At 36.8% G+C, this 115343-nt stretch carries 78 protein-coding genes, 1 tRNA gene and 2 pseudogenes (1 of these 81 only partly in view); 44 read left to right on the top strand and 37 right to left on the bottom strand.

Features of this window, described 5'->3' with window-relative positions; translation table 11 throughout:
• Positions 1–1761, bottom strand: partial view of an aconitate hydratase AcnA gene (acnA, locus tag V5N68_RS00935; RefSeq protein WP_332065318.1) — the 5' portion only. It extends 927 nt beyond the left edge of the window; 1761 of the gene's 2688 nt are visible here — the first part of the coding sequence; the start codon lies at positions 1759–1761; its stop codon lies off the left edge, out of view.
• 297 nt (positions 1762–2058) lie between these two features.
• Here acnA and ccmA point away from each other — a divergent pair, with 297 nt between their 5' ends.
• The 5 genes and pseudogenes from ccmA to V5N68_RS00910 all read left to right on the top strand — a co-directional run bounded on the left by ccmA (position 2059) and on the right by V5N68_RS00910 (position 5027).
• Positions 2059–2679, top strand: a complete 621-nt coding sequence (gene ccmA, locus V5N68_RS00930; RefSeq protein ID WP_332065317.1) for a heme ABC exporter ATP-binding protein CcmA — start codon at positions 2059–2061, stop codon at positions 2677–2679.
• Between the two features lies 1 nt (position 2680).
• Entirely contained in the window at positions 2681–3346 is a 666-nt protein-coding gene (gene ccmB / locus V5N68_RS00925) for a heme exporter protein CcmB (RefSeq protein WP_332065316.1), read from the top strand.
• Between the two features lie 36 nt (positions 3347–3382).
• A pseudogene (locus V5N68_RS00920) lies at positions 3383–4163 on the top strand (heme ABC transporter permease).
• Positions 4151–4402 (top strand): hypothetical protein, encoded by a 252-nt coding sequence (locus V5N68_RS00915; RefSeq protein ID WP_332065315.1) that lies wholly within the window; start codon positions 4151–4153, stop codon positions 4400–4402. Before V5N68_RS00920 ends, V5N68_RS00915 begins: the two are co-directional and overlap by 13 nt.
• Positions 4377–5027, top strand: a complete 651-nt coding sequence (locus tag V5N68_RS00910) for a DsbE family thiol:disulfide interchange protein (protein WP_332065314.1) — start codon at positions 4377–4379, stop codon at positions 5025–5027. The genes V5N68_RS00915 and V5N68_RS00910 overlap by 26 nt, the downstream gene beginning before the upstream one ends.
• 113 nt (positions 5028–5140) lie before the next feature.
• Here the strand turns inward: V5N68_RS00910 and V5N68_RS00905 are convergent, their stop codons facing one another.
• Positions 5141–5677, bottom strand: coding sequence for a GcrA family cell cycle regulator (locus V5N68_RS00905; protein ID WP_332065313.1), 537 nt, complete (start codon positions 5675–5677; stop codon positions 5141–5143).
• Positions 5678–6130: 453 nt separating this feature from the next.
• Here V5N68_RS00905 and V5N68_RS00900 point away from each other — a divergent pair, with 453 nt between their 5' ends.
• Both V5N68_RS00900 and V5N68_RS00895 read left to right on the top strand, forming a co-directional pair.
• Complete coding sequence (locus tag V5N68_RS00900; protein WP_332065312.1) at positions 6131–7348, top strand: aspartate aminotransferase family protein; 1218 nt, start codon at positions 6131–6133, stop codon at positions 7346–7348.
• A 575-nt stretch (positions 7349–7923) separates the two neighbouring features.
• Positions 7924–8946 carry an Hsp33 family molecular chaperone gene (locus tag V5N68_RS00895; RefSeq protein WP_332065311.1) on the top strand — a complete coding sequence of 341 codons (1023 nt, stop codon included), beginning with the start codon at positions 7924–7926 and terminating at the stop codon, positions 8944–8946.
• Between the two features lie 471 nt (positions 8947–9417).
• Here V5N68_RS00895 and V5N68_RS00890 read toward each other — a convergent pair whose 3' ends face one another.
• Both V5N68_RS00890 and V5N68_RS00885 read right to left on the bottom strand, forming a co-directional pair.
• On the bottom strand, positions 9418–10011 hold the full coding sequence (locus V5N68_RS00890; protein WP_332065310.1) for a Smr/MutS family protein: 594 nt from the start codon (positions 10009–10011) through the stop codon (positions 9418–9420).
• A 55-nt stretch (positions 10012–10066) separates the two neighbouring features.
• Positions 10067–10759 (bottom strand): Tim44/TimA family putative adaptor protein, encoded by a 693-nt coding sequence (locus V5N68_RS00885; RefSeq protein WP_332065309.1) that lies wholly within the window; start codon positions 10757–10759, stop codon positions 10067–10069.
• A 148-nt stretch (positions 10760–10907) separates the two neighbouring features.
• On the opposite strand from V5N68_RS00885, the gene V5N68_RS00880 reads away from it, so the two are divergent.
• Positions 10908–11405 carry an FxsA family protein gene (locus V5N68_RS00880; RefSeq protein ID WP_332065308.1) on the top strand — a complete coding sequence of 166 codons (498 nt, stop codon included), beginning with the start codon at positions 10908–10910 and terminating at the stop codon, positions 11403–11405.
• Positions 11406–11549: 144 nt separating this feature from the next.
• Entirely contained in the window at positions 11550–12026 is a 477-nt protein-coding gene (secB, locus tag V5N68_RS00875; protein WP_332065307.1) for a protein-export chaperone SecB, read from the top strand.
• A gap of 33 nt (positions 12027–12059) precedes the next feature.
• Here the strand turns inward: secB and V5N68_RS00870 are convergent, their stop codons facing one another.
• A complete protein-coding gene (locus V5N68_RS00870; RefSeq protein ID WP_332065306.1) occupies positions 12060–14363 on the bottom strand; it encodes an NADP-dependent malic enzyme in 2304 nt (767 codons plus the stop codon).
• A gap of 221 nt (positions 14364–14584) precedes the next feature.
• Here V5N68_RS00870 and mutS point away from each other — a divergent pair, with 221 nt between their 5' ends.
• On the top strand, positions 14585–17326 hold the full coding sequence (mutS, locus tag V5N68_RS00865; protein WP_332065305.1) for a DNA mismatch repair protein MutS: 2742 nt from the start codon (positions 14585–14587) through the stop codon (positions 17324–17326).
• 217 nt (positions 17327–17543) lie between these two features.
• On the opposite strand, the gene ilvD is transcribed toward mutS, so the two are convergent.
• The 3 genes from ilvD to V5N68_RS00850 form a co-directional block, all read right to left on the bottom strand.
• Positions 17544–19385, bottom strand: a complete 1842-nt coding sequence (gene ilvD, locus V5N68_RS00860; protein ID WP_332065426.1) for a dihydroxy-acid dehydratase — start codon at positions 19383–19385, stop codon at positions 17544–17546.
• 398 nt (positions 19386–19783) lie between these two features.
• Positions 19784–19859 (bottom strand) — tRNA-Ala (locus V5N68_RS00855).
• A gap of 118 nt (positions 19860–19977) precedes the next feature.
• Entirely contained in the window at positions 19978–20355 is a 378-nt protein-coding gene (locus tag V5N68_RS00850; protein ID WP_332065304.1) for a TIGR02300 family protein, read from the bottom strand.
• Between the two features lie 179 nt (positions 20356–20534).
• On the opposite strand from V5N68_RS00850, the gene aroA reads away from it, so the two are divergent.
• The 6 genes from aroA (at position 20535) to pncB (ending at position 34531) form a co-directional block, all read left to right on the top strand.
• Entirely contained in the window at positions 20535–21863 is a 1329-nt protein-coding gene (aroA, locus tag V5N68_RS00845) for a 3-phosphoshikimate 1-carboxyvinyltransferase (RefSeq protein ID WP_332065303.1), read from the top strand.
• A complete protein-coding gene (cmk, locus tag V5N68_RS00840; RefSeq protein ID WP_332065302.1) occupies positions 21860–22504 on the top strand; it encodes a (d)CMP kinase in 645 nt (214 codons plus the stop codon). The genes aroA and cmk overlap by 4 nt, the downstream gene beginning before the upstream one ends.
• Positions 22505–22639: 135 nt before the next feature.
• The gene (gene rpsA, locus V5N68_RS00835; RefSeq protein ID WP_332065301.1) at positions 22640–24340 is read left to right on the top strand and encodes a 30S ribosomal protein S1; all 1701 of its coding nucleotides are present in this window, start codon (positions 22640–22642) and stop codon (positions 24338–24340) included.
• 197 nt (positions 24341–24537) lie between these two features.
• Complete coding sequence (locus V5N68_RS00830; protein WP_442879677.1) at positions 24538–32361, top strand: GH36-type glycosyl hydrolase domain-containing protein; 7824 nt, start codon at positions 24538–24540, stop codon at positions 32359–32361.
• A gap of 285 nt (positions 32362–32646) precedes the next feature.
• Positions 32647–32760: a hypothetical protein gene (locus tag V5N68_RS06115; RefSeq protein ID WP_442879679.1), complete on the top strand. Its 114-nt coding sequence runs from the start codon at positions 32647–32649 to the stop codon at positions 32758–32760.
• 466 nt (positions 32761–33226) lie between these two features.
• Positions 33227–34531, top strand: coding sequence for a nicotinate phosphoribosyltransferase (gene pncB, locus V5N68_RS00825; protein WP_332065300.1), 1305 nt, complete (start codon positions 33227–33229; stop codon positions 34529–34531).
• A gap of 438 nt (positions 34532–34969) precedes the next feature.
• On the opposite strand, the gene V5N68_RS00820 is transcribed toward pncB, so the two are convergent.
• From V5N68_RS00820 to nth, 9 genes are all read right to left on the bottom strand, one after another.
• Positions 34970–35875: a metal ABC transporter permease gene (locus V5N68_RS00820; RefSeq protein WP_332065299.1), complete on the bottom strand. Its 906-nt coding sequence runs from the start codon at positions 35873–35875 to the stop codon at positions 34970–34972.
• Complete coding sequence (locus tag V5N68_RS00815; protein ID WP_332065298.1) at positions 35872–36738, bottom strand: metal ABC transporter permease; 867 nt, start codon at positions 36736–36738, stop codon at positions 35872–35874. Before V5N68_RS00815 ends, V5N68_RS00820 begins: the two co-directional genes overlap by 4 nt.
• A complete protein-coding gene (locus V5N68_RS00810) occupies positions 36735–37565 on the bottom strand; it encodes a manganese/iron ABC transporter ATP-binding protein (protein ID WP_332065297.1) in 831 nt (276 codons plus the stop codon). The genes V5N68_RS00815 and V5N68_RS00810 overlap by 4 nt, the downstream gene beginning before the upstream one ends.
• Positions 37562–38470 (bottom strand): metal ABC transporter substrate-binding protein, encoded by a 909-nt coding sequence (locus tag V5N68_RS00805; protein WP_332065296.1) that lies wholly within the window; start codon positions 38468–38470, stop codon positions 37562–37564. The genes V5N68_RS00810 and V5N68_RS00805 overlap by 4 nt, the downstream gene beginning before the upstream one ends.
• 259 nt (positions 38471–38729) lie before the next feature.
• Positions 38730–41144, bottom strand: coding sequence for a phenylalanine--tRNA ligase subunit beta (gene pheT, locus V5N68_RS00800; RefSeq protein ID WP_332065295.1), 2415 nt, complete (start codon positions 41142–41144; stop codon positions 38730–38732).
• A 31-nt stretch (positions 41145–41175) separates the two neighbouring features.
• On the bottom strand, positions 41176–42261 hold the full coding sequence (pheS, locus tag V5N68_RS00795) for a phenylalanine--tRNA ligase subunit alpha (protein ID WP_332065294.1): 1086 nt from the start codon (positions 42259–42261) through the stop codon (positions 41176–41178).
• Positions 42262–42351: 90 nt separating this feature from the next.
• On the bottom strand, positions 42352–42753 hold the full coding sequence (gene rplT / locus V5N68_RS00790; RefSeq protein ID WP_332065293.1) for a 50S ribosomal protein L20: 402 nt from the start codon (positions 42751–42753) through the stop codon (positions 42352–42354).
• Positions 42754–42786: 33 nt separating this feature from the next.
• Positions 42787–42990, bottom strand: coding sequence for a 50S ribosomal protein L35 (rpmI, locus tag V5N68_RS00785; protein ID WP_332065425.1), 204 nt, complete (start codon positions 42988–42990; stop codon positions 42787–42789).
• Between the two features lie 139 nt (positions 42991–43129).
• On the bottom strand, positions 43130–43840 hold the full coding sequence (gene nth, locus V5N68_RS00780) for an endonuclease III (protein ID WP_332065292.1): 711 nt from the start codon (positions 43838–43840) through the stop codon (positions 43130–43132).
• Positions 43841–43985: 145 nt separating this feature from the next.
• On the opposite strand from nth, the gene V5N68_RS00775 reads away from it, so the two are divergent.
• Together V5N68_RS00775 and V5N68_RS00770 are read left to right on the top strand one after the other, a co-directional pair.
• Positions 43986–44411, top strand: a complete 426-nt coding sequence (locus V5N68_RS00775; RefSeq protein WP_332065291.1) for an Hsp20 family protein — start codon at positions 43986–43988, stop codon at positions 44409–44411.
• A gap of 49 nt (positions 44412–44460) precedes the next feature.
• Positions 44461–44715, top strand: a complete 255-nt coding sequence (locus tag V5N68_RS00770) for a BQ00720 family protein (RefSeq protein ID WP_332065290.1) — start codon at positions 44461–44463, stop codon at positions 44713–44715.
• A 208-nt stretch (positions 44716–44923) separates the two neighbouring features.
• Here the strand turns inward: V5N68_RS00770 and V5N68_RS00765 are convergent, their stop codons facing one another.
• Together V5N68_RS00765 and V5N68_RS00760 are read right to left on the bottom strand one after the other, a co-directional pair.
• On the bottom strand, positions 44924–45511 hold the full coding sequence (locus V5N68_RS00765; protein ID WP_332065289.1) for a transglycosylase SLT domain-containing protein: 588 nt from the start codon (positions 45509–45511) through the stop codon (positions 44924–44926).
• Between the two features lie 80 nt (positions 45512–45591).
• Positions 45592–46767: a DNA recombination protein RmuC gene (locus tag V5N68_RS00760; RefSeq protein ID WP_332065288.1), complete on the bottom strand. Its 1176-nt coding sequence runs from the start codon at positions 46765–46767 to the stop codon at positions 45592–45594.
• Positions 46768–46856: 89 nt separating this feature from the next.
• On the opposite strand from V5N68_RS00760, the gene def reads away from it, so the two are divergent.
• Genes def through truA form a run of 3 tightly spaced genes read left to right on the top strand, consistent with a single transcriptional unit; the run spans position 46857 to position 49068 of the window.
• Positions 46857–47393: a peptide deformylase gene (gene def, locus V5N68_RS00755; protein WP_332065287.1), complete on the top strand. Its 537-nt coding sequence runs from the start codon at positions 46857–46859 to the stop codon at positions 47391–47393.
• The gene (gene fmt / locus V5N68_RS00750; RefSeq protein ID WP_332065286.1) at positions 47393–48322 is read left to right on the top strand and encodes a methionyl-tRNA formyltransferase; all 930 of its coding nucleotides are present in this window, start codon (positions 47393–47395) and stop codon (positions 48320–48322) included. The genes def and fmt overlap by 1 nt, the downstream gene beginning before the upstream one ends.
• Positions 48323–48324: 2 nt before the next feature.
• Complete coding sequence (gene truA / locus V5N68_RS00745; protein WP_332065285.1) at positions 48325–49068, top strand: tRNA pseudouridine(38-40) synthase TruA; 744 nt, start codon at positions 48325–48327, stop codon at positions 49066–49068.
• 3 nt (positions 49069–49071) lie between these two features.
• Here the strand turns inward: truA and V5N68_RS00740 are convergent, their stop codons facing one another.
• Positions 49072–49851: an LOG family protein gene (locus V5N68_RS00740; protein WP_332065284.1), complete on the bottom strand. Its 780-nt coding sequence runs from the start codon at positions 49849–49851 to the stop codon at positions 49072–49074.
• 176 nt (positions 49852–50027) lie between these two features.
• Here V5N68_RS00740 and dapD point away from each other — a divergent pair, with 176 nt between their 5' ends.
• Positions 50028–50876 carry a 2,3,4,5-tetrahydropyridine-2,6-dicarboxylate N-succinyltransferase gene (dapD, locus tag V5N68_RS00735; protein ID WP_332065283.1) on the top strand — a complete coding sequence of 283 codons (849 nt, stop codon included), beginning with the start codon at positions 50028–50030 and terminating at the stop codon, positions 50874–50876.
• A gap of 68 nt (positions 50877–50944) precedes the next feature.
• On the opposite strand, the gene lepA is transcribed toward dapD, so the two are convergent.
• The 5 genes from lepA to dnaK form a co-directional block, all read right to left on the bottom strand.
• The gene (gene lepA / locus V5N68_RS00730; RefSeq protein WP_332065282.1) at positions 50945–52750 is read right to left on the bottom strand and encodes a translation elongation factor 4; all 1806 of its coding nucleotides are present in this window, start codon (positions 52748–52750) and stop codon (positions 50945–50947) included.
• A 513-nt stretch (positions 52751–53263) separates the two neighbouring features.
• Positions 53264–54178, bottom strand: a complete 915-nt coding sequence (locus V5N68_RS00725) for a DMT family transporter (protein WP_332065281.1) — start codon at positions 54176–54178, stop codon at positions 53264–53266.
• Positions 54179–54209: 31 nt separating this feature from the next.
• Positions 54210–55115, bottom strand: coding sequence for an acetylglutamate kinase (argB, locus tag V5N68_RS00720; protein ID WP_332065280.1), 906 nt, complete (start codon positions 55113–55115; stop codon positions 54210–54212).
• Positions 55116–56088: 973 nt separating this feature from the next.
• Positions 56089–57231 (bottom strand): molecular chaperone DnaJ, encoded by a 1143-nt coding sequence (gene dnaJ / locus V5N68_RS00715; RefSeq protein WP_332065424.1) that lies wholly within the window; start codon positions 57229–57231, stop codon positions 56089–56091.
• A 182-nt stretch (positions 57232–57413) separates the two neighbouring features.
• On the bottom strand, positions 57414–59303 hold the full coding sequence (gene dnaK / locus V5N68_RS00710; RefSeq protein ID WP_332065279.1) for a molecular chaperone DnaK: 1890 nt from the start codon (positions 59301–59303) through the stop codon (positions 57414–57416).
• Positions 59304–60083: 780 nt separating this feature from the next.
• Between dnaK and V5N68_RS00705 the strand changes: the two genes are divergently transcribed.
• The 4 genes from V5N68_RS00705 to thpR all read left to right on the top strand — a co-directional run bounded on the left by V5N68_RS00705 (position 60084) and on the right by thpR (position 66205).
• Entirely contained in the window at positions 60084–60638 is a 555-nt protein-coding gene (locus V5N68_RS00705; RefSeq protein WP_332065278.1) for a copper chaperone PCu(A)C, read from the top strand.
• 890 nt (positions 60639–61528) lie between these two features.
• Positions 61529–62251: a response regulator transcription factor gene (locus V5N68_RS00700; protein ID WP_332065277.1), complete on the top strand. Its 723-nt coding sequence runs from the start codon at positions 61529–61531 to the stop codon at positions 62249–62251.
• 39 nt (positions 62252–62290) lie between these two features.
• Positions 62291–64075, top strand: coding sequence for a sensor histidine kinase (locus V5N68_RS00695; RefSeq protein ID WP_332065276.1), 1785 nt, complete (start codon positions 62291–62293; stop codon positions 64073–64075).
• Positions 64076–65662: 1587 nt separating this feature from the next.
• Entirely contained in the window at positions 65663–66205 is a 543-nt protein-coding gene (gene thpR, locus V5N68_RS00690; RefSeq protein ID WP_332065275.1) for an RNA 2',3'-cyclic phosphodiesterase, read from the top strand.
• 110 nt (positions 66206–66315) lie between these two features.
• Here thpR and grpE read toward each other — a convergent pair whose 3' ends face one another.
• Together grpE and hrcA are read right to left on the bottom strand one after the other, a co-directional pair.
• Positions 66316–66978 (bottom strand): nucleotide exchange factor GrpE, encoded by a 663-nt coding sequence (gene grpE / locus V5N68_RS00685; RefSeq protein ID WP_332065274.1) that lies wholly within the window; start codon positions 66976–66978, stop codon positions 66316–66318.
• A 136-nt stretch (positions 66979–67114) separates the two neighbouring features.
• Positions 67115–68185, bottom strand: coding sequence for a heat-inducible transcriptional repressor HrcA (hrcA, locus tag V5N68_RS00680; RefSeq protein ID WP_332065273.1), 1071 nt, complete (start codon positions 68183–68185; stop codon positions 67115–67117).
• A gap of 304 nt (positions 68186–68489) precedes the next feature.
• Here hrcA and V5N68_RS00675 point away from each other — a divergent pair, with 304 nt between their 5' ends.
• Both V5N68_RS00675 and hemW read left to right on the top strand, forming a co-directional pair.
• Positions 68490–69134, top strand: coding sequence for a non-canonical purine NTP pyrophosphatase (locus V5N68_RS00675; RefSeq protein ID WP_332065272.1), 645 nt, complete (start codon positions 68490–68492; stop codon positions 69132–69134).
• Positions 69134–70333, top strand: coding sequence for a radical SAM family heme chaperone HemW (gene hemW / locus V5N68_RS00670; protein WP_332065271.1), 1200 nt, complete (start codon positions 69134–69136; stop codon positions 70331–70333). The genes V5N68_RS00675 and hemW overlap by 1 nt, the downstream gene beginning before the upstream one ends.
• Before the next feature lie 46 nt (positions 70334–70379).
• Here the strand turns inward: hemW and dapE are convergent, their stop codons facing one another.
• The 3 genes from dapE to V5N68_RS00655 all read right to left on the bottom strand — a co-directional run bounded on the left by dapE (position 70380) and on the right by V5N68_RS00655 (position 73358).
• The gene (gene dapE / locus V5N68_RS00665) at positions 70380–71552 is read right to left on the bottom strand and encodes a succinyl-diaminopimelate desuccinylase (protein WP_332065270.1); all 1173 of its coding nucleotides are present in this window, start codon (positions 71550–71552) and stop codon (positions 70380–70382) included.
• Positions 71553–71779: 227 nt separating this feature from the next.
• On the bottom strand, positions 71780–72526 hold the full coding sequence (locus V5N68_RS00660; protein WP_332065269.1) for a M48 family metallopeptidase: 747 nt from the start codon (positions 72524–72526) through the stop codon (positions 71780–71782).
• 52 nt (positions 72527–72578) lie between these two features.
• Positions 72579–73358 carry an alpha/beta hydrolase gene (locus tag V5N68_RS00655; protein WP_332065268.1) on the bottom strand — a complete coding sequence of 260 codons (780 nt, stop codon included), beginning with the start codon at positions 73356–73358 and terminating at the stop codon, positions 72579–72581.
• A gap of 182 nt (positions 73359–73540) precedes the next feature.
• Between V5N68_RS00655 and infC the strand changes: the two genes are divergently transcribed.
• Positions 73541–74059: a translation initiation factor IF-3 gene (gene infC, locus V5N68_RS00650; RefSeq protein ID WP_332065423.1), complete on the top strand. Its 519-nt coding sequence runs from the start codon at positions 73541–73543 to the stop codon at positions 74057–74059.
• 243 nt (positions 74060–74302) lie between these two features.
• Positions 74303–76060, top strand: a complete 1758-nt coding sequence (locus V5N68_RS00645) for an ABC transporter ATP-binding protein (protein ID WP_332065267.1) — start codon at positions 74303–74305, stop codon at positions 76058–76060.
• A 34-nt stretch (positions 76061–76094) separates the two neighbouring features.
• Here the strand turns inward: V5N68_RS00645 and V5N68_RS00640 are convergent, their stop codons facing one another.
• Positions 76095–80741, bottom strand: coding sequence for a translocation/assembly module TamB domain-containing protein (locus V5N68_RS00640; RefSeq protein ID WP_332065266.1), 4647 nt, complete (start codon positions 80739–80741; stop codon positions 76095–76097).
• Positions 80741–82702, bottom strand: coding sequence for an autotransporter assembly complex protein TamA (locus tag V5N68_RS00635; protein WP_332065265.1), 1962 nt, complete (start codon positions 82700–82702; stop codon positions 80741–80743). The genes V5N68_RS00640 and V5N68_RS00635 overlap by 1 nt, the downstream gene beginning before the upstream one ends.
• A 384-nt stretch (positions 82703–83086) precedes the next feature.
• Between V5N68_RS00635 and V5N68_RS00630 the strand changes: the two genes are divergently transcribed.
• On the top strand, positions 83087–84619 hold the full coding sequence (locus tag V5N68_RS00630; protein WP_332065264.1) for a YifB family Mg chelatase-like AAA ATPase: 1533 nt from the start codon (positions 83087–83089) through the stop codon (positions 84617–84619).
• Positions 84620–84629: 10 nt separating this feature from the next.
• On the opposite strand, the pseudogene V5N68_RS00625 reads toward V5N68_RS00630, so the two are convergent.
• Positions 84630–85492, bottom strand: a pseudogene (locus tag V5N68_RS00625) (ABC transporter substrate-binding protein).
• Between the two features lie 679 nt (positions 85493–86171).
• Here V5N68_RS00625 and gyrB point away from each other — a divergent pair.
• The 13 genes from gyrB to trxA all read left to right on the top strand — a co-directional run bounded on the left by gyrB (position 86172) and on the right by trxA (position 109555).
• Complete coding sequence (gene gyrB / locus V5N68_RS00620; RefSeq protein ID WP_332065263.1) at positions 86172–88604, top strand: DNA topoisomerase (ATP-hydrolyzing) subunit B; 2433 nt, start codon at positions 86172–86174, stop codon at positions 88602–88604.
• Between the two features lie 112 nt (positions 88605–88716).
• Positions 88717–89499 carry a bifunctional demethylmenaquinone methyltransferase/2-methoxy-6-polyprenyl-1,4-benzoquinol methylase UbiE gene (gene ubiE / locus V5N68_RS00615; RefSeq protein ID WP_332065262.1) on the top strand — a complete coding sequence of 261 codons (783 nt, stop codon included), beginning with the start codon at positions 88717–88719 and terminating at the stop codon, positions 89497–89499.
• 2 nt (positions 89500–89501) lie between these two features.
• A complete protein-coding gene (ubiB, locus tag V5N68_RS00610) occupies positions 89502–91088 on the top strand; it encodes a 2-polyprenylphenol 6-hydroxylase (RefSeq protein WP_332065261.1) in 1587 nt (528 codons plus the stop codon).
• 70 nt (positions 91089–91158) lie between these two features.
• Positions 91159–92556 (top strand): bifunctional phosphopantothenoylcysteine decarboxylase/phosphopantothenate--cysteine ligase CoaBC, encoded by a 1398-nt coding sequence (gene coaBC, locus V5N68_RS00605; protein ID WP_332065260.1) that lies wholly within the window; start codon positions 91159–91161, stop codon positions 92554–92556.
• Positions 92557–93178: 622 nt separating this feature from the next.
• A complete protein-coding gene (accD, locus tag V5N68_RS00600) occupies positions 93179–94099 on the top strand; it encodes an acetyl-CoA carboxylase, carboxyltransferase subunit beta (protein WP_332065259.1) in 921 nt (306 codons plus the stop codon).
• A gap of 3 nt (positions 94100–94102) precedes the next feature.
• Positions 94103–95422, top strand: coding sequence for a bifunctional folylpolyglutamate synthase/dihydrofolate synthase (locus tag V5N68_RS00595; RefSeq protein WP_332065422.1), 1320 nt, complete (start codon positions 94103–94105; stop codon positions 95420–95422).
• A 43-nt stretch (positions 95423–95465) separates the two neighbouring features.
• A complete protein-coding gene (locus V5N68_RS00590; RefSeq protein ID WP_332065258.1) occupies positions 95466–96464 on the top strand; it encodes a complex I NDUFA9 subunit family protein in 999 nt (332 codons plus the stop codon).
• Between the two features lie 325 nt (positions 96465–96789).
• Complete coding sequence (gene ahcY / locus V5N68_RS00585; RefSeq protein WP_332065257.1) at positions 96790–98187, top strand: adenosylhomocysteinase; 1398 nt, start codon at positions 96790–96792, stop codon at positions 98185–98187.
• Positions 98188–98227: 40 nt separating this feature from the next.
• On the top strand, positions 98228–100696 hold the full coding sequence (locus V5N68_RS00580; RefSeq protein WP_332065256.1) for a sensor histidine kinase: 2469 nt from the start codon (positions 98228–98230) through the stop codon (positions 100694–100696).
• Between the two features lie 47 nt (positions 100697–100743).
• A complete protein-coding gene (gene tsaE / locus V5N68_RS00575; RefSeq protein ID WP_332065255.1) occupies positions 100744–102228 on the top strand; it encodes a tRNA (adenosine(37)-N6)-threonylcarbamoyltransferase complex ATPase subunit type 1 TsaE in 1485 nt (494 codons plus the stop codon).
• A 293-nt stretch (positions 102229–102521) separates the two neighbouring features.
• Positions 102522–105647: a double-strand break repair protein AddB gene (addB, locus tag V5N68_RS00570; RefSeq protein ID WP_332065254.1), complete on the top strand. Its 3126-nt coding sequence runs from the start codon at positions 102522–102524 to the stop codon at positions 105645–105647.
• Positions 105644–109120 carry a double-strand break repair helicase AddA gene (addA, locus tag V5N68_RS00565; protein ID WP_332065253.1) on the top strand — a complete coding sequence of 1159 codons (3477 nt, stop codon included), beginning with the start codon at positions 105644–105646 and terminating at the stop codon, positions 109118–109120. Before addB ends, addA begins: the two co-directional genes overlap by 4 nt.
• A gap of 111 nt (positions 109121–109231) precedes the next feature.
• Positions 109232–109555, top strand: a complete 324-nt coding sequence (gene trxA / locus V5N68_RS00560) for a thioredoxin (RefSeq protein ID WP_332065252.1) — start codon at positions 109232–109234, stop codon at positions 109553–109555.
• Between the two features lie 72 nt (positions 109556–109627).
• On the opposite strand, the gene V5N68_RS00555 is transcribed toward trxA, so the two are convergent.
• The 4 genes from V5N68_RS00555 to V5N68_RS00540 all read right to left on the bottom strand — a co-directional run bounded on the left by V5N68_RS00555 (position 109628) and on the right by V5N68_RS00540 (position 115292).
• Positions 109628–111205: a peptide chain release factor 3 gene (locus V5N68_RS00555; protein ID WP_332065251.1), complete on the bottom strand. Its 1578-nt coding sequence runs from the start codon at positions 111203–111205 to the stop codon at positions 109628–109630.
• Entirely contained in the window at positions 111205–112866 is a 1662-nt protein-coding gene (locus tag V5N68_RS00550; RefSeq protein WP_332065250.1) for a lysine--tRNA ligase, read from the bottom strand. Before V5N68_RS00550 ends, V5N68_RS00555 begins: the two co-directional genes overlap by 1 nt.
• 653 nt (positions 112867–113519) lie before the next feature.
• Positions 113520–114749, bottom strand: a complete 1230-nt coding sequence (rlmN, locus tag V5N68_RS00545) for a dual-specificity RNA methyltransferase RlmN (protein ID WP_332065249.1) — start codon at positions 114747–114749, stop codon at positions 113520–113522.
• Between the two features lie 39 nt (positions 114750–114788).
• A complete protein-coding gene (locus tag V5N68_RS00540; protein WP_332065248.1) occupies positions 114789–115292 on the bottom strand; it encodes an invasion associated locus B family protein in 504 nt (167 codons plus the stop codon).
• Between the last annotated feature and the right edge of the window lie 51 nt (positions 115293–115343).

Here is a 115343-nt window from a genome sequence, read left to right as displayed (position 1 = left end):
GTCTTTCAAATAAACTGGTTGACCATCTAAGCCCTCACCAAGAGGCTCTTTGGTTAAATCTTTACGGACTGTCCCTGCCAAAGCATGAGCAACAACCAATGGCGGAGAAGCCAAATAATTCGCTTGCACATCAGGAGAAACACGCCCTTCAAAATTGCGGTTTCCTGAAAGAACCGCTGCAGAAATTACCCCATTATCGTTAATCGTTTTAGAGATAGTTGGTAACAAAGGACCAGAATTTCCAATACATGTTGTACATCCAAAGCCTACCAAATTAAACCCTAACGCATCCAAATCTTTTTGGAGACCTGAGTTAAGAAGATAAGCTTCAACCACTTGCGAACCGGGCGCGAAAGAAGTCTTAACCCATGGCTTACTCTTGAGACCTTTTGCTACAGCATTACGAGCCAAAAGTCCTGCCGCAATAAGAACACTTGGATTTGATGTATTGGTGCAGGAAGTAATCGCAGCAATCACCACATCACCGTGACCAAGCTCGTATTCTTCATTCTCAACTTGGTAACGATCATCTTTCCCAACAGTCTTTTTATAGTCATTGGCCAATGCCATCTCAAAACCTTGACCAACATTTTCCAATGCAATACGTCCTTCAGGGCGTTTAGGACCAGCCATAGAAGACACAACACTTCCCATGTCTAATTCAATTGTATCACTAAAGATAGTACCTGATACCATTTCATCATGCCACATCCCCTGCGCCTTAGAATAAGCTTCTACTAAAGCAATCCGATTTTTATCGCGCCCTGTCATATTGAGATAATGTACTGTCTCTTTATCGACTGGAAAAAAACCACATGTTGCGCCATATTCAGGAGCCATATTTCCAATCGTTGCGCGATCAGCAAGAGTCATATGTTCCAAACCAGGGCCATAAAACTCAACAAATTTTCCGACAACACCTTTCTTACGTAAAATCTGCGTCACAGCCAATACTAAATCAGTCGCTGTTATACCTTCTTTCAATCTACCTGTTAAACGAAAACCAATAACTTCAGGCAATAACATAGAAACAGGCTGCCCTAACATTGCTGCTTCTGCTTCAATACCACCAACACCCCACCCTAAGACACCTAAACCATTTACCATAGTCGTATGCGAATCAGTCCCCACGCACGTGTCTGGATAAACTGTCTGGTGCTTTCCGTCATCTTTCACCCATACACATTGTGCTAAATATTCCAAATTAACTTGATGACAAATCCCTGTACCTGGAGGGACAACACGAAAGTTTTGAAAAGCCTTCTGCCCCCACTTAAGAAAACGGTAGCGTTCACTATTACGCTTATATTCATGCTCAACATTATCTTGGAAAGCCATAGAATTCCCGAAACTATCAACGATAATCGAATGATCAATAACAAGATCAACAGGAATGAGTGGATTAATTCTCGTCGCATCACCCCCAAGCTTAACCATAGCATCACGCATCGCAGAAAGATCAACAACCGCTGGCACACCCGTAAAATCCTGCATAAGAACACGTGCAGGGCGGTAAGCAATTTCAGAACCAGCACTGCCCTTATCATTTAACCACTTAGCAACATTTAATATGTCCTGTTTCTTGACTGTGCGGCCATCTTCAAACCGTAATAAATTTTCCAGAATAACTTTCATCGAAAACGGCAGGCGAGAAATACCCTGAAGCCCATTCTTTTCCGCTTCTATTAAGCTGTAATAAATATATTCCTTGTCACCAACATTTAAAGTTCTGCGACAATTAAAGCTATCAATTTGAGACATGACTATCCACCCTCATCTAAAAACTACCTAATTTCCCGGAAAAAACAATACAAACCGTGAGTCAAGATCACAGCTTGAGTACAAACGTAGTCACCTCCGCCCTTCATTTTCTCTTCCGCCTACTTTATAGGCAAACTTTGAAATCAGCGCTAAATACTATTCTACACCAGTTTCTGGTGCAACACACGGGTTATAGAACTATTTCTAGAACTATTCTAGGTATAATTGACATAAAAAACGTGTTTTTTATTTCATAATGCAGTAAAGATTACAAAAATGGTCAAATAGGCAATCTATATGTTATTATTGGGCAAGGATATTGCAGCACAAAGGAATGAAAAAATTCTATTTCAGAGTCTTTCTTTTTGTTTATTTTCTCAACAACTGATGACAATAATAGGTCCAAATGGTATCGGAAAATCTACATTATTGCGAATCATTGCTGGCCTTTTTGAAGCTGCCGAAGGCCATATAGTACTAAAAGACCGCCAAAAAACATACCCTGTAGCAACAGCATGTCATTATTTGAGTACTCAAAATGCCATGAAACCTTCCTTATCAGTTATCGAAAACCTGCGATTCTGGTCAAACTTTTATGGGCAGAAAATGCGCAGTCCATATGAAGCCCTTACAGATATTGGTCTTTGTGATCTTGGGTCCTTACCCTTCAGTGCTTTATCAACCGGACAAAAAAGACGTGTAGCTATTGCCCGACTTTTATTATCTTATCGTCCTATTTGGATTTTAGATGAGCCAATGGCTGGACTTGATGATCACGCTCAAAATATCCTTGTAAACCTTTTCAAGCACCACCTAAACCAAGGCGGTATGATTATCACGACAACCCATATACCCCTTGCTATTCCAGAAGATCATAGAATCTTACTGGAAAAGTTTTTACCTCCGCAGAGAAAATAAAATGAAAGCACTGTTTTGGCGTGATCTCAAATTAACCTTAGCACCACAAGCTTCCACACTAACAGGACTTTTATTTTTTATCGCCATTATTATAGTAACCCCCTTCACCATTGGACCAAATCCCCAAATTCTTGCGAAAATAGGGCCAGGCATATTATGGTTTGGAGCTCTTCTCGCTGGACTTTTAAATCTGCATAAACTTTTTCAAACTGATCGCGACGATGGAAGCCTTGACCAATTCATCATTTCTGGACAAAGACAAAGTCTAACATTAATTGTATTGACAAAATGTCTTGCTCATTGGGCGGGACATATGCTTCCCCTTATTTTCATGACACCCATTTTAGCAATGATTCTCAATTTAGATGCAATGACAACTTTTACGACAATACTTGCTCTCTTATGTGGAACGCTGGCTATTATCTTCATTGGTTCTATTGGAGCTGCACTAACAATATCATTGTTACATAGCACTCTTCTCATTTTTATTATCATCTTGCCATGGGTCATTCCAATTATGATTTTTGGCATTTCCGCCGCCATATCTCCAACAAATCCAAATATCTCTTTTTTAAGCTCCTTAGCTCTTCTTGTTGCTTTTTCTCTCCTTCTAAGCCTTTTTAGCTCTTTTATCACAGCTATGACACTCAGATATTTATCAGAATAGATTGCTGTATAACTAAAACCGATCTATTATAAATCTATGAATGAAGTATCTCACACACGTAAAATGGAATCACATCTTGCAAGCCTCGCCCGTTTTATGAAAATAAGCAGTGCTATCTTGCCCTGGCTAAGCGTTATAACATTATGTTTTTTTATCGTAGGGCTGATTTTCGTTGTATACTCTCCAGATGATTATCAACAAGGGATCACCGTTAAAATTATGTACATTCATGTGCCATTCGCATGGTTATCTATGTTCTGTTACACGATAATGAGCGCTTCTGCGCTAGGAAGTCTGATTTGGAACTATCGTCTCACTGATGTGGCACTGAAATGTGGAGCACCTATTGGAGCAGTTTTTACAACATTAGCGCTCATGACAGGAGCACTTTGGGGACGTCCTACATGGGGGACATGGTGGGTATGGGATGCGCGACTAACATCAGTTTTAATTCTACTTTTTATCTACCTTGCCATTATTATGCTCGTTCACGCTTTTGATAATCAAGCAAAAGCCGCACGTGCTACAGCAATTTTAACACTAATCGGATTCGTAAATATTCCTATTATTAAATTTTCTGTCAACTGGTGGAATACACTCCATCAATCAGCATCACTTTTTCGTGCAGGAGGAACAACAATCGATCGCTCTATGTTATGGCCACTCATAACTATGATATTTTGTTTTACCTTTATGTTTATTGTACTATATTTGGTGGCTATGCGGAATGAAATCAACCGTCGTCATATCCAAATGCTTCAGATAAAAAGAGCCCATTATGTACGACATTAAGGAATCCTCATCATGCAGAACCTAAGCAGTATACAGAGTGGATTTTTAGAAAATTTATCTCAAAAAATTGATTTTTTTCTTGGAACTTTTCACCGTGAACAAATTGTTATGTTAAGCTACATGCTTTCCGCAATTTTCCTTCTCTGTTTTATCGGATACATCCTCTGCAAAGGTATACATCAGAAAAAAATTCTATGGGAACTAAAAGAAAAAAATTGTTTAGATGAAAAAAGGTACAATGACAACTGTTCCCCAGAAATCTAAAGGTATATCTTTTCTTGCCTTACTTGTTTTTTTGATATCATTTTTACTTTTCATTATACTTTTTTTTCATTTTATGGACAAAAGACACTCAGATAGCACATCCACTATTTTAAACACATTAGCTAAAAAGCCTGCTCCACAAATTAATCTGCCTTTATTTTACAATGAAAATTATTTAAGCACCAAACAATTAAAAGGACGCGTAACATTAATTAATTTTTGGGGGTCTTGGTGTCAACCTTGTCGCGAAGAGCATCTCATTCTTATGAAAATTGCAGAAGATCAACGTTTTGATCTCATTGGAATTAATTTCAAAGATAACAAAGAAAATGCCCACCGCTTTCTAATTAATTTTGGGAATCCTTTTAAACTTATTGGCTTTGATCATTCAGGACGTACAGCCATTAATTGGGGAGTATACGGCCCACCAGAAACTTTTCTCTTAGATAAAAATAGCATAATTATTACGAAATATGTCGGCCCTTTAACATGGCAAACTTACCAAAAGAAAATTCTACCACAAATTGAAAAAGCTATCATGGCAGAAGAGACGCCCAGCAGAATACTGTTATGCAATAATATTAAAAACAGCAATGGAAAGATATTCTGCAAGGAAAATCCTTAAAATTTATCAAATACAGCACCTCTGCAAAATTTCTTTTTAGTAGAAAATAGCAAATTTCACAATTTAACTATGATATATTTGACTGATGTTTAACAGCAGACACACCGCGAATATTACACTCTGACCCTCCGCTTCTCAGATATTGGCTGAAATGCTATCTTCGCGTGAAAGGCACAATAAGGGCTACTTTCACCAGAGTCAGCACCACAAAAATAAAAATCTGACGATAAAGGATCCCCAACTGGCCACCTACATGTATTTTCACTCAACTGCAAAAGATTGAGATGTCGAGATATAGGCACAACCACATTTGATGTTTCCGGTGCCTCAACTTCAGTTTCATCCTCAGCAACAAACTCCATATTTAAAGCTGCTGCTCCAACATTGCAAGATGCAGTAGCACTCGTTGGCAATATTGCTGATGGAGAACGACGCATCCGCGGCGCAGACGGACTTGGATTAACAATCGTTTTCTGCGTGCGCGACACCGCCTGCGCCGCCTTTCCTCGCCCAGGTAATTTTAATCGATGAACTTTACCAATCACCGCATTTCTGCTAACTCCGCCTAGCTGAGCAGCGATCTGACTTGCACTTAAACCTTCACCCCACAACTTTTTAAGAAGCTCAACGCGTTCACATGTCCAACCCATGTCAGTACTCCATTTCGATCATCTCATTGAGATGCGCCCCGTTGCACCTTCAAATGTCCCAATCATGTTTCAATTAAACAGAATAAAAAGCATTCTCTACTCTACCCGAGCACAAAAATCTCACTCATATCTGTGGAATTCACAATTGAAATATAATTTCCCTTGCTAATACAATATACATACAATACGCATTGGCTCAATGACAAGATCCTTTCTTTTTTGAAAAGCTTATTTATGATGTTTTCCCCAACTTGCGAATCGATCATAAATGGAATTGTCATTTTCGTTCAACATTTGCTTATATCTTTATTAATTTCTTTTCACCAGTGCAACTATCTCTTATTTGTTTGGCTAATTAATTTATTATAATTAACAATGATTATATCAAATAGCGATAAATGAAATATTATATTGTTTATCGTATTGCAGAGCGAAAATATAAAGGGACTAATAATGAATACAGCTGCTATACACCCACTTTATGAGTGCTTTACCCGACGTAATTTGTGCTTTAAGCGCGGTAATGGTGTGTGGCTCATTTCTGACAAAGGAGAAACTTATCTTGATTGTACATCCGGCATTGCCGTTAATGCATTAGGATATGCACACCCTAAGTTGGTTGATGCCCTTAAAACACAAGCTGAAAAACTATGGCATGTTTCCAATCTTTTCCAATCACCTGAACAAGAAGCTTTTGCTGAACGTCTTTGTATAAATAGTTTTGCTGATAAGGTCTTTTTTTGCAACTCTGGTGCTGAAGCACTTGAGTGTGCATTCAAAACCGCTCGTCACTATCATTACGCATCAGATCATCCAGAACGCATTGAAATTATCACTTTTGAAGGAGCATTTCACGGGCGTACACTTGCAACGCTCGCCGCTACTGGACAAGAAAAATATCTTGAGGGTTTTGGACCAAAAGTTAGTGGATTTATTCAAATTCCCTTTTTTGACGAAATCGCCTTGCAAAGAGCCATTAATAAAAATACAGCAGCTATCCTTATCGAACCAATCCAAGGAGAAGGAGGAATAAGAGAAGTATCTCACAAAAATTTAAAGCTTTTACGAAAAATATGCGATGATAATGGTCTATTACTCATTTTGGATGAAGTTCAAACTGGTATTGGACGAACAGGAAAATTATTCGCCTATGAATGGAGTGATATCGTACCGGATATTCTTACACTTGCAAAAGGACTAGGTGGTGGATTTCCATTGGGAGCCTGTCTTGCAACAGATAAAGCAGCAAAAAATATGACACCAGGAACTCATGGATCAACCTTTGGAGGAAACCTTCTTGGTCTAGCTGTTGGAAACAGTGTTCTAGATGTCATCTTAGAACCAGATTTTCTCCACCATGTTCAGCGCATGGGGCAAAAGCTAAGAAGTGGGCTTTTAACTATCCTTAACACCTATCCTAACATTATATGTGCAATTCATGGGGTAGGTCTTATGGTGGGAATTCAATGTGCCCTTCCTTCTCACATTGTAGTTAATGCATTAGAAAATGAATATATTTTGAGTGTCAGTGCCAATAACAACATAGTCCGCCTCCTTCCTCCTCTTATCATAAATGAAGAAGAAATATCTGAAAGCTTATGTCGCATTGAAAAAGCAATTTCTTATCTTTCGCAAATAAATAAAGACGATAAACAGAATGCTATTAAATAGTTTATCGCTATTTTATTACTTCTTATTCCCCTAAACCTATACTCACTTTTTAAATAAATTATGGAATAGTTTTCAAAGAATCTCAGAACTAAAAAATTAAAAATCTAAAAATAATTTTTGTAAAGTCACCTCCATACATGCATTTTATTTGGTATAGATACACATCTATTAATAAAAATGCTTTTCCTGATTTAGGAAAATGGATCAAATACAGTAAAAATCAATTAACACGGAACCATATTATTGCTTTTATATAAATATAATAACATTTACAGAAATTTGAAGATGCTAAATTTAGCATATAGGGCTAAAACTCTTTTTCAAAATTTATTATTACAATATAATTTCGCCATAGATACGTACTTCTTTGGTACACTCTCAAAAAATACCCTTATCTATAAAAATCATAATAAGCTCATTGGTTATAAAATATTCTGCTTAACAGAGATGATAATATCTTAATTTTATGCAATTAAAAGACACCCTCACGCTTTTAAAATATTTCATAGTGTTTACAAGATATGTTTTTCTCTTCACAATACCTTGCCAAAGAAAACCACACAAAAGGCTAAAATATGAATGCGGGAAACAAACAAGCCAAAAATGAAACTTCTCTGAATAACGTCTGCTTGAGTGAAGATGATACTGTCATTCCTTTTCAAGTCGAAGAACTTGATATCCGTGGACGTATCGTACAACTTGAAAAAGCTGTAAATTCTATTCTCACAAAACATCAATATCCTGAACCTGTTTCTTATCTTTTAGCTGAAGCTCTAATTTTGACTGTTTTACTTGGGACTTCTCTGAAACTTAAGGGAAAATTTATTTTACAAACTCATTCCGATGGACCAGTAAACATGCTGGTGTGCGATTTTTCTTCCCCTTCTGGTCTGCGAGGATATGCTCGTTTTGATGAAGAGAGTCTAAAGCAAGCGATACTCAATAATCAAACGACTTCAAAAGAACTTCTTGGTAAAGGAACTTTAGCCTTCACTATTGACCAAGGTACCTATACACAGCGCTATCAAGGAATAGTTGCATTAAATGGATCAAATTTACAAGAGGTTGCCCGTACCTATTTTGAGAAATCTGAGCAAATACCTACCGATATCCATCTAGCGGTCGCTATCTTGATTAAACGTGACAAACAAGGAAAACAACAAAAAAGCTGGCGAGCTGGAGGCGTTTTGATACAGCTCTTACCTCCAACATTACTGCATAACAAAATATATGAATCTAATAAAAAAGCAGAAGAAATAAAAAGCCGTGCCCAACTTAAAGACCAATGGCAAGAAGCAAAAATACTGACCGCAACAATTGATAAGACAGAGCTAACAGATCCACAAGTTGGTAGCAAACGATTATTATTTCGTCTTTTCCATGAACAAGGTGTTAGAGTCTTTAAGCCGCTTTCTATTGTAAATCAATGTTCCTGTTCACGAAAAAAAGTTAAAGAAATGCTAGAAGGATTCCCTATTGATGAACGCATTAAAATGATTAAAAATGAATATATTTCAGTCACATGTGAATTCTGCTCAACAACTCACCGCTTTAAACCACAAGAACTTTCTGAAAAATGTGAGGAATATTCTCCTTAACAAAAAGATAAGATATCGATTATAATAAACTGATTTTACCATACTGCTAAGCCCTAAAAATATCTCCTTAAAATTTTAGAATATTTTTATCTCTCCTATTTAACATCAATCATTCTTTCTTCATTTCTCACACAGTCATACCTCCCTGTTGTCACATCAGAAAAAATTTCATACACTGCTTACAATAAAACCCCAAAACCATGCGCTACAAATGAATAATTAGTTAATGAAAATAACGACAAAAATTTGTACAATATTTTTGATATTATCCACGTAAGTACAACTATTCCCTAAAGTATTTTTAGCTACTAACGTTTTTATAAAATTGTCATAAAGAGGGAATTATTGCTTATAAAAATTGAGAATGAAAAGAAAAATATTACAAACTCTTATATTCTTCTTTTAAAAAGATAGCATAAAAATGCCATATCAAATGCAATAAATTTTAATCCAAAAAACTGAAAATAGTGCCTACAGGACTCTCTTTTCTCTAGCACAAAAACGCAACCTGATATAAAGCGCACCACAACCACCATGTTGATGAGAAGCTTGCTCAAACTCATGAACATAATATTTAAAAGCCGGTGTTGATAACCAATGAGGGACAAACTGAAACAGAATACCATCACTTCCAGGGGATCGGCCCTTTCCTGTTATCACAAGCACATAACGCAATCCACGCTGTTGGGATGATTGTAAAAACTTTTTCAAGGAAAAATAAGCTTCACCTTGTGTGCAACCATGGAGATCAAGACGAGCTTCAATGGGATAATGACCTCTAGAAATTTTACGGTATGTAACACGATCTAAGAGACGAACCTCATGTTCTTTTGCATCCGCTCTTTTTTTTCCTTCAACTGTCATTTTTCTATGCTGACTTTTATGCAAAAATGGAGAAGTTTGTGTTATATGTTGTTTTTTATTTTCGATATTCGCAGTATCTTCCGCAAAAAAAGAAGGCGGCTTACCATGCAATGGTATTGTTGTACGACAAACCATCTCCCATAAAAAATGATCCTGCAGAACAAATGAACACCCTCTCTGTCTCGTCTCATCCGTAGACATCGCAACTTTCATCCCTAATAAATCTCACTTTTTGACTTTAAAAGCGAGAAACACCTCAATTTTCATCTTCTGTTGCAAAAAGCTTCCAGTTTGGATCCGAAGATAAACTGTTGCGAACAAAAGTCCATACATCCCTAATTTCTACGACAGCATTAGGATCATTTTCTATACATTCGCCCTTTTCATTATAAGTTACAGAAATTATTTCACTGACAATACGCACAGTTAAGAACTGTTCCTTTTCTCGCATTTCTGCCGCAACAAATTCAATCTTATTAATTCCAACAAAAGTAAACTGAACTTTTTCATTGTTTTTTTCGCGCTGTTCAATAGCTGCACAAAAATTCTCAAAAACATCTTGAGAAAGCAACCTCTTTAGTTGATCACGATCCCCATTGGCAAAAGCTGTCACAATCATTTCATAAGCAATTTGAGCACCTTTGATAAAAGATTGTGGAGAAAAATTAGAATCACTCTGACGTATAGCTCTCAAACCATTATTTAATGCACTTCCTTCAGGTGAAATTGCGTCAATTTCACTAAAATCACTCTTTTTCAAATTAACTTGATGAGGGAACGAAACAACATCATCATCCGTTTCTGAATTAATCTGTTTTTTAGAGCGGCTAGAATAAGGATCAAAGGGGGGCTTTTCAAAACCAATCCGTTTTCCTAAAACATTACGCAGTTGCACAAAAACAACAACCATAATAACAAAAGCTACGACAAATACGACGTCAAATTCCATGAGCATCAAACCTAAGATGATTTATAATAAACATTGCAGTCAATACCATTTATCAATAAACATGTAAAATAGTGAATTTCTCATTCAAGTTTTTAAAAGTATCTCTTAATTAATTTTCTACACTCAATTTTAAAAAGGAAACTTTCATGTGATTAGGTCTTATTATATAAATCCTCGCTTTTTTATCATTGTTATCCTCAGTGCTCTCTTAATTGAAATCGCTGGTTTTATTGTTGTTGGAAAAAAAATCGGAGTTTTAGCAACTTTGAGTTTGGTTATTTTAACAACAATAGCTGGAAGCATTTTATTACGAATACAAGGAATTAGCCTTTTAAAAAATATACAACATAAATTTATTGAAGGGCATAAATTTAAAAGTTATATAATCAATGATACATTCATCATTGTAAGTGCAATTTTGCTGATTCTTCCTGGATTTGCGAGTGATATTTTGGGGATATTGCTTCTTATTAAACCAGTCCGTACTATTTTTTGGTATTTATTTTTGTCGTTCAATAATAGCCATCATAACAACAATGCTAACACAAAAAATGAATCTGAAAAAATCATTGATCTTCAAGAAAAGGATTATCAGATTTATAACGACAGAGAATCACCATGGCATAAAAATGATGATGATCATTGAAAATTTCTCAAATTTATCAACGACAGAAAAATAATTAAGAAAAGTAAAGCGTTCCTTGAAACCTTTTGCAAGGCGTGATAACCAAGCCGTTTGTCTTTATATCTTAAAACAAAAATACACACCGTTATATGAGAGGTTTATAATATGGCTGAAGATGATATTAATAACAATGATGGAGAGCCAGTTATTGCTGTATTAACTCAATATCTGAAAGATTTTTCGTTTGAGAATCCAAATGCTCCTCACTCATTATATCCACGTGAAAATGCACCTAAAATTGATATAGATATTAGCGTTAACGCTAATCCAGTAAGCGATAATGATTATAATGTCGTATTATCTCTCTCAGTCAAAGCAAATGACGATAATGATGTCTTATTCCACGTGGAGTTACTCTACGGAGGTGTTTTTCATATTAAAAATATTCCAGAGGAAAATATTCCGCCGATCGTTTTTATTGAATGCCCTCGTCTTCTATTTCCATTCGCTCGTCAAATTGTGTCTGATGCAACCCAAAATGGCGGTTTTCCTCCTTTGCGGATTGATCCGATTGATTTCGCTGACTTGTTCCAAAAGCATCTGGCTGAAGAACAAAAAAACAGCCAAACACAACTATCTTAAAAGTTCACTTTTGTTATTAAAGGCTCTGAAATATCAGATGCCTTTATTGTTAGCATGGTAAGCGGCTAGTGCTGCTATATTTAAAATGTCCGTATCGTTTCTACTAAATGGTGTAATTTGAACAGATTTTTCTAATCCAATCAAAATAGGACCAATGATAGTTGCCTCACCAAGCTCCTGTAGCATGCTAATAGCAATCGAAGACGTATGATATCCTGGCATTACCAAGATATTAGCAGGCTCTGTTAAACTCATAAAGGAATATTGTTGCATTAATTTCAGATTAAGCGCCACATCAGCGCTCACTTCCCCATCAAATTCAAAATTAACCTTGCGTTTATGTAAAATATTAACAGCATCCTGAATATGCTGTACAACCTGTCCTCTTCTATATCCAAAGGTAGAAAATGCCACAAACGCTACCCGTGGTTTATATCCCAACCCATAGACAAAAGAAGCCGTCTGTTCTGCTATATCAGCGAGTTCCTCAGCATTCGGATTCTCGTAAACAGCTGTATCCGCAATAAATACAACTTTTCCACGACAAATAGCCACTGAAATACCAATTAATCGTTCTTTTGGCTTCTCATTAATCACCCTGCATATATCAATTAATGTTGTTTCATAATTGCGCGTTATCCCTGTAACCATTGCATCAGCATCCCCCGATGCTACCATACAAGAACCAAAATAGTCGTGATCATTTTGAATATGACGATGACAATCATGCAACAACCAACCTTGACGTTGCATCTTTTTATAAAGATAATTAGCGTAAACATCTGTACGGCATGAGAGCTTAGCATTCATAATAGAAATATCTTGATGTTCAAGATCAATTCCAGCAACCGCAGCGATTTCCTTAATTCTCTCTTCAAAGCCAATTAAAATTGCCTTCCCTAATTTTTGATGAACATAAGAAGCAGCTGCTCGCATAACCTGCTCTTCTTCACCTTCTGCAAAAACAATTTGTTTTGGGTCTTGACGAATATGGTCATAAACACCACGCATCACGATGGAAGTAGGATCACGTCTTACATTCAAATCACGCTCATAAGCCTCTAAATCATCAATATGCTTTCGTGCAACTCCACTTCTCATTGCCGCTTTTGCTACAGCAGTTGACACAACAGTAAATAAACGCGGATCAAAAGGAGCAGGGATGATATAATTTGGACCAAATTTTAACCTCTTCCCATAATAAGCTTTAGCAACGCTGTCAGGAACGCCTTCATGAGCTAATTTTGCAAGCGCTCTTGCTGCTGCAATTTTCATTTCGTCATTAATAACTGTCGCACGCACATCAAGTGCACCACGAAATATATAAGGAAAACAAAGTACATTATTGATTTGATTAGGATAATCGGAACGACCTGTTGCGATAATAGCATCACTACGTACTTGCATCACCTCTTCTGGTGTAATTTCCGGGTCAGGATTTGCCATAGCAAAAATAATTGGTTGGGGTGCCATTGATTTAACCATTTCAGGAGTAATTGCACCTTTAGCAGAAACCCCAAAAAACATATCAGCGCCTTCCATCGCTTCAGCAAGAGTGCGTTTATCTGTTTGAATAGCGTGAGTAGACTTCCATTGGTTCATCCCCTCTTCACGACCCTTATAAACAACTCCCTTAGTATCACATAAGATAATATTTTCAGGACGAAACCCCATAGCCTTAATAAGTTCAATACATGCAATTCCTGCAGAACCAGCACCATTACAAACTAATCGTGTATTTTGCATATCACGTCCCGTTAAATATAAAGCATTAAGCACACCAGCAGCTACAATGATTGCCGTACCATGTTGATCATCATGAAAAACAGGAATATTCATTATTTCACGCAAGCGACTTTCAATAATAAAGCATTCAGGTGCTTTAATATCTTCAAGATTGATGCCACCAAAAGAAGGCTCTAAATGACGGACCAAATTAATAAAATTTTCTGTATCATTTATATCAACTTCTAAATCAATTGCATCAATGTCTGCAAAACATTTAAAAAGTACTGCTTTACCTTCCATAACCGGTTTAGATGCTAGTGCACCTAAATTACCTAAACCTAAAATAGCAGTTCCATTTGATATAACAGCTACAAGATTACCTTTCGCCGTATAATCATAAGCTAACTCTGGATTTTGAGAAATCGCATTAACTGGAATAGCAACACCTGGCGAATAAGCAAGCGCTAAATCATGCTGCGTCTTTATTGGTTTTGTGGCAACAATCTCAAGTTTTCCAGGTTTACCATGATTATGAAAATCAAGAACTTCTTGCTCATTAGCATTATAAACAGTTTGAGACATTTTTCGATCTTGCTCATTGTTTCTCATATCACTTACTTTCTCCTAAAGTAGCTTAACTCTTGTTCTATAATCTATCTAATTACCCGATTTTCAATTTGATTCATATGTCAGAAATCGCTATGCTTATCTGATATATCATTATGGGTTGTATATATCATTGTGCGTTTCAGTTCAGAGATAATGAAGGTAAGTATTGAAGTAAATAAAAAAGGTATCAAAACCTTAAGTGCATGAAATGAGCGCGTAAAATGGATGATAAGAGCAATTGCAAAAATAATTTAATCCCCCAACCTTCACCATCTACGTCACATAAAGAACGCCCTACACCTATGATGGAGCAATACATAGAAATCAAGGCAGTTAATAGCGATTCCCTTCTATTTTATCGTATGGGAGACTTCTATGAATTATTTTTTAATGATGCGATTGAAGCTGCTCAAACTCTAGGAATTACACTTACAACACGTGGGAAACATCTTGGTGAAGATATTCCTATGTGTGGCGTACCAGTTCATGCTGCAGATGATTATTTACAAAAACTGATATCTTGTGGTTATCGAGTTGCAGTTTGTGAACAATTAGAAGATCCAGCAGAAGCTAAAAAACGTGGATCAAAATCAGTTGTTCAGCGCGATGTTGTGCGCCTTGTTACACCTGGAACTATAACAGAGGAAAAACTTCTTGATCCAGCGCGTGCAAATTATTTGATGGCACTTGCTCGTATTAAAACTAGTGATAAAGAAGAATTTGCTCTTTCTTGGATTGATATTTCAACAGGTATATTTCGTGTAACAGAAAGCTGCCATGAAAGGCTTTTGGCAGAAATTATGCGTGTAGATCCACAAGAAATTATTGTAGCGGACTCTTTTTTTCATGATCAATCACACAAACCGCTTTTTAATGTACTCAATCGTATTATTTCATCTCAACCCGCGAGTCTTTTTGATACAATCACTGCTGAACGTGACATCTGCAGTTACTTTAAACTCTCTACTCTAAGAGGTATTGCTGACTATTCGCGTCCCGAACTTTCTGCAATCGTTGCAGCTATTCGTTATATTGAAAAAACACAAATCTCTCATCGTCCCCCTCTCATGCGTCCTGAGCGGCAAAATGAAAGTGCTACCCTTTTCATTGATGCTGCAACTAGACTGAGTCTTGAGCTTGTTAAAACTACATCAGGTAAACATGATGGAAGTTTGCTAAAAGCAATTGATCGTACTGTAACAGGAGGAGGATCACGTCTTCTTCTTGATCGCTTAATTTCTCCCTTAACCACACCTTCGGCTATAGATAAACGTTTAGATTCGATTGCCTTTTTCTTGCAAAATATGTCTCTTGCAGAAGAAATAAAATGCACCCTCAAAGGGGGACCGGATATGCCCCGCGCAGTTTCACGTTTAGCTCTCGGACGAGGGGGACCACGTGATATAGCAGCAATCCAGCGTGGTTTTGAAATTATTCATAAACTTACTCAGTTTCTTAATGATAAAATACTTCCTCAAGAAATAAGTGATGTACAACATATTTTTTCACGTTTACCTACTGCTTTACATTTTCGTTTAACACAAGCATTAGCAGATGAGCTCCCATTGCTTAAACGTGATGGTGGTTTTATTCGTCCTCATTATAATAAAGAACTAGATGAAATGCGCGCTCTGCGCGATGAATCCCGCCGTGTTATTGCTGAACTTCAAGCAAAATATTCCAAAGAAACGGGGATTAAAACACTAAAAATAAAGTATAATAACATCTTAGGCTATTTTATTGAAGTCACCAATTCACAAACATCTGCTCTTACCGATACTCCACAAGCAAAAGCACGTTTTATTCACCGGCAAACAATGGTAAATGCTACGCGCTTTACCACTACAGAACTTGCTGAACTTGAAAGCCGTATCGCCCACGCTGCTAACCATGCAACAACTCTTGAATTGGAAATTTTTGATAATCTTGTTAATGAAATTACCGAACAGATCGACTTCATTCGTAAAGCTGCTGAAGCACTTGCTATTCTGGATGTCTCTGTTGCTTTAGCCTATTTAGCTGAAGAACAAGAATATTGTCGTCCTAAAGTTGACCATTCGCTTGCTTTTTACATAACCGCTGGACGCCATCCTGTTGTAGAGCAAGCATTACGAAAGCAAGCCGCAGAACCATTTATTGCCAATCATTGTAATCTCTCTGCGCAAAAAAACCAACAACATGCAGCAATTTGGCTATTGACTGGACCTAATATGGGAGGAAAATCAACTTTCTTGCGGCAAAATGCTCTCATTGCTATTATGGCACAAATGGGTTCTTTTGTTCCAGCTGCTGCAGCCCATATTGGTATTGTTGATCGCTTATTTAGTCGTGTAGGTGCTTCTGATGACCTTGCACGAGGATGCTCGACCTTTATGATGGAGATGGTTGAAACAGCAACAATTCTTAATCATGCGAGTAACCACTCCCTTGTTATTCTTGATGAAATCGGACGGGGGACATCAACCTTTGATGGTCTTTCAATTGCTTGGGCAACAGTTGAATATCTTCATGAGGTTAATCGCTGCCGTGCTATTCTCGCCACACATTTTCACGAAATGACAGCGCTTACACAAAAACTTAATCGCCTTCATAATGTAACAATGAAAGTCAATAATTGGGATGGTGATATAGTTTTTCTTCATGAAGTTGTACCCGGAGCTGCTGACAGATCCTACGGAGTGCAAGTTGCAAAACTTGCAGGACTTCCTGCAGCAGTTATTACGCGCGCTACAGATGTTTTACACCAATTAGAAACAGGAAAAATGAACGAAAAAGAAAATAAATTAATTGATGACTTACCGCTCTTTTCCCTTAAAGAAACATCTTTCACAAATGAAAAAACAAAAAAACTCTGCAGGCTTCATGAAGCCTTTAAAAATATTCATCCTGATGAACTTTCTCCTAAAGATGCTCTAGAAACACTTTATTACCTCAAGAATCTCGAGAAAAGTGATCCCCAATAAAAAACATTTCTTCTTGGTTATTTTTGATTCATACTGACCATTGTCTGCATTTATATTATTTCTTCGTATTTAAATAATGAAAGAATTCATGCAGATTATTTGTTATAAGAAAAACTTAATAAGATAGAAAAAAACTAAAAAATCCTTTGAATTATATTCACGATGATGCAAAATACCCTTTAACCCCTAATTATTTCTTGCAAGATAACTCTATATCTTATCCAATATAACGAACCGCACCTTTTGCAGCAGAAGTTGTCATAGCGGCATACGCTTTAAGAGCTTTTGAGACTTTACGCTTACGTTTCTCAACAGGCTGCCAAGCTGTCTTTCCTTTTTTCTCCATTTCAGCTCGACGACGCATAATCTCAACATTATCGACTAACATATGAATGGTACGGTTAGGAATATCAATTTCTATTATATCACCCTCTTCCACCAAAGCAATTTCTCCTTTTTCAGCAGCTTCTGGTGAAATATGCCCAATAGAAAGTCCTGAAGTCCCCCCTGAAAAACGACCATCAGTTACAAGCGCACAAACCTTTCCTAATCCTTTAGATTTCAGATAACTCGTTGGATAAAGCATTTCTTGCATCCCAGGTCCACCACGCGGACCTTCATAACGAATTACAACAATATCGCCTGATTTAATTTTATCGGTCAAAATTGCTGAAACCGCGGATTCTTGACTTTCAAAAATTCTTGCTGGACCTTTAAAAGTTAAAATTGATTGATCAACACCTGCTGTTTTTACGATACAGCCATCTTCAGCAAGGTTTCCATAAAGAACTGCTAGCCCTCCATCTTGCGAATACGCATGTTTAACATCGCGAATTACACCCTTTTCACGATCAAGATCAAGGGTATCATAACGACAAAACTGACTAAAAGCTGTTTGTGTTGGAATACCACCTGGTGCTGCACGATAAAATTTGTGAACCGTTAATTCATCAGTTTTTTTCACATCCCAACGGCTAAGAGCTTCTTTCATTGTTTTTTCATGAACCGTATAAACAGATGTATCAATAAGTCCAGCGGCATCCAATTCCCCTAAAAGCCCCATAATACCACCAGCACGGTGCACATCTTCCATATGTACATTAGGGATAGCAGGCGCGACCTTACACAAGACAGGAACACGAAGCGAAAGACGATCAATATCATCCATGGTAAAATCTATTTCACCTTCTTGCGCTGCTGCTAAAAGATGCAATACAGTATTGGTTGATCCTCCCATAGAAATATCAACAGTCATTGCATTCTCAAAGGCCCTGCGCGAAGCAATAGAACGTGGCAGAATTGTTGTATCATTTTCTTCATAATAACGTTTGACTAATGAAACAATTCGACGACCAGCTTCTACAAAAAGCGTCTGACGATCCGCATGCGTCGCTAACATTGACCCATTTCCAGGAAGGGACAACCCTAACGCCTCGGTAAGACAGTTCATAGAATTAGCGGTAAACATCCCTGAACAAGAACCACATGTAGGGCAAGCAGCACGTTCCATTTCTGCAACTTCTTCTTCTGAATTATATTCAGAAGCCGCAGCGATCATTGCATCAACTAAATCAACAGAAATATCTTGATTTTTCCATTTAATTTTACCCGCTTCCATGGGGCCACCTGAAACAAAAATTGTCGGAATATTCAACCGTAGAGCGGCCATTAACATTCCAGGCGTAATTTTATCACAATTGGAAATACATACTAATGCATCTGCACAATGAGCATTAACCATGTATTCGACAGAATCTGCAATGATTTCACGCGAAGGCAAAGAATAAAGCATTCCATCATGCCCCATAGCAATTCCATCATCTACGGCAATTGTATTAAATTCCTTCGCAACACCACCAGAAATAGCTATCTCTTGTGCAACCAATTGCCCAAGATCTTTTAAATGAACATGCCCTGGTACAAATTGCGTAAAAGAATTCGCAATAGCAATAATGGGTTTACCAAAATCGGTCTCTCTCATTCCCGTTGCACGCCAAAGACCACGAGCTCCGGCCATATTGCGTCCATGAGTTGATATTCTTGAACGATAAGAAGGCACTATTTTCCCCTCAAATAATTCCACACTTCCTATTTTTACGGAATCTAACCCTAAAAAATATTCTTATTGAAACATTTAAAATGACATTTCAAGTTTTATATAAGCCTAATACCATCATTCATGATCTAATAAATTTAAATGGCAGAAATGCTAAACGGCTTCATTCCTTCTTTTTAGATAGGTCGTAGAAACATCGCTAGCCCATTTGTCTACTTTTAAAAACAAAACCTTCACCGATATTGAAACTTAGCGCAACATATATTGCAATGACTACAAACAAAAACATTGTTATAGGAATCATTTAAATACCAACTAGGTCACCTCAAGTACCACAGTGCCAACCCTCACTCAGCATCTAAATCTCTTTACATATAGCCCCTTATAAAAATATCCTTTATTGGTGGAGCTAAGCGGGATCGAACCGCTGACCTCTTGCATGCCATGCAAGCGCTCTCCCAGCTGAGCTATAGCCCCAACAAAAAATGGACACTCTCTTCTCGAAATAGAAAATAGTTTTTAAGTTTTTTAAAGCGAGCAAAATTTAATATCAAGGAAAATTTACATTTAATGAAAAGAATAGCTTCTAACTTTTTCAATCATCATCGCTAGAAACATTGCCTCCGAGAATACCAGTAACGTCATTATCCTCATCATCTTCATCATGAGACAGAAATGTATCATCATCATCACCGATATCTACATCACTATCTCCTAAATCAGGAAGATCATCATCTTTAGAATCATCGACATCTTCTTCTAGAAGCATAAAAGCAGACTTTTCAAGCGCTGTATCAAGCTCTTCAGCATCAACCTCTTCTTCACCATTTGCTTCAGCTGCTGCAACCTCAAAATAAGAACGAGGATAAGAAATACCTGTATAAGGCGACACAATAGGGTCGCGATTAAGATCATAAAACTTCTTTCCCGTTTCTGGATCAACACGTTTAGTTCCAAGTTCTTGTTTTGCCATGAACCGTGCCTCTTTTTAAAACTATAATTGCAATAATAAATTACGGTGCTTAATCGAAAGATAGTAATTTTGTCAAAGATAAATACATTGTTTTACATGAATTTCCTCATGACGCCTTTAAAAGCATATGCTAAAGAATACTTCTTTAATAATTTTAGACAAAATTAAACAGAATTTTTATGAAAAAAGCAATCCCTATAACTGCCTATCAGTCTACAAATCTTTCTGGAACAATTAAAATACCAGGAGATAAATCCATCTCTCATCGATCTCTTATATTGGGGGGATTAGCAAGTGGTGAAACGTATATTCATGGACTACTTGAAAGCGATGATATTCAAAAAACAGCTGCCGCTATGCATGCTATGGGAGCCTGTATTCATAAAAAAAACGGCGTCTGGGTTATTCGTGGAACTGGCAATGGTTGCCTTTTGGAAGCACAGACCCCTTTAAATTTTGGGAATGCCGGAACAGGTGTACGTTTAGTTATGGGAATGGTTGGTCCCTATCACATGAAAACAACATTTACTGGTGATACTTCGCTATCTAAACGACCAATGGGACGTATTCTTGACCCATTGCGTTTAATGGGAGTTGAAATTGAAGCAAAACACGGAGAGAATCTTCCTTTAACGCTTTATGGCCCTAAAATGGCGAATCCGATATGTTACCGTATTCCAATAGCTTCCTCCCAAGTTAAGTCAGCCGTTCTGCTTGCTGGACTTAATATCGCCGGCACGACGACTGTTATCGAGCCGATCCTCACTCGAGATCATACAGAAAAAATGCTAAAAGCGTTTGGAGCTAAACTTGAAATAGACGTCAATGCAAAAGGCACACGTTTTATTCACCTTAATGGCCAACCACATCTTACTGGAACAACTATTGACATTCCAGGTGACCCCTCTTCTGCAGCTTTTCCACTTATTGCTGCCCTTCTTGTAAAGGATTCTGATATCACCATTGAAAATGTTCTTATAAATAGATCACGGATAGGACTTATTAAAATATTATGGGAGATGGGAGCGGATATTAAACTTTTCAATCAGCGCCAAACAGGAGGAGAAGATGTAGCTGATTTACGGGTCAAATCATCAGAGCTAAAAGGGGTAACTGTACCCAAAGAATGGGCTCCCTCTATGATTGATGAATACCCTGCTTTAGCGGTAGCTGCAGCCTTTGCTGAAGGAAAAACAATGATGTTAGGACTTGAAGAGTTACGCGTTAAAGAATCAGACCGACTTTCCGCTATTGCACAAGGACTGAAAATCAATCACGTAAACTGTGAAAAAGGTGAAGATTTTCTCATTGTTCATGGAAAAAATTCCGCTAAAGGATTGGGTGGTGGACACGTTATGACATACCTCGATCATCGCATTGCCATGTGTTTTCTTGTCTTTGGACTTGTATCAGAAAAACCAGTTACCATTGATGATAAACGAATGATTTCTACCAGCTTTCCCCAATTTATCCCTCTCATGCAACAACTCGGAGGAAAAATTAATTGAAACCTTTTGTTATTGCAATTGATGGACCAGCAGCATCAGGAAAAGGAACACTAGCACACAAAATTGCTGAGTACTATCATCTTCACCATTTAGATACTGGTCTTACTTATCGCGGTGTTGCCTATGCCCTTTTACAAAAAAAACTAAATATCAATGATAAAAACAGTGCTATTATTTATGCTAAAAATATTGACTTTAATACCTTAAATCCGGCTATTCTCTCATCTCATGAACTTGGTGAAGCGGCTTCAAAAATAGCACTCATACCAGAAGTTCGTGAAATTCTTGTTGCTAAACAACGTAGCTTTGCGAAAACTTTACCCGGAAGTGTACTTGATGGTCGTGATATTGGTACTATTGTATGCCCTGATGCAAATATTAAATTTTATGTTTTAGCCAATGTTCAAACACGCGCAAAGCGCCGTTATCAGGAAATTTTGAAAAAAGGATACAACGCAGACTATAATAAAATCCTAGAAGATATTAAACAGCGTGACAACCGAGATATAACCCGCAAACAAGGCTCACTAAAACCAGCAAAAAACGCCCACTTGCTTGATACGTCAGAATTGGGTATAGAAGCAACATTCGTAGCTGCATGTGCTCTTATTAATCCTATTATAAATGATCCATGTAGTTAATGAAATCGTCAAGGTAATTTTCGGCCTAGCGCTAATTTTTCTTCCTGTATTAAGAAATAAGGCAGTCAGTTACCCACTATTAACACTAACCCAGCGCTTAACCTTTTGGAATAAAGGTATATATCAGGAGTTCTTATGTCACAATACAATCCCACAACAGCGGATTTTGAAGCCCTTTTAATGGAATCTTTCCAAACCAATGATCTTAATGAGGGATCCGTTGTTAAAGGTCGTGTCATTGCAATTGAAAAAGACATGGCCATTATTGATGCTGGCCTTAAAGTTGAAGGACGTATTCCACTCAAAGAGTTTGGAACTAAAGGAAAAGATGGTTCCTTACAAATTGGTGATGAAGTTGAAGTTTACATCGAGCGCATTGAAAATGCGATGGGTGAAGCTGTTCTATCTCGTGAAAAAGCAAGACGAGAAGAAAGCTGGATTCGTTTGGAAGAAAAATTTAATGCCGGCGCACGCGTCGATGGGATTATCTTTAGTCAAGTAAAAGGAGGATTTACAGTCGACCTCGATGGAGCTGTTGCCTTTTTGCCCCGCAGTCAAGTAGATATTCGTCCCATTCGTGATGTTTCTCCATTAATGCACAATTCACAATCTTTCGAAATTTTGAAAATGGATCGTCGCCGTGGCAATATCGTTGTATCACGTCGTACAGTCTTAGAAGAAAGCCGTGCAGAGCAACGTTCAGAAATTGTTCAAAATCTTGAAGAAAACCAAATTGTTGAAGGTGTAGTAAAAAATATCACTGATTATGGTGCCTTTGTTGATCTTGGCGGAATCGATGGTCTCTTACACGTTACAGATATGGCATGGCGGCGCGTAAATCATCCATCAGAAATCCTGACAATCGGTCAAACTATTAAAGTTCAAATTATTCGTATCAATCAAGATACGCACCGCATCTCCCTTGGAATGAAACAACTTGAAAGTGATCCTTGGGAAAGCATCAGTGTCAGATATCCTATCGGTAAAAAAATTACTGGTGCTGTTACCAACATTACTGATTATGGTGGTTTTGTTGAAATAGAACCAGGAATCGAAGGATTGATCCATGTTTCCGAAATGAGTTGGACAAAGAAAAATATCCACCCTGGAAAAATTTTATCCACATCACAAGAAGTCGAAGTAGTAGTTCTTGAGATTGATCCTTCTAAGCGCCGTATTTCTCTTAGCTTAAAGCAAACATTTGAAAACCCCTGGGTAGCTTTTGCTAATAAATTTCCGATTAATTCGCAAATCGAAGGAGAAGTCAAAAACAAAACAGAATTCGGTCTTTTCATTGGATTGGAAGGTGATGTTGACGGTATGGTTCATCTTTCTGACCTTGACTGGAATCGTCCTGGCGAGCAAATCATTGATACGTATACTAAAGGCGATATCGTTAAAGCCGTGGTACTTGATGTTGACATTGAAAAAGAACGCATTTCTCTTGGAATTAAACAACTTTCTGACGATAAAGTTGGAGAAGCTGCTGCGTCTGGTGAACTCCGAAAAGGTGCTGTCGTCACATGTGAGGTTACCGCAGTCAATGAAAATGATATTACTGTTAAATTGATTGACCACAATCTTGAGACAACTATTCGCCGCACTGATTTAGCGCGTGATCGTGATGAACAACGTCCTGAGCGTTTTTCCATTGGTCAAAAAGTTGATGCCCGTATCACAGCATTCGACAAAAAAACACGTAAACTTTCAGTATCAATTAAAGCACTCGAAATTGCAGAAGAAAAAGAAGCTGTTGCGCAATACGGCTCCACAGATTCAGGCGCTTCTCTTGGTGATATCCTCGGCGCAGCATTGAAAAAGCAAGAACAAGATTAATAATAAAGTAGAATAAACTAAGGCCGCTATTGGGGGGCGGCCTTTTTTATTTTTCGGTGACACTACGTTATTGAGTTTTCAATCATCTCCTCATCAAAAACCTATAAAAGACTTTTAAATACAATCCCCATTATTGAGATAAAAATGCCCATTATTAAATAAAATAAACCATATCATTGAATAACAATTAAAATATTATGGCTCTTACAATATCTTTCATGAAGCACTTTTGTTCCAAACAAAAAAAAAACAACTGCTTCACTAAAACTAGCTTTCCTATTCGCTCAACCTATAAATCACAAAATGAACTTTATAAATTAGGTCGCACCATAGCATCTGATGAGAAAATTTTATTCCCTGAATATGAAGTAAACCAAAGTTTCTATAAAAGATTGAACGAAAATGCCAAATTTATTCTTCATATTTTTAACATAAGCGATATTGCTGCACGGAACAACGAAACTATTACACCATCTGCTCAATGGCTTCTTGATAACCATCATATTATTGACAAAACTATACAACAGTTACGCCGTATCTTATCTGAATCATTTGTTAAACAACTTCCACTTTATAAACAAAAAACAAGAATACCACGTGTATTTGTTTTAGCTTGGTATTATATTTCTCATACAGATAGCGATTTTTCACAAGAAGCGCTTACGGCTATGGTCCGTGGATTTCAAGAAATTCACGCCTTGAAAATTTGTGAATTATGGGCATTACCCTCTATCATACAAATGTTATTAATTGAAAATATACGTCGCCTTGCATTGCGTATTGAACAAGCACAGCATATGCGCCATCTCGCTCACGAAGTAGCAAATCAAATCTCTCTTAAAAAAAGCGAATTAAAGTTACACACTTCCTTTTCTCTGTATACAAAGTTTCTTTCTAATTCAACTTTTTCATCTCATTTATTTTATCGTCTTCGAAGCACATTTTTTGATTCAACAGGAGCATTAAGCTGGCTTGAAAAACAATTGCATGACCAAAACACTAACCTAGAAACTGTAACAGCTGATGAACATAATCAACAAGCAGCTGATGGTGTAACCATGAGAAATATTATCCAGGCTCTTAAAGCTATTGATGATGTCGATTGGACGAAATGGTTTGAAACAGTTAGTGTTGTAGATTCTATTTTGCGTGAAAATAGCGATTTTTCTGAAATCGATTCTCATTCACGTAATATCTATCGACAAGCAATAGAAAAAATTGCGCGCAATTCGCCTCTTAATGAGCTGGAAGTTGCACGCAAAGTTATAGAAATGACGCTCGTCTCCTCAGAAAATATTTCTTATCACAACAATCTTTCTGCTGGATGGTATCTCATCGATGATGGACGTCATATGTTTGAAAAAGCTTGTAGATGTCCTCAATCCTCTTTCATAAAGTGGATACGAACTTATTGTTATTCAAAAATAAAAACAATCGCAATTCCGGTCTCCCTTTTAACAATCATTCTTTTATTTTCAGTATATGGCCTATTATGGGCATATGACATAACAAAATGGATGATTTTTCTTTTTACCGCATTAGCACTTTTTCCTGCTATGAATGCTGCTTTTTCCTTTTTCAATACTGTTATTTCATGGTTTATTCCATCAAAACAGCTTATTGGTTATGAATATAAAGATGGCATTCCTAAACATGCACGTACAATGGTTGCTGTACCTACCTTAATTACATCAAAAAATTATATTGATGAACAAATACGCAATCTTGAAATACACTATCTTTCTAATCCTAAAGGAGCTATCCATTTCGCACTTATCACAGACTGGGTAGATGCTTCACTAAAAGAAACACAAGACGATCTTGATCTTCTTCATTATGCGCAAAAAAGTATAGATAAACTTAATGACCGTTACTATCGTGATGATACTTGTCTATTTTTTCTTTTACATCGTCAACGACTTTATAATGCCAGTGAAAATTGTTGGATGGGGTGGGAACGCAAGCGTGGTAAACTCCATGAACTCAATCTATTATTAAGAGGAAGTAAAAATACAAGCTTTTATCCCCCCAGCCCCCATCTTCCCATGGATTTCCGATTTGTAATGACTCTAGATTCAGATACCCGTCTAACCCCTGAAAGTGTTACAAAACTTGTCGGAAAGCTCAATCACCCACTCAACCATCCTGTTTTCGACGAGAAAAGTGGGAATATTATAAAGGGTTATGGTATTTTACAACCTCGTACTACTCCTTTTCTTATGGCAGGAAAAGAAACATCAGTTTTACAACGGGTTTTTTCAGCTAACCGCGGTATTGACCCTTATGTTTTTTCTGTTTCTGATACTTATCAAGATATTTTGGGAGAAGGAACATTCATCGGCAAAGGCCTCTATAATATCGATACATTTGAAAAAGCACTTGATGGAAAAATTAAAGAAAACACTGTTCTCAGTCACGATCTTTTAGAAGGAGGTTATGCACATACTGCATTTGTTAGTGATGTAGAAATAATTGAAGATTATCCAACAGCATATAATGTTGATGTTGCCCGTTATCATCGTTGGATTCGTGGTGATTGGCAACTGTTACCTTATCTCTTTTCTCGGCATCAAATTAGCTCGATTACACGTTGGAAAATGCAAGACAATTTGCGCCGCTCTCTTACACCGCTTATGTGGTTGATCGCAACAGTTATCGGATGGTCTCTTTTACCATTCAAGATAGCAATCATATGGCAAATATTTTTACTGTCTAGTCTCATCGTTTCACAAATCTTAGATATATTAAAAAATTTTATTCCATCCAAGGCTGATCACTCTTGGTATGGACAACTCCAATCAATTGTAAACAAAGCTACCCTTACATCAGCAAATGTATTTCTTAAAATTACATTTCTCGCTCATTCATCTTATTTTATGACTGATGCGATTGTCCGAACGCTTTATCGCATGAAAATTTCAAAAAAACATCTTCTTGAATGGAAAACTTCAGCTACAACACAATCGATTCCTAATAGTTTTAACTTCTATTTCCAAACAATGTGGCCAGCATCGCTTATTGGTATCATTGCCATAACGCCCCCCATACTTTCCCACACTTTCACGAGTTTTATTGCTTTGCCATTTGGACTATTGTGGTTTTTCTCCCCTTTCATCGCATGGATTGTTAGCCAACCTTCAACATTTCATGATACCCTCAATATATCTTCAAAGAACAAAAAAGCACTACGATGTATTGCTCGACGAACATGGCTTTATTATACAACATTTGTTAATGCACAAAATAATCATTTGCCACCCGATAATTTCCAAGAATATCCAAAGCCTCTCGTTGCTCAACGAACATCCCCTACTAATATTGGAGTTTATCTTCTTTCTATTATTGCTGCTCGTGATTTTGGATGGATTAGTTTTGAAGAAACCATTAAACGTATTGAACGTACACTAAACTCTCTTGGCAAAATGGAGAAATTTCGTGGTCACTTCTATAATTGGTATGAAACGGACACACTGAAACCTCTTCTCCCAACTTATGTTTCAACAGTTGATTCAGGGAATCTTGCTGGCCATTTAGTAACATTGTCTTCAGCCTTACATCAATGGTCTGAGACACCTCATATTTTTTTACAAAGTGATCGAGAGGGCTTATGTGACGTAAATGCTATTCTTGCAGAAACTGTAAAAGAAATCCCAGATAATCAACATATTTCACATTCATTACGTCAACAGATAGAAGAGAAAATTATTTATTTTCATTATACAGCCAATATTTTTCTTATAAAAAAATCGGATGCACCCTATCTTTGCATCCTTAATCTTTCTCATATTGCTAATAATATAGTACATTTAATAGATGAGCTCAATCAAAAAACTCAAACAACAGAGTCTGCTCACGCGTTATCCTGGGCAAAATACCTTGTAGAAACCTGTGAAGCGCATCACCAAGATATCATCGGGAACTATGATACCGAAAAATTACGCGAAAGATTAAATACTTTAGCTGTAAAAGCTCGACAAATAGCCTTTGATATGGAGTTTGACTTTTTAAAACAGCCTAAACGGCATATTTTGTCCATTGGTTATCGTATTCAAGACAACAAACTTGATGAAAGTTGTTATGATCTTTTAGCTTCAGAAGCACGTCTTGCAAGCCTTTTTGCAATTGCAAAAGGAGATGTAAAACTTAAACATTGGTTTCATCTTGGACGATTATTGGTCCCAGTCGGTTGGAAAGGTGCCCTTTTATCATGGTCAGGATCCATGTTTGAATATTTAATGCCATCTCTCATTATACATGAACCTTTGGGCTCTATATTAGATCAAACGAACCGATTGATTATTCGTCATCAAATACAATATGCTCATAAACGAGGGTTACCATGGGGTATTTCAGAATCTGCATTTAATGCTCGCGATCACTTAATGAATTATCAATATGCTAATTTTGGTGATCCAAACCTTGGACTCCAACGTGGTCTCTCACGTCATGCTGTTATTGCCCCTTACGCTAGTCTTTTAGCTGCACAATATGCTCCTAACCAAGCTGTAACAAATCTGAAACGACTACGTAACCTCGGAGCTTTAGGAGCGTATGGTTATTATGACTCTGTTGACTTCACACCTTCACGGGTGCAAACAGGAAAAAAGTACGCGATTGTACGTAATTATTATGCGCACCATCATGGTATGTCCATTCTTGCTGTTAATAATGTCATTTTTCAAGGGCGTATGCGTGATCGCTTTCATAATGACCCTGCGATCGAAGCTGTACAATTATTATTACAAGAAAAAGCTCCCCACCAAATTCCCATCATTCATACGAAAGCTATTAATACTATGCGCAATAATTTGCAGGAGTTTGACAATGCTCCTATGCGCATCATAGAGAATCCGCTGCTAAAACCACGTTCAACTTTGCTCTTATCTAGTGGTTCTTATTCTATCATGTTAACAGCCAATGGTTCTGGTTACAGTCGTTGGCACGATTATACGATTACACGATTTATTCCTGATGTAGCAGAAGACCAACAAGGCACTTTGTTCTTTCTACGTGATACACAGACTGGACGCTGGTGGTCTGTTACTGGTGAGCCAACGCGCATTATCGAAGAAGAAGCTGTCAGCATTTTTACAGATGAAAAAGCTGAATACACAAAAGTAGTTGATGGTATAAAGTCAACACTTGAATGTCTTGTTACTTCTGGGGGTAACGGTGAAGGTAGGCGTATTCAATTAACGAATACAACGAATAAAGACCGTTTTATTGAAATTACCTCTTATGGTGAATTAGCACTAGCGACAATGGATATTGATTGTGCTCATCCTATTTTTTCACGCATGTTTATAGAGACAGAAATTGTTGAAGAAGGACGAATAATTTTTGCTAAAAGACGTAAACGCTCTCCCCATGATCCTGATATTTATATTGCTCATTTTATCACTGATACACATGATATTATCCAAGAAACAGAAGCTGAAACAAATCGTTCGCTATTTATTGGCCGAGGACGATCGATTCATCGACCTGCTGCATTTGATGACAATACTCGTTTTAGCAACAGTCAAGGTTGTGTTCTTGATCCTATCATCTCTATCCGGTGTCGCATAAAGATTCCCGCCCACGAAACCGCAGAACTTATTTTTTGGACTTTTGCTGCAAATAAAAAAGAAATGCTGCATAATTGTATTAAAAATTATAGAGAACCAAATATTTTTCAGAAAGAACTTTCAATAGCATGGACACGTTCGCAAGTTTTATTATATCAGAATGGTATTAATCTAAAAGATGCTATTTCCTATCAAAAATATGCAACATCACTTATTTATCCTGACAAAAAATGGCGTCTTCCTACTGAAGCGTTAGCAAAAAATCTTGGAAAACAGTCTGATCTTTGGCCAATGTCCATTTCAGGTGATTACCCTATCTGTCTTCTTAGATTAAATAATGGAAACGATATGACTGTATTACGTGAGCTTCTTCAAGCACATGAATATTGGCACACACGCAAACTAACTGTTGATCTTGTTATATTGAACGAGCAAACATCTTCATATATGCAGGATACACAATGCGCTATTGAATGGACATGTGAACCTTATCGTCAACGCATTAATCAAACCGATAAACGTCAGCATATTTTTGCACTTCGACGTGATCAAATGAATGAAAAAAGCTTTACAACACTTCTGGCATCAGCCCGCATCATTCTTCATGCTCAAAATGGTTCTTTATCCGAACAGCTCAAACATAGTAATGATGATGACTTTGAAATAACCAATCGTAATAATCATAAAGGTTTTCATTATAATAAATTGAACTACAAAAAACAGGTAATAAAACAAAACGAACGCAGCCTTTTTTCTTCTGTTGGTCTCATCAACCCCAAAAAGACACCTATTCTCTATGCTAATGGAAAAGATCTAAAGTATTGGAACGGTTATGGTGGTTTTAATCATCATAACCATTACGTAATACGTCTTAATGGATCTACAGTCACGCCACATCCATGGATTAACATCATTGCTAACCAAAATTTTGGCTTTCATGTATCCGCTGAAGGCACACTCTTTACTTGGGCTAAAAATAGCCGTGATTATCAGTTAACCCCCTGGGCTAATGATCCTGTTTCTAACCGTCCAGGAGAAGCTCTTTATCTTGTAGATCGTCTGTCTTTAAACTGTTTTTCACCTGTTTCTACTGTAGAATGTGATGAAAATATTACATATGAAGCATGTCATGGTTTTGGGTTTTCAACTTTTAAATCTACACACTCAGAGATCGCGTTAGAACTCACCCATACTCTTAATCAAGAACAACCTGTTCGTTTTTCCCGCCTTATCCTCAAAAACGAAGGAACAAAACCACGGAGCTTACGACTTTATAATTATGTTGAATGGGTTTTGGGAAGCTTCCGTACGAAATATGCCCCCTTTATCATTCCTTCTTATGATCCCACACGTGGCGCACATTTTGTTCAAAATCCCTACCATATAGAAAAATCCCAACAAGTAGCGTTTTTATCAGCATCCGAAATGCCAACTAGCACCACAACCAATCGCACTGAATTTATTGGCTCAACAGGAACAGTTACACATCCGCATGCTATTCGTAAAGCTGGTGATCTGTCGAATACAATTGAAGCGGGATGCGATCCTTGCTCAGCATTAGCCTATGATATTGATTTGTTACCAGGGCAAACAAAAGAGATAATCTTCTATCTAGGCAGTACAGAAAACGTAGAAAAAGCTGAAAAATTGCTAGATAAAGTGCGTACAAGTGATTTTGAAACTTTATTAAATAAACAAAAGAAAAAATGGAATGATTTTGTTTCTCCTCTTCAAGTAAAAACACCAGCCCCCTCTTTTGATATTATGGTTAATAATTGGCTTCCTTATCAAATCTATGCATGCCGTATGATGGCACGAGCAGCTTTTTATCAAGCCAGTGGTGCATTTGGCTTCCGCGACCAGTTGCAAGATAGCTTATCTTTATTATTGCTCAACCCACAACTTGCACGCGAACAATTATTAAACGCTGCAGCTCATCAATTCCCTGAAGGAGATGTGCAGCACTGGTGGATTCCTGATACCAATGCCGGTGTTCGCACACTCGTTTCTGATGATATCGTTTGGCTTGCATATGGAACAGCTCTTTATGTGAACACCACAGGTGATTACGCTTTTCTTGATACTGAAATTGCATTCATTGAAGGAGAATCTTTAAATACAGGACAGCATGACTCTTATTTTCAACCTATAAAATCCTCAAAAACTGCAACACTTTATGAACACTGTGCTTTAGCTTTAAATCTTGCTATCAAACGTTGTGGACCTCATGGCCTGCCACTAATTTTAAGAGGTAATTGGAATGATGGCATGAACTTAGTAGGTATTGAAGGAAAAGGTGAGAGCATTTGGTTAGGGTGGTTTCTTGGCACCGCATTACGCGAATTCATCCCTCTTGCTCAAAAACGCAATGACAGCGTTCATACTGAATCTTGGAGTAAAGCTCTTAAACGTTTAACAAAAGCTTTAGAAGAAAATGGATGGGATGGCGCATAGTATAAACGTGGTTATTTTGATGATGGAACTCCTCTTGGCTCTAAAAAAATAGATGAATGCCAAATTGATACCATCGCTCAATCCTGAGCCGTTATTTCTAAAATGGTATCAACTAAACGCCCAAAACAAGCAATGTCTTCAATGCTTAAGCATCTGTACCGTAAAAATTGGGGTCTTATATACCTTTTTGGCCACCTTTTAATAGAACTGTACTCGAACATGATTATATAAAAAGGATATCCTCCAGGAACCCCCAAAAATGGTGGTCAATACACTCATGGTGCCATTTGGAGTATTTTAACCCTTGCTGAAATGGGCGAAAGTAATAAAGCCTACGCTTTATTTTCTATGATTAATCCAATCACCCATGGACAAAAGCCTAATATTTTATCATGTTGAACCTTACGTAATGGCTGAAGATATCCACTCTGTTGAGCCTTATCGTTGGAAAGGAGGATGGACGTTGTACACTGGTTCAGCTGGCTAGTTTTATCGTGCAGCAACTCAAACTATTCTTGGAATTCACTATAAAAAAATCAGTTATTTTTACATCTGCATTTACCTTCTTGTTGGCCTAAATATGAAGTAAAAATTAAATTTCATGATGCGATTTATATGATAAAAGTGAAATGAGGATCACAAAATATGCTCACTGTTAATGAAATAGAATATGCAAAAGTGAATGCAGGAATAAAATTAAAAAAACAGGTAAATATGAGAAATTATATGTAGTTTGAAATTCCATAAATAAAAAAAATAATAAGCTTTTTACTCTTGCTCAAAACAACAGAACTGTTATAATTCCTCGTGTTTTCTCTGATGATTATATTATCTTAGATGTTTCCCAGCTTAAAGAAAAAAGATTATGGATAATACGGATATTGCTAGACGTGTTTACGATCATACTGGGAAACTTGATCCAATTATTCGTTCACTTCTCGACACAGATTTTTATAAACTTCTTATGGTACAAATGATCTGGGGGCTTTATCCAGATATCAATGTTACTTTTTCCCTTATAAATCGTACCAAAACAATACGTCTTGCCGATGATATTGATGAAAATGAATTACGCGATCAGCTTGATCACGCTCTCAGTTTACGTTTTACTAAAAAAGAGATGATTTGGCTGGCTGGCAACACATTCTACGGACATAAACGAATTTTTAAACCAGATTTTCTTCATTGGCTTGAGAATTTTCAATTGCCAGAGTATGAATTAGCCCGCTTAGATGGTCAATATATTCTCCATTTTTATGGACCATGGGCTCATACTTCTATGTGGGAAATTCCTGCTCTTGCAATTATCAGTGAACTACGATCACGCGCTGCTATGAAAAATCTAGATCGCTTTGCACTTGATGTACTTTATGCACGTGCCAAAGCAAAAGTATGGAGTAAAGTTGAACATCTAAAAAAATTACCCGATATTAAAATATCTGATTTTGGCACAAGACGTCGCCATTCTTTTTTATGGCAGCGCTGGTGTGTTGAAGCATTAAAAGAAGGTATCGGTAATTCTTTTATGGGAACTTCTAATGTCCTTCTTGCTATGGATACAGATTTAGAAGCTATTGGTACAAATGCCCATGAATTGCCCATGGTCATTGCAGCTCTCACCAACAATGATAAAGAATTAAGAAAAGCGCCTTATCAAGTCTTGCAAAATTGGAGTCGTTATTATGATGGCAATCTTTTAATTGTTTTGCCTGATACATTTGGCACAGAAGCATTTTTACGCAATGCACCAAATTGGATAGCCGATTGGACAGGTTTTCGGCCCGACAGTGCCCCTCCCATTGAAGGAGGTGAACGTATTATTCAATGGTGGAGAGAAAAAGGAAAAGATCCACGCGAAAAATTATTAATTTTTTCTGATGCTCTTGATGTAGATACTATCGAAAAAACTTATCATCATTTTCAAGGAAGAGTACGTATAAGTTTCGGATGGGGAACAGATCTTACTAATGATTTTGTAAACTGCTCTCCTCAAAAAACTGCAAATTTTGATGCTATCTCCCTTGTGTGTAAAGTTACCGATGCCAATGGCAGACCAGCTGTAAAACTTTCAGATAATTCTGAAAAAGCTATTGGTGATCCACAAGAGATACAGCGTTATCTCAATTTATTTGGTAATGAAAAACGTATTTCTAGACCCATAAAAGGTTAATCGCCAATTTTTCATATAACAATACATAGCCATAGAAGTAGTGACGAATCGATAATAGTAGATATATGCCTACAGCATAATCATTGAACTAAAAACAAATTAAGAATATGTACATCATCCTCAATGATAAAAGAAAACCACACACTTCTTCCGTAGTTTAGTGCCTAATACCACTAAAAAACATAACAATAACTTCTTTTCAATCTTAGCACACTCTATGCAATTCTAAAATCATTTTGCAAATTTAAGAAATAAAAAGGCTGCAGAATAAATCAATGCAGCCTCTTAATTACGAATGCAGCATAGGGGGGAGAAAACACTGCACCCATTTGCTAGACATTAGGAGGAAAACAGTCTAGCACTCTCATTGTCTAGTTAAAAGGAATATTACAGACAACATAAAAAAATGCATAACTGATATGCATACACTTTATAACATTAAATCTCCTGAGTCGCAATTCGACGAAAAAAAGTTGATATGAAAATGATGATAAAGATTAATGTTAAAATTAGTACAATCGTAGAAGCAGAATCAGAACCAATAAATAAGCTTAAGTAAATTCCTAAAAAACCAGAAAAGGCTGCGATAAGTACAGAAATCAATAACATAAAGGAGAATCTCTTAGTAATGAGATATGCAATTGCTCCTGGTGCTATCAATAAGGAAATAACCAAAACGATACCAACAGCTTTTAAAGACGCAACGATAGTAAGAGAAATCATCATTAAAAGAGTATAATGGAGTAGAGATATTCGTAATCCCATTGCACGCCCTTGAGCTGAATCAAAAATATACAGCATAAAATCACGCCATTTTGCTCCTAAGATAAAAGTAACAATAGCAGCAATTATCGCTGTTTGCGTGATATCAAGCCAATTAACACCCAAAAGATTACCAAATAGAATATGATTCAAATCTAAACTACTATAAATAGCCGTTGCTAAAACAAGACCTAAACCAAACATAGACGAAAAAACAACCCCCATCACCGTATCCTGTTTAAGGCGACTGTTACTTCCTAAAAAGCCAGTTACGATAGCACAAATCATACCAGCAACAAAAGCACCACAAGCAATCAAAGTCATTGTAACATTAGCTGGACGCACATTTTGAAACCAATGAAATGGCAAAGAGATTAAGAATGTTATCACCCAAGGTGTCATCATATAACCAACAACAACCCCAGGAAAAACCGCATGAGAAATGGCGTCTCCTAAAAGCGCCCACCCTTTCAAAATAAGAAAACAAGACAACATCGCCATTGGAATAGAAAGAATGATGACAATAACCATTCCTTTAAGCATAAAAGAAAATTGAAAAGGAAGCAGTAAATAATCCATCATGATGTTAGCGTAACCTTTTTTGCTGCTTTTATACGTAAACGTGCAGCAATAAAACCGTGTTTAGGAGCAAAAATAAAGGCAAGAATAAACAAAAATGCCTGAAATAATACAACGACACCACCAGTTTGAGCATTCAAAAAATAGCTCACATAAACACCTAATACGCTTGTAAATGTTCCAATAACAACAGCAATAATCAAAATATTTATAAAACGATCGCTTAAAAGATATGCTGTTGCCCCTGGTGTTACAACGAGGCAAATAACCAAAAAAGCTCCAACTGTTTGCATAGCAGCAATAGTACAAGCAGCAAGAAGTGCAAAAAAAAGTGCTTTCAGTAGCGGTACATTTAATCCAATAGCACGCGCATGTGCTTCATCAAATAAAGAAACGAGTAAATCTTTCCATTTCAAAAGCAATATAAACAAAGAAACAAAGCCAATAAAAGCCAATTGTAAAATATCCGATGAGCTAACTGCTAGGATATTTCCCAAAACAATTACATCAATATTAACAGCCATCGGCTTTAATGATTTTAGAAACAGCCCAAAAGCAAAAAAAGAAGAAAAAATTAAACCAATAATGGTATCTTCTTTGAGTTTGGTCCTATTATTAAAAAAGAGCATCGCTGCAGCAGCAAGTCCACCAGAAAAAAAAGCTCCGAGAGAAAAAGGTAACCCTAAAAGGTATGCGCCTGCTACCCCAGGTACAATTGAATGGGAAAGTGCATCGCCAATCAATGACCAACCTTTCAACATCAAAAAAGCAGAAAGAAAGGCACAAACACATCCAACTAACCCTGAAACCCACATTGCATTAACCATATATTGATAACCCAGAGGCTCAAGCAACCAAGCAATCATGCAACATGCTCCATTTTTTGAATGTTTTCAGAAGCCAAAGACTGTCCATCTTTTGCAGAAACATCATTTTTTTTTACGTGTTGAAAATCAAAAATGTGCTGATTCAAAGTTCCACCAAAAGTTTTTTCAAGATTTTTCTCTGTAAAGACTATTTCCGTTAACCCAGAGGCCAAAACTGTTCCTTTTATTAGAACCGTGTGATCACAAAATTCGCGAACAGAACCTAAATTGTGTGTAGAAACCAAGATCACAGCACCTTCCTTGCGCAAATCTTGCAACAAAGAAATAATTTTATCTTCTGTTGTAACATCAACCCCTGTAAACGGCTCATCCAATAAAATAGCTTTTGCTTTCTGTGCAAGAGCACGTGCTAAAAAAACACGCTTTTTCTGCCCTCCAGAAAGCTCACCAATTTGGCGTTTAGCAAATTCCAACATATCGACACGCTCTAATGCAAAACGCACAGCCTCATAATCCCGCTCTCTTGCATAGCGAAAAAAATTCATATGGCCATATCGTCCCATTAAAACAACATCTTCAACGAGAACAGGAAAATTCCAATCAACATCTTCATTTTGAGGAACATAAGCAATAAGATTTTGTTTCAACGCTGCTTTAACTGGCAAATCCAAAATGCAAATTTTTCCCTTCGAAGGTTGCACAAACCCCATAATAGCTTTGAATAAAGTCGATTTTCCTGACCCATTTACACCAACCAATGCCGTAATAGAACCTATTGGACTTTCAAACCCTACCTCACGCAAAGCCGTATGCCCATTACGATAAGTTACTGTTATTCCTTGAGCTGATATTCCAGTTTTGGTCATTTCTCCTTCACCCCATCCAATAAAGCATTAGTAATTCGCGTACTTGTAACATGCAACAGATCAATATAAGTTGGAACCTCACCATCTTTCTCACTTAATGAATCAACATAAAGCACACCACCGTATTTAGCGCCTGTTTCTCTTGCAACTTGCTTGGCAGGTGCTGCAGAAATAGTGCTTTCAGAAAAAACTGCATGAATATTGTACTTTCTAACCATATCAATAACATGCTTAACTTGCTGTGGAGTTCCCTGTTGATCAGCATTAATTGGCCATAAGTACAGCTCTTTTAAATCAAAATCACGCGCCAAATAACTGAATGCTCCTTCACTTGTTACAAGCCAGCGTTTCTCTTCTGGCAATGCCCCCAATTCAGCTTTAATGGGATCAATCATTGAGCGAATTTTTTTCTTATAATTTTCAGCATTTTCTTTATAAATAAGAGCATGCTTAGGGTCGTACTTTACAAAAGCATCACGAATATTATCAATATAAATCAAAGCTGAAGTCGGCGACATCCATGCATGAGGATTCGGCTTCCCACTGAAAGGCCCTTCACCAATTTTTATTGGCACAATACCTTCTGAGACAACTACACTTGGAACACCTTGAATATTTTGAAAAAACTTTTCAAACCAAAGCTCTAAATCCAATCCATTCCATAGTATAAGATTAGCTCCTTGTGCACGCATAAGATCACGAGGTGTAGGCTGATATTCATGAATTTCAGCACCTGGTTTAGTAATTGATTCAACATCAGCAACATCACCTGCTACATTCCTCGCCATATCAGCAATTATAGTGAAAGTCGTAACAGCTTTAAATTTACTAGCACCCAAAGCAAAATTGGATGAAAAAAAAATGATACCCCCTACAATTATAGAAAAAAACATCCTTCCGTTCATTGGCTCTCTCTTTATTGCTAATGATTTGCATTAATATTTAGCATTAACAGTTATTCTGTACCTTGGCAATCAAGTATTTTATAAAAGAGAAACTTTTCAGATTATTTTAAAAATCGTTCTTTTTTACCTTTAAAAAGAGCACTATTAATATGCGGATATCTATTTTATCAATCTCTACAATTTTTGAATATTTAGGGAATGAGAATAAGTAAATATCCAAAAGTTACTTCATTTCGTCCAATAGTCCGAAAAAGAATATTTAACAGCGCAAATATCCGCCTGTCATCTTTGCAACGCTTTTTACTATCTTTAAAGACAATTCTTCTAAATCTTTATCAGTCAAAGTCCGTTCAATAGGTTGGATGGAAACTTCAATTGCAATAGATTTTTTATCTTTACCAAGCGCCAAATCTTCAAAAGTATCAAAAACATGCACTGAATGAATAAGCCTTTTATCTACTCCACTCGCAGCACGGATGATAAGAAGGGAAGAAACATTTTTATCAACTATAAATGAAAAATCACGCCGAACCATTTGAAAAGGTAATAACGTTAAAGGAGAACGACTTTTTGTTGCTTTTTTCTTTGGTTTTGGAATTTGATCAAGAAAGATTTCAAAACCACACAGAGAACCGTTAATATCTAACTTTTCTAATGTAGAAGGATGCAAAACACCAAAAAAGCCAAGCACGATCTTTGAGCCAAGTTTTATCGCCCCTGAACGACCAGGATGATACCAACCAGGTGCTTCGGCTTCAATTTGTACCTTACTGATATCTAAACCACACGCTTCTAGTACAGCCAACGCATCTGCTTTAGCATCAAAAACACCAACAGTCGTCGCATTTCCATCCCAAAAGCGTCCTGCCCCTTCAAGTCGTTCTGTCCCACGACGAATACCACAAGCAACACATCGTTGTTTATCAGGTGTATCACCCTCGTAAATGCTAGAAACCTCAAACAAAGCAATATCTAGAAAACCACGATCAGCATTTCTTTGTGCAGCCACAAGCAAACCGGGTAAAAGAGAAGGACGCATGACTGACAAATCAGAAGAAATAGGGTTAACCAACTTAAGCTGCGTTTGACCACCTCCAAAAGCAAGTGCCTGATTTTCAGAAACAAAAGACCATGTTACCGCTTCCTTCATACCACGATGGACTAAAGCCAGACGAGCAACGCGTGAATAAATCTGCAAACTCGTTAGAATTTGATCTTTTCCTTCTGCTAAATCTTTCAATGGAATTGGTTTAATTTTATCTAACCCATAAATCCTTATCACCTCTTCCACTAAATCAGCTTTACCGTAAATATCAAGACGCCATGTTGGCACTTTAACCGTAACAATATCTCCTTCTCCTTCTACGCAAAACCCAAGCTGCATTAAAATATGAATAACTTTCTCACGCTCTATTTCTAAACATGTCAAACGCTTAATCTCAGAGAAAGGAAAGGTAATCTGCTTTATTTCTGGCTGTTTATAACCAACAATCTTAGCCTTCGATACTTCACCACCACAAACACGCAAGGTTAATTCTGTTGCAATCTCAAGTCCTGCTTCCATAAACGCTGGATCAACACCACGTTCAAAACGATAACGCGCATCACTGATAAGCCCTAAAGCACGCCCAGTCTGTGCAATATTTTGTGCATCCCAAAGCGCCGACTCAATAATAACACGGCGTGTCGTTTCATCACAGCCTGTTCTCTCTCCACCCATGATACCTGCAATTGAAACGACCCCCTCTTCATCTGCAATAACACAATCTTTAACACTCAAATTATAAACTTTGCCATTAAGCGCCTGAATCTGCTCACCTTCACGACCACGACGCACAATCAAATTTCCCTTAATCTTATCTGCATCAAAGACATGAATTGGACGTCCAAGATCAAAACTTATATAATTGGTCATATCAACCAATGCATTAATTGGTCTTAGACCAATCGCACTTAAACGTCTCTGCATCCATTGTGGCGATACACCATTTTTGACATTGCGCACTTCACGCCAAGAAAACCCTGAACATAATGATGCATCTTGTGGAAAATCTAAAGAAACATGTAGAGGCACTTCAAAGGAAGCGATCAATCGTGAAAAGGATAATTTTTTTAATTGCCCAATTCCAGTGGCAGCAAGATCACGTGCAATACCGCGGACACCCGTGCAATCAGAACGATTAGGTGTCAAACCAACATCAATGATTGGATCATCTAAACCTGCATAAGCTGAAAAGGAAACTCCAATAGGAGCATCTTCTGGAAGCTCAATAATTCCTTCATGCTCATTTGATAACCCAAGCTCTGCTTGTGAACACATCATCCCAAAGCTTTCAACCCCACGGATTTTTCCTACAGATAAAATTGCATCAAGCCCGGGGACATAAGTATCAGGTAACGCAAGAACACCAACAAGCCCAGCGCGCGCATTTGATGCTCCACAGACAATTTGCAAAGGAGCACCGGCTCCCGTATCAACCGATAAAATCTGTAACTTATCTGCATTAGGATGCTTAACTGATGTTAAAACCCTTACAATTAAAAAGCCTTTTAAAGAAGAACGATCATCAACATGATCAACCTCAAGCCCAATCGCTGTTAATTGATCGCAGACTTTATCTAAATGCGCATCTGTTTCTAAGTGATCTTTCAACCAAGATAATGTAAATTTCATTTTAAAACCTCATATGAAAGCTATGAAAAGATCACATATTTTTAAAATTAGAAAAAAAGGTAGATATATCAAAGAAACGAAAACCATAATGATCTAGCCAACGTAGATCGGCATCAAAAAAAGCCCGCAAATCAGGCATTCCGTATTTCAACATAGCAATGCGATCAATACCCATTCCCCATGCAAAACCCTGATACTCATCGGGATCTAAGCCAACATTTCTCAGTACATGAGGATGCACCATTCCACACCCTAATATCTCCAACCAATCTTGACCTTCCCCGAATTTTACTTCTGAACCAGAACGATCACACTGGATATCCACCTCCATAGATGGCTCGGTAAAAGGAAAAAAGGATGGTCGAAAACGCATCTTCACAGAAGAAACTTCAAAAAAAGCTTTACAAAAAGTCTCATGACACCACATCATGTGTGCAATAGTAGATGTTTTATCAATTACAAGACCCTCTACCTGATGAAACATTGGCGAATGAGTCGCGTCCGAATCTATACGATAAGTTTTGCCAGGAATGATGATTCGTATTGGAGGTGACTGCTTTTCCATCGTACGAATCTGCACAGGCGAAGTGTGTGTGCGCAATAATTTTTTCTTTTCCGTTTTTTCACCACCCAAAAAGAAAGTATCATGCATTTCACGTGCTGGATGACCTTCAGGAAAATTTAACGCAGTAAAATTATAATAATCTGTCTCAATATCTGGTCCCTCTGCAATAGAAAAACCCATATTCATATAAATAGCTATAATTTCTTCAATCACCTGAGAGATAGGATGAATACGCCCTCGTTCAATAGGCGAAGAACGAACAGGTAAGGTTATATCAATTGTTTCGCTAGAGAGACGCGCATCCATTGCTTGTCGTTTAAGAACATCACGCTTTTTCTCCCATAATTTTAAAATGCGATTTTTTAACCCATTAAGAACCGGTCCTACTTTATGGCGTTCTTCGGCATTCATTTTCCCTAATGCCTTTAATTGTTCAGAGATGCTTCCTTTTTTTCCTAATGCCGCAATTCGCACTGCTTCAAGTGCCTGTTCATCATTCGCAGCCTCTAAAGCTAAACAAATTTCTTGTTCCAGACGCTCAATATCATTCATCTTTTTGCCTATTTTCTGAATAACAAAACCCCGCACTAGCAACAACCGGTACGGGATCCTAAATTAATGCTTTAAGAGGACATAACTGGCTTATTTAACAGCGCCTTCAAAAGCATTAGGCGTTGTATCCTTTAAGTATTCCAAAGCCTTCTTTGCAGAAACCACTAAAGCTGAAAATGCAGCTGTTTCATGAACTGCTATATCAGAAAGAACCTTGCGATCAATTTCAATACCAGCTTTTGATAAACCATCTATAAAACGTCCATAAGTCAGCCCTTCTGCACGAGCAGCTGCATTGATCCTTTGAATCCACAAAGCACGAAAAGTGCGCTTTCTATTTTTGCGATCACGATAAGCATATTGCTTAGAACGATCAACTGCTGCCTTGGCCGCACGAATAGTATTTTTACGCCGACCGTAAAAACCTTCAGCCTGCTTAAGGACTTTTTTATGTTTAGCGTGAGCTGTAACACCTCTTTTTACACGTGCCATATGATACTCTCCTAAAAATCAAAAGCGCAAATCTTAAAGACTATTCGGCAAATAATATTGAGTGATTTTTTTAGCATCTGACTCTTTAAGAACCATTGTACCACGTGCATCACGAATAAATTTATTAGAACGTTTAATCATGCCATGACGTTTACCAGCAGCTGTTGCTTTAACATTGCCTGATGCAGTAATTTTAAATCGCTTTTTAGCGGATGATTTGGTCTTCATTTTGGGCATTTTGCTACTCCACAATCTTAAAACTGTCCAAACTGACCAAAGCTTGAACAAGCACCTCAACAGCCACGGCATGCCCTGCCGGGCGGCTTCAAATAACAATATCTTCATAAGTCACTCTACATAAAATAGCAAGGCCATATCATAAAAAAACTGGAGCCCCATTGCCTTTAACTTCAACCAAAGGCGCTGGAACTGAATTTGTTTTGATCGCCGCTTTACATAAATCAGCGATAATACATTTTCTGCATTGTACTTTACGAGCCTGACAAATATAACGTCCATGCAAAATCAGCCAATGATGAGCGTAACAAAGATAACGAACCGGTATAATCTGCAATAACTTTTTTTCTACGGCCTCTGGCGTTTTCCCAGGAGCAAAACCAATACGATTTCCAAGACGAAAAATGTGAGTATCAACAGCCATCGTAGGTTGTCCAAAAGCAACATTCAAAATAACATTAGCAGTTTTCCTCCCTACTCCAGGAAGTGTCATAAGTGCTTCACGATTACTAGGCACTTGACCGTCATAATGATCAATTAAAATATTACAAAGTGCATAAATATTACGTGCTTTTGCACGCCACAACCCAATTGTACGGATATGACGTGCAATTTCTTCTTCCCCTAATTCCATCATTTTCCCTGGCTGATCAGCAAGACGAAATAATTCTTTTGTTGCCTTATTAACACTAATATCTGTTGCTTGAGCTGAGAGAACTACTGCAACCAAAAGAGTAAAAGTATTTGTATAGATAAGATCACTCTTGGGAGTAGGACGTTGAACAGAAAAACGGCGAAATATTTCTGTAATTTCACTTTCTTTGTATGATATTTTCATAATTTTTGCCATCTTTCACAATTTTACTGTTTTTTGAATCATTGAACTCTCTCATCTTTTCCCTTGAAGTTACCACTTACGCTCGCCATATGAGAAGAATGCAGCAGACACTTTTTTAGAGTTTAATCAAATAGCCGCTTTGAAGAGGAGACTCACAATGGCACATGTGACGCCTTTCTCCAATCCCCTTCTTTTAGGATTTGAAACTGTGGAGAAAACATTGCGACGTATTGGTAAAGCTGATGAGGCCTACCCTGCCTATAACATTGAGCGTTTGCATAAAAACGATGATGTAAACCATATACGTATAACTTTAGCTGTTGCTGGATTTAAAGTTGATAATCTTAATATTTTGCTGGACGACAACCAACTGATCGTTCACGGCAAGCAAACAAATAATCAAAATCATCAATATTTATATCGCGGTATAGCTGCACGTCAATTCCAACGTATTTTTGTCCTCGCTGAAGGAATGCAAGTTACAAATGCTGAATTGAAAAATGGTCTCTTATCGATTAACCTACACCAACCAAAACCCAAAAAACAAATGAAGCAGATTCCGATTGAAGCAAATTTCGATTGAAATTAGTAATAATAAGTAATACAAAGCTAAGGTGTAAAGGAATAATAAAATGGGAGAGCATAAACAAAATTTGTTGTTGCAAGAAGATACGACCCACTCTAATGTGAAGCAGATTGCTTATTTGAAAAAGGTTTGTACAGATGATCTTGCTAAAAATTTTCCTGATCTTCCACCAATGACCCCAGGTATTACAATATGGGCCCTTTTTGGTGAAACGGGATACCCGATCATTTTATCTGATGAGCGCTCTGTTGCTCTCGCAGGAGCAAGTGAACATGAGCTACAAATTGTAACTCTGCACTAAATTTTATAGAAATGGCGGAATATTTTTATAAATATAGAGCAAGAAATCTGCTTTTGGGAGTTATAAGCTATATTCATTCAAGAAATGCGACCGTATATTGGTCTTTAATGTTTCGATGATCATATAATCAATCTTCTTGAAAGGTAACGTTTATTTTCCTCTTTAACAAAAAAATTTTCGATTCTTGATTTATTTTTGACAATCTTTTTCAATGCCTTACACATTCCCTTAATTGCTGTTCATAATGTTTAGACATTATTTCCATGCGCTGCGCTACTTGAGAGAGAGCTGCACTTACATGATTACCACTGCGAGCATAAGCGCCATGTCCCATATGATAATTTAAATAAAGGTTATACGCATCATTAAACCTAACACCATTACGTTGAACACTTTGACGATGATACCAAGCAACGAAATCAGCAGCATCTGCAAAATTGGAACGTCGTGCAAAAGACCTTCCTGTGGAACGAATATACATTTCCCATGTGCCCTTAAGAGCTTGAGGATAACCATACGCTGTTGACTGACGTTTCCATGGAATAAAACCAAGCAATTTTTTGCGCGGTGGACGTGCATTATGGCGAAACCCCGATTCTATATTAATAGTTGCAAGAATGATAGACATAGGAATCCCGTAGCGCATTTCTGCTTTCTTAGAAGCATGCCTCCAGTTGTTAAAAAAACCATCTTTTTGAGCTAAGACAGCGCAAACATTATGTGTATATAAAGGAGGCTTTGTTGCACACCCCGCTATTAAAAGTGCAAAAAATCCCAAAGAAAAAAGACGCCTCATCTTTTTATCCCTCTTCTAAATTCTATCAGAGATAAAATATAATGTTTTAAAAATCTTCCAGCCAATAAGATAAAATCACATTACTCTTCATCAATAAAATGTAACTTTTGCGATTGAATAGAAGCTGATGCTTGCGTTGATACAGAGTTACTTTCTTTTAATTCAAAAGCTTCAATGCGATTAGCTCTTTTTATAATTTTGGAAGATGATGTTAAAATTGCTCCAATATCTTCATCAACCTTACAAAAGTGTTTCTGTAAATTACGAACACGCATATCCATGCGTCGAAAATCTTCCATCAACTTTACTACTTCTGACTGAATTAAATGCGCTTGTTCACGCATACGTGCGTCTTTCATAATGGTCTGCACAACTTGAACAGATAACATCAACAAAGATGGAGATACAATAATCACATGCGCCCGATTCGCTTTTTGTACTAATATTTCAAAATCTTCGTGAATTGTCGCAAAGATTGATTCAGATGGAACAAAGAGAAAAGCAGTATCGTGCGTTTCTCCAGGAATTAAGTATTTTTGAGCAATATCACGAATATGTACTTCCATATCAGTGCGAAATTTGCGCTGTTCCTCTTGACGCTCTTGAGGTGATGATGCCTTACGCATTGCATTCCAAGCTTCTAAAGGAAACTTAGCATCAATTACAAGAGAAGGCGCTTTATTAGGCATAAAAACGAGGCAATCTGGCCTCTTTCCATTTGAAAGAGTTGCTTGAAAAGCATAAGAATTAGCAGGTAAAGCATCCGAAATAATTGCTTCCATACGTCCTTGCCCAAAAGTGCCACGCGTTTGTTTATTATTTAAAATCTCCTGTAGCTGAACAACCTGTCCTGTGAGAGATTGGATATTATTTTGCGCAGAATCAATTACTGCTAATCGTTCCTGCAAACGCGTTAAATTATCATGAGTAGATTTAGTTTGCACCTGAAGAGTCTGGCCCAAATTGGTTGTCATTACATTGAGTTGCTCACGAATAGACTGATTTAATTCAGCCTGTCTTTGACCAAAAATCTCTGCCATTGCTTGCATACGACCTTGCATTTCGGATTGTGTCTTCAGTAATGCATCCATTTGCGCTTGCGCTTCACAAGCACGTTCTGTTATTTCACTCTCTAAAAATGCCCTTCTTCTATTACGTATTAGTATAAAAAATACCAAGCAAGCTAATGAAATAAAAACCGCTAATTTAAAAAAATATTCACTAAAGAACGTAAAAGAAAAAAACGAATCAAACATGCAAAACAATATAACAATCTTATTATAAAAAATGTAAAAATTCGTTATTCAATATTGACCCATATCAAACCATTGATTAATCTGTATTTATGTCCGTTAGATCTTTAATTACCTTACCTAACCCCATTTTGCGACAAGTATCTAAACCAATTGATCATACTGACTCAGCTCTCGAAAAGCTTGCTAATGATATGTTAGATACTATGTATGATGCCAAAGGAATTGGCCTTGCCGCTATTCAGGTGGGCATACCGCTTCGTATGTTGGTCATAGATATTTCTGAAAATGATGAAAATACTTCAAGAAATCCACTTATTATTATCAACCCGGAAATCTTATGGCTTTCTGATGAAAGAAATATTTACAAAGAGGGGTGCCTCTCTATTCCTGAATATTATGCTGAAGTTGAACGCCCCAAACGTCTCTGTATTCGCTATGAAGATATCCAAGGAAAGAAAAGAGAACTTGAAGCAAACAACCTTTTGGCTACCTGCTTGCAGCACGAGATTGACCATCTAAATGGTCGCCTTTTTGTTGATCATATTTCAAAAATAAAACGTGATATGGCAATACGAAAATTAAAAAAACGAGCAAAAGAAAACAAAGCACAGGAAGCGATCTTGTAATGGCATTACGATTAAGTTTTATGGGAACACCAAGTTTTTCTGTCCCCATTTTACATGCTTTATTGAATGCAGGTCATGATATTGTTGCCGTTTATAGCCAGCCCCCTCGTCCAGCTGGGCGTCGTGGTCTTAAATTGGTTCCTTCACCTGTTCAAGATGCAGCAAAAGAAAAATCTATCCCTGTATTCACACCTCAAACACTGAAAACAGCTGAAGAACAAGCTAGGTTTACAGCACTTTCCGTTGATGTTGCTGTTGTTGCAGCCTATGGATTACTCCTACCCAAAGCTATTCTTGAAACACCGCGCTTTGGCTGTTTTAATACTCACGCTTCTTTATTGCCACGTTGGCGTGGAGCTGCACCTATCCAACGTGCCATTATGGCTGGTGATAGAGAAACAGGTATGGTAATCATAAAAATGGATGAAGGCTTAGATACAGGGCCTATTGCTTTATCGTGTTCTACTTCCATTACTGAAAACATGACAACCCGTGAACTCGCAGATAAACTTTCACATATAGGAGCAAATCTCATTGTGGAAACTTTGGCTGCTCTAGAAAAAGGTGAGCTTAAACTCACTCCACAACCATTGGACGGAATAACTTATGCCTCCAAAATTAAAAAAGAAGAAACACAGATTAATTGGACAAAGTCGGCAGAATTCATCCATAAACATATCTGTGCTCTCTCTCCTTCTCCTGGCTGCTGGTGTGAAATGACTATAGGAGGAAAACGACAACGAGTAAAAATTCTTGGAAGTCGTATAGCAATAGGCCGTTCTCTAGAAATTGGCCGGATAGAATCAAATCGTTTGATTATCCATTGTGGAGAAGGACGTCTTGAAATAACCCATCTACAAAGATCAGGTGGTAAAATTCTTGATAGTTCAACATTTTTGAATGGATATGATGTCTCTGCAGTTTTTTAATTATGCCACGTTTTAAGCTTACCATCGAATATGATGGATCAAATTATGCAGGTTGGCAACGTCAAGAAGGGCTTAAAACTATACAAGGAGCTCTTGAGAAGGCTGTTTTTCGTTTTAGTGGCCAACAATTAACCATCACGACAGCTGGTAGAACTGATGCTGGTGTGCATGCTACAGGACAAGTTGCCCACATTGATTTTGAGAAAAACTGGAGCCCCTACACTATATGTAATGCCATCAATGCTCACTTACGACAACAAAAAGAAAATATTTCGATATTAAGTGTACAAAATGTTCCTGATGATTTTAACGCACGATTTTGTGCAATTAAGCGTCATTATCTTTTTAAAATTCTCAACCGCCGCTCGCCACCAGCCCTCAATGCCCAACGCGTATGGTGGATCCCCAAACCTCTCAATGTCAATGCTATGCATGAAGCAGCTCAAATACTTGTAGGACAACATGATTTTACTACTTTCCGATCGGTCCATTGCCAAGCTAAGAGTCCTGTTCGCACCCTTGAATGTCTGGATGTATTTAGAAAAGAAGAAGAAGTTTTCCTGTATGCACGAGCCCGCTCTTTTCTTCATCACCAAATACGTTCATTTGCGGGAAGTCTTATGGAAGTTGGTATCGGACGCTGGACAGCACAAGATATTGAAGAAGCTCTTTATGCTAAAAACCGTACACGTTGCGGTATGGTTGCGCCCCCTTCCGGCCTTTATTTAACAAAAGTAGATTATTAACTGTTAGGCTAATTTATAAAAAGATTGAATGGATTCAAAAGCTTCCTTTGCTGTATCAACAAATTGTACAAGCGCTACATCGGGACCGGAAATTACACCTTGTACAAATAAATAATCAAGATTGATCACATTTGTCCAAAATTCTTTACCAAACATTAAAATTGGAATCTTTTTAATACGTCCTGTTTGCATTAAAGTTAAAGTTTCAAATAATTCATCCAAAGTGCCAAATCCTCCAGGAAAAATTGCAAACGCCTTTGCTCGCATTAAAAAATGCATTTTACGAATTCCTAAATAATGAAAATTAAAACACAATTTAGGAGTCACATAATTATTTGGCACTTGTTCATGAGGTAAAACAATATTCAATCCAATCGTTGGTGCTCCCACATCAAAAGCACCACGATTGCCTGCTTCCATTATCCCTGGACCCCCTCCTGTTACAACAACAAAATCTTGATATTTTGTAGTAGCAGAATAGCATGAACACAATCGTGCAAATTCTCTTGCTTCATCATAATAATTTGACATAGCTTGCAAATTCTTTTTTTGTAAATCATTTTTTGCTGCCCATGCTCCTTTCCCTGGCTCAGGAATGCGCGCTCCACCAAACAAAACAACAGTCGACTGAATACCATACTCTTGAAGAGCCATTTCTACTTTCAAACACTCAAGACTAATACGCTGTGCACATAACTCAGGGTGTGTTATAAATTCTTTATTCATATAAGCCAAAGAATGATTTAATGAATGCGTTTGTGATGTATCAGAGATCTCACTCATCTTTAGCTTTTCCTATTCATACGAAACATAGAATCCAAATACTTTTTCTCTCATTTTTTTAAAGCCTTTTTCATGAATATCCTATTTCATCCTTTTATTGACTACATACATGTCTTCACCTAAACTACAAATGGTATATCCTTACACTTTTAACTCGTTTAATGGAACTCCTTAGAATGATTAATTATACGCAACTTGAAATGATTATTGAAAAAGCATTCGATAATCGAGATTCTATGAACACCGCTACAAAAGGAGAAGTTCGTGACAGTGTTGAATGTGTATTAAATCTTCTAGATAAAGGAGAAATTCGCATCGCTGAACGTCAAGAAAATGGACAATGGCATGTACATCAATGGTTGAAAAAGGCTGTTCTTTTATCTTTTCGACTTAGCCCTATGCGCATTATTACTGGTGGAGCCAATGAATCACATTGGTGGGACAAAGTACCTTCAAAATTTTTTGGTTGGCAAGAAGATGATTTTAAAAAAGCAAGCTTCCGCTCAGTTCCTGGAGCCATTGTACGTCATTCCGCTTATATTGCACCTAATGTTGTATTAATGCCATCCTTCATTAATCTTGGTGCCTATATCGGCGAAGGAACGATGATTGATACATGGGCCACTGTCGGTTCCTGTGCTCAAATCGGCAAATATGTTCATCTTTCTGGTGGTGCAGGTATTGGAGGTGTTTTAGAACCCCTGCAAGCAAACCCGACGATTATTGAAGATCATTGTTTTATTGGCGCACGTTCAGAAGTTGTTGAAGGCTGTATTATCCGGACAGGGGCTGTTTTAAGTATGGGAGTCTTTATTGGTAAATCTACAAAAATTATTGACCGTACAACAGGCGAAGTTTTTATAGGTGAAGTCCCCGCTTATTCAGTTGTAGTTCCAGGATCACTTCCAGGAAAACCACTTCCCAATGGAGATACAGGCCCTAGTCTTTATTGTGCTGTCATTGTAAAACGAGTTGACCATAAGACACGAGAAACAACATCAATTAACGATCTCCTACGCGATTAAAAAAGCTTTCTAAACATCCAATTACAAGTCATATGCAAAAATTAAAAAAGACGAAAACTCCTTTTTAGTTACTTCCCCATTTTAAGAGCTTGTATAAAGGCTGACTGAGGAATTTCTACTTTTCCAAACTGACGCATCCGCTTTTTTCCTTCTTTTTGTTTTTCTAAAAGCTTGCGTTTACGGGTAATATCACCACCATAACATTTGGCAGTCACATCTTTACGTAAAGCACGAATTGTTTCGCGAGCAATAATTTTACTGCCAACAGCCGCTTGAATTGGAATTTGAAACATATGCTGAGGAATCAAATCTTTAAGTTTTTCACACATAGAACGTCCACGCTTTTCTGCTATACTGCGATGTACAAGCATCGACAATGCATCAATAGATTCCCCATTAACCAAAATAGACATTTTAACTAAATCACCTTCGGAATACTCAAGCATCTGATAATCAAAAGATGCATATCCCTTTGAAACTGATTTCAAACGATCATAAAAATCGAACACAACCTCATTTAGTGGTAAATCATATATCACCATAGCACGTGTCCCCACGTAAGATAAACCAGCCTGTATTCCACGCCGCTCTTGGCAAAGTTCTAAGATTGCCCCAAGATAATTATCTGGTGTCATGATTGTTGCTCGAATCCATGGCTCTTCAATAGAGGTAATCTTAACAAGATCAGGCATATCAGCTGGATTATGCAACTCCTTAACAGAACCATCACTCATATTCATGCGATAAACAACGGAAGGCGCTGTCGCGATTAAATCTAAATTAAATTCACGCTCTAAACGCTCTTGAATAATTTCAAGATGAAGAAGCCCTAAAAAGCCACAACGAAAACCAAAACCCAACGCAGCTGATGTTTCCATTTCAAAAGAAAAACTAGCATCATTTAAGCGTAATTTACCCATAGCCGCACGAAAATCTTCAAAATCGGCCGCATCAACTGGAAAAAGACCGCAAAAAACGACTGGTTGAGCAGGCCTAAAACCAGGCAAAGCCTCTTCACAAGGGCGTCGTTCCTCAGTAATAGTATCTCCAACCCGTGTATCAGCAACTTCCTTGATAGAGGCAGTTATAAAACCAATCTCCCCCGGCCCCAATTCATCAACCTGTACCATTTTAGGGGTAAATACCCCAACTCGCTCAACTGGATATTTTGCTCCCGTATCCATCATACGAATGATTTGACCTTTTCTTAAAACTCCATCAATCACCCGTACCAAAACTATAACACCAAGATAAGTATCATACCAACTATCAATCAGCATTGCCTTTAAGGGTTTACCAACATCACCAACGCGAGGAGGAGGCAATTGCATCACAATTGCTTCCAAAACATCGGAGATACCTAAACCTGTTTTTGCTGATATTTCTACAGCCTTAGATGTGTCAATACCGATCACATCCTCAATTTGTTCTTTAACACGTTCAGGCTCTGCTGCGGGCAGATCTACTTTATTAAGCACAACAACTAACTCATGAAAATTATCAATGGCTTGGTAAACATTTGCTAATGTTTGTGCCTCTACTCCTTGACTCGCATCTACCACTAGCAACGAACCTTCACAAGCCGCTAATGAACGTGAAACTTCATAAGCAAAATCAACATGACCAGGTGTATCAATAAGATTGAGAATGTATATTTCTCCATCATTTGCTTTATAGTGCAAACGTACCGTTTGAGCCTTAATGGTAATTCCACGCTCACGCTCAATATCCATAGAATCCAAGACTTGCTCTTTCATTTCTCGCGTTTCAAGACCGCCTGTCATTTGAATTAAACGATCAGCCAAAGTCGACTTTCCATGATCGATGTGAGCTACTATTGAAAAATTACGTATATGATTGATGTCTATAGTCATACAAGGCGATTTAGCAAAGAATAAAACAAAACGCAAAGACCAATTGTGCCTTTTGAGATAAAGAAAAAGAGAGCTTTTTAAAAATACTCCCCTTACTTAAAAAAAGTAGTCCTTAAATTGGTTCAATAATTATAAAAAGTGCTGTTTAAACAGCAAAAATACTTTTTATTATATCAACTTATTATTATTACCTTATTATAAATATTTGTAAATTACCAAGAATCTGTATATAATGTACCGTATGTTAAACTCTGTCTAAAGTGCTTTCTTATTTATACAGCTCACTTAATTAAGAAAACTCACAAAAAATCCATCCCATTAATCAAAACTTTGAAAAAGCTCTTCTCTTTTTTAAATAATGAGAAAATATACAATAGACCTTCTTTAAAAATTGTATATCCAAGGATATCTACCTTGCTTTTCAATTTTTTTGCTGCATATCATCTTAAAAACTAAATAGGTACTTTGCATTGAAAAAAATCATCATGTAAATTTCTGTTAAAAAAAAGTAAACTAATTAACTTTTTCAACAACTCTATCTTTTTTTCGCCATCGTGAAGGTTGTAATTCCGCCACAATAGTCCCAATCAAAATCAAAAATGCTCCTAATAAATCTAAAGAAGATAAATGTTCACCAGCAAAACGCCCAACAATACCAGCCCATACAGGCTCACCCGCATAAATCAGTGTTGCACGCGTGGGAGAAACAGACTTTTGTGCCCAGTTCATAGCTAATTGAATTACCGCACTCATAAACGCCAATCCCACGCCAACACTTAACCACACCCATGAAAATTCAGGAATGCTTTCTCCCACCAAAGGCATACAAGAAAATGAAAAAAGACTAGCAAAAAACAACTGTATAATTGTAATACGATGGCTATTCACTTTATTAGCAAAAAAACCAATAAGAATAACCTCTCCAGCAACTGCACAAGCACCCAACAAAGTAAGAATTTCACCCTTTGAGAAATTAATCCCCTTTAGCCCTTGTCCTGAAACAAACATAAGTCCAACAAAAGCAAAAATAATGCCAACCCAACTTGTTAAACGAGGAGACTTTTGAAAAATAATCCACTGCAATATTGGAACCATAGGCACATAAAGCGCCGTAATAAAGGCTGCTTGACTACTGATAACGGTCTGAAGCCCAGATGCCTGAAAAGCATAACCAAGAAACATTGCAAGACCAATAGCCATACCAGAAAAAATTTCATAAACGGTTGTACCCTTCATAGAACGCCTAAAAACTACCTTACACATCAATGCGGCAACAATAAAACGAAACCCTACAAAAAAAAGAGGACCACTATAACGTACCGCTACATGAGTAACTAAAAACGTAATTCCCCAAAGTACAGTTGCAAAAAACAGCACCATCTCTTGTTGACTGAATGAAGGGCATTTAAACCGTTTTATTACAGCCATAAATTTTATCCTCCGATTTATCTTACATATTTTAAGAAACAATAAGCGTTCCAGCCCCTTGTTCGGTAAATAATTCAAGTAAAACAGAATGGGGAGTTTTCCCATTCAAAATAACCACACCTTCTACACCATTTTGCAAAGCATTAATACATGTCTCAACCTTTGGAATCATACCCCCTGAAATTATCCCATCCTTAATAAGTTTTTTAGCTTCAGAAATCGTCAATTCTTTTAAAACTTTACCCTTCTCATCCAAAACTCCAGGCACATCAGTCAGAAACAAAAGACGCTTTGCTTCTAAAGCACCAGCAATAGCTCCAGCAAAAATGTCAGCATTAATATTATAGGTTTTTCCATCGCGTCCTGGAGCAACAGGAGCAAGAACTGGAATCATCTCAGAACAAGCTAAAAGATCTAGCAATGTTCGATCAACATCAACAGGCTCACCAACAAATCCCAAATCTAAAACACGTTCAATATTTGAATCAGGATCAATTACAGTTTTATAAGCTTTTTCAGCAAAGACCATATTGCCATCCTTACCACACAGCCCTATCGCCCATTCACCTTCAGCGTTGATAAGAGAAACAATCTCCTTGTTGATAGATCCTGCCAAAACCATTTCAACTACTTCAACAATCCGTTTATCAGTCACACGCAAGCCATTTTCAAACCGTGATTCAATCCCCATTTTCATTAAAATCTCAGCAATTTGAGGACCACCACCGTGAACTACGACAGGATTAATGCCTGATTGCTTTAACAAAGCAATATCGCACGCAAATGCCCGCCCTAAATCAGGATCACCCATAGCATGACCGCCATATTTCACCACAACCGTTTCATTTTCATATTTTTGCATATAAGGTAAAGCAGATGATAAAAACGCTGCTTGCTTTTCAAAATCATCTACTGTGGTTTTCCCAATATCATCCATAAAAAGAGTCTCCTCATCACTTTTCACAATCTCTTAATGAAGTTTAGGAAAAATGAAAATAGATTTAAAATAAGCTGTACTCTAACCATTCCATTAAAAATCGTCAAATTTACCTTAAATTACAACAAAATAAGAATATTCATCTCTAGATGATTTTGAAAAACCATCTCAAAATATAAGTGAAATTAAAGCAATAATGAATAAAACCAAAAAATTAACTAAGCAGACACTTCTCATCAAAAGAGAACACGATACATATAGATATTTAAGAGATAAACCTGACAAATTCCTTAGTTTGCATGGGACAATTTTTAGAGATGAGAACAAAGATTATCGAATAATATGTTTAGATAACGTTTATTTTAAAAAATTAAAATACCACAAAACAACGAACCAGCTTTTTACAAAAATCGATACTAATAGATTATATGGTAATTGATGAGTTCATTAAACAAAAAATAAGCCCGCAACTTTCGCTCATAAGAAACTTATTATAATTGGTTTCACCATTTTTTAATTTTCATTCAATCAAAAAAAATACCAACATCTCTTATAAAAGCACTCCCTTTCTTTCAATGATAAAAAATTTAGGAATAAACCTTTATATTAGAAATAGCTAAAATTGTAGATTCTAAAAAGCTACGTTATCATTAAAACTCTATAATAAACTAACTACAAAATTCAAAGTAAGAGAATTTCTATCTTACTAAAGGCACAAAAATATTGAATTGATAAAGTGCAATTATATTTAATATTACGGTAATTGTTGTCCTGTTGCACAGAAACTCTTTTATTCAAATGTAGACATGAAGTAAAAACTGTCTATATGGTCTAGAGGGCAACAGGACATATTTAATATAGCTTATCTAACATTAAGCTAGAATGAGTGATAGTGTCTCTATTTTAAGTAGAGTATTTTTATGTTTCAAAATCTAAAAATATGTGTGAAGCATAATATTCTTTACATTCATTACTAATTTTGACCTGAAATATTCTCAAAAAACTCTTTCATGCGTGAAAAAAAACCGTGCGATTGCGGCAGATTTTCATGATTTGAAAGCTTTTCAAATTCTTGTAACAACTCTCGCTGCTCTTTCGTTAATTTTTGCGGTGTTTCAATAGTAATATGAATATAGAGATCGCCTCTTGCCTGTTGACGCAACATAGGCATCCCTTTTCCTTTAAGACGGAATTGACGCCCATTTTGTGTACCTTCTGGTACCTTAACACGTGCTTTCACACCATTAAGATCAGAGACCTCAAATTCACCCCCTAAAGCAGCTGTAATCATCGAAATAGGAACGCGACAATGAATATCTGCTCCCTCTCTCTGAAAAAATTCATGCGGTTTAATAGACAGAAAAATATAAAGATCGCCATTAGGACCACCACGAATACCAGCATCACCCTCACCAGAAAGACGAATACGTGTCCCATCTTCGATTCCAGCTGGAATATTTACACTTAACGAACGATTTTTTTCTACCCGTCTTGTTCCATGGCATTTTAAACATGGATCGGTAATGACCTCACCACGCCCATGACATACAGGACATGTCCGTTCAATGGAAAAGAAGCCCTGCGCAGCACGTATACGGCCAGACCCATGGCAAGTCCCGCAAACTTGTGGCTTAGATCCCTTTTTCGTACCTGATCCTTCACAAGTATCACAAGTAACAGAACTGGGAATATTAATTTGTGCAGTCTTTCCTGAAAAGGCTTCTTCCAAAGTCACTTCCATATTAAAACTTAGATCTGCACCACGCTCACGACTATCACTGCGTTTACGGTGTCCACCCCCCATAATTTCGCCAAAAAAATCTTCAAAAATGTCGGTAAACCCGCCGCCAGCAGCAAAACCTCCAAAAGGATTTGCTCCATTTCGGCCACTATTTTCAAAAGCCGCATGACCAAAACGGTCATAAGCAGCTCGCTTTTGGGGATCCTTGAGAACTTCATAGGCTTCACCAATTTCTTTGAATTTTCGCTCTGCTTCCTTATCCCCTGCATTGCGATCAGGGTGATATTGCATCGCTAACTTACGAAAAGCAGATTTTAGCTTTTTATCGTCACATTCGCGGGTTACACCAAGAATTTCATAATAATCAACCTTCATCATGTATTCCTGATAATTTTTTTTTCATCCATCTTAGGATAATAATATTTATTTCCAATTTATGCTCATAGCAATAGAGTTATAATTCATCTTAAACAATAAAGCCCTGCCTTATATTTCAAAGGCGGGGTTTATCGATTTAATCAATACATTTACTTACACTATTTTTACATTTACTTATACTATTTTTTCTTATCATTAACTTCTTCAAAATCAGCATCAACAACATCATCATTCTTTGTATCTGTTTCAGTGTTCTCTGCTGCTTGTGAAGCTTCGTACATAGCCTGTCCAAGTTTCATACTTACTTCCGCTAATTTTTGCATCTTTGCTGTTACCTCTTCAGTATCAGTACCATCAAGTGCAGCCTTTAAGTCAGTTATTGCTGTTTCAATCTGACCTTTATCCTCAGCTGATACCTTATCGCCATATTCAGCCAGTGACTTTTCAGTTGAATGAACGAGAGCTTCCGCCTGATTTCTAGCTTCAACACCTTCACGGCGCTTCTTGTCTTCAGCTGCATGCTCTTCTGCATCTTTAACCATTTTTTCGATATCAGTATCACTCAAGCCACCTGATGCCTGAATACGTATTTGATGCTCTTTACCAGTTCCTTTATCCTTGGCTGAAACATTAACAATACCATTTGCATCAATATCAAAAGTCACCTCAATCTGAGGCACACCACGGGGTGCAGGCGGAATACCAACAAGATCAAATTGACCTAATAACTTATTATCGTTGGCCATTTCGCGTTCACCTTGGAAAACACGTATAGTTACAGCACTCTGATTATCATCCGCCGTTGAAAAAACTTGTGACTTTTTAGTTGGAATGGTGGTGTTGCGCTCAATTAAACGCGTAAAAACCCCACCTAGCGTTTCAATACCTAAAGACAAAGGTGTTACATCCAAAAGTAAAACATCTTTTACATCACCCTGCAATACACCCCCTTGGATAGCAGCTCCCATAGCTACAACTTCATCAGGATTGACACCTTTATGTGGGTCTTTACCGAAAAAGCTTTGCACCATTTCTTGAATTTTGGGCATACGAGTCATACCACCCACTAAAACAACTTCATCAATTTCACCAGCACTCAACCCTGCATCTTTTAATGCAGCTTTACAAGGCTCGATAGTACGCTGCACTAAATCATCAACTAAAGACTCAAACTTTGCCCGCGTTAACTTCATGGTTAAATGCTTAGGGCCAGATTGATCCGCTGTAATAAACGGTAAATTGATTTCTGTTTGTTGGGAAGAGGATAACTCAATCTTTGCTTTTTCTGCAGCTTCTTTTAAACGCTGCAATGCCAGTTTATCATTTTTCAGATCAATCCCTTGCTCTTTCTTGAATTCATCCGCAAAGTAACCAACCAAGCGCATATCAAAATCTTCACCGCCTAAAAAAGTATCTCCATTGGTCGACTTAACTTCAAAAACACCATCTCCAATTTCAAGAACAGAGATATCAAATGTACCACCACCAAGATCATAAACCGCGATAGTTTTCCCGTCTTTTTTGTCTAGACCATAAGCTAAAGCAGCCGCTGTCGGCTCATTTATAATCCGCAAAACCTCAAGCCCAGCGATCTTACCAGCATCTTTTGTGGCCTGACGTTGTGCATCATTAAAATACGCGGGAACAGTAATAACCGCTTGCTCAACCTTTTCACCAAGATAAGATTCTGCAGTTTCTTTCATTTTTTGCAAAATCATAGCTGAAATTTGCGATGGAGAATATTTCTTGCCAGCTTCTTCAACCCATGCATCACCATTATCACCTTTAACAATCTTGTAAGGAACAAGCGCCTTATCTTTTTCAACCGTGGGATCATCAAACCGACGCCCAATTAAACGTTTAACCGCAAAAACTGTTCCTTCAGGGTTTGTTACTGCTTGGCGTTTAGCAGGCTGTCCAACAAGCCGCTCACCCCCATCAGTAAAGGCAACAACGGAAGGTGTCGTCCGTGCTCCCTCTGAATTTTCGATGACCTTTGCATTTTTACCATCCATAACAGCGACACAAGAGTTAGTTGTCCCCAAATCAATACCAATTACTTTTGCCATATCATAATCTCCATTCAGCAAGCTGTCTCAACCTTTATCAAGCATCTTTCTAAAACAGCTCCTTATAACACTCAAAGCCTGCATCTAATTCAAAATTACACAAATAAACTAAAAATTATAACAAGCCCCGTTGCTTGGTATATAAGAACAACCCTTTATCCCTACAAGAGAATAATCAAGAAACATTTCCAAAATAAAATTTTTCTTTATACTTAAACACAAACTTCCTTCAGTCTTCATAATATAAAAATCTCTAAGAATTGAAAAATAAAGATAATTACCCAGCATCTTCTTTGTCTCCTTATAACCCATAATAACAGAAGAATTAGTATTACAGATTTCATAGACACTTACACAAAGTCCTTATGACATATCATTTAAGCAAGACAAATTTACAACATGAGTACTACAAGTCCTTTTTTTAGTTAAATATCAATTGACCATAATAAATCTATATGATCAATAGATTCCGTTTTTTTATTAACTTATAATATTCAGCCTAACTTTTAAAAAAACTTATTGAAATTTTAAATCTCTACAAATATGGAAGAATAAACTTCTCATATAAAAGGGACCTTCCTTTTAAACGCACTATTATTATAAACCTTACTCAGGTCGTGCATACTTTCCAAAAATCAACAGATATTGTATCTGTGCATCATTATCTTCAAATTACAACAAAAAAAATTCTCTCTTTTATTTTGGACAAAAATTTTGCTAAAAATACTAAAATAAATGAGAAGCGTTGTATAAAGTAAATTTAATACAGGAGGGTAAACGATGATAACACTTATCACCGAAAGCATAACAAATCTTATGCTGAAGGATTCTAATGATGTACAATATTCATTCAAAAAGATTATTATAAATATTATAGGAGCTCTTGTCTTTTCTTGTATAGCGATACCTGCAACTGCTCAAAAGTACCATCTTGGTGATATAGAAGTTATTAACCCTTGGACACGAGAAACACCAAAAGGCGTAAAAGTTGCTAGCGGTTATCTCTATATCATTAATCATAGCAGCACCCCGGATCGTTTAATTTCTGTCTCATCAGACAAAGTGCAAACAGCAGAAATTCACTCGATGATCGTTGTTAACGATATTATGAAAATGGAAAAAATGCATAATGGCATAGAAATCCCCGGCAATGGTGAGATTACACTAAAGCCTGGTGGTAATCACATTATGTTCATGGGACTTTCACAGCCATTCAAACAAGGTGAAAAAATCAGTGCAAAACTAACATTTGAAAAAGCTGGTACAATTGACGTTGACTTTCATGTAAACGCTATAGGAGCAACATCATCTTCAAAAACACTTACTTCACAATAAATTCTTTCACCATTCCTAAAAACTGATATGTTAACGAAATAAGAAGCATGGAAAAATTTTCAAGCTTCTTATTTTTTAATATTACAAAAACATATAATGAAGTTTCATTTCCTCAGTTAAACAATTTTAAAAATATGCGCGATTAATTTATAGGATAGCTTAAAGATTAGCTTACTAAATTCAAGAGTAAAGTATTTTTATTATCTTTCTATTTTTTGTAATTTTTTAGCAACTTTCTAAAGATTATCATCAAAATATAGACTATAAAAGCAAAAAACTGTCATCGATTTCACACATAATTATAAGCATCAATAATTGTTCATTGGATAATATCAAAAAAAGGATACTTTTAAAATCACTTTATCACTTTTGACTTAAATACCCATTTTTTATATTAAACTGTAAAATTATCTAATATAATTTTCAAATTTTTTCTGATTCAGAATTTAAAATATTAAGCTTTTCTCAAAATATTTTAACAAATTAGAAACCCCATTATAACATCATTTTATACAATAATGACATGCTTTGTCTTCAAATATCACTACTTATATCCATATATCACCACATTATTTTTCACTCTTAAATAATAAAATAGGTGAGGCTCCTAAACTTCAATAATAAAAAATAAATTTGTTTATTTCTTAAACATAAACAGCAGAAAACTTTGATAAAAAACACTTTAATGAAAGTTCTGTTGAGTAGAAGGGATCTTAATACGAGCAAAAGCGTTATAGGATTATAAAGAGAAAAAAGTTTTTACCGTGAAGCTGAAAGGTTTTTTAGTCTGCTACAATTTGTAACATATTTGTTTTGCAAAAAAAATGCGAACTCCCATATAAATAGCGTGGGCGATTTACTGCCACGGCAATAGAAAGGTCTAAGAAGCTATGAAGGATACTCCAACAATCATCCAAACGATTGTACTTGTTGATGATGACCGCAATATTTTAACATCTTTATCTTTTGCACTTGAAACAGAAGGCTATCGAGTTGAAAGCTATACGGATGGAGCATCTGCACTCAAGGGTTTAACGTTGCATCCCCCACACTTGGCTATTTTTGATATTAAAATGCCCAGAATGGATGGAATGGAACTTTTACGCCGGCTTCGTCAAAAATCTGATATTCCAGTTATATTTCTTACCTCTAAGGATGATGAAATTGATGAGTTGTTTGGTCTCAAAATGGGAGCGGATGATTTTATCACAAAGCCTTTTTCTCAACGTCTTCTCATTGAACGAGTAAAGGCTATTTTGCGCCGTTCAAATGCTCGTAATCAACCTCTTGCAACAGGATCTTCACCCGCCTCTTCCCTTAAACGTGGAGATCTTGTTATGGATCAAGAACGCCATACCTGTACATGGAAAGATAAACCTGTTATTTTGACCGTGACAGAATTTCTGATTCTTCAAACTTTAGCACAAAGACCAGGAGTAGTAAAAAGTCGTGATGCTTTAATGGATGCTGCTTATAGCGATCAAGTATATGTGGATGATCGCACCATTGATAGCCACATTAAACGTCTACGTAAAAAATTTAAGCAAGTGGATGATGATTTTGCAATGATTGAAACGCTTTATGGTGTGGGTTATCGTTTTCACGAGGTTTGAAGTTGTTTTGTCGCAAAAATTTGAATGGCAATCAAATCGATGACAAAAAATACTCAATTGGAAACTTTTCCTCCAAAAGAAAAAAAAAATATCCTTTCAATGCAATTTTCTGCACTTGCTCATTTGTATTTTCGAATACAGCGTCCACTTAAACAATTGTTTTTTTCTAGTCTTACACGCCGCATTGTCATTTTAAACCTTGCTGCTCTTGGCATTTTGGTAACAGGTATTTTATATCTTAATCAATTTCGTGACGGCTTAATTGATGCTAAAATTGGAAGTTTATGTACTCAAGGAAAAATTATTGCTGGAGCCATTGCCGCTTCTGCAACGATAGACACAAACTCTATTTTTATCGATCCCCAAAAGCTTTTAGAACTACAGGTTGGAGAAAGCATTACGCCGACACCTCAATCAACCGACTCTTGGGATTTTCCTATTAACCCTGAAAGGGTTGCTCCGCTTTTACGGCGCCTTATTACACCAAAAATAACAAGAGCACGCATCTATGACCGTGATGCTACTTTGCTTCTTGATTCGCGCGTTCTCTACTCTAGTGGAGAAGTTTTTAGCTATGATTTACCACCCATTAAAACTGAAGAAAATCTATGGACACGCCTCCATTCATGGTTTTCAAATATACTCTATGGTAGCGGTATCACTCTTGATAAAAAGCAAACAAAAACTACCGACATTGCTTATCCAGAAGTTTATCGAGCATTAAATGGATCTATTTCTACTGCAAAAAGACGAAACAGACAAGGTCAATTAATAGTTTCTGTTGCTGTACCTGTTCAACGTTACAGGGCAGTGGTAGGTGCCCTCCTTCTTTCAACAACTGGTTCAGACATTGATAATATTGTAAAAAACGAAAGACTAGCTATTTTTAAAGTTTTTGCAATCGTCAGTAGTGTGCTCTTAGTACTTTCCTTGTTTTTAGCTAACACAATTGCTCATCCATTGAGCAAATTATCTGCAGCTGCTAATCGCGTACGCCATGGAAACAATAAACGCGTGGAAATCCCTGATTTTTCCGAACGTGAAGATGAAATTGGTCATCTTTCAACATCCATTCGTGACATGACCAATGCCCTTTATATGCGCATTGAAGCTATTGAACGCTTTGCTGCAGATGTAAGTCATGAATTAAAAAATCCTCTCACTTCACTTTGCAGCGCTGTTGAAACGCTTCCCCTGGTTAAGAATGAAAAAGAACAGTCGCAATTGTTTGGAATTATTCAACATGACATACAACGTCTTAACCGTTTGATTACCGACATTTCTGATGCATCGCGGTTAGATGCAGAACTTGCTCGTGAAACCGCACAAGTTGTAGATATAGCAAAGCTTTTAGAAAATCTCGTACATGCTATTAATGAAGTATATCGTAACCAACAAACAATTGATATCAAACTTCATATTACTCCGCGCCCTTATGGCAAAGCCTATCTCGTATTAGGACATGAACTCCGTTTAGGCCAAGTCGTTTCCAATCTTATTGAAAATGCACGTTCTTTTGTCCCCCATGATAACGGTCGAATTTGTATAACTATGAAAAGTGACGCATCAAATCTTATTTTAACGATTGAAGATAATGGACCTGGCATTCGTTCAGAAAATATTGAGTGTATTTTTGAACGCTTTTATACTGATCGACCAAAAGAAAATGCATTTGGACAAAATTCAGGACTCGGACTTTCTATTAGTCGACAAATCATCGAAGCCCATAACGGAACAATTACAGCTGAAAATATCGTTGATCCTACAGCTGAAAATAGTAAAACTGGCGCACGATTTATTATTGTTCTTCCCTTAAAAAAATAATTATCTATCTCAAAGCATAACAATAAAAATGGAAAGTTATAATAAAAGAAATTCCTCTTATTTTTTAAAAATTCTATTAATTCAAACTCTTTAATAGATTAAGATAAGTTTTATTCCGCCTCTTTTTTACTCAATCATACTAAATAATCAGAGTATGAAAAATTTATAAATGATGATGTAATATTTTCTACAGAAAAATAGAAACTTTATGTCATGAATATTTATGGCACCAGATTATACGGTAAAGCTTATAAATAAGCAGTTATAGATTACATTGTTATTTTCTATTCTGTATATGAAAATTTTTGTACAAATCAGACTTTTTAATTTATGAATATATCTTTTGTAAAATATCCAAGTCTTTATGTTAATATCATCAAGATATAGAAAACACCTCATAAATCTGTCTGTTTTTGAGAATTTTTCTTGGAAATGCAATAAAGCTTTATAGAATTATAAATCCTATCCTGATATATGATTAGGTTCTCTCTAATGGGAGTTTTTATAAAACGATTGGACTCACTTTTGTAGCATACCAAATGGATTGATTATTAACTTTTTTACATGCTGTAAAACATATTATTAAACATAAAAGAATTTTCAAAACACACATTTATCCTAATAATAACCTAGATCAACACTAAAATTATAAGACACTATTTCCTCCACAAACACAAATCATGATACGGTCATATAAATTGATGATTTAATAATTGCTATGCAAATTAATTAGTTATTTTACAAATGAAAAACAAATCAAAATGATCCTCAGATGTGCGTATCCCCATGCTCGCAAAACTGATTTTATTCGCAAATACCCTAGTATTTCATTATCTAAAATACTGAGAATAGAAGAAACAAAACATATTAATGTATGATAACATAACTATGATCTTATAATTAAAATAAAAACGCTCCTTAATATATATAAGCTGTCATCTTAATATTTAGGATAGATAAATTTGCATACACATTCTTCTATACAATTTGTATAATTTAGGCGTCATTATTGAAATGATGAAAAAACCATCACGACTATCAATTATAAAAAGTTCATTGCTAACTTCACCTGATAATAATGTTCTAACTAAATTTTCAATGCATTTATGAGCAGCTCAATAAATAATGAATTTTAAACATTATCATTGTCCTTATAAAATAAGATAACAAACTTTTTATAATTATCTAATTGAACCTTTCCCTTTTCTCTTAACAAAACAAGTGTTTCATATCCTAGTACTAAAATGATCAAAACCCGTATCGTCTGTTATAGCGTTTATGCAATGGTGATATTTATTTCAATCATATCTAATAAATGCGATTATTTGCTAATCACTATCTCACCAAACCTAATGTTCATAGTCTGATATTGATAGAAGGAGAATGTACGGCTTTTAACGAACTAAAATACTTTCAATTCTTTTAGTAAATAAAATGACCACCTCATAATCGGAATTGCAAGAGCTTTTTTAAAAAAGAGAAATAAGCCTTATGTTTATAATTAGAAACCATAAATGTAACTTTTACCCGGCTACGGTACAGTGCTTTTATGCTCACAGAAGAACTTTTTAGCTATAAGGAAATATCATGTTACGTCTGTTTAGTGCTGTTCAAATTCCTAAAGAAACAACAGAATCTCTCATATCATTACAAAATGGCCTAACAAAAGCGCAGTGGATTAATCCAGAAAATTTTCACATTACTTTGTCTTTTTTCGGTGAGGTCGATAGCTCTGTAGAAAATGAGCTTATCTGTGCCTTTAATACAATAGAGCTCCCCCCTTTTGAGTTACGCACAAATGGCTTTAAAGTATTTTCTCAAGAAGATAATACCCCCCATTCCCTTGTTGTTCGTATTAATTCTTGTGAAACTCTAGACCTCTTACACAAACAGATGCAATGCATACGAAATCGCTTAAAATTACCTCCTGATGTAAGGCAATTTTCTCCGCATATTACTATTGCACGATTACTCGATATTAAATCTGAAGATCTTTCTTCTTACTTATCTGCTCGAGAAGATTTTTCTATTGCTCCTTTTTGGATTCATCATTTTGTTTTATTGTTATCTCCCTCTCCTATGAGTGATGATCCCTATATTGTAAAAGGAAGTTGGAAACTTCAAGCATAAAAGGGCGTAAGAACACCCTTTAAATTTTTTTGCAACAAAGCACTTCAAAAATGAAAGGTGAGTAATATCATAATCTTATGCTAAAGCATAAAGGGGTAGTGTAGTATACTCTATGTTGGATCGGACTCAACAGAAGTTTCTTTCGCTCCCCCTTTAGCGACACCAACCACCGCTGGACGTAATACGCGCTCACCAATAATATAGCCTGCTTGAACAACCTGCTGAACGGTGTTATCCGGAACATTAGCATTAGGAATTTCAAACATTGCTTGATGAAAGTGAGGATCAAACTTTTGTCCCTCTGGATTAATTTTTTTTACCCCATGACGTTCTAATGCTGCCATCATTGCACGCTCAGTCATTTCAACACCTTCAGCTAATGTTTTCAAACCAACATCATTCTCCCGCTCACCTTCTGGAATAGCTTCCAAAGCGCGGTTAAGATTATCAGAAACAGATAACATATCACGTGCAAAATTAGCGATAGAATAAGCCTTTGCATCAGCTACATCGCGTGCAGTACGACGCCGGAGATTCTCCATATCTGCAGCAAGACGCAAAAGTTGATCTTTCAATTCTCTATTTTCATCTTGCAAAGCAACCGAAGGATCAATAAACTCATTTTTTTTCTCATCCATATCTGTATTGGATTCTGCTTCATGCATATTTAAAAGTTCATCTGCAGGCTGTTTAAATGTATTGTCATCAGCTGAATCTTTTAAATCATAATTTTCAAATGAAGCATTAGTAAATTTGTTTTTTTCATCAGACATAAAAATTCCATTCCTTCATAAGATTTGTTACTCTCGATATTGAAATTTTACAGACAAAAATCAAGGTATATTTAGGCATCTTAACATTCTTAACATAATGAGTGTTATAATAAAAACATTTGCCTGCTTGATTGTGTTAACGTAACAACTGTGACACAAGCTGAGCTGTATAATCAACCATAGGCACGATTCTTGCATAATTAAGCCGTGTTGGCCCAATAACCCCTAAAGCACCAATGACTCTTTGTTGTGAATCACAATAAGGAGCCACAACTAAAGAAGAACCAGAAAGCGAAAACAACTTATTCTCTGACCCAATAAAAATGCGAACCCCCGAACCTTCATCCGTTAAATCAAGGAGCTGTGCCATACTTTCACGTGTTTCGAGATCATCAAACAAATGTCGTAATCGCTCTAAATCTTCTTTCGCCTTTACATCTTCAAGCAAATTACTCCGTCCACGAACAATAAGATGTATTTTATGATTAGCATCTTCCCCTCCCCAAAGAGCCAAGCCAGTTTCAACAAGATGATGAGATAAGTGATCAAGAGCAGCCCGTGTTTCTGAACATAAACGTGCAATCTCTCCTTTAGCTTCACTCAATGTGCGCCCTTGAATATGCGCATTGAGAAAATTTGTTGCCTCTGTTAATTGTGCATGAGTAACACCTTCAGGCAAATGAACAATACGATTTTCAACCTCACCTCGTTGTGTTACTAAAACTGCAAGAGCGTGCTCTCCATCAAGGCGTACAAATTCAATATGCTTCAATGTCCCTTCATGTTTTGTTGCTAATACCAAACCGGCCCCACGTGAAAGATCTGAAAGAACCTGGCTAGCTTGAACGAGGAAATGTTCCACCGACTTTGTATGACCAGCCTCCTTGACTTGATTTTCAATACTTTCGCGCTCTTCTGTTGGTAAATCACCTGCTTCCATAAATGTATCAACAAAAAATCGCAAACCTGATTGTGTTGGCATTCGTCCTGCAGATACATGAGGAGCATAAATTAAGCCAAGATGTTCAAGATCACTCATTACATTACGAATTGTTGCAGGTGATAATGTTTGTTGTAAAAGCCGCGAAAGATTTCGTGATCCTACAGGTTCCCCATCATTAAGGTACGCTTCAACAATATGGCGAAAAATATCACGAGAACGCTTATCAAGATATTTTAATTCATCATCAATAGGTTTATGTTTCATCGCAATTATTTCACTACTTGAAAAATACTTTTTTGTATAAGTTGTGCTTGATTCTGGTCAAATAATCTAAAACAGTACAAAAAGATATAGCATATTTTTTACAAAGAATGCCACTACCAAAAAGAAAGGTATTTCATATATCTTACTCATTATAGCTCTTATAAAATGCGAAAAATTTTATCGGAATCTAATATTAGTGAGATTATGTCTTGTAAAATTTGGAAAGCCCCATATCATGGAGCCGTTTAAGCTTGCTTTTACTATAGTAAAGAGCTTCCTTCTTTTTATTCCCGGAGAAATGTACATGAGAAGCATAATAACAAAAAAACTTGTCATCGCCACACATAATGCCGGAAAATTGCGGGAGATTACTACATTGATTGCGCCATTTGGTTTAACAACGCAATCTTCTAAGGAGATCGGTCTGCTTGAACCAAAAGAAACAGGAACAACATTTGAAGAAAATGCCTATATAAAAGCCTTTTCAGCTGCAAAAAATACAGGACTGCCGGCTTTATCTGATGATTCTGGTATGGAAGTTGATGCATTAAACGGTGCACCAGGTGTTTATACAGCTGATTGGGCTGTTGAACCTAACGGCACACGTAATTTTTTAAAAGCTATGCAAAAAATAGAAGATGAACTTCAAAAAGTTAAAGCCTATACAAAGAGTCAACGTAAATGTCGATTTATATCAGTCATCTGCATTGCATGGCCTGATGGTTATGCTGACTATTTTCGTGGCAGTATCGACGGCACATTTGTTTGGCCTCCATGCGGAGATGAAGGTTTTGGCCTTGATCCTGTTTTTCTACCAGATGGATACGAAAAAACCTTTGGAGAAATGTCAATGGAACAAAAGCATGGTTGGAAACTTAATGATAAAACACCCCTCTCACATCGCGCACGTGCTTTCAAACTTTTAGCAGAAAATCTTCTAACATTGTAATGAATGAATCTTTCGGTATTTATATTCACTGGCCTTTTTGCACAGCCAAATGTCCTTATTGTGACTTTAATTCGCATGTTCGAATCAATGGAGTTGATCAGCCTCGTTTCGTAAAAGCTTTTGAACGCGAAATGGAAACCCAATATAGCAAAATAGGTCCACGTCGTATCACAAGTATTTTTATTGGCGGAGGAACCCCCTCCCTTATGACACCTCAAACTGTCTATGATTTATTGCAAGCTATTGCAAAAAAATGGACCGTCGATAATAAAGCTGAAATCACACTAGAAGCCAATCCATCAAGTGTAGAAGCAAAACGTTTTCATGGATACCGTGCAGCAGGAGTCAATCGTTTGTCTCTAGGAGTGCAAGCACTCAATGACAAAGCACTGCGAAAACTTGGTCGTCTTCATGATGTGCAACAAGCTCTTGATGCTATTACATTAGCACGGAAAATCTTTCCACGCTTGTCCTTTGATTTAATTTACGCTCGCCCTGAGCAAACACTTGAACAATGGAAATGTGAACTCTTGCAAGCCATTGATTTAGCAGCAGATCATCTTTCCCTTTATCAATTAACTATAGAAGAGGGAACTGCCTTTAAACGGCTTTATGCCGCAGGAAGACTTACCCTTCCAGCATCAGAGCTTGCAGCAAACCTATACCACCTTACCCAAGAAATAACCACTATGCATGGACTTCCTGCCTATGAGATATCAAATCATGCAACTCCTGGCGCTGAATCGGCTCATAATCTCCTTTATTGGCGTTATCATGAATATGCAGGGTTTGGCCCAGGGGCGCATGGGCGCTTTATTAAACGTCCACTGAATAATTTTCATACTCCTTCAACAATATCCTCATCTCAAATAGAAAACGACAAGCGTTCTGTGACGATAAACGAAAAATATCCTGAACATTGGCTTGAATTGGTAGAAACTACAGGACATGGTTGTATTGAAACAGAACAACTAACGAAAAAACAACAAGCCAGTGAAATGCTCATTATGGGCTTACGGCTTTCTGAAGGCTTAGATATTATACGTTATGAAAAATTAAACTCCAATAGCCTACCAATGGAAAAACTTATTACTTTACAACAACAAGGGCTAGTAGAAATGATAGGAAACAAACGCTTAAAAGCAACACAAACAGGACGCATCCTTCTTGACTACATCATTAACCAATTAGCAAACTAAAACCTTCCCAAGCCTCGTTGCCTGTCATCCAACAAAAATTATTTTCCTATGCAAAAAAATCAACAATGAAGCGTTCATAAATAGACGTGAGGCTTTCCATTTCCTCAAGAGCCACACACTCATCCACCATGTGCATAGTCTTTCCTGGTAAACCAAATTCAACGACTGGGCAATAATCCTTAATAAATCGTGCATCAGAAGTACCCCCTGAAGTTGAACATTCTGGTATATTTCCTGTCACACTTACAATAGCATTTGACAAAGTTTTAACGAGTTTATCACTCTTGGTCAAAAAAACACTACCCAAACTTTGTAGCCATTCAAGTTGATAATAAGGTAATTGATCACAGTTATTGTTTGATTGTACTGCAGCAAGGCGACCTTCAATTTCCTTAACAAGTGTTTCTTTTGTCCACAGATCGTTATAGCGTATGTTAAAACGAATTATCGTTTGCATTGGAATAACATTCACTGCAGGATTACCTGTATCAATTGTCGTTAATTCCAAATTACTGGGTTGAAAGCTATCTGTTCCTTGATCCAACGCAGTTTGTGTTAACGCTTGAATAAGCTTACTTGCTAAAGGTAATGGATTAGCCGCTCGCTCAGGAAAAGCAACATGACCCTGGAGACCTTTAACTGTAATGATACCAGAAATCGATCCACGGCGACCAATTTTAATCACATCACCAACGGTTTTTACACTTGTTGGTTCTCCCACAAGAGCTGCGGTCCATTTTTCGCCTTTTTGTTCCGCCCACTTTAGAAGCTTCACCGTACCATTAATAGCAGGACCTTCTTCATCACCAGTGATCAAAAAACTTATCATGCCTTTAATAACTTGTTTTTCAAGAACCCGAGCTAACGCCGCAATAAAGCACGCAATCGCACCCTTCATATCAACAGCACCACGGCCATATAGCTTTCCTTGATTTATCACGGCTTTAAAAGGAGGATAGGTCCAACTTTTAAGCTCACCTGGCGGTACAACATCAGTATGACCAGCAAACATAAGGTGAGGGCCCTCTTTTCCCATCTTTGCATAAAGATTTTCAACATCTTGCGTATTGTCATCTGAAAAAACAAGGCGATTAATATTAAATCCCATTCTTTTTAAAAACTGTTCCAAAGTTGATAAGGAACCTGCTTCATAAGGTGTAACAGAAGGGCAACGAATAAGTGCCTGTAATAGCGGAATAGGATCTGTAAGGACAGACATAAGAGCTCTTCCAATCTGTGAATCAAAAATTGTGAGAAGTTATTAATTTGAATTACAAAAAATATAAAGTAAAAACACAAAAAACATCCAATAAAATAAATTGTGTAGAAAGAAACAATCATACTAAAAATTCAAACTTTAATGATTGTCCCCTCATCATTTAAAGAAAAAAATGATGCTAATATTAAGTAAAAGGCTCCCTTAAACACTGCTCATTCAAATATTGTTTATACTTCCAATTTATATGAATTAAAATTAATAGCATGCAGCATATGACCATTTTTCTTTAACCAAAAACGATAATCTTTACTATTGGGATAAAGTTTTTCGCAAATATCCCAGAACCTTGGTCCGTGATTCATCTCAATAAGATGAGCTACTTCATGTACAACAACATATTCCAAAACCTCTTTTGGCGCCATAACAAGACGCCAAGAAAAAGAAATTCGACCATCTACTGAACAAGACCCCCAGCGACTTTTTGTATCTTTATAATAAATCGATTTAACTTTGCGATCTATTTTTTGTGCATAATATGTTACCAATGGCGCTATAATGAGCGCAGCTTGTTTTTTTAAAAAATCTGCAACACGTCTTGGCAAATATTCTAATGAACCATAAACAACAATTTCAGGTCCTTGTCTCGCATTGCCTTTAATGATTTCAGTCATCCCACGTCCTTCTTTATGTCTTACAGTATGTGAAACACCTAATAAGGAAATTATTGTACCTTTTCTAACATAAAAACTTTCATGAAAAAATTTCATGCGAGCAAGACGTTGCTCAACCCATGATCGATGCTTTTCAATAAAATCCTGAACTGAACAAAAACTTGCAGACGAAGGTATTGTAACACAAATTCTTTGATGAGCTACATCAATGCGTAATGTGAAATGACGAGCACATTTGCTCTTTCTTACCTGCAGAGGAATAACATGGTTACAGAAAACGAAGTGCTTTTCCTGAATAATCATGAATCATGTCTTCACTATAACTATTATACTATCCAATAAATTTTTACTCTTCTTATTTTGCATTAATTCGATTAATCAACGATTTTAACACTGTTTCAAGACAGTCTAAATCCTGTGGACGCGAAAAGCGATGATCTGCATCACGAACAAGTGTCAATGTGACATCATGTAGAGGTAAATGATCCAGTAAAGTCAATGTATGCTGGTAAGGTATCTTGTCATCTTCCATTCCTTGTAAAATATGGGCTGGACACCCAACGTCAATACATCCTTTCATAACACAATTATCGCGTCCATCTTCAATCAATGCTTTTGTATAAAACATTGGCTCTTCATCATCCACTTTAGGTTGTTCAATATATCCTTTTTCTTCTAAAATCTTCCATTCTGCCGAACCCAATGCTGGTTCCACTAATGTTTGCGTAAAATCGGGAGCTGGCGCAATCAACACCATACCAGCAAGCATTTTACTTTTTTGCGCTAGTATCGTAGCAAGCCTTAAAGCAATCCATCCCCCCATAGAAGAACCAATTAAAATTTGTGGCCCTTCACAATGAGATTCAAAAACCGCTAAACTTTCCTCAACCCAACGTGAAATTGTTCCTTGAAAAAAATCCCCCTCAGACTCTCCATGACCTGAGTAATCAAAACGCAAACAGGATAAATTATTTTTTTGTGCAAACGTATCAACCATCATCGCTTTTATCCCTAACATATCGCTACGATAACCAGATAACCAAACCAAACCAGGAGAATGACTGCCTTTACGATGACGTACTGCCAGAGCAGTGTTCTTAAAAGAAAAAAAATGGCTAGAAATATTTTGATCCATTATACTGTTCTCCATAAAATAATTTTTTACTTATAAAAGAAAAACTTAAATCAAACGCAGAAGCAATAATCAAATAATAAAAAAAGAACGAATTTTAGTTGTTTTTCTGTGCATAATTATATATTAAATACACTATAGATGAATCGAAATTAGGGAGCATGAACATTCGCAGACCGTTTAAGATGACACCTACCCAGAAAGATGGGCCACGTTCAAATCAAGATATTCGGGTTCCCTGTATTCAGCTTATTAATGACGAGGGACAGCATCAGGGAATTGTTTCAATACAAGAAGCGCTTGCTATGGCTGCAGATGCGGGGCTTGATTTGGTTGAGATTGTACCAAATGCAGAGCCACCAGTATGTAAAATTATTGATTTAGGTAAGCTGAAATATCAGACTCAGAAAAAAGCTGCTGAAGCACGAAAAAAGCAGAAAGTCATCGAAGTCAAAGAGATTAAGATGCGTCCAAATGTTGATGTTCATGATTATGAGGTTAAACTGAAAGCTATTCATCGTTTTATTGATAATGGCGACAAAGTGAAGATTACTTTACGTTTTCGTGGTCGAGAAATGGCTCACCAGGATCTTGGATTGAAACTTCTTCAACGGGTTAAAGAAGATACAAATGGTGTTGCTAAAATCGAATCTGAACCAAAACTTGAAGGTCGCCAAATGATGATGGTAATAGCGCCTAAATAATCTTGATTAAACTAAAGTGATCGATAACGTAAAATTTATCAACGTAAATGTATAAATATGATTTTAAAAGTTCTACATATAATATTGTAGGACTTTTGATATTTATAGGGCTTGTGGATTTTGTGATTTGTACATAGAAGCTTTCTTACAAAAGGCTTTTTTTTACCGTAAAAAACTAAATGTCTTTAAATAAAGAATGCCTTAACATTGTATAAACAAACGATAAAGTGATAAAAGTTTTCTATGGGTAAAAAACGAATTTCCTCCTTTGATAAATATCTTATCATTCGTCTTTTACGAGAAAATTTTTATAAACATGCACGTTGGTACTCTGCAGCCATTTTTTCAATGATCATCATCGCCTGTACAACCGCAGCAAGCGCATGGATTATACGTGATGTTGTCAATTATATTATTGACGCACAAAATTTTAGTATGATTGTTTTTGTTTCTGGCCTCATTGTATTTATTTTTATCCTCAAAGGAATTGCAACCTTTTCCCAAACTTATTTTCTAAGTAAAGCAGGCAATAGTATTGTCGCTGAACAACAACGCAAAATTTACGCACATCTTATGAAACAAGGAGTCTCTTTCTACCAAAATAATACATCATCCGACCTTCTTGTCCGCATAACCCACAATGCTACAGCAACCCGTAATATCATTGATACCATTATTACAACTTTTGTACGTGATTTTCTCTCTGTTAGTGGTTTGTTGTTCGTCATGTTTATTCAAAGCTTTACGTTAATCTCGATGACTTTAACGGTAGGACCTCTGGCTTTTTTAGGAATTAGAATAACTTTAAAACGTGTTCGTGGTCTTATGGAAAAAGAACTTCTTTCACTGAGTGAAATTATCAAAATTGTACAAGAAAGTACTGTTGGTATTCGAGTGATTAAAGCTTTTTCTTTAGAAGAATTAATGCAAAAACGCATGAACAAAGCTGTTCGTGATGTTGAAAAGCAAGCAAATAATATCGCAATGCTTGAAGCCATTACAAGTCCGATGATAGAAACACTCACAGGTATCGCCATTGCCGGTATTATTTGCTTTTCTGGTTATCTTGCAAGCCAACATGAAGGCGTTCAAGGTGAACTAATGTCCTTTATTGTAGCGTTACTTCTAGCATACGAACCTGCAAAAAGATTAGCAAATATACGTGTCAAAATTGAGTCTGGCTTAGTTAATATTCGTACGATGTATGAAATACTTGATCACCCTCTTACAGTTATAGAACATGCAGAAGCTAAAGATTTAGATAGCACCCAAGGCTCTATTTGTTTTGAACATGTCTCTTTCGCATATACCGATAACCAAATGGTATTAAAAGATATCAATTTGGAAATAGAACCAAAAAAAATGACTGCTGTGATAGGACCATCAGGCTCAGGGAAATCAACTTTTATTAACCTTATTATGCGTCTCTATGATCCCACACAAGGACGTATACTAATCAATGGTCGGGACATCCGCTACGCTACATTTCATTCTCTTCGAAGTCTCATAGCTTATGTAGGACAAGATACTTTTCTCTTTCAAGGAACTGTCAAATATAACATCGGACTTGGGAAAAAAGGAGCTAATGATGACGAAATCATTGAAGCAGCTAAAGCAGCCAATGCTCACAACTTCATCATGACGTTGCCAAATGGTTACGATACACAAATAGGTGATAATGGTAATAATCTTTCAGGTGGACAAAAACAACGACTCGCCATTGCCAGAGCAATACTTCATGATAGTGAAATTTTAATTCTTGATGAAGCAACAAGTGCATTGGATTCACAAACCGAAGCACAAATTAATGAAGCTCTGCACCATCTCACCAAAGAACGTACGACTATCGTTATTGCTCATAAACTTTCAACAATTGCCCGCGCTCATAAAATAGTTATCATCCAAAGTGGACAACTAATTGAACAAGGAGCACCCCAAGAATTGCTGAAAAAAGAAAATAGCTTTTATAAAAAGCTCTATAATATGCAATTTTTAAAATAAATATTCTAAAAAATGTTATTTTAAAACATCAACTTCAATAATCTTTTTCATAAAATAAACCAACACTAGAGTTTTTTTCATTCCCTATAGCGCCCTTAGCTTTAAGATTACGTGAAATATCCAAATTAATTGTTCCCTTTGTTGTTCCATCTGAATCTGCTTCAAATCCCAAATAAATGTTATTGTGTATATAGCGTCCTATACGTAAACCGGTATTTCCCTTTTCATCAATAACAACATCAAGATCATCAAGACCAATTTTAGTTCTTAAAGCATCCCATAAAGATATATTAGAAGCACCAACAAGATTAGCAGCAGCCGCTGCAAGTTGAGCAATCTGAAATGGAGATAATTCACTAAGAGAGCGATTAAAAATTAAACGGGCTAAAATTTCATCCTGCGGCAAATTAGGTTGTGAAGAAAAATTAATATCGAGATTATCAATAGTTCCACTTACAATTACAGTGACATGAATATCGCCACTATTATTATTTGTTACAAAATAAACTGTAGGATTAAGATTACCACTAAAGCTTGTATATCCTTGATCAAAACTAAGACGTTTGGAAAGAATATCAAAACGTCCACGAATCATCTGAAACTCTCCAACTGGATGCACATCATTCAATGGCCCTGTCAAATTAATGCGTCCCCCCAACTCCGTATCTAAACCTCTCCCACGTACAAAAAATTGATTGCGTGCGGTAATACGCATATTTAATCGCACAACTGATGAAGACTCTCGAGAAACACCACGTTTTTTATTGTAGCTTTTTACATCAGCGCGTTCGAGCGTTTTTTGGATTAATTTGGTCAAATTCTTATTTTTAATATCAAGGAACTTTGCATTAACAAAATTATCAGGAACAATAATTTCCGCTTTTTCAACTTCGACATCTCCACCAATAACAAGATCACCAAGAAAATGACCCCCCACTGTCACTTTACCTGACAATGTTGCAAGAATCATAGAACCATCATTATAATTGGCATGATCAAGATGAACGAGCAAATCTGTTTGCAAATCATTTGTAATACGACCTGATACAGAAATACCTCCTCCACTAAACGAAGAAGCAGAGGATTTTTCTATAAGAATGTGATCACCATTTAATTTTCCTTCAAGCGTTATATTATTCAATCCTAAATTTATTTGTGAATCAAAAAAACTTCCATCAACTATAGAAAAATATCCTATTAGCTGTGGTTTAAATAATGAACCGCTTATAATCGTATCAATTTTGGCTACGCCCGTTACACTGGCACCACGCTTAGCTAACAATAAATCAAAAAAAGCAAGAGGCACTGCCCCTTTTACATTCAATCTAACTTCTGAATCATTTAAAGAAACAGGCCCATTTATGGAAATATCTAATCCTTTATCTCCTGTTGCTATCATATTCTCAATATGTAGTGTAGACTCTTTATAAGAACCATATGCACTCATATTTACCGACATAGGCCCTTTATGTGTTATGATATTCACACTTTGACTAGAAAGATTAAAATCAGCAAATGGCTCTTTCACTGTTCCACTGATATTGATTTTTCCTGTCACCACTCCTCCAAGAGCTTTCCCCTCAATAAAATTATTGGCTAAACGTGTAGACACGTTTTGCAAATTAACATGAATATCAAGTTTCTTTTTATCTAAAGACACATTCCCTTTCGCTTGCGCCTGGATTCCCTCTCCTATTAAATCTGCATTTACAGTTAAAAGTTTGTTGACCGTTTTACCTGTAGCAGAAAGAGCAAAAGGCATTATTTTTTTATCTTGAAGAGCAATAGTTGTGAGATCTTCACCTTTTAAATCATAGCTCAGATCAGGTTTTTTCAAATCACCTCGAATTATAACTTGCCCTGTTACAACACCTGCAGCTCCAAGATTTTGTTTCCAAAGATTGGCCAAAGAAACGGGAAAAGCATTCATTGTAAGATGTAGATTGAGTGTATCATAAAAACTTCCCGTAAGATTAACCTTCCCTCCATTAACAAAAAACCCTAATTCATTTACGATCACCCCATTTTTATCAAAAATAATCGTAGCTTTTTTTGATAATGTTGCATGAAGATTGTGCTGTTTTACATCAACAGTTTCAATTTGTACTTCTTGTTTTATATCTTCTGGAAATCCCATCACAGTCATATGACCAGAAAGCTGTACATTTGTATTATTGCGCAGCATCGCTTGAAAAGAAAAAGCTGTTTGCTCATTATTGCAGGTAGAACGAGCATTTAAGCGATTAACCACCACCCAAGGTGTCTGGATATGCTCTGCATTGATAAAGCCCTCAAACTGAGCCATGTTAAACAGATCAAATATATCAGCTTCTACTGCCAATTTTTTAATTTTATTGTTTGCAAAATTTAAATGATCAGCACGCACATTTAGATTAGCTTTTTGTCTGTTATTGTATTTATTAAAAATAAAATCTCCTTTTATTTTCCCATTTCCTTCTTGTAAAAATAATGCAGAAAGAACTGAAATGTCATCGGCATCAATATGCAAAGCCCCCTTCAAAAAACCTTCATGCGACTGAGAAACGCTGCCTGTGATTTTTGCATTTCCTGCTATAAAATTGATATTCTGGATATCTCTAACCTGATCAGAATTTTTAAAAGAAGCAGATAAATATAATGGCTTTTCAGCAAAAACTCCTTCACCTTTTATATATCCTGTTAAATGAGAAGAAATAGGCGATGTATTATTAACAAGCGCATGAATTGAAAATGTCGTATCTTGCAGTTTTTTTCCCATTAAAAATGCTTCAACAATATGAGTACGTGTACTAAGTTTTATGAGGTTATTGTGCCCTTTAGCAGTACTTTGAATCGTAAGAGCACCACTCATCTTAGGATCTAACATAGAAAGATCAGATATCTGAGTAACTATACCCATTTTAGCATTTTCATTTGAAAAATATCCATTTGCTTTCACTCTTGCATACTGATTTTTCAAATACAAATGACGTAAAACAAAACCCACCCTATTTCGAGCAATCCCTCCTGAAACAGAAAGGTTCCCTTTTAGTAAACGATCAAAGGGCCCCATCCCTATTTTCAGGTTATCAGCCATACCTGACAGTTCAAGATCAAAAATGCCACTCATTAAACCAATAGTGCCGCTCGCTTTAATATTTGCACCACCAGAAAACTCCCTCCCACTTAATAAATACAAAGGGACTAACGCTTCAGCTTTTAAACCAAGTTTTCCTTTAAAAACAAAATGATCCATTTTTCCCTTTAACCAAGCAGAAAAACCCTGAGCTGTAATACTAAAATCATGTATCATAACCGGTCTTCTAGAAACAATATCCGTATCTAAATGCACATGAACTGTTGGACTTAAATCCTCTTCCAAATTGCCTTTAGACTTTATAACTCCATGAAGTATTCCATTAATCTGAATACCAACATGACGATCAGATACCTTATCAAGATTTTCACTCACCCCTCCCATATCAAAAACAACATCACGAATATATATATTGTTATTGCTCACATTATGTGCAGTAAGCTGTCCCTTCCATGACTTCTGTCCTTCACGACCATAGTCAATAGTTAAAGCCAAACTATCAATACGTGTTGATGCCTTCAACATTGGCAAGTGTTTAGGATCATATCCTTCATTAAGAGCTATTTTTCCATCAACAAAAAGTCGCCGTAAAAATCCATCTTTTGCTATTTCTGCATTAGCGACAATATTCATCATTTTCCCCTGAATGACCATATCATCAAGATATGCTACACCTTCTTTTGTCACCCTTGCCTTTGCTTTTAATGTGATATCAGATTCAAAGAAACTGCGATATTGTGTAGGCACCAAAAGACCAAGCGTTCCCACTAACTCTGTCGAAAGATTGTAATCTTCTGAAACATTTGTAAGAATGATATTACCGTTTAAAATAGGATTACGATCTGCCTCTAAATAAAGCTTGACGACTAAATCATCAAAAGTACCATCACCTTTAACAGATAAATTCAATGCAGGACGCTTTTCAATATCAAGAATATTGGTCACAATGCCATCTGATGGTTCATAAGCAGAAATATCAATTTTGGCTGTATGATTATTTTTAGATATCTTCGTTACAAAAGAAAAAGAACCTGGCTTATCTAAACGATGAGCTTCTATATCAACATCTAAATTACCATTGGCTAAAATTAAATGTCCTTTCGAGGATACATCTGCAATAAAACCAAAAAGATTTTTTTCAAGCGCTACACGCTTAACTGAAAATGTATTGACAAAAATAGAAAGAGGAAACTTAGGTAAAGAAAACTTACCTTGCTCAAGAGAAGAAACAAAAGAAGAACCTTGCGATTTACGTAAGAATGTAACCTGCTCCACAAAAATTTGATTAATTTCTACACGCCCTCTTAATAAGGCTAAGCGATTCCAATCTATTTTTGCATTAGCAATCTTAAGCAAAGCTCCTTTTTTATCACTAACGGTAATAGAACCAACTGATACCTGAGAAGACAATACTCCATGTACATTCCGCAAACGAATCTGACGGTTGGGTGTTGAAAGTTTATGTTCAAGAAAAGAAATAATCCATGGATGATCACCTGCTACCATTTTACTAAAAAATGGACCCCCTCTCTGCACAAAAATAAGAATACCTACGAAAAGGAAAAAAACAAATAAAAAAACCCAAAAACGTCCTATTTTTTTCATCAAAATGCTTGCCCTATACCCACATAAAAACCAATGCGAGGATCACCTTTTTCTCGCTTTAAAGGAAAAGCTAAATCAACACGTAAAGGACCAATACCTGTCATATATCGACCTCCAATACCAACTCCCCATTTCATTTTTTGAAAAAAATCAAAGGACGCTTTTTCCCCTACGATACCCCCATCAACAAAACTAACAAACCCTATCTTATCATTTAAAGAAAGACGTAATTCTGCTGACCCCTCAAAAAGCATACGTCCACCAACAACTGCATTATTTTCCGTTTTGATACCGATATTACGATAAGTATAACCGCGAACAGAACCACCACCACCAGCAAAAAAGAGTGTATCTGAAGGAACTTGTTCTGTATCGCTCCCAATAATTGTCCCTACTTTTGCTCTCGCAGCTAAAACAAAACGATCTTTTTCATCTAGCGACCAATAAGAACGACCTTCCACAGTCATTTTTGATATAAAATTACTAAAATTCATTTCGTAAAAAGGCTCAAAAGTAACTTCACCATATAAACCCTTTGTTGCATTAAGCCTGCGATTACGCCCATCGTAAATCAAACCACTCGGGAACCCAATTATCGTGAAATTACGGCTTCCAAAATAAATATCGTGTGAATGATTTTTAGAAACTTCTACAGCAACCTGACCTGATAAATTATTATTGAAAATATGTGTAATACCTAATTTTCCTTTGATAGCTCTTGTTGTGTAATTATCTAAAATATCTTGTTGCACTTTTAATTCTGCTCTAAAATCTGTATCAGGAGTGAATATACCAGGCTTTATAAACATACCTCCTAACATGTAATCAAAGTTTTTAGGATCATACGATTGCTCTTTATTTCTACCAATACCGTTTATTTTTGTCTCTATTTTCAGACGTTCCGCATGACCAAAAAGATTATTATGGATCCAATAAGCTTCAAAACCTGCACCATCTAATGTTGAATAGCTACCGCCAGCACCAAAACGTCTTGGTTTACGCTCCTCTAAAATAAGTGTAAGCGGCAAACTACCATCAGGATTAATTGTATCAGCTTCACGTATATTGACAGAGTGGAAAATATCAAGTCGAGTAAATCGTTGATTAACTTCTTCTAACGCATCAGAATCGTATTGTTGTCCCTCCTTTAATCTTGTCATCCATGCAATATAGGTTGAATCTATACGTGGCCTCTTACTTACATTGCGCACAGTTAAAGGACCATAATGAGCCTTTTGTCCAGGATCGACTATAATCTGCGCGTTAACAAGATGGGCAGCATGGTCAGCAACCACTTCACGATCAAAAATTTTTGCTTTGGCATAACCTTGTTGACGCCATCTTTTAATCGCCCACATTTCTGTTTTAAGAATAGTCTCAGATTTAGCCACAGCTCCAACTTTATAATTCAATTCTTCAAGGGGAGACATTTTACCGGCTTTACGTTCTGAAAATGTTGAAGATTCACTGATATGAGCAGCACCAAAAACATATTGTGGACCAGCATTAACAGCAATAACGATATTGGACATTTTGGGCAGCTGGGTCACAGGACTTAAGTCAGCAACTTCTAAGCCATTAATCTTAATATTAATGACACCACCATAACGCCCATCAGCATAAAGAGCAGACAAAATTGCGCGATAATCTGAACGGGCTTTCGCCAATAAACCAGAAGAACTGGATAAACCCTTACTTTGATCAGCAACAAGAGAAGAAACAGCCTTAACTATTTTAATACCCTCTGGAGGAGCATATGGTGGCGCTATAACTTCAACTGTATAGAATTTTTCTGTACCGCTAATTTTTAAAAAAGAATTTTCCTCCTTTTTATCAAACAGAGAAATACCAAAAATCTCAAATGCCGTAAGCGGCTGCGGAAATGCAACAATTAAACATAGACCTACAAATACACTCTGTACGGTTCCTGATTTCAACAAAATTCCTGCCCGATATATCATTAAATCAGATACCTTTAATTACACTTTACAAATAACACAAAAAAAGAAAGATCAATACATCCACTTTGGATATTTCACATATTTGATCACATAGAATGATCTTTTTTACTGAAATGCACGATGCCCAACCCCATTCCTTTTCAAGCAGCTTGAACTGCTGAACAAAACAAATAGCCTCTCTTTCTTTTCCTTTAGCATATTCATTTATGTCATTTTAATATTTTCTTGAATTGTGTGTTAGCATGGTTAACTTCACACAAACCTCATTTATGTTGCGCCATTTTATATAGACCTTCTTACCCCAAAAGCCATATAAACACTTCTTGATTTTTACGTGCAGGTATGATTGTTTCTCCATAATAAAAAGGGGAGGAAAACAAACTTATGATCGCGCACGTCACAACTGTTGCCTTTCGTGGTCTAGAAGCGATACCTGTCGATGTACAAGTGATGATTTCCTCTGGTAAAATAGGGATGGCTATTGTTGGACTAGCAGATAAGGCAATCGCAGAAAGCCGTGAACGTGTGCAAGCCGCCCTTCATGCCTGCGGACTTTCTATGCCTAATAAACGGGTTACCATTAACCTTGCGCCAGCTGATTTACCTAAAGAGGGTTCTCATTATGATTTGCCAATTGCGGTAGGCTTAATGCTTGTTATGGGACTTTTCCCTCCTGAAGTAGGACAGGAATATATTATTTTAGGTGAATTATCACTTGATGGATCTATTGCGGCTGTTCAAGGAGTTTTACCAGCTGCCATGACAGCTTTGTCACTGAATAAAGGACTTATTTGTCCTTACAAATGTGGGCCTGAAGCAGCATGGGCAAATTCAGAAATGAATATTCTTGCACCCGAAACTCTTCTCACTATGGTTAACCATTTTAATGGAACTCAAATTCAAAAACGTCCACAGCCACATCAATATACAATTGAGACTGACCTTCCAGACCTTGCCGAAATTAAAGGACAAAAAACTGCCAAACGCGCATTAGAAGTTTGTGCAGCTGGACGACATAATCTTTTATTTGTAGGTCCTCCCGGTGCAGGAAAATCTATGTTAGCTCAACGCTTACCCTCCATTTTACCGCCCCTTGATAGTTCTGAACTATTAGATGTATCTCTAATCGCTTCTATTGCAGGAAAAACAATATATAATACAGTCTCATCCCATTGCCCTTTCCGTGCACCACACCATTCTGCTTCCATGGCTGCAATGATAGGCGGTGGTCTTAAAGGACGGCCAGGAGAAGTCTCTCTTGCCCATAATGGCGTTTTATTTCTTGATGAATTTCCTGAATTTTCTCCACAAGTACTCGATTCTCTTCGTCAACCTTTAGAGAGCGGAGAATGTGTTATCGCACGCGCGAATAATCATGTAAGTTATCCTGCACGTATCCAACTTATTGCCGCTATGAATCCTTGTCGATGCGGTATGGCCGGAGAAAAAAATCATGTTTGCGCTAAAGGAATACGCTGCCAAATCGATTATCAATCTCGTATTTCTGGTCCCCTACTCGATCGAATTGATTTACGAATTGATGTTCCTGCCTTAACTGCTATGGATTTGATGCAACCAGAAAAAGCGGAAAAAAGCTGTGACGTTGCAAAACGCGTTGCACGGTGTCGTGCTATTCAAACTAAACGTTTTAATACATTAGGTCTTAGCCATATTCGCACCAATGGCGATTGCCCTGCAAAAGTTATTGAGGAAATTTCTATTCTTGATAAAAACGCAGCAACACTATTACGCAACGTAAGTGAAAAAATGAACCTTTCCGCTCGCGCATATCATCGTATTCTCAAAGTTGCGCGCACCATTGCTGATCTTGATGAAGAAGAACATCTATCAAGTCATCACCTCGCGGAAGCTATTACTTATAGACTAGGAAACGAAAGATTAACAGCTCTTAGCTAATAAACACTCATCAATAAAAACTAATTGGAAAATAACGCAAATAAAGCTCCGCAAGCTTGCCATCCTGTTCTAAAACCTTCAAAGCATAATTAAACATATCAATAAATCTTTTGTTTTTTGCTGCAACAGCAATTCGCATTCCCTCTCCCAATAACTGTGGAGCCATATAAACACCTCCAACAAAATGACAACAATTGGCTGATTTTTGACTATTTAACCATGAAGATAAAGCAAATCCATCATCAAAAACAAGGTCAATTTTATGACTTTGTAGCGCTTTATAGAGCTCTGCTCTATTCTTAAACCCCTGCCATTTAGCATCAGGGAAATAACTATGAAACAACTTTTCGTGAACACTCTTGAATAAAAAACCACTATTTAAATGTGCAAGTCTGTCGTTGATTGGCTCATCGAGATTCACAGGTCTAGAGGCTATAAATCGAGCAGGAAAACGCAAATAAGTTCGAGTAAAGATAATATCTCTATGCGTTTTAACAGTTTCTTTTAAACCAGCAATAATCGCTTCTGCCTCACCATTTTTGACACGCTCTACAAGCTCTTCCCAAGGAACAACTTCCACCTCACAGAGCTTTTCAAGGTTTAATTTTAGACAAATAGAGCGCAATAAATCAATATTATAACCTAGAAGGCGTCCTGTTTGATCCAGAAAATTAAAAGGAGGAAAATCAAAAGTTGTTACAAAACGCAAACGCGTTATGCCTAGCGTATTAGGCTGTGCTAAATGTTCATGCGAGTTAAAAAAAAAGGTAGTTTTCCGCTCGTTTCAGCTTCTACTAAAGATGAAAAAAGAGCTCCCCATGCTACAACGAGAACACCAATAAAAGAATTGAGTATATTCATAAATTTATTCATTTTCAAAATTTCTTTTCCTATCTTTGTTAAAAGCTAAAAATGTAACTCGTCTTACAATATCTAATTTATTGAACAAGAATATATAGTGCTTGTATGTTCCTAAATTATAAAAAAATTTAATAATTTTCATATATTCGCAAGACACATCCTAAGTTTTCTATTCTTTCAAGCTTATAAGCTATAGATACTTTAAGGTCCTCTTATATAATTTCGTAGAAATTCATCAAATCCATTACATATCAATAAAAGGTGAGGCAAAAATAAATAAAATTAGTAGTAATAATTTTATTACGTTAGCTACTATAAACCGAATATAAGGAATGCTTAAAAATATTATATAGATTAAATTCATTAGCTTATAACACAAGCTATACTCTTATTATCACCATAAAAAAAACATAACATCTTACTTTTTATGTAGTTTATGGTACTTTAATAACCGTCGCTTTTCCCTTTAAAACAATAATAATTCGTGGAGATATGTTTCAAAAATAAAAACAAACAGTGTAACATTGTTTGCACACTAAAAGCTATTTTATCTGATTTTGACAGATGTTGAATATAAATCTGATATACGGTAAATATTCAATGTGATTATTCCATAAATAACTGACCAGAACATTATGCCACTAAAATGCTGATGAAATGTCGCAAACTAAATATAGAAATGGATTAACTTATGAGTGATGAAATACCCTCACCGGTGTGTGGTGATGGCTATGATGCCGCTTCTATCAAAGTTCTCAAAGGCCTTGATGCCGTACGCAAACGTCCTGGTATGTACATAGGTGATACAGATGATGGATCGGGTTTGCATCATATGGTCTATGAAGTTGTAGACAATGCTATTGATGAAGCCTTAGCTGGCCATGCTACTTTTGTAAATGTCACGCTCCACGCTGATGGCTCCTGTTCTGTTCATGATAATGGACGTGGAATCCCTACGGATATTCATCCAACAGAAGGTGTTTCAGCAGCTGAAGTCATCATGACACAGCTTCATGCTGGTGGAAAATTTGATCAAAACTCTTATAAAGTTTCAGGCGGATTACATGGAGTTGGTATTTCTGTTGTTAATGCACTATCAGTCTGGTTACAACTGCGAATCAAGCGCAATGGAAAAATTCATGAAATGTTATTTAATCATGGAGTTGCAGATTCTCCTCTGAAAATTATTGGTGATTGCGACGTAGAGAGCGGAACAGAGATCAGATTTTTACCAAGCCCTGAAATCTTTACTATGGTCAAGTTTGATTTTGAAACCTTAGAGCGTCGTTTACGAGAATTAGCATTTTTAAATTCCGGTGTGCATATCCTGCTTGTTGATCAGCGCCATGCTGACACTCAATCAGTTGAATTGCATTATCAGGGTGGATTAACTGAATTTGTCAAATATATTGACCAATCAAAAAAAGTGCTGCTTGACTCTCCTATTTACATTGTCAGTGAAAAAGACGGAATGAGTGTCGATGTTGCATTATGGTGGAATGATTCATATCATGAAAAAGTGCTATGTTTTACCAATAATATCCCTCAGCGTGACGGTGGAACACATTTAGTAGGCTTCCGGAGCGCTTTAACGCGCCAAATTAATGGCTATGCTGAATCTTCTGGTATTACAAAAAAAGAAAAAATGAACCTAACTGGTGATGATTGCCGTGAAGGATTAACAGCTATTCTTTCCGTTAAAGTTCCTGACCCTAAATTTTCTTCACAAACAAAAGATAAATTAGTTTCCTCTGAAGTACGACCTATTGTAGAAAATTTAGTGAATGAAGGTCTTTCGGCATGGCTAGAAGAACATCCTAATGAAGCAAAAATTATTACAAACAAAGTGGTAGAGGCAGCAGCAGCCCGTGAAGCAGCCCGTAAAGCGCGTGAGCTCACACGACGAAAAGGAGCACTCGACATAACATCTCTACCAGGAAAACTCTCTGATTGTCAGGAACGTGATCCAACAAAGTCAGAGATATTTATTGTTGAAGGAGATTCAGCTGGTGGCTCAGCAAAAAGTGGCCGTTCACGCCAAAATCAAGCAATTTTGCCCCTGCGTGGTAAAATTCTTAATGTTGAACGAGCACGATTTGATCGAATGCTTTCATCTGATATGATCGGTACTCTTATTACCGCCCTTGGAACCTCCATTGGTAAGGATGAATTTTCGCTAGATAAATTACGTTATCACAAAATCATCATTATGACTGATGCTGATGTTGATGGTGCACATATTCGTACCCTGCTTCTGACATTCTTTTTTAGACAAATGCCTGAACTGATTGAGCGCGGACATCTCTATATTGCTCAGCCACCTCTTTACAAAGTAACACGCGGCAAATCCTCTCAATATATAAAGAATGAAGTAGCGTTCGAAGAGTTTTTAATTGATACTGGGCTAGAAGAAACAACATTGAAATTATCAACAGGTGAAGTTCGCGCAGGAGCTGATTTACGTCAAGTCGTCGAAGAAGCTCGTGTTTTACGCCAACTTTTAAATGGCCTTCACACCCGTTATAATCGTACTATTGTTGAACAAGCAGCAATTGTTGGAGCTTTTGGCCCTGAAGCTTTTGCAACTCCAGAAATAGCTCAAAAAACGGCTGATAATATAGCGCATCGCCTCAACTTAATCGCTGAGGATATGGAATGTGGTTGGAGCGGTCGGTATACATCAGATGGAAGTTTGTGTTTTGAACGCATTTTTCGTGGAGTTAAAGATGTAATCACCATCGATGTAGGTCTTATTAATTCAGCTGATGCGCAGCAAATTTCTCGCATTTCTCGAAGTTTTATGGAGATATATAATCCTCCTCCCTTCCTGTATCGCAAAGATAAGTCAGAGCGCATATTAGGTCCTATTAGTTTATTAGAAAGTGTTTTTAAAAATGGTAAAAAAGGTATCATTCTACAGCGTTATAAAGGTCTTGGAGAAATGAATGCCGAACAGCTTTGGGAAACAACACTTAACCCTGATGCACGTGCTCTTTTACAAGTAAAAATAAACGATGCAACCGATGCAGATTCTCTTTTTTCTCGTTTAATGGGCGATGAAGTTGAACCCAGGAGGATTTTCATTCAAGACAACGCTTTAAGCGTTGCCAATCTTGATATCTAAAGGTACTTTTCTGTTTCTGGCTGTATAAATATCGCGGTTCTATACGTTTCTTTTTCGTATTTGAATATTCTTTTATACTTCGTTTGTGATAAAAATAAGAAAGGCCATAAATATGACAGCTGAAACAGAGCGTGTGGGAAAAAAGGGAGGCATGGAATATTCTTTTGGCTTTAAGAAAATTGATGAAGCACAAAAACAATCCATGGTTGATAATGTATTCCACTCTGTTGCTGAGAGCTATGACAAAATGAATGATATTTTGTCACTTGGACTGCACCGCATGTGGAAAAATGCCATGATTACATGGCTTTCGCCACCGGCTCTTTCAAATTGGAAAGTTCTTGATGTCGCTGGAGGTACAGGTGATATTGCTTTTCGCATCCTTAATGCTTCACGCAAAAAAGCGCATGCGACAGTACTTGATATTAATGGTTCAATGCTCAGTATTGGAAAAAAACGCGCACAAAAAAGCGGTCTCGCTTCTTTGGTTAACTTTGTAGAAGCTAACGCAGAGTACCTACCTTTTGAGGATCAAAGTTTTGATGCTTATACAATCGCCTTTGGAATCCGCAATGTACCCCATATTGACCAAGCTTTAAAAGAAGCTTTTCGTGTCTTAAAACCAGGTGGACGTTTTTTATGTTTAGAATTTTCAAATGTTGAAATGCCTTTTCTTGATAAAGTTTACGATCTTTGGTCTTTTCATATCATTCCAAAGCTTGGAGAACTTATTGCAAATGATGGCGATGCATATCGTTACTTGATTGAATCTATTCGCAAATTTCCAAAGCAAGATGATTTTTCTCATATGATCAACAATGCGGGGTTTTCGCGGGTATCTTACCGCAATCTCACGGGTGCAATCGCGGCATTGCATTCAGGTTGGAAGATTTAAAGATGGCGAAAATTTCCACTTATTTTCAACTGATACGTACAGGGTGGATTTTAACACGTGAAGGCGTTTTAAGCGCTCTCCCCGGTAATGATCTGCAAGGATTTCCAGCATTTTGTCACCGTCTAGCAGGTCTATTAGCCCGACGCAAAACAAAAAAGAAACAGCGATCCGAAAATATTTCACATGCTATCAATAAACTTGGTCCCTCTTACATAAAGTTTGGTCAATTTCTTGCAACAAGACCCGATGTTGTTGGACGTAATCTTGCGGAAGATTTAGCTAAATTACAGGATCGCGTTCAAATGTTTTCCTGCACCAATGCTATTGCCCAAATTGAAAGTTCTCTTGGCCGTTCTATTAATGATTTATTCACAAGCTTTCACCCACCTATCGCTGCTGCTTCTATCGCTCAAGTCCACCCAGCTGAATACTATGATGTGGCAGGTAATAAAAAAAAATGTGCTGTTAAAGTCATTCGTCCTAATATTAGAACACGTTTTGCCAAGGATCTTAGAAGCTTTTATCTCATTGCTCATTTACAAGAACGTTATATACCTGCGTCTCGACGCCTTCGTCCTGTGTGTGTTGTTGACACTTTAGCACAAACCACGCGTATTGAAATGGATTTGCGATTAGAGGCAGCTGCTATATCTGAAATGGCTGAAAATATTCAACAAGATAAGGGCTTTCGAGTACCAAAAATTGATTGGGAACGAACAGGCCGTAATGTTTTAACAATGGAATGGATTGATGGTATAAAAATATCTGATATTTCTGCACTTAAAGATGCTGGATTTGATTTGCAAATGCTTGCAATTACGCTTATTCAGTCTTTCCTTCGTCACACATTGCGTGATGGTTTTTTTCATGCCGATATGCATCCTGGTAATTTATTTGTTGACCAAAAAGGATGTATAGTTGCTGTTGATTTAGGAATTACAGGTCGGCTTGGCAAAAAAGAAAAGCACTTTCTTGCTGAAATTCTTTATGGCTTTATTACCCGTGATTATCATCGAGTGGCACGTGCCCATTTTGAAGCAGGATATGTACCTGCGCATCACAATATTGAAAGCTTTGCTCAGGCTAACCGAGCCATTGGTGAACCAATTCATGGACAATCAGCACAAAGCATTTCTATGGCTAAACTACTCACACTATTATTTGAAGTTACTGAATTATTTGATATGCAAACGAGACCTGAGCTTCTATTATTACAAAAAACTATGGTTGTTGTTGAAGGTGTTGCTCGCACATTAGATCCAACATTTAATATGTGGAAAGCTTCTGAACCAGTTGTTAAAGAATGGATGAAAAAAAATTTGGGGCCTATAGGAATCGCAAAAGACTTTAATGAAGGAGCACAAACACTCCTTTCTCTGGCACGTAAAGCACCACAATTAGTACAAAACTTCCAGCGAATGGAAGAAGACATTCAGCAAGTAATAGAGACAGGAATTCATCTTTCTCCTTCCACCATTAAGCAACTTGCTCTTGAACAAAGCCGTGCTAATCGTTATAGCCGCTATATTTTAGCCATTATCGCATTTTTTTTCGGTTGTTTAACTTTTTTACTTTTTCACCTTTTTTAAAGCAGTCAATATGTTTAAAAACATTGGTAATGCACTCATTGTAGTCATTTAATTTTTTAGGATAAGTTTTATGACCAATATTACCATCCGTAATCTTTTACCTGAAGTCAAAGAAGTTTTGCGTATACGTTCTGTAAAAAATGGCATCTCGATCGAAGAAGAAGCTCGTCGCATTTTAAATCATATCGCAGCTCCAGATACATCATTATCTCAAGAAAATACTGTAGAAATGCTGTCGTTGCGATCAAAATCCATTCTTCTTATTATTGGTGGTGGTATTGCATCCTATAAAACACTTGATCTGATTCGTCGTTTACAAGAACGTGGAGCATGCTTAAATATTATTATGACACAAGCAGCTCAAAAATTTATTACCCCTTTAGCAGCTGAAGCCCTCAGTGGCAGTACTGTATATAGCGATTTATTTTCACGTGGAAAAGAGCATGATATTAGCCATATCCGGCTAGCACGTAATGCTGATATAATTATTGTAGCACCAGCTACAGCGAATCGTATTGCAAAAATAGCCACCGGCATGGGAGATGATCTAGCCAATTGTGTGCTTTTAGCAGCATGCTGCCCAATTTTGATTGCTCCCGCTATGAATCCAGTTATGTGGACGCATCCAGCAACTGTTCGTAATATTAAACAACTACATGCAGATGGAATTCATATGATAGGACCAGAGGTTGGCAAAATGGCTGAACGCGATGAGGAGGGTTGTGGACGTATGAGTGACCCCCTCACTATTGTAGCTGCAGTAGAGGCTCTTTTAAATACACAAGAAAAATCACTTTCTAATCGCCATTTCATTGTTACTACTGGTCCTACCCATGAACCAATTGATCCAGTAAGATATCTTGCCAATCGCTCTTCAGGAAAACAAGGACACGCAATTGCAAGAGCTTTGGCTCATTTAGGTGCTAAAGTAACATTGATTTGTGGACCAATTCATATTGATGATCCACAAGAAGTAAAAACTATTCATGTTGAAACGGCATGTCAAATGCTGCAAGCTGTTCAGACAGCATTACCTGCTGATGGAGCTATCTTTGTTGCAGCCGTTTGTGATTGGCGCAGCCAAACGCAATCTTTACAAAAAATTAAAAAAAGTGCCAACAAAGTGCCTCCATCTTTTTCGGTAGTTGAAAACCCTGATATCTTAGCAACGATTGGTCATGCTCCAAACCGTCCTCCACTTGTCATTGGTTTTGCTGCGGAAACGTGTGATATTGTTGCTAATGCACAGAAAAAATGCATTGAAAAAGGAGCAGACTTTATCCTTGCAAATGATGTTTCCTTTCGTGTTGATGGCACGAGTGTTATGGGTTCTGATACAAACCAAATTTATTTCGTCAGCAGAAAGCATGTTGAAAAATGGCCCCAAATGAGTAAACAACGAATAGCGCAAAAATTAGCAAATGTTATCGTATCGTTTTTTAGCTCTCATATCCATAAAACAACTTGAATGTAAAATGCTCTCTATTTAAAATGAAAATAAAACTCCCCTGATAATGTAATACTTCTAAAAAATACTCGGCGAGAAATAGGCTTGTTACAGGTTTGAAATATTGCTTCCATAAATTAGTTAATGTATCCAATGATAACACTTTTAGAAAGTATTTATCGAAAAACTCAAATACGTTATTCAAGATAATGGCTCTTATTCTTTTAAACAAACCCATGCTCATAAATAAAAGAAAAACAAATTTTTTCCTTAAAAAAAACTTTTACTTTTTTCATCAGATAAAGCCCTAAAAAAATCTTGCTCTGACATTAGCGTTTCGCTAACATGATATATCGTATCCGTTTTTATAGACTCTTATTGATCTTAATTATGCTTACGATTATGAGATTTTCTGTTTGCTTCTAGCATTAGTTATTTAACGAATGTTGGTTTTTTATCAGAAAAAATGGAAAATTTGTTAACAAGTGCAAACAACAAAATTTGATGCTAAAGCAAAATAATGAACTATGTCTAACGATTAAATGAATTTGCTTATTTAGCTGCAAAGTAGATGTGTAACTGTTCAGCTATGTATTCCTTTGAAACGCGCAAAGTTAATAACATTTAGAGAGAGGCTGCAAAGATGAACTGGATTACAAATTATGTTCGTCCTAAAATTAATTCCATATTGGGGCGCCGTGAAATTCCGGATAATCTATGGATCAAAGATCCCACTAGCGGTGAAATGGTATTTCATAAAGATTTAGAAGTTAACCAATATGTGATTCCATCTTCTGGTTATCACATGCGCATTAGTGCTAAAAATCGTCTTAAGCATTTTTTTGATGATGGTATTTATACTCCCCTAGAGAACCCAAAGGTTGTTACAGACCCTTTAAAGTTTCGCGATGAAAAACGCTACATTGACCGATTAAAAGATTATCGTTCAAAACTTGGTGTTGATGACAATATTTTAAGCGCACGAGGGACTATCGAGGGACTACCAATTATTGCAACTGTTCAAGATTTTTCTTTTATGGGTGGATCACTCGGTATGGCTTCAGGAGAAGCTATCATAAAAGCTATTCACACTGCCATTGCAGATAAATGCCCTTTAGTTCTTTTTTCCGCTTCAGGCGGAGCACGTATGCAAGAAGGAACATTATCATTAATGCAGATGCCTCGTACAACAGTAGCGATTGAAATGATAAAAGAAGCAAAGCTTCCCTATATTGTGGTTCTTACTAATCCAACGACTGGTGGTGTTACCGCTTCTTACGCTATGCTTGGCGATATTCATATTGCTGAACCTGGCGCTATGATTGGCTTTGCAGGACCACGTGTTATTCAACAAACTATACGAGAAACTTTACCGGAGGGTTTTCAAAGTAGTGAATATTTACTCAAACATGGTATGGTTGATATGGTTGTATCACGTTTAGAAATGAAAACGACCGTTGCACGTCTTCTACGCTTAATGATGAAATATCCTGCAACTATGAATCCTTCCACTCTACCCACAACAGATTCTCAAGTATCTTCTTCTAAAACAAAAGCTGCTTGAATGATGAAAAAAAAACAAATGCAAGGAATGATAGATGATTTACTGAACCTTTATCCTAAAAAAATCGATCCTTCTTTAAAGCGTATTCTAAACCTTTTAAAACGTCTTGGTAATCTGCATTTGAAACTCCCACCCGTTATACACATTGCAGGTACGAATGGTAAAGGATCTTCTGCAGCCATTTGCCGTGCTCTTTTAGAAAGTGCAGGTTATCGTGTTCATGTATATAGCTCCCCTCATCTTGTAAACTGGAATGAACGCTGTCGATTAGGTCAGACAGGATGTGGCAAATTTGCTACAGAAAGTCAATTGATTGAAGCAATCCATAAAGTCATAAAAGCGAATCGTCAAGAACCAATTACTGTTTTTGAAATTTTAACAGCAGCTGCCTTTATGCTGTTTAACGAAAACCCGGCCGATATAGTCATATTAGAAGTTGGGCTAGGCGGACGTTTTGATGCTACAAATGTTATTAATAAACCCGTTATATCACTCATTATGCCTATTGATTATGATCACGAAACTTTTCTTGGAAATACAATTTCGCAAATTGCTTATCAGAAAGGTGGAATTATCAAACCAACAGTTCCTATAATCATAGGAAAACAAGATCACGATGAGGCAGTTTCTATTCTAATGGATATTGCTGATAAAAATAAAGCTCCTTCTTCTATATTTGGGAAAAACTATCGAAGCTATATAAAAAATGGGCGTATGATATTTCAAAACAATCAAGGTTTAATGAATTTTCCGCTTCCTAATCTTATAGGAGCTCACCAAATTGCTAACGCTGGAGCTGCTATTGAAGCAGTTTATCAAGCAGGTTTTCGACTTTCAGAACAAGAAATAAACTATGCTCTACAAAATATTTACTGGCCAGCACGAATGCAACATCTTACCCATGGATATTTAGTTGATTTATTGTCTCCTGGAATTGATTTATGGTTAGATGGAGGTCATAATCCTGCTGCTGGAAAAGTTATTGCGGCAGAGTTTAATCAATGGAAAAAAAAATCAAACTGTCCTATTATTATGGTTGTCGGCATGCTTAATACCAAAGATGCTATTGGTTACTTTCACCCTCTAGCAAACCTTGTAGATAAAGTATATACGATCCCTTTAATGAATAATAACACTGGTATTTGTCCAACAGTTTTAGCTGAATCTGCCAGAAAAGCAGGGCTTTTTGCCATACCTCAAGCTTGTCTACAAGATGCTTTACGTAAAATTAACTCAGAATATAAAGAAGCAACTATACTCATTAGTGGTTCTCTTTATCTTGCAGGTGATATTTTACGTGACAATAAAACACCACCATGTTAGAAGCTGATTATTCATAGAGCTTTAGAAGATAGACTTTTTAATCATGCAACTTGATCGTGCACTTTATCAACATCCTAAACTTATTACTGTTTTCGGCGGATCTGGTTTTGTGGGGCGGTATGTTGTTGAAACTTTAACCAAGCGAGGTTATCGCGTTCGTGTAGCTGTTCGTTCTCCGCAAAAAGCTTACTATATGCAGCAAATAGGAGAAGTAGGACAAATCCAAATGCTTAAAACAGATGTTAAGCATCGCGCTTCTGTTGCGCGTGCATTGCTAGGAGCAAATGGAGCAGTATTTCTTCCTGGTAGTTTAGCACAAGCGTATAAATCGGACTTTCACAATACGCAAATTGATGGTGCTAGAAACGTCGCTGAATTAACAGAAAAAGCAGGTATTCCGCTCATCTATATGTCAACACTTGTAGCCAATCAAAACGCTTCCTGTCTTTATGCGCGCATTAAATCTATGGGTGAGAAAATTGTTCAAAACAAATACCCTCAAACAATTATTATGCGTCCGTCAATTATCTTTGGACCAGAAGATTGTTTCTTTAATACTTTAGCGCATTTATCGTGCTTTTTGCCGATTATGCCTCTTTTTGGAAATAGACAAAGCAAATTACAACCTGTTTATGTTGGAGACATTGCTGAATTTATTGTTCATGCTTTAGAAGGATGTGTCACTCTTGGGAAAAGCTATGATCTTGGTGGTCCCCAAATTATCACATTTTCATATGCAATCGAAAATGTACTAAAAATTATTCACCGCAAAAAAACAATCCTGCCAATGCCGCTTTTCACTGGACTCTTTATTGGAGGTGTTTTAGGATTTATTGGAAGACTTCCACTCATACCTACATTCTTAACAGCTGATCAAATACGTTTTCTGCAAATTGATAATATTGTTTCTGAAGAAGCTATGAAAAATGGACATACTTTCAAAGAAGCGAACATCACACCGAAAGCAATGAATGCCGTCTTAAAAAGTTACCTATGGCGTTTCCGTCCACAAGGTCAGTTTTCAAGAAACTTATCAATCTAACGTATATTTCTTTCTGTTTTATAAAAATAATGGTCGAGATTGAGTTTATATATTTTTTTCTTTGCAGAAAATGTGATCTCATAATAATTTACTTATCGTGTATTTTGTACTCATAATTTAAAATTCTAATGAGTATGTGAATGAACTGTGTTAATTTATCAAAGCTTTAGAACCTTGCTACAACAGAATATATGTCTGTATCATCTAAAGATAGATATCTAAAAAAAGCTTAAAGTTTTTTCATATGAATAAGTCTTTCTATTCACTTGCATTTTTTTTTAATTTCTCCTACCGTCTTCAAAAAAATATTTTCAAGGAATAAAGAATGGCAGCTCAAGATTATGTTGTTAAAGATATTTCACTGGCTGCCTATGGTCGTAAAGAGCTTGATATTGCAGAAACGGAAATGCCTGGTTTGATGGCTTGTCGCAAAGAATTTTCTTCTAGCCAACCTTTACGTGGAGCACGTATTTCTGGATCGTTACATATGACCATTCAGACAGCTGTTTTAATTGAAACCTTAAAAGCAATTGGTGCTGATGTGCGGTGGAGCTCTAGTAATATTTTTTCTACACAAGACCATGCAGCAGCAGCAATTGCAGCTAGTGGGGTCGCTGTCTTTGCAGTTAAGGGACAAACACTTGAGGAATATTGGACTTATATAGATGCAATTTTCCAGTGGCCTGATGGTAATCCATCCAACCTTATACTAGACGATGGAGCTGACGCTACAAATTACATTTTAATGGGATATCATGCAGAAACAAACAAAGATATCCTTTCTCATCCTAAGACAGAGGAAGAAGAATTTTTTTTCAAACAAATTCAAAAGCGTATGGAGACAACACCAGGATTTTTTACCCGTCAGTGCAAAGCGATTAAAGGTATCAGCGAAGAAACTACAACAGGTGTGAACCGTCTTTATCAATTACAAAAAAAAGGGCTTTTGCCTTTTCCTGCCATTAACGTTAACGATAGTGTTACTAAATCAAAGTTTGATAATAAATACGGATGTAAAGAATCATTAGTAGACGGTATTCGACGAGGAACAGACGTAATGATAGCTGGAAAAACAGCTATCATTTGTGGCTATGGTGATGTAGGTAAAGGTTCAGCAGCTTCTCTTTCAGGCGCTGGAGCTCGCGTAAAAGTAACAGAAGTTGATCCAATTTGTGCCCTTCAAGCGGCTATGGATGGCTATGAAGTTGTTACTTTGGAAGATGCAGCCTCTAGTGCTGATATTATCATCACCACAACTGGTAATAGAGATGTTGTTCGTTTAGATCATATGCGACAAGTTAAAGATATGTGTATCCTTGGGAACATTGGACATTTTGACAATGAGATTCAAGTATCAGCTCTTAGGAATTTTTCATGGACCAATATTAAACCACAAGTGGACATGATTACCTTTCCTGATGGAAAACGTATCATTTTGTTATCTGAAGGGCGATTACTGAACCTTGGAAATGCCACAGGTCATCCTTCTTTTGTCATGTCAGCTTCATTTACTAATCAAGTTTTAGCTCAAGTTGAGCTTTTTACCAATGCAGGAAATTACAAAAATGAAGTTACTGTTTTACCAAAATATCTTGATGAAAAAGTTGCACGTCTTCACCTTGATAGATTAGGAATAAAATTGAGCGTTTTATCAAAAGAACAAGCAGCATATATTGGGGTTGCGCCACAAGGACCTTATAAACCAGATCATTATCGTTATTAAAACGTTGTTTTCTTGGTTTTTTAAAAAAGGAAAATGCATCGTGCTCAACTTTGGTGATTATCACCCAAAAGAAAATGCTCAAAAAATAATGCAATTTTGTACCGGTATTGTTTGCCTTTTATTCCTTTTTTCTCCGGTATGTGCTGTTGCGCAATCAGTAACAACACATGTTCTACCTTACTTCACTTTTCCAAGTGGATTATGGTTCATTATAGCGCTTTGTGGTGGAGTTTCTTGCGCCTCACTTATCACATGCATATTAGTGGTTATGAGTGTAAAAAGAAATTCATGGAAGCTGTTGAAAACAATTCAAACAAGTTATTCTGAAAAACTTAAACAATATGAATGGCTTTTAGAAGAAACTGGACAATGCCTTCTTATTTGGGAAGAACCCAACTCTCCACCACGTTTAGTTGGTAATATTCCCGAATTACAAAAAGAGGGAATTAACCATGAAAATTTTCAACATTTTAGACTTTGGCTTAAAGAATCTTCTTTACAGGAACTTAATTACACATTGGATCAATTACGTAATCAATGTCATTCTTTTGAAACTTTCATTACTACTAAAAATAATGTACTGTTACAAGTTACAGGAGTAATTGCAGGAACAGCGGCTGTGGCACGTTTTCAAGACATCTCAACACAGCAGAGTGAAAATGTTCGTTTACAAAAAGATATCAATCGAATTTTTACGGAATTAAGAATGCAACGCAATCTTCTTGATCACATTCAAGAACCAGTATGGATACGAGATTGTGAAGGAAAAGTTTGTTTTATTAACCAAGCCTTTAAGGAAATGACGGGTTTCCAAGAAGGTAGTGAGGAAGAAATAGATGATCTTTTTAATGAAATAACACAACGCACAACAGATGAGATAAAGACAATCTTTCAAGAACATGTTCATACAGTCATTGGTGGAGAACGACGCCATTTTCATCTCACACGTATTACAACAGCGGAGGGAATGGCAGCTTTTGCTCGTGATGATAGTGCATATGAGAATCTCGTCAACGAAATGAGACGCGTTATTCAAGGACATTGTGAAACACTCGACCAAATATCAACGGCTGTAGCTATTTTTGATACAAACCAAAAATTAAAATTCTGCAATCATGCTTTTAAAATTTTATGGCCATTGGAGAGCTCTTTTTTAGAAAGTGAACCTAGTCATACTTTACTTCTTGAACGTTTACGTGAAAAAGGACTTATTGTTGAACATCCTAATTGGCGTATATGGAAAGAAGAACTTTTACAGGCTTATCAGCAAGCAGAATCTAATCAACAAATTTGGAACCTTCCAGATGGGCGCACTGTACGTGTTATTTTTAGCCCTCATCCACAAGGAGGTGTTACTTGGCTTTATGAAAATCTGACAGAAAAAATTGATCTTGAAAGACGCTATAATACACTAATTAAAATACAGGGAGAAACACTTGATAAGCTTTCAGAAGGAGTGGTTGTTTTTGGCACTGATGGGCGTCTTCGCTTATCAAACCCAGCTTTATCAAAATTATGGTCACTACCCTATAATTTACTCATACAAGGCACTCATATAACACAATTACAAAATCATTGTTTAACTCTAACCATTGGGCAAGAATGGAATCAGTTTACCAAGTTTATTACAGGTTTTGCTGAAAAACGCGATACATGGTCAGGCCGTATGGATCTCAAAAATGGCATGGTCATTGATTATACATTAGTACCTCTTCCTGATGGACAAACGATGCTTACTTTCGTTAATGTTACTGATACTGTCCATGTCGCTCGCGCTCTCCAAGAAAAAAATGAGGCTTTAGAAAGTGCTGATCGCTTACGCAATGAATTCGTTCAACATGTTTCCTACGAATTGCGTACACCTCTTACTAATATTATTGGATTTTCTGATATTTTACGAGGACAAATATTTGGTTCTATCAATGAGCGTCAACGTGAATATCTTGGACACATTCAATCGGAAGCAGGAACTCTTTTAAATATTGTTAATGATATTCTTGACCTCGCAACTCTTGATGCAGGTATCATGGAGTTAGACATAAAACCAGTTAATATCGCTGATGCTATGATGCAAGCAGCAGCACGCATGGAAGAACGTCTTAATGGGCGTCACATCACACTTTTACAGCAAATTTCTCCTTCTCTAACTTTTATTTCTGCAGATTCAACACGATTACATCAAATTTTTATTAATGTACTAAGCAATGCTATTAATTTCGCAACACAAGCAAGCACAATTGAATTTTGTGCTGATGAACAAAATAATAACATTGTCTTCAGTGTTCATAATGAAGGGTCTGATATTCCAGAAGATATCCTTGATCGAATTTTTAAACGTTTTTCTTCCCATGCACACCATGGTGGACGAGCAGGAGCAGGCCTTGGTCTTTCTCTAGTTAAAAGCTTTGTTGAACTCCACGGCGGACAAGTTGAAATTATGACTGGCTCAGGACAAGGAACAACAGTTAAATGTTTTTTTCCAATTCCTAAAGAAAGTAAAGTTCTTTAACTTTGCTATTATTTTGAAATTCTTTTATCAATTGTTCGGAAATCTTAATGAATTTTAATTTTTTTCTTGAAAATGAAAGAGCAACTACACTTTTTGCGCAAGATTTAGCCCTTGCTTTAAAACCAGGCGATCTTGTAACGCTCCAAGGAGATATTGGAACAGGAAAGTCAACCTTTGCACGAGCAATCATTCGTGCTCTTGCCAATGATGATACTATGGATATTCCAAGTCCTACTTTTACTCTTGCTCAAAGCTATCAACTTCCACAATTCGAAATTATTCATACTGACCTTTATCGTCTATCTACAGCAGAGGAAATCGATGAATTAGGACTTCATGAAGCACGTGAGCAAAATATTTTATTAGTTGAATGGCCAGAAAAAAGTGCAGGACTTTTAGGATCAGTGACCTTTGCTATCACTTTAGAATATGAGGGTTTCGGACGTCATGTAACCCTTACATCAACAGAGTATTCTCTCAAACGTCTACAGCGGTCCTTTGAAATTCGCACATTCTTAACGACCCATGGACGCCATAACGTTCATCGTCATTTTTTAGCCGGCGATGCTTCAGAACGTACCTATGAACTGTTGGATAATGGTCATCATCAAGAAATCCTCATGAATGCACCAACTATGCAAATGAAACAACATTCAGATATTTCTGACACAACAATGGCACATCTCGCAAAAGATATCCGTCAATTTGTAGGAATTAACCAACTTATTTTAGATAATGGATTTTCAGCTCCCCGTATCTTTGTTAAAGATTTTGAAAAGGGTCTTTTAATTTTAGAAGATTTAGGCCGTGAAGGACTCACAGATCAAATTGGAAATCCTATAGAAGAACGTTACATCGCCTGCAGCGAGCTATTGGCGTCCTTTCACCAAAAGTCATGGTCTTTTGAAAAGCAATTTGCAACATTTTTTCTTAAAATTCCTTCCTATGATTATCAAACTATGCAATCAGAACTTTCCTTATTGCTGGACTGGTATCTCCCTTTTCAAACAAAAAAAACCTTATCAGAGCAACAACGTAAAGCTTTTTTTACCCTTTGGCAGCCTTATCTTAACAGCCTTACTCAAGGAGAAAGTACGCTTGTTATGCGTGATTACCATTCACCCAATATTCTTTGGCGTGCAAATAAAGAAGGAACGTCCCGTATTGGTCTTATTGACTTTCAAGACGGATTAAAAGGACCAACAGCCTATGACCTTGTCTCTTTAGCACAAGACGCACGTCTCTTCATTTCATCAACACTCGAAGAAAAAATTCTCAACGCCTATTGCACGGCACGTCATCAAGAACCACGACCTTTTGACGAATATCAATTACGAAAACTCTATATTTTTGCAGGTGCTCAACGAATTTCAAAGGTTTTAGGAATTTTTGTACGCCTTCATCAGAGAGATGGAAAATCATCTTATCTTAAACATTTACCCCATTTGCAAGATTATCTTGCACGTAACCTTTCACACCCAACTCTTGCTCCCTTACAGCACTTTTATAAAGAAATAGGTCTGCTTACATAGGCATAAGGATGCCTTACTCACTATTTATTTCTAAAAAACTACCCACAAAGATAAACCAATTTGTATTTCAGCAATATAAAAACATACCTGTCCATTATTACTTACTTTTATTGAACCTTTGATTAAAATTAATGAGCATCAACTGCTCAATAGATAGCTTAACCCAAGCTTTTTAAATTACTCGTATAGGTGCATCTTTTCGGTTTGTCTCTACATAAAAATTGTATACAGTAAAAGCCAGTACAAAATAATAAGCACAATGAAATATTTTTACATATCCCAAACGAGATCATATGACCCATAAACCACGAGTTTTTTCTATTTCTTCGGGAACCCCTTTCTTATCACATTTCGTTGATGCTTTGATTTCAGGTGCTTTGATTGATAATTTTGCACCAAATGGAGATATCCAAGCAGCTCTGGCGGATACTCTCATTTATGTTCCAACACGTCGTGCTGCTCGTGCTTTACGTCTCGCTTTTGTTGAAAGAAGTGATACACAATCAACCTTCTTACCTACTATTCGTCCCTTAGGAAACTTAGATGAAGATAGCTTTCTTTTTATTGAAAATTACACCCAAACCTTAAACCCTCCCATTGGAGAAAGCGAACGTCTCCTGCTTCTAGCCCGTCTCATTCGTCCTTGGAAAGAAAATCTTCCCACTCATCTGCGCGCTATGTTTAATACAGACAATGTGCTCATTCCTGCTCATACTGCCGATGCAATTTGGCTCGCCCAAGATTTGGCAAACTTAATGGATGAAATTGAAATAGAATCAGCGGACTGGTCAAAGCTGAAAGAAATTGAGCCTGATATGGTCGCTGAATGGTGGCAAATAACACTTAATTTTCTTACTATCATCACCCAAAGCTGGCCAAAAATTTTACAAGAAATACAACGAAGTGATATAGCTGTATGGCGCAATAGAACACTTCAAATGCATGCAGAAACTTTAAGAAACACACAACCCAATAAACCTATTATTGCTGCTGGTGCAACAGGCTCTATACCCGCAGTTTCGCATCTTTTAAAAGTAATTTCTCACCTTCCTAAAGGAGCTGTTGTTCTTCCTGGCCTTGATTTTAATATGGATGAAGATCAATGGAATGCATTAAACATTATCGGAAAAGACAGAGAAGCTTTCAACTTTTTTGATCAAACATCTAATGCTTTTAGCCATCCTCAATATCATTTAAAAAAACTTTTGTCTCTCATGCAATGTCACCGTACTCATGTGCAAGAAATTGGTCAACAAAGCATGACAAAGAAAAAACGTTCAGCTATTGTATCAGAAGCATTCCGACCAGCTTCTACAACAGATCTATGGGCAAAAATTATACGCGATGATTATGAAAAACTTTGCGAAGATTGGCTATTAATTGAAGCTGTCAATGAACGTGAAGAAGCCCTTGCTATTTCTATTGCTCTCCGTAATGCTATCGAAGATCCTCAAAAAACTGCAGCTCTTATCACAAATGACCGTACTTTAGCCCGTCGTGTGGCAGTTGAATTACAACGATTTGGCATTGAAGCAAATGATTCAGGAGGGGTACCGCTTTCACAAACATTGCCTTCAACCTTATTACGGCTTATTTTAGAAAATGTATTTCAACTCAATGATCCAATTGCTTTTCTTTCTCTTCTAAAACATCCTCTTACAACACTGAGACAAAACCGCCACCGTTTCCGCGAAATGGTAGAAAATTTTGAAATTTTTGTTCTTCGAGGAAGTGTTGGCCGTATTAATCTTTGCGAATGTGATCAATTTTTTGAAAAATGGATAAAAACATATTCCCATAATCTTTTTAATACCGACGCTCTTGATCAGCAGAAAGAAAAAGAAATACGCTTTCTTTGTAATCTTTTAATTAAAGCTATAGAACCTTTAACATCTCTCATAAAACAAAATAAAGAATGCACCATTAATGAAGCTACAATAGCGACTGTTGAAGTCTTTGAAAATTTTGGATGCGATGAAAATAACTCTCTTGTCAATCTTTATCAAAATGAAGCGGGACAAGCTTTATCTTCTTTTTTACGTGATTTAGTAAGTGATCAATCAGGATTAAAATTTCATCTTTGCGAATGGCCTTCTATATTTTCAGCTCTTATGGCTCCTCGTTCTGTAATGCCTCCCCCTGGAGGCCACCCACGTTTATTTATATGGGGTGCTTTAGAATCACGTCTGCAAACAGTTGATACAATCATCATTGGTGGTCTTAATGAGGGGTCTTGGCCTATAACAACCCGCAATGATGCTTTTTTATCGCGGCCAATGAAAATGATGTTAACCCTTGAACCACCAGAAAAACATATTGGTCTTTCTGCACATGATTTTCAATGGATGATGGGAATGGATAAAGTAGTGATGAGTCGAGCAAAACGAGTTAATCACACTCCTTCTATTCCTTCACGCTGGTTACAGCGCTTAGAAACCGTTGTAGGAAAACAGATTTGGAAGCAAATCTGTGCACGAGGAGAAATACTTCTTCACTGGGCTAAAACGCTCGATAAAACAAATGATATCACTGCCTCCGCAACACGCCCTTGCCCTGCTCCCCCTCTTGATATGCGTCCATCCCACTTTTCAGTAACTGAAATAGCAACATTGCGATATGATCCTTATGCTATTTATGCAAAAAAAATTTTACAGCTTAAACCACTTAAAGCCCTCATCCATGACCCTTCTTCTGCTGAACGTGGAATACTTTATCACTCTATTCTTGCTGCTTTTTGCACACAAATCAGAGATCCAAATGCCACCAATGCACTTGATGTTCTTTTGGCTATTGGTCGTACAGAATTTAACAAATTAAATTTACCCGCCGATATTGAAATGATTTGGTGGGCTATTTTTGAAAATTTCGCTCCATTTTTTATACAATGGGAAAGAAACCTTGGACCTCGAGAACGATATGCTGAAGTAGCATCTCAAAAAATATCTATAGGAACAACGGGTGTAACTCTTTCAGGGCGTGCTGACCGTATTGATGTTTTGCCAAACAAAGTTATCGAAATTCTTGACTTTAAAACCAATACACCCCCCTCATCAAAACAAGTGCGTGACTTATTATTTCCACAATTAGCATTGGAAACAGCTTTACTACTGCAAGGAGCCTTTACAGATTTCCAAGGTTTCACCCCATCAAATTTATTTTATATCCCTCTCAGTAAAAAAGGTGAAATCAAATCGCAGTCGATTCTTTCAAATAAAAACGAAAAAAATCAAAGAGACGCTATCAATCTTGGCGAAAAAGCATGGGAACATCTTATCACATTAATAAACCATTACAAAAACCCACAACAAGGTTATCTTTCACACGCAGTACCCTTAAAAAAAGCATATGAAAGTGACTATGACCATCTAGCACGATTATGGGAATGGTCAAGTGGTTCTCATAAGGAAGATGAATCATGACCTTTTCTTCTATTCCTGAAGCAGCTCTTGATGCACAAGCAATAGCAACAGACCCTAAAACAAATGTATGGGTTTCTGCCAATGCAGGGTCTGGAAAGACGCATATTTTAAGTGAACGCGTTATTCGTCTACTTTTAAACGGTACACCTCCTGCACGTATTTTATGCCTTACTTATACAAATGCAGCTGCTTCCGTTATGCAATCGAGGATTTTTCGTACACTTTCTAGTTGGAATGAACTCGATGACACACAGCTTAAACTGGTTTTATCGCGCCTTGAAAATAAACCTGTAAACGCACAAAAACTAACTTCTGCACGCCAACTATTTGCTCGCGCTTTAGAAACGCCTGGGGGATTAAAAATCCAAACGATTCATGCATTTTGCGAATCTTTATTACATCAATTTATGTTAGAAGCGAATATTGCTGGGCATTTCGAGCTCCTTGATGATATTAATCAAAAAAAACTATTACAAGAAGCCCGTCGCCAACTTTTAATGCATGATGATACACAATTGGCTTTAAAACAGCTGTTAAAAGTCATCAGCGAGAAGACTTTTGACCAATTACTGAATGAAGCAGCAGAAAAGCAACATAAGTTATCTCATTTTCTAGATTTTATTCTGTCCGACAATGGTAAAAAACAGCTCCATACACTCTTTGATTTAGCACCTAATGAAACAAAAGAACTTCTTTTGAAGAAAATTCAAGAAACTGCTTTACTATCTTCTCATGCCATAAAGCATTGTCAAACCTATGGTGGCAAAAATATCAGAGATATGGTTGCACAGTTTTCTCAATTAACTATGGCTTCTGACGAAACAAAGATCATTAATATTATTTCCAATATTTATTTTAAAAACTCTGGTGAACCTCGTAATTTTTCGCGTTTATTTTCTAAAAAATCAGATGAAATTTGGCCTTTTATCCAAAAGGAAATTGAAGATAAACAAAAACAACTTTCTCTTCTTTTAGATAAGTATCAATGTGAAAAAGTTGTAACACTCAATATAGCTGCCTTTAAACTTTGTGCTATTTATCTTAAAATCTATAAGAATTTAAAAAAAATCAATGGCTTATTAGATTTTGATGACCTCATTGAACGCACACTCCATTTGTTACAGCGTAAAGGTGCAAGCCAATGGGTCCACTATAAACTTGATCGCGGCCTTGACCATATTCTTCTTGATGAAGCACAAGATACCAATCCTGAACAATGGAAAATCATTCAATTTTTGGCTGAAGAGTTTTTTATAGGTCACAGCCAACGCACCAATATACGCACCCTTTTTGCTGTTGGAGATGAAAAGCAATCCATCTATTCTTTCCAAGGTGCTGCACCAGAAAATTTTGCTGAAAATGGACGAATAATTCAAAAAAAAGCACAACAAGCGAAACAAAAATTTAAAAAAATACAACTGAATTATTCTTTTCGGTCTACAGCAGATGTTCTAAAAAGTGTTGATCTTGTCTTTGAGACACCAGAAAATTATAAAGGACTTTCAGCTGAAAATACAAAAACTGTGCATGAAGCTATTCGTATTCACAACCCTGGTGATGTTATTATATGGGACGCTATTTCCAAAGAGACAAATGAGTTTCCTGATGATTGGCATTTAACTGTTGATCATTTAGACACACCTGAAATACGCTTAGCGGAAAAAATCGCTGAAACTATTGCAGAATGGTTACACAAAGGAGAGATACTTCCAGCAAAGGGACGTTTATTACGTGCCAGTGATATTATGATTTTGGTCCGTAAGCGTGATCAATTTGTTTCTGCTCTTTCCCGTGCACTTAAACTACGCAACGTTCCTGTCGCGGGTGCTGATCGTTTACAACTAACCAGCCATATTAGTGTCCGTGACTTAATGGCACTTGCACGCTTTGTTTTACAACCAAAAGATGATCTTTCTCTTGCCTGTGTTTTAAAAAGTCCACTTTTTTCTCTTACAGAAGATGAACTTTATCAGCTTGCTTCTCAGCGCGCACAATCTCTTTGGCAAAGCCTTTGTACACACGCCTCATCGCGCCCATCTTTCCAATATGCCTTTGAGTGTTTAAAAAATTATCGTGCTTTAGTAGATAAAATACCAGTTTTTGAATTCTATAGCCATATTCTAAACAACGATAAAGGACGGCAAAAAATTTTAGCTCGTTTAGGATCTGAAGCAAATGATGTTCTTGATGCATTTATGGATTACACGCTCACTACGCAAAAAACTGGTTTACCAGGGCTACAAGCTTTTTTAGAAATATTAAGCACAAGCAAACCAGAAATTAAACGTGAGCTTGATCAAAACCATGAAGAAGTCCGCATTATGACTGTTCATGCAGCCAAAGGACTAGAAGCTTCTGTTGTTTTTCTTATTGATCCCGGTAGTTCAATATGGCATCCTCAACACGCACCACACTTTCTTAAAGTCCCCTTTCGTAATACACAACTGAACGATCAAAAAGGCTTTATTTGGTACCCCAACGCAGAGTTTAAAACAAAACTCTCTAAAAAAATGCTTTTGCATTTGGAAGAACGTGCGGAAGAAGAGTATAAACGTCTTCTTTATGTAGGAATGACACGCGCTGAAGATCGATTATTTATCTGCGGATATAATGGTACAAGAATCCCCGAACGTACATGGCTACAATTGGTAAAAAAAGCTCTTAAACCACACGTGGTTTCTATAAAGGGCCCTGCGGAAGATATTTCAGCTTGGCGTTATTGCATCACACCTTCTTCGCCTGTTTCAATAAACCAAGAAGTTACCCCTACAGATAATTCAACATTTCTACCTTTGCCAGATTTTTTCCATCATAAAATACCAGCAGAACCCACCTTGCCAAAACCATTACAACCTTCTATTGCGAGTCTCTCTATTGAATCCGATGCTGAGCTTTTTTCCAACCCAAAACAGCTTTGTATCTCACCTGTTTTAGGCGAAAAAAATACCAATAGAGCTTTTTCTATTGAATATGGCAATATTATTCACAGATTGCTGCAATATTTGCCTGATTTTCCCCCTCAAAAACGTCAAGAATATGCCCAGAATTATCTCAATATTAAAGCCTCTCATTGGAATAATGTCCAAAGAAAAGATGCACTATGTCATGTTAGGAAAATATTAGACAATTCTTATCTCAAACCTCTTTTCTCTGACCTTTCACGTGCCGAAGTTTCCTTGATGGGCATCGTAAAAATCCATGGAAAGAAGAAAATAATTTCTAGCCAAATTGACCGCCTATATATCACGCAAAAAAGTATTATTTTTGCGGACTTTAAAACTGGAACCCCACCTGAAAGTGAAGATGCTATCCTACCTCACTATTTACTGCAAATGGCTCTTTATCGCAAATTATTGCAAACTATTCATCCTGAAAAAGATATTCAAGCTGTTCTTATTTACACTAAAGAAGCAAGTTTTTTTCAGCTTACCCCAAAAAAACTTGATACACTTCTTGATGAAATTGCCTTATAATGCAAAAAAATTCTTTCCTTCAAAATTAAATTATAATTTGTTTTTTGCCATAACTTGATATGAACTGCTATCATACCGATGTATAGAAGTATAAATGTAAAGGATAAATCAATGACGTGTATAAAAATTGATAATAGCAATTTCGAAATCGAAGTTCTTACCTCTTCTACCCCTGTTGTGGTTGATTTTTGGGCAGAATGGTGCCGCCCTTGCAAAATGATTGCTCCAATTTTAGATGAAATCTCAGTAGAAATGCAAAGCCAAGTTAAAATTGCTAAAATAAATATTGATGAAAATCCAGAACTAGCAGCCAAATATGGAGTTCGCTCAATTCCTACTTTATTGATGTTCAAAGAGGGAAATATTTCATCCAATATGGTTGGATCTGCCTCTAAAGGACGTATTTCTGAATGGATTAAAGATGGCCTTCGATAAATCTTCACAAAATAAGAGAGAAACTTCTCTTCTCTCTCATTCGTGAATTTAAGAACAATTTCTCGAGATATTTTATTGAAAACGAACTTGATAATCTTTAAAAGCTGAGAACTTTATTTTTGGTGCTCGTTCTGCTTCATAATTCAATGAAAAATGATTTTCTGCTAAAAAAACGGGATCACCTTCCAAATCATACGCAATTGCAAATCGGTGATCGGAGAGAAACTTTTGCAACTCATTTTTGCTTTCCGAAAAAATCCAACGACATAGACTAAAACGTCCTGTTTCAAAACTTACCGGCAGGCTGTATTCCATCTTAAGTCGTTCCTTTAAAACATCAATTTGCAAAGCACCAATAACACCGATAAGAGCAGGTGACCCATCTTCAGGAATGAATAATTGTACAACCCCTTCCTCAGCCATTTGCTGTAAAGCTTCTTTCAATTTTTTTGCTTTCATAGGATCACTCAAACAAACACGACGCAAAATTTCTGGCGCAAAATTTGGCATATCTTTAAAGAAAATATCCTCTCCTTCGGTCAATGCATCACCAATACGCAAAGTTCCATGATTTGGGATGCCTACTATATCACCGGCATAGGCCTGATCGGCAATTTGACGCGAACGAGCAAAGAAAAACTGAGGTGTTGAAAGTGTTACTGGTTTCCCTGTTCTTACCAACTTTGTCTTCATGCCACGTTCAAGTATTCCTGAGCACACACGAAAAAATGCAATCCGGTCACGATGATTAGGATCCATATTGGCTTGAATTTTAAAAACAAACCCCGTCATTTTAGGTTCAGTAGCCACAACATTGCGTTGATCTGCTACCTGATCACGGGGACTTGGACCAAAATCGACTAAAGCATTGATCAAATCACGAACACCAAAATTTCGTAAAGCTGAACCGAAGTAAACTGGTGTCATATGCCCTTCACGAAAAGACTGAAGATCAAAATTTTTACAAGCCGTGCGTGCAAGAGTTACACCTTCAATAAAAGAGGAGCGCTGGTTTTCAGGAAGCAAATTTGAAACTTCATCAGGACCAGAAACTGTTTTTTGTGTTACCTCATCATCTCGTTGACGAAAACGATCATGGTGAATATCAAAGGTTCCAACAAAATTTTTCCCCACACCAATAGGCCATGTAATTGGTGCGGCATCAAGTGCAAGCTTTTCTTCAATTTCGTCTAAAATTTCCAAAGGATCACACGCTTCACGATCCATTTTATTCACAAAAGTTACAATAGGGATATCCCGCATTCGACATACTTCAAACAGTTTTAGTGTCCGGGGCTCAATTCCGCGGGCGCCATCCAATACCATAATAGCACTGTCAACAGCCGTAAGAGTGCGGTACGTATCATCTGCAAAATCTTCGTGACCTGGGGTATCTAATAAATTAAAGATGTGATTTTCATATTCAAATGTCATTACTGATGTTACAACAGAAATACCGCGATCGCGTTCAATATTCATCCAGTCAGAACGGGTTTGAATACGATCTTTCTTCGCCTTCACCTCACCAGCAAGCTGAATAGCACCACCAAACAACAAAAATTTTTCTGTTAGCGTTGTTTTCCCCGCATCAGGATGAGCAATGATGGCAAATGTGCGACGCCGCTTCACTTCTTGCACTCTCTTTTCCATCACTCCTCCACAGGACGCGCAAGCGTCTCAGCAATGAGTGCACGCATTTCATTAATCCCATAAAGTGCAATAAATGATCCTAACCGTGGTCCGCGCTCTTGCCCTAAAAGAACCTCATATAACATTTGGAAAAAAACATTTGAAACACCTGGACCTCCAGCAGGACTTTTTTTGCTATGATCTTGATAACGTTCTATTAGACGAGCAACATCAAGAAGTGCATTTTGAAGAGTATTTTCATCAGCATTTTCAGGCAAACTTGCTAATTTTGCATCAATATTCATCAGCGTTGAGCGCTCAACTTCATCAGGGGTCCGAAATTTTTTGTTTGGTTTTACAAAAACATCAAAATATTTAATGGCAAATTTTACCAATTGGTCGAGCTCTGGATAAGTTTTGGCATTTACATCTTTAGCATAGCGAGAAATAAAGCCCCAAAGAACTTGCTCATTCTCTGCATTTGAGGCACTTACCAAATTTAATAACATAGCAAAGGATACTGGCAAATCAATCTGTGGAGGACAACCATTATGGATATGCCAAACAGGATTATTAAGTCGTTCTTGCCATTTCTGACGACCATAAGCTGAAAGATGTGCATAATATTCGTCAACAGCTTTTGGAATAACATCAAAATAAAGCCGCTTGGCTGTTTTTGGCTTTAAAAACATATAAAGCCCCAAACTTTCAGTTGGTGCATAAGTTAACCATTCATCAATGGTTAAGCCATTTCCTTTAGATTTGGAAATTTTCTGCCCTTTATCATCCAAAAAGAGCTCATAATTAAATCCTTCTGGCGGATTTCCACCAAGAACTTTACAAATTTTAGAAGAAAGATTTGTGGAATCAATTAGATCTTTTCCCGCCATTTCATAATCGATCCCGAGTGCCTTCCAGCGCATTGCCCAATCCACCTTCCACTGGCACTTAACTTTTCCTCCTGTAATCTCGGTTTCAATAGTTTCTCCTGTTTCAGGTTCAATGTAGGTGATTGTACCTTTTTGAGCATTATAAGAAATCACTGGTACTTGTAATACCTTCCCAGAAAAAGGAGAAATAGGTAAAAAAGGTGAATAGGTAGCTCTCCGTTCTTCCCCTAATGTTGGTAAAACAATTGCCATCACTTTATCATAACAGGAAAGTATTTTCATAAGTGCCTCATCAAAACGACCAGAGTTGTAATAGTCTGTGGAACTTACAAATTCGTAATCAAAACCAAAACGATCTAAAAAAGCACACAAACGTGCATTATTTGCAGCCCCAAAAGAGGGATAAGTGTCTCCAAAAGGATCTGGTACACGGCTCAGTGGTTGACCAATATATCTTGCCATTTTTTCACGATCAGGCACATTCTCAGGAACTTTGCGCAAACCGTCTACATCATCAGAAAAGCAAATAAGCTTTGTTTTTACTGTGTTATTAGTTAAAATGTGAAATGCATGACGCACCATGGTTGTACGAGCTACTTCCCCAAAAGTCCCAATATGCGGCAAACCAGAAGGTCCGTAACCTGTTTCAAATATTATAATTTCTGGATAACCTGTTTTTTCATATCGTTTGATAATCTTACGTGCTTCTTCAAATGGCCAAGCTTTTGATTGAACAGCCGCATCTCTCAATTCTAACGTAAAGCTAAAAGCATCACATTGGTCACGCATCATTATCTTTATCCTAAAAAATTAAACTCTTTAATGGTATGGTGTATGGCTCTTCAATTTATTCGTCAATAATAGAAAGAGAAAAGCTTTTAAATTCTTATTATACACAAAGATCAAATCACACCATGAAATAACATAATCCTAATGTCATTTTTTAATATATACAAAAAGTCAAAAACTTGCGATTATATTTCTTTTACACTTTAAATAAGAAAAATAGAGGAGGAGTACCCTTTCTCTACAACAACCAATCTCAGTAGATTACTATTGCGCATAAACTTCTTGCCTAACCTTTTAATGTAGGCTTCTTTAATATCAACATTTTTTCTTACACCGAAAAACTTAACCCCTGTCCTCTCACCTAATGATTTGTAAATCTATCTTACAATTCACTTTGCAATCATTTGGAAACAATTTACTCGCAAGATATTTTTAAAAAAGATTAATAGAGCCTTTAAAATATTTTTCGATTTTACGGCTTTCCATCATCTGCTTTTCTCATATTCAAAAACCATAAGCCCTATAAAAATAGTAAAATACCTAAGATATAAAACAATGTGAATAAAGATTTTCTATTAAAATTACGAATGTGAATTTAATTTATTGAAACTTGTTCTTATAAATTTTGCTTTATATATTCTAATTATCGAAGAAGATTAATCATCACCAACCACGTATCCAAGTTTCAAACGTTCAGATATCCGTAAACGCTCCGAAGCAGATTTAAGCTGACCGCATGCAGCTAAAATATCACGTCCACGCGGTATGCGAATTGGTGAAGCGTATCCAGCTTGATTCACAACATCAGCAAAACGCTCAATTTGCTCCCAATCAGAGCATTGATAATTACTTCCTGGCCATGAATTAAAAGGAATCAAGTTTATCTTAGCTGGAATATCTTTAAGTAACTGAACCAACTGCTTTGCATCATCCAAGCTATCATTTACATCTTTTAGCATAACATATTCAAATGTAATTCGCTTAGCGTTAGAGAGACCAGGATAATTACGACAAGCATCCATTAATGTAGCAAGCGGATATTTTTTATTAATTGGAACAAGCATATCTCTTAGGGTATCTCGAACTGCATGAAGTGAAATTGCTAACATAACCCCAATTTCTTCCCCTGTTCGTATAATTCCAGGAACTACTCCACTAGTTGAGAGAGTAATTCGGCGTTTTGATAAAGATAACCCCTCTCCATCAGAAGCAATTAACAAGGCTTTTTTAACTGCTTCAAAGTTATAAAGCGGTTCCCCCATTCCCATCATAACAATATTAGTAATTTTTCGTCCACAAAATGGAACACTTACTCCATCAGGAGTATTTTGATCAAGGAAATCACCTAAACGATCACGAGCAACCAATAATTGTGCTAAAATTTCTTCCGCTGTTAAATTGCGAACAAGTACTTGTGTTCCTGTATGACAAAAAGAGCAGGTTAGCGTACATCCCACCTGAGATGAAATACATAAGGTACCACGGCCCTCTTCAGGAATATAAACTGTTTCTATTTCAACAGGCCTTCCAGCACCACGTGCAGGAAAGCGTAATAGCCATTTGCGTGTACCATCCCTTGATATTTGTTCTCCAACAATTTCTGGACGTGCAATAGAGAAATGTTTTTTAAGCATTTCTTGCACTGACTTGGAAATATTCAACATTTCATCAAAGTTTGAAACGCCTCTTACATAAAGCCAATGCCAAAGCTGACGTACACGCATACGCGTTTGATGTTCTGGCACACCAATTTTTCTTAAAGCCTCTACCATCTCATCATGCAATAAACCAATCAAAGATAGTTTAGAACTACCCTTAACTTCAATATTATTTGATTTTCGCGTTGGACTTACACCAACTGGTTTGAGCTCATATGAAACGACCATTGCTTTTCGACTTATATCACTTTTGAAACCACGCACACTCTAATGGCACTTACGCACCAAATTTAACGCAGCAGTCACTCCTTTTAAAGAATAAGTATAAGTAGTATGAGTTCCTCGCTTTGAAATAGCTTTTACTATCATCTTATTTCCAGAACGCATAGCAGAAACAAGCTGCTTTTCTAACTCTGCTGATGCTAACCACGCAGATGAATCCTTTGTGAAAAAATCAAAATCCTTATTTCCAACAGAAACGATAACTTTTGATCCTTCTTTAAGTGTATACCCTGCCATAAACTGTGGCTCAAATGAAATAGGTGAATTAGAACGCTTGGTAACCAGAAAAAAATTATCTCCATGATTAACCGTTGTTGGAAGAGATTCCAGTGGTACCGACAGTACGTAGCAAATTTTATTTTCCGGTGATTTATAAGAATAGGATCCCCAAGCATAAAACTGATCTAGACGTTTTGGTGCCTGTGACCATGCAGTTACAGTAGTAGTCAAAACCATTATAAATGCTGTAAGAAAACTCTTTTTAAACATTTTCATTTAGCTCACTTCTTTACTCTTTAACAAGACTTTTCATTGGCAAAG

This window comes from Bartonella eidoli (genome assembly GCF_036576145.1).
Classification (GTDB): domain Bacteria; phylum Pseudomonadota; class Alphaproteobacteria; order Rhizobiales; family Rhizobiaceae; genus Bartonella.
Note: the sequence above shows the minus strand (reverse complement) of the source record. Positions and strands in the feature narration are given on the sequence as shown.

Coding starts and splice junctions, on each gene's coding strand:
- ccmA (WP_332065317.1), top strand. CDS start 2,059: ATGTTATTATTGGGCAAGGATATTGCAGCACAAAGGAATGAAAAAATT.
- ccmB (WP_332065316.1), top strand. CDS start 2,681: ATGAAAGCACTGTTTTGGCGTGATCTCAAATTAACCTTAGCACCACAA.
- V5N68_RS00915 (WP_332065315.1), top strand. CDS start 4,151: ATGCAGAACCTAAGCAGTATACAGAGTGGATTTTTAGAAAATTTATCT.
- V5N68_RS00910 (WP_332065314.1), top strand. CDS start 4,377: ATGACAACTGTTCCCCAGAAATCTAAAGGTATATCTTTTCTTGCCTTA.
- V5N68_RS00905 (WP_332065313.1), bottom strand. CDS start 5,677: ATGGGTTGGACATGTGAACGCGTTGAGCTTCTTAAAAAGTTGTGGGGT.
- V5N68_RS00900 (WP_332065312.1), top strand. CDS start 6,131: ATGAATACAGCTGCTATACACCCACTTTATGAGTGCTTTACCCGACGT.
- V5N68_RS00895 (WP_332065311.1), top strand. CDS start 7,924: ATGAATGCGGGAAACAAACAAGCCAAAAATGAAACTTCTCTGAATAAC.
- V5N68_RS00890 (WP_332065310.1), bottom strand. CDS start 10,011: ATGTCTACGGATGAGACGAGACAGAGAGGGTGTTCATTTGTTCTGCAG.
- V5N68_RS00885 (WP_332065309.1), bottom strand. CDS start 10,759: ATGGAATTTGACGTCGTATTTGTCGTAGCTTTTGTTATTATGGTTGTT.
- secB (WP_332065307.1), top strand. CDS start 11,550: ATGGCTGAAGATGATATTAATAACAATGATGGAGAGCCAGTTATTGCT.
- V5N68_RS00870 (WP_332065306.1), bottom strand. CDS start 14,363: ATGAGAAACAATGAGCAAGATCGAAAAATGTCTCAAACTGTTTATAAT.
- mutS (WP_332065305.1), top strand. CDS start 14,585: ATGGATGATAAGAGCAATTGCAAAAATAATTTAATCCCCCAACCTTCA.
- V5N68_RS00850 (WP_332065304.1), bottom strand. CDS start 20,355: ATGGCAAAACAAGAACTTGGAACTAAACGTGTTGATCCAGAAACGGGA.
- aroA (WP_332065303.1), top strand. CDS start 20,535: ATGAAAAAAGCAATCCCTATAACTGCCTATCAGTCTACAAATCTTTCT.
- rpsA (WP_332065301.1), top strand. CDS start 22,640: ATGTCACAATACAATCCCACAACAGCGGATTTTGAAGCCCTTTTAATG.
- V5N68_RS00830 (WP_442879677.1), top strand. CDS start 24,538: ATGGCTCTTACAATATCTTTCATGAAGCACTTTTGTTCCAAACAAAAA.
- pncB (WP_332065300.1), top strand. CDS start 33,227: ATGGATAATACGGATATTGCTAGACGTGTTTACGATCATACTGGGAAA.
- V5N68_RS00820 (WP_332065299.1), bottom strand. CDS start 35,875: ATGATGGATTATTTACTGCTTCCTTTTCAATTTTCTTTTATGCTTAAA.
- V5N68_RS00815 (WP_332065298.1), bottom strand. CDS start 36,738: ATGATTGCTTGGTTGCTTGAGCCTCTGGGTTATCAATATATGGTTAAT.
- V5N68_RS00810 (WP_332065297.1), bottom strand. CDS start 37,565: ATGACCAAAACTGGAATATCAGCTCAAGGAATAACAGTAACTTATCGT.
- V5N68_RS00805 (WP_332065296.1), bottom strand. CDS start 38,470: ATGAACGGAAGGATGTTTTTTTCTATAATTGTAGGGGGTATCATTTTT.
- pheT (WP_332065295.1), bottom strand. CDS start 41,144: ATGAAATTTACATTATCTTGGTTGAAAGATCACTTAGAAACAGATGCG.
- pheS (WP_332065294.1), bottom strand. CDS start 42,261: ATGAATGATATTGAGCGTCTGGAACAAGAAATTTGTTTAGCTTTAGAG.
- rplT (WP_332065293.1), bottom strand. CDS start 42,753: ATGGCACGTGTAAAAAGAGGTGTTACAGCTCACGCTAAACATAAAAAA.
- rpmI (WP_332065425.1), bottom strand. CDS start 42,990: ATGCCCAAAATGAAGACCAAATCATCCGCTAAAAAGCGATTTAAAATT.
- nth (WP_332065292.1), bottom strand. CDS start 43,840: ATGGCAAAAATTATGAAAATATCATACAAAGAAAGTGAAATTACAGAA.
- V5N68_RS00775 (WP_332065291.1), top strand. CDS start 43,986: ATGGCACATGTGACGCCTTTCTCCAATCCCCTTCTTTTAGGATTTGAA.
- V5N68_RS00770 (WP_332065290.1), top strand. CDS start 44,461: ATGGGAGAGCATAAACAAAATTTGTTGTTGCAAGAAGATACGACCCAC.
- V5N68_RS00765 (WP_332065289.1), bottom strand. CDS start 45,511: ATGAGGCGTCTTTTTTCTTTGGGATTTTTTGCACTTTTAATAGCGGGG.
- V5N68_RS00760 (WP_332065288.1), bottom strand. CDS start 46,767: ATGTTTGATTCGTTTTTTTCTTTTACGTTCTTTAGTGAATATTTTTTT.
- def (WP_332065287.1), top strand. CDS start 46,857: ATGTCCGTTAGATCTTTAATTACCTTACCTAACCCCATTTTGCGACAA.
- fmt (WP_332065286.1), top strand. CDS start 47,393: ATGGCATTACGATTAAGTTTTATGGGAACACCAAGTTTTTCTGTCCCC.
- truA (WP_332065285.1), top strand. CDS start 48,325: ATGCCACGTTTTAAGCTTACCATCGAATATGATGGATCAAATTATGCA.
- V5N68_RS00740 (WP_332065284.1), bottom strand. CDS start 49,851: ATGAGTGAGATCTCTGATACATCACAAACGCATTCATTAAATCATTCT.
- dapD (WP_332065283.1), top strand. CDS start 50,028: ATGATTAATTATACGCAACTTGAAATGATTATTGAAAAAGCATTCGAT.
- lepA (WP_332065282.1), bottom strand. CDS start 52,750: ATGACTATAGACATCAATCATATACGTAATTTTTCAATAGTAGCTCAC.
- V5N68_RS00725 (WP_332065281.1), bottom strand. CDS start 54,178: ATGGCTGTAATAAAACGGTTTAAATGCCCTTCATTCAGTCAACAAGAG.
- argB (WP_332065280.1), bottom strand. CDS start 55,115: ATGGATGATATTGGGAAAACCACAGTAGATGATTTTGAAAAGCAAGCA.
- dnaJ (WP_332065424.1), bottom strand. CDS start 57,231: ATGAAGGTTGATTATTATGAAATTCTTGGTGTAACCCGCGAATGTGAC.
- dnaK (WP_332065279.1), bottom strand. CDS start 59,303: ATGGCAAAAGTAATTGGTATTGATTTGGGGACAACTAACTCTTGTGTC.
- V5N68_RS00705 (WP_332065278.1), top strand. CDS start 60,084: ATGATAACACTTATCACCGAAAGCATAACAAATCTTATGCTGAAGGAT.
- V5N68_RS00700 (WP_332065277.1), top strand. CDS start 61,529: ATGAAGGATACTCCAACAATCATCCAAACGATTGTACTTGTTGATGAT.
- V5N68_RS00695 (WP_332065276.1), top strand. CDS start 62,291: ATGACAAAAAATACTCAATTGGAAACTTTTCCTCCAAAAGAAAAAAAA.
- thpR (WP_332065275.1), top strand. CDS start 65,663: ATGTTACGTCTGTTTAGTGCTGTTCAAATTCCTAAAGAAACAACAGAA.
- grpE (WP_332065274.1), bottom strand. CDS start 66,978: ATGTCTGATGAAAAAAACAAATTTACTAATGCTTCATTTGAAAATTAT.
- hrcA (WP_332065273.1), bottom strand. CDS start 68,185: ATGAAACATAAACCTATTGATGATGAATTAAAATATCTTGATAAGCGT.
- V5N68_RS00675 (WP_332065272.1), top strand. CDS start 68,490: ATGAGAAGCATAATAACAAAAAAACTTGTCATCGCCACACATAATGCC.
- hemW (WP_332065271.1), top strand. CDS start 69,134: ATGAATGAATCTTTCGGTATTTATATTCACTGGCCTTTTTGCACAGCC.
- dapE (WP_332065270.1), bottom strand. CDS start 71,552: ATGTCTGTCCTTACAGATCCTATTCCGCTATTACAGGCACTTATTCGT.
- V5N68_RS00660 (WP_332065269.1), bottom strand. CDS start 72,526: ATGATTATTCAGGAAAAGCACTTCGTTTTCTGTAACCATGTTATTCCT.
- V5N68_RS00655 (WP_332065268.1), bottom strand. CDS start 73,358: ATGGATCAAAATATTTCTAGCCATTTTTTTTCTTTTAAGAACACTGCT.
- infC (WP_332065423.1), top strand. CDS start 73,541: ATGACACCTACCCAGAAAGATGGGCCACGTTCAAATCAAGATATTCGG.
- V5N68_RS00645 (WP_332065267.1), top strand. CDS start 74,303: ATGGGTAAAAAACGAATTTCCTCCTTTGATAAATATCTTATCATTCGT.
- V5N68_RS00640 (WP_332065266.1), bottom strand. CDS start 80,741: ATGAAAAAAATAGGACGTTTTTGGGTTTTTTTATTTGTTTTTTTCCTT.
- V5N68_RS00635 (WP_332065265.1), bottom strand. CDS start 82,702: ATGATATATCGGGCAGGAATTTTGTTGAAATCAGGAACCGTACAGAGT.
- V5N68_RS00630 (WP_332065264.1), top strand. CDS start 83,087: ATGATCGCGCACGTCACAACTGTTGCCTTTCGTGGTCTAGAAGCGATA.
- gyrB (WP_332065263.1), top strand. CDS start 86,172: ATGAGTGATGAAATACCCTCACCGGTGTGTGGTGATGGCTATGATGCC.
- ubiE (WP_332065262.1), top strand. CDS start 88,717: ATGACAGCTGAAACAGAGCGTGTGGGAAAAAAGGGAGGCATGGAATAT.
- ubiB (WP_332065261.1), top strand. CDS start 89,502: ATGGCGAAAATTTCCACTTATTTTCAACTGATACGTACAGGGTGGATT.
- coaBC (WP_332065260.1), top strand. CDS start 91,159: ATGACCAATATTACCATCCGTAATCTTTTACCTGAAGTCAAAGAAGTT.
- accD (WP_332065259.1), top strand. CDS start 93,179: ATGAACTGGATTACAAATTATGTTCGTCCTAAAATTAATTCCATATTG.
- V5N68_RS00595 (WP_332065422.1), top strand. CDS start 94,103: ATGAAAAAAAAACAAATGCAAGGAATGATAGATGATTTACTGAACCTT.
- V5N68_RS00590 (WP_332065258.1), top strand. CDS start 95,466: ATGCAACTTGATCGTGCACTTTATCAACATCCTAAACTTATTACTGTT.
- ahcY (WP_332065257.1), top strand. CDS start 96,790: ATGGCAGCTCAAGATTATGTTGTTAAAGATATTTCACTGGCTGCCTAT.
- tsaE (WP_332065255.1), top strand. CDS start 100,744: ATGAATTTTAATTTTTTTCTTGAAAATGAAAGAGCAACTACACTTTTT.
- addB (WP_332065254.1), top strand. CDS start 102,522: ATGACCCATAAACCACGAGTTTTTTCTATTTCTTCGGGAACCCCTTTC.
- addA (WP_332065253.1), top strand. CDS start 105,644: ATGACCTTTTCTTCTATTCCTGAAGCAGCTCTTGATGCACAAGCAATA.
- trxA (WP_332065252.1), top strand. CDS start 109,232: ATGACGTGTATAAAAATTGATAATAGCAATTTCGAAATCGAAGTTCTT.
- V5N68_RS00555 (WP_332065251.1), bottom strand. CDS start 111,205: ATGGAAAAGAGAGTGCAAGAAGTGAAGCGGCGTCGCACATTTGCCATC.
- V5N68_RS00550 (WP_332065250.1), bottom strand. CDS start 112,866: ATGATGCGTGACCAATGTGATGCTTTTAGCTTTACGTTAGAATTGAGA.
- rlmN (WP_332065249.1), bottom strand. CDS start 114,749: ATGGTCGTTTCATATGAGCTCAAACCAGTTGGTGTAAGTCCAACGCGA.
- V5N68_RS00540 (WP_332065248.1), bottom strand. CDS start 115,292: ATGTTTAAAAAGAGTTTTCTTACAGCATTTATAATGGTTTTGACTACT.